The organism is Azospirillum palustre, from assembly GCF_002573965.1.
Lineage (GTDB): Bacteria > Pseudomonadota > Alphaproteobacteria > Azospirillales > Azospirillaceae > Azospirillum > Azospirillum palustre.
In genome coordinates this window covers 1-98606 of the sequence record NZ_PDKW01000039.1, presented here as the reverse complement: position 1 = coordinate 98606, position 98606 = coordinate 1, and the positions used below count along the sequence as shown (strand labels likewise).

74 protein-coding genes and 2 pseudogenes are annotated in these 98606 nt (G+C 66.7%); 47 read left to right on the top strand and 29 right to left on the bottom strand.

The window, feature by feature from the left end; translation table 11 throughout:
• The coding region (locus tag CRT60_RS36120) for a hypothetical protein (protein WP_161957990.1) at window positions 1–442 on the top strand (442 nt) is incomplete at its 5' end.
• Window positions 443–700: 258 nt separating this feature from the next.
• On the opposite strand, the gene CRT60_RS06630 is transcribed toward CRT60_RS36120, so the two are convergent.
• Window positions 701–949 carry a hypothetical protein gene (locus tag CRT60_RS06630; RefSeq protein ID WP_098735655.1) on the bottom strand — a complete coding sequence of 83 codons (249 nt, stop codon included), beginning with the start codon at window positions 947–949 and terminating at the stop codon, window positions 701–703.
• Complete coding sequence (locus CRT60_RS06625; protein ID WP_098735654.1) at window positions 946–1824, bottom strand: DNA/RNA non-specific endonuclease; 879 nt, start codon at window positions 1822–1824, stop codon at window positions 946–948. The genes CRT60_RS06630 and CRT60_RS06625 overlap by 4 nt, the downstream gene beginning before the upstream one ends.
• A 587-nt stretch (window positions 1825–2411) precedes the next feature.
• On the opposite strand from CRT60_RS06625, the gene CRT60_RS35525 reads away from it, so the two are divergent.
• Complete coding sequence (locus CRT60_RS35525) at window positions 2412–2636, top strand: hypothetical protein (protein ID WP_143273115.1); 225 nt, start codon at window positions 2412–2414, stop codon at window positions 2634–2636.
• A 257-nt stretch (window positions 2637–2893) separates the two neighbouring features.
• Here CRT60_RS35525 and CRT60_RS06620 read toward each other — a convergent pair whose 3' ends face one another.
• The 4 genes from CRT60_RS06620 to CRT60_RS06605 form a co-directional block, all read right to left on the bottom strand.
• Entirely contained in the window at window positions 2894–4630 is a 1737-nt protein-coding gene (locus CRT60_RS06620; protein WP_098735653.1) for a DUF4236 domain-containing protein, read from the bottom strand.
• Between the two features lie 11 nt (window positions 4631–4641).
• Entirely contained in the window at window positions 4642–9663 is a 5022-nt protein-coding gene (locus tag CRT60_RS06615) for an AAA domain-containing protein (protein ID WP_098735652.1), read from the bottom strand.
• 608 nt (window positions 9664–10271) lie between these two features.
• The gene (locus tag CRT60_RS06610; RefSeq protein ID WP_098735651.1) at window positions 10272–12119 is read right to left on the bottom strand and encodes a phospholipase D-like domain-containing protein; all 1848 of its coding nucleotides are present in this window, start codon (window positions 12117–12119) and stop codon (window positions 10272–10274) included.
• On the bottom strand, window positions 12116–15682 hold the full coding sequence (locus tag CRT60_RS06605) for a DEAD/DEAH box helicase (RefSeq protein ID WP_098735650.1): 3567 nt from the start codon (window positions 15680–15682) through the stop codon (window positions 12116–12118). The genes CRT60_RS06610 and CRT60_RS06605 overlap by 4 nt, the downstream gene beginning before the upstream one ends.
• Before the next feature lie 486 nt (window positions 15683–16168).
• Between CRT60_RS06605 and CRT60_RS06600 the strand changes: the two genes are divergently transcribed.
• Window positions 16169–16684 (top strand): hypothetical protein, encoded by a 516-nt coding sequence (locus tag CRT60_RS06600; protein ID WP_098735649.1) that lies wholly within the window; start codon window positions 16169–16171, stop codon window positions 16682–16684.
• A gap of 31 nt (window positions 16685–16715) precedes the next feature.
• Here CRT60_RS06600 and CRT60_RS06595 read toward each other — a convergent pair whose 3' ends face one another.
• Window positions 16716–17717, bottom strand: a complete 1002-nt coding sequence (locus CRT60_RS06595; protein WP_098735648.1) for an MYG1 family protein — start codon at window positions 17715–17717, stop codon at window positions 16716–16718.
• Between the two features lie 74 nt (window positions 17718–17791).
• Between CRT60_RS06595 and CRT60_RS36865 the strand changes: the two are divergent.
• The 8 genes and pseudogenes from CRT60_RS36865 to CRT60_RS35520 all read left to right on the top strand — a co-directional run bounded on the left by CRT60_RS36865 (window position 17792) and on the right by CRT60_RS35520 (window position 25366).
• A pseudogene (locus tag CRT60_RS36865) lies at window positions 17792–18612 on the top strand (isocitrate lyase/PEP mutase family protein).
• Between the two features lie 729 nt (window positions 18613–19341).
• The gene (locus CRT60_RS06585) at window positions 19342–19587 is read left to right on the top strand and encodes a hypothetical protein (RefSeq protein ID WP_098735647.1); all 246 of its coding nucleotides are present in this window, start codon (window positions 19342–19344) and stop codon (window positions 19585–19587) included.
• A gap of 34 nt (window positions 19588–19621) precedes the next feature.
• Window positions 19622–19825: a hypothetical protein gene (locus CRT60_RS06580; RefSeq protein ID WP_098735646.1), complete on the top strand. Its 204-nt coding sequence runs from the start codon at window positions 19622–19624 to the stop codon at window positions 19823–19825.
• Between the two features lie 273 nt (window positions 19826–20098).
• Window positions 20099–20830 (top strand): hypothetical protein, encoded by a 732-nt coding sequence (locus CRT60_RS06575; RefSeq protein ID WP_143273113.1) that lies wholly within the window; start codon window positions 20099–20101, stop codon window positions 20828–20830.
• The gene (locus tag CRT60_RS06570) at window positions 20827–22860 is read left to right on the top strand and encodes an integrase catalytic domain-containing protein (RefSeq protein ID WP_098735644.1); all 2034 of its coding nucleotides are present in this window, start codon (window positions 20827–20829) and stop codon (window positions 22858–22860) included. Before CRT60_RS06575 ends, CRT60_RS06570 begins: the two co-directional genes overlap by 4 nt.
• A 10-nt stretch (window positions 22861–22870) precedes the next feature.
• On the top strand, window positions 22871–23872 hold the full coding sequence (locus tag CRT60_RS06565; RefSeq protein ID WP_098735643.1) for a TniB family NTP-binding protein: 1002 nt from the start codon (window positions 22871–22873) through the stop codon (window positions 23870–23872).
• A 9-nt stretch (window positions 23873–23881) separates the two neighbouring features.
• Complete coding sequence (locus CRT60_RS06560; RefSeq protein WP_098735642.1) at window positions 23882–24715, top strand: TniQ family protein; 834 nt, start codon at window positions 23882–23884, stop codon at window positions 24713–24715.
• Window positions 24716–24955: 240 nt separating this feature from the next.
• Window positions 24956–25366: a hypothetical protein gene (locus CRT60_RS35520; RefSeq protein WP_143273112.1), complete on the top strand. Its 411-nt coding sequence runs from the start codon at window positions 24956–24958 to the stop codon at window positions 25364–25366.
• Window positions 25367–25373: 7 nt separating this feature from the next.
• On the opposite strand, the gene CRT60_RS06555 is transcribed toward CRT60_RS35520, so the two are convergent.
• On the bottom strand, window positions 25374–25763 hold the full coding sequence (locus CRT60_RS06555) for a hypothetical protein (protein ID WP_098735641.1): 390 nt from the start codon (window positions 25761–25763) through the stop codon (window positions 25374–25376).
• Between the two features lie 238 nt (window positions 25764–26001).
• Here CRT60_RS06555 and CRT60_RS37740 point away from each other — a divergent pair.
• A pseudogene (locus CRT60_RS37740) lies at window positions 26002–26379 on the top strand (TniQ family protein); the annotation flags it as partial.
• 51 nt (window positions 26380–26430) lie between these two features.
• Window positions 26431–27471, top strand: a complete 1041-nt coding sequence (locus tag CRT60_RS06550; RefSeq protein ID WP_244592319.1) for a hypothetical protein — start codon at window positions 26431–26433, stop codon at window positions 27469–27471.
• A 338-nt stretch (window positions 27472–27809) separates the two neighbouring features.
• Here CRT60_RS06550 and CRT60_RS06545 read toward each other — a convergent pair whose 3' ends face one another.
• From CRT60_RS06545 to CRT60_RS06535, 3 genes are all read right to left on the bottom strand, one after another.
• On the bottom strand, window positions 27810–28475 hold the full coding sequence (locus CRT60_RS06545; protein ID WP_098735639.1) for a DedA family protein: 666 nt from the start codon (window positions 28473–28475) through the stop codon (window positions 27810–27812).
• Between the two features lie 359 nt (window positions 28476–28834).
• Window positions 28835–29332 (bottom strand): YciE/YciF ferroxidase family protein, encoded by a 498-nt coding sequence (locus CRT60_RS06540; protein ID WP_098735638.1) that lies wholly within the window; start codon window positions 29330–29332, stop codon window positions 28835–28837.
• 285 nt (window positions 29333–29617) lie between these two features.
• Window positions 29618–30652, bottom strand: coding sequence for an aldo/keto reductase (locus CRT60_RS06535; protein ID WP_098735637.1), 1035 nt, complete (start codon window positions 30650–30652; stop codon window positions 29618–29620).
• 142 nt (window positions 30653–30794) lie between these two features.
• Between CRT60_RS06535 and CRT60_RS06530 the strand changes: the two genes are divergently transcribed.
• A complete protein-coding gene (locus CRT60_RS06530) occupies window positions 30795–31712 on the top strand; it encodes a LysR family transcriptional regulator (RefSeq protein ID WP_204561764.1) in 918 nt (305 codons plus the stop codon).
• A 48-nt stretch (window positions 31713–31760) separates the two neighbouring features.
• Here the strand turns inward: CRT60_RS06530 and CRT60_RS06525 are convergent, their stop codons facing one another.
• The gene (locus tag CRT60_RS06525) at window positions 31761–33188 is read right to left on the bottom strand and encodes an MFS transporter (RefSeq protein ID WP_098735635.1); all 1428 of its coding nucleotides are present in this window, start codon (window positions 33186–33188) and stop codon (window positions 31761–31763) included.
• Window positions 33189–33330: 142 nt separating this feature from the next.
• On the opposite strand from CRT60_RS06525, the gene CRT60_RS06520 reads away from it, so the two are divergent.
• A complete protein-coding gene (locus CRT60_RS06520) occupies window positions 33331–34266 on the top strand; it encodes a LysR family transcriptional regulator (RefSeq protein WP_098735634.1) in 936 nt (311 codons plus the stop codon).
• Here CRT60_RS06520 and CRT60_RS06515 read toward each other — a convergent pair.
• Complete coding sequence (locus CRT60_RS06515; protein WP_143273110.1) at window positions 34230–34853, bottom strand: hypothetical protein; 624 nt, start codon at window positions 34851–34853, stop codon at window positions 34230–34232. The genes CRT60_RS06520 and CRT60_RS06515 overlap by 37 nt on opposite strands.
• A gap of 398 nt (window positions 34854–35251) precedes the next feature.
• Here CRT60_RS06515 and CRT60_RS06510 point away from each other — a divergent pair, with 398 nt between their 5' ends.
• From CRT60_RS06510 to mgrA, 3 genes are all read left to right on the top strand, one after another.
• Window positions 35252–35701, top strand: coding sequence for a flagellar protein FlhE (locus tag CRT60_RS06510; protein ID WP_161957989.1), 450 nt, complete (start codon window positions 35252–35254; stop codon window positions 35699–35701).
• A gap of 90 nt (window positions 35702–35791) precedes the next feature.
• Window positions 35792–36658 (top strand): fimbria/pilus periplasmic chaperone, encoded by an 867-nt coding sequence (locus tag CRT60_RS06505; protein ID WP_161957988.1) that lies wholly within the window; start codon window positions 35792–35794, stop codon window positions 36656–36658.
• Between the two features lie 131 nt (window positions 36659–36789).
• Window positions 36790–37833, top strand: a complete 1044-nt coding sequence (mgrA, locus tag CRT60_RS06500) for an L-glyceraldehyde 3-phosphate reductase (RefSeq protein ID WP_098735630.1) — start codon at window positions 36790–36792, stop codon at window positions 37831–37833.
• Window positions 37834–38011: 178 nt separating this feature from the next.
• Here mgrA and CRT60_RS06495 read toward each other — a convergent pair whose 3' ends face one another.
• Window positions 38012–39127 (bottom strand): NADH:flavin oxidoreductase/NADH oxidase, encoded by a 1116-nt coding sequence (locus tag CRT60_RS06495; RefSeq protein ID WP_098735629.1) that lies wholly within the window; start codon window positions 39125–39127, stop codon window positions 38012–38014.
• 210 nt (window positions 39128–39337) lie between these two features.
• Window positions 39338–40423, bottom strand: coding sequence for a ParA family protein (locus CRT60_RS06490; protein ID WP_280177203.1), 1086 nt, complete (start codon window positions 40421–40423; stop codon window positions 39338–39340).
• Between the two features lie 233 nt (window positions 40424–40656).
• Between CRT60_RS06490 and CRT60_RS06485 the strand changes: the two genes are divergently transcribed.
• From CRT60_RS06485 to mmsB, 3 genes are all read left to right on the top strand, one after another.
• Window positions 40657–42156: a CoA-acylating methylmalonate-semialdehyde dehydrogenase gene (locus CRT60_RS06485; RefSeq protein ID WP_098735627.1), complete on the top strand. Its 1500-nt coding sequence runs from the start codon at window positions 40657–40659 to the stop codon at window positions 42154–42156.
• A gap of 57 nt (window positions 42157–42213) precedes the next feature.
• Window positions 42214–43359, top strand: coding sequence for an isobutyryl-CoA dehydrogenase (locus CRT60_RS06480; protein WP_098735626.1), 1146 nt, complete (start codon window positions 42214–42216; stop codon window positions 43357–43359).
• A 119-nt stretch (window positions 43360–43478) separates the two neighbouring features.
• The gene (gene mmsB, locus CRT60_RS06475; RefSeq protein WP_098735625.1) at window positions 43479–44360 is read left to right on the top strand and encodes a 3-hydroxyisobutyrate dehydrogenase; all 882 of its coding nucleotides are present in this window, start codon (window positions 43479–43481) and stop codon (window positions 44358–44360) included.
• A gap of 1 nt (window position 44361) precedes the next feature.
• Here mmsB and CRT60_RS06470 read toward each other — a convergent pair whose 3' ends face one another.
• Window positions 44362–45267 (bottom strand): LysR family transcriptional regulator, encoded by a 906-nt coding sequence (locus CRT60_RS06470; RefSeq protein ID WP_098735624.1) that lies wholly within the window; start codon window positions 45265–45267, stop codon window positions 44362–44364.
• A 311-nt stretch (window positions 45268–45578) separates the two neighbouring features.
• Between CRT60_RS06470 and CRT60_RS06465 the strand changes: the two genes are divergently transcribed.
• Window positions 45579–46112 carry a hypothetical protein gene (locus CRT60_RS06465; RefSeq protein WP_244592318.1) on the top strand — a complete coding sequence of 178 codons (534 nt, stop codon included), beginning with the start codon at window positions 45579–45581 and terminating at the stop codon, window positions 46110–46112.
• A gap of 30 nt (window positions 46113–46142) precedes the next feature.
• On the opposite strand, the gene CRT60_RS06460 is transcribed toward CRT60_RS06465, so the two are convergent.
• Both CRT60_RS06460 and CRT60_RS06455 read right to left on the bottom strand, forming a co-directional pair.
• A complete protein-coding gene (locus CRT60_RS06460) occupies window positions 46143–46898 on the bottom strand; it encodes a DUF3102 domain-containing protein (protein WP_098736231.1) in 756 nt (251 codons plus the stop codon).
• A 17-nt stretch (window positions 46899–46915) separates the two neighbouring features.
• Window positions 46916–47536 (bottom strand): ParA family protein, encoded by a 621-nt coding sequence (locus CRT60_RS06455; protein ID WP_244592317.1) that lies wholly within the window; start codon window positions 47534–47536, stop codon window positions 46916–46918.
• Between the two features lie 588 nt (window positions 47537–48124).
• Between CRT60_RS06455 and CRT60_RS06450 the strand changes: the two genes are divergently transcribed.
• The 16 genes from CRT60_RS06450 (at window position 48125) to CRT60_RS06370 (ending at window position 73108) form a co-directional block, all read left to right on the top strand.
• Complete coding sequence (locus CRT60_RS06450) at window positions 48125–53374, top strand: two-partner secretion domain-containing protein (protein ID WP_244592316.1); 5250 nt, start codon at window positions 48125–48127, stop codon at window positions 53372–53374.
• Window positions 53375–53504: 130 nt separating this feature from the next.
• Window positions 53505–54809: a homogentisate 1,2-dioxygenase gene (gene hmgA, locus CRT60_RS06445; protein ID WP_098735621.1), complete on the top strand. Its 1305-nt coding sequence runs from the start codon at window positions 53505–53507 to the stop codon at window positions 54807–54809.
• Between the two features lie 141 nt (window positions 54810–54950).
• On the top strand, window positions 54951–55478 hold the full coding sequence (locus tag CRT60_RS06440; protein ID WP_098735620.1) for a class I SAM-dependent methyltransferase: 528 nt from the start codon (window positions 54951–54953) through the stop codon (window positions 55476–55478).
• 154 nt (window positions 55479–55632) lie between these two features.
• Window positions 55633–58782, top strand: coding sequence for an ABC transporter transmembrane domain-containing protein (locus CRT60_RS06435; protein WP_244592315.1), 3150 nt, complete (start codon window positions 55633–55635; stop codon window positions 58780–58782).
• Window positions 58783–58982: 200 nt separating this feature from the next.
• Window positions 58983–60731 (top strand): ABC transporter ATP-binding protein, encoded by a 1749-nt coding sequence (locus CRT60_RS06425; protein ID WP_098735618.1) that lies wholly within the window; start codon window positions 58983–58985, stop codon window positions 60729–60731.
• Between the two features lie 257 nt (window positions 60732–60988).
• On the top strand, window positions 60989–62848 hold the full coding sequence (locus tag CRT60_RS06420; RefSeq protein WP_244592314.1) for an ABC transporter substrate-binding protein: 1860 nt from the start codon (window positions 60989–60991) through the stop codon (window positions 62846–62848).
• A 5-nt stretch (window positions 62849–62853) separates the two neighbouring features.
• Window positions 62854–63885 carry an ABC transporter permease gene (locus tag CRT60_RS06415; RefSeq protein WP_098735617.1) on the top strand — a complete coding sequence of 344 codons (1032 nt, stop codon included), beginning with the start codon at window positions 62854–62856 and terminating at the stop codon, window positions 63883–63885.
• Window positions 63886–63896: 11 nt separating this feature from the next.
• On the top strand, window positions 63897–65069 hold the full coding sequence (locus tag CRT60_RS06410) for an ABC transporter permease (RefSeq protein WP_098736228.1): 1173 nt from the start codon (window positions 63897–63899) through the stop codon (window positions 65067–65069).
• A 268-nt stretch (window positions 65070–65337) separates the two neighbouring features.
• Entirely contained in the window at window positions 65338–66651 is a 1314-nt protein-coding gene (locus tag CRT60_RS06405) for a glycosyltransferase family protein (protein WP_098735616.1), read from the top strand.
• A gap of 35 nt (window positions 66652–66686) precedes the next feature.
• Window positions 66687–67943, top strand: a complete 1257-nt coding sequence (locus CRT60_RS06400) for a glycosyltransferase family 4 protein (RefSeq protein ID WP_098735615.1) — start codon at window positions 66687–66689, stop codon at window positions 67941–67943.
• Entirely contained in the window at window positions 67940–69046 is a 1107-nt protein-coding gene (locus CRT60_RS06395) for a glycosyltransferase family 4 protein (RefSeq protein ID WP_098735614.1), read from the top strand. The genes CRT60_RS06400 and CRT60_RS06395 overlap by 4 nt, the downstream gene beginning before the upstream one ends.
• A complete protein-coding gene (locus CRT60_RS06390) occupies window positions 69043–69759 on the top strand; it encodes a histidine phosphatase family protein (protein ID WP_098735613.1) in 717 nt (238 codons plus the stop codon). The genes CRT60_RS06395 and CRT60_RS06390 overlap by 4 nt, the downstream gene beginning before the upstream one ends.
• Entirely contained in the window at window positions 69756–70913 is a 1158-nt protein-coding gene (locus CRT60_RS06385; protein ID WP_098735612.1) for a glycosyltransferase family protein, read from the top strand. Before CRT60_RS06390 ends, CRT60_RS06385 begins: the two co-directional genes overlap by 4 nt.
• Entirely contained in the window at window positions 70910–71659 is a 750-nt protein-coding gene (locus CRT60_RS06380; protein ID WP_098735611.1) for a polysaccharide deacetylase family protein, read from the top strand. The genes CRT60_RS06385 and CRT60_RS06380 overlap by 4 nt, the downstream gene beginning before the upstream one ends.
• A 33-nt stretch (window positions 71660–71692) precedes the next feature.
• Window positions 71693–72160 (top strand): HD domain-containing protein, encoded by a 468-nt coding sequence (locus CRT60_RS06375; RefSeq protein ID WP_098735610.1) that lies wholly within the window; start codon window positions 71693–71695, stop codon window positions 72158–72160.
• A 102-nt stretch (window positions 72161–72262) separates the two neighbouring features.
• Complete coding sequence (locus CRT60_RS06370; protein ID WP_098735609.1) at window positions 72263–73108, top strand: isocitrate lyase/PEP mutase family protein; 846 nt, start codon at window positions 72263–72265, stop codon at window positions 73106–73108.
• 85 nt (window positions 73109–73193) lie between these two features.
• Here CRT60_RS06370 and CRT60_RS06365 read toward each other — a convergent pair whose 3' ends face one another.
• The 5 genes from CRT60_RS06365 to CRT60_RS06345 form a co-directional block, all read right to left on the bottom strand.
• Entirely contained in the window at window positions 73194–75614 is a 2421-nt protein-coding gene (locus tag CRT60_RS06365; protein WP_098735608.1) for a cellulase family glycosylhydrolase, read from the bottom strand.
• A 698-nt stretch (window positions 75615–76312) separates the two neighbouring features.
• Window positions 76313–77077 carry an amino acid ABC transporter ATP-binding protein gene (locus CRT60_RS06360; protein WP_098735607.1) on the bottom strand — a complete coding sequence of 255 codons (765 nt, stop codon included), beginning with the start codon at window positions 77075–77077 and terminating at the stop codon, window positions 76313–76315.
• The gene (locus CRT60_RS06355; protein ID WP_098735606.1) at window positions 77064–77714 is read right to left on the bottom strand and encodes an amino acid ABC transporter permease; all 651 of its coding nucleotides are present in this window, start codon (window positions 77712–77714) and stop codon (window positions 77064–77066) included. The genes CRT60_RS06360 and CRT60_RS06355 overlap by 14 nt, the downstream gene beginning before the upstream one ends.
• Complete coding sequence (locus CRT60_RS06350) at window positions 77707–78381, bottom strand: amino acid ABC transporter permease (protein ID WP_098735605.1); 675 nt, start codon at window positions 78379–78381, stop codon at window positions 77707–77709. Before CRT60_RS06350 ends, CRT60_RS06355 begins: the two co-directional genes overlap by 8 nt.
• A 213-nt stretch (window positions 78382–78594) precedes the next feature.
• A complete protein-coding gene (locus tag CRT60_RS06345) occupies window positions 78595–79389 on the bottom strand; it encodes a transporter substrate-binding domain-containing protein (protein WP_098735604.1) in 795 nt (264 codons plus the stop codon).
• Between the two features lie 210 nt (window positions 79390–79599).
• On the opposite strand from CRT60_RS06345, the gene CRT60_RS06340 reads away from it, so the two are divergent.
• The 3 genes from CRT60_RS06340 (at window position 79600) to pyk (ending at window position 84029) form a co-directional block, all read left to right on the top strand.
• Window positions 79600–80538: a MurR/RpiR family transcriptional regulator gene (locus tag CRT60_RS06340; protein ID WP_098735603.1), complete on the top strand. Its 939-nt coding sequence runs from the start codon at window positions 79600–79602 to the stop codon at window positions 80536–80538.
• 356 nt (window positions 80539–80894) lie between these two features.
• Entirely contained in the window at window positions 80895–81704 is an 810-nt protein-coding gene (locus tag CRT60_RS06335; protein ID WP_098735602.1) for a DUF3800 domain-containing protein, read from the top strand.
• Between the two features lie 900 nt (window positions 81705–82604).
• A complete protein-coding gene (pyk, locus tag CRT60_RS06330) occupies window positions 82605–84029 on the top strand; it encodes a pyruvate kinase (protein ID WP_098735601.1) in 1425 nt (474 codons plus the stop codon).
• A 42-nt stretch (window positions 84030–84071) separates the two neighbouring features.
• On the opposite strand, the gene CRT60_RS06325 is transcribed toward pyk, so the two are convergent.
• Together CRT60_RS06325 and CRT60_RS06315 are read right to left on the bottom strand one after the other, a co-directional pair.
• On the bottom strand, window positions 84072–84497 hold the full coding sequence (locus CRT60_RS06325) for an Lrp/AsnC family transcriptional regulator (protein ID WP_098735600.1): 426 nt from the start codon (window positions 84495–84497) through the stop codon (window positions 84072–84074).
• Between the two features lie 164 nt (window positions 84498–84661).
• Window positions 84662–85147, bottom strand: coding sequence for an acyl-CoA thioesterase (locus tag CRT60_RS06315; RefSeq protein WP_244592313.1), 486 nt, complete (start codon window positions 85145–85147; stop codon window positions 84662–84664).
• Window positions 85148–85573: 426 nt separating this feature from the next.
• On the opposite strand from CRT60_RS06315, the gene CRT60_RS06310 reads away from it, so the two are divergent.
• The 3 genes from CRT60_RS06310 to CRT60_RS06300 all read left to right on the top strand — a co-directional run bounded on the left by CRT60_RS06310 (window position 85574) and on the right by CRT60_RS06300 (window position 90062).
• Window positions 85574–87847, top strand: a complete 2274-nt coding sequence (locus CRT60_RS06310; protein WP_098735598.1) for a carbohydrate-binding domain-containing protein — start codon at window positions 85574–85576, stop codon at window positions 87845–87847.
• 482 nt (window positions 87848–88329) lie between these two features.
• Complete coding sequence (locus tag CRT60_RS06305; protein ID WP_098735597.1) at window positions 88330–88524, top strand: hypothetical protein; 195 nt, start codon at window positions 88330–88332, stop codon at window positions 88522–88524.
• A 158-nt stretch (window positions 88525–88682) separates the two neighbouring features.
• Window positions 88683–90062 (top strand): chloride channel protein, encoded by a 1380-nt coding sequence (locus CRT60_RS06300; protein ID WP_098735596.1) that lies wholly within the window; start codon window positions 88683–88685, stop codon window positions 90060–90062.
• A gap of 195 nt (window positions 90063–90257) precedes the next feature.
• Here the strand turns inward: CRT60_RS06300 and CRT60_RS06295 are convergent, their stop codons facing one another.
• The gene (locus tag CRT60_RS06295; RefSeq protein ID WP_098735595.1) at window positions 90258–91211 is read right to left on the bottom strand and encodes an aldo/keto reductase; all 954 of its coding nucleotides are present in this window, start codon (window positions 91209–91211) and stop codon (window positions 90258–90260) included.
• Window positions 91212–91238: 27 nt separating this feature from the next.
• Entirely contained in the window at window positions 91239–92450 is a 1212-nt protein-coding gene (locus CRT60_RS06290; protein WP_098736226.1) for an MFS transporter, read from the bottom strand.
• 201 nt (window positions 92451–92651) lie between these two features.
• Here CRT60_RS06290 and CRT60_RS06285 point away from each other — a divergent pair, with 201 nt between their 5' ends.
• Window positions 92652–93431 carry a hypothetical protein gene (locus tag CRT60_RS06285; protein ID WP_098735594.1) on the top strand — a complete coding sequence of 260 codons (780 nt, stop codon included), beginning with the start codon at window positions 92652–92654 and terminating at the stop codon, window positions 93429–93431.
• A 10-nt stretch (window positions 93432–93441) separates the two neighbouring features.
• Here CRT60_RS06285 and CRT60_RS06280 read toward each other — a convergent pair whose 3' ends face one another.
• Window positions 93442–94329 carry a LysR substrate-binding domain-containing protein gene (locus CRT60_RS06280; protein ID WP_098735593.1) on the bottom strand — a complete coding sequence of 296 codons (888 nt, stop codon included), beginning with the start codon at window positions 94327–94329 and terminating at the stop codon, window positions 93442–93444.
• Window positions 94330–94457: 128 nt separating this feature from the next.
• On the opposite strand from CRT60_RS06280, the gene CRT60_RS06275 reads away from it, so the two are divergent.
• Together CRT60_RS06275 and CRT60_RS06270 are read left to right on the top strand one after the other, a co-directional pair.
• Window positions 94458–95210: a sulfite exporter TauE/SafE family protein gene (locus CRT60_RS06275; RefSeq protein WP_098735592.1), complete on the top strand. Its 753-nt coding sequence runs from the start codon at window positions 94458–94460 to the stop codon at window positions 95208–95210.
• A 713-nt stretch (window positions 95211–95923) separates the two neighbouring features.
• The gene (locus CRT60_RS06270; protein ID WP_098735591.1) at window positions 95924–97336 is read left to right on the top strand and encodes a replication initiation protein; all 1413 of its coding nucleotides are present in this window, start codon (window positions 95924–95926) and stop codon (window positions 97334–97336) included.
• Between the two features lie 43 nt (window positions 97337–97379).
• On the opposite strand, the gene CRT60_RS06265 is transcribed toward CRT60_RS06270, so the two are convergent.
• On the bottom strand, window positions 97380–98606 hold a 1227-nt coding region (locus CRT60_RS06265; protein ID WP_143273108.1), incomplete at its 5' end, for a methyl-accepting chemotaxis protein.

Genomic DNA, 98606 nt, shown 5'->3' with positions numbered 1-98606 from the left:
AGGTTCGGGCAGGCTCGTCACCAGCCTCGATACGCCGCCCTCTTCAGACCGTCATCACCCAGTTTCCCGCATAGCTCTTTTCCTCTCGGGGAAGGATCTCGATGCACAGCAGAAATTCGAAACCGCCTATTCTGTCTTCGATGCTTCCGTTAATAAGTGTTGGCATCTCGGAGGCGTCGCAAATGCTTTGAAGATGCCTAAATATGTCAGCGGGGGAGATTGGTTCCTTGGTATCGTCCTGACATTTTTCTTTGGGATTGGCCTCCTGCTTCTGGCTTGGTTGATTTCGCTAAAATTCTCGGGACGCCCTTCGACTGAAGGGGCGAAGCGCATTCAATCGGCTTTGTTGTCGGGGATCAAAGATCACCATCAAAAGCTCATAGATGAATTGTACACGGCGTATCAGTTGCAAAAGATGGAAGCGGTCGCAGCAGTACAGTAATCACCTTCTCGTCCGGTACCGAAGCGCCATGCCCGGTGCCGGTGCGGGGGGGAAGGTAACCTGGATCATTTACCGGCGAGTGCTTGAAGGGGCACTTCAAGCACTCGCCGTCCGCGGCTACGGCCCCGACACTCCAAATGGTATGGAAGAACCTGCGCGGCATTTGAACGTTAGACAGGTAGGAAAGGAATGGCCTCATAGCGCGTGCTGACGACTCTACGAACATGCCGATAGGCTTTGCATCCTCCGGCTCACCGATTACTGAAACGGGTTCTCGACCGCATCCGTCGGCTTTGGCGGAGGGATCTGATCGGGAAGGTCGGTCTCGTTCTCCAGGGATTTCACGACAGCAGCCAGCAGGTCACGCAGCTTGCGGGCATGCTCCAGTCCCTGCTTATCGCGCGTGAGGTCGATCGACCCATAGAGCGCCACGCGGTCGGTGCCGTTCTCGACCTGGAGTTCACCGATCTGCATGGCTCCGGCGTCATCGGCATAAGGCTTGATCATCGCATCAACTCCTTCAGGAACTTCAGGACATCGTTTTCGGCGAAGCCAGGCTCATCCTTCTTCCGCCCCCGCCCCGGCGCCTGGGGTTCCGGAAGAGCCAGCACCGTCGACTTGGCCGCGGCCGGGATGCCCGGGAAGACTGCGATGCCGGTGACCTCTTCCAACTGTGCAATGGGGATGCGCTGGTAATCGTTCCCCGGTGCGTTGGGCACGAGATAGGCGGCAGCCTCACGGCGACGCGGATCGTAGATGGCCTTAAACACATGGGTCGGCACGAGGACCCGGCCGCCGATGCGCTGGAGGTTGGTGCCCTGGAAGACGGGACCGGTCACGACGTAGATCTCGCCGCGGGTGTTCGCGAGATGCCGGGTCGCCCCTTCGATGGCGCTCCAGATCCCGCGGTTGCTCTCGCCAACCTGGGGGATCATGTTGGCCAGGGTAAAGCTCTCCTGCTGGGCCTTCGGCGTCGGCATATCGCCATTTGGCGCGAGGTGCCCTCTATCATAGCCGGAGCGTTTGAAGTCGGCCAACTCGGAGCGTTCGTCCGGCGGCAAGGCCGTTTCCGCGTGGAAGGCGCTGGCTTCTGGGCGCTCGAGGCCCTTGGCAGCTGCGACGCTGTCCCGGGTCAGGTGCTCGACCGCATAGAGCGGGGTGCGCGTCACCCCGGAATGCAGAACGGCGAACGCCGAGTAGCAGAGCTCCCGCGTCTTCGCCGCCAGCTTCGAATTGATCAGGTCCGGCGCCACGGCCCCGGCATAGTGGGCCGGACATGCCGTTGGCGCGGCATCGGCCGTAACCGGAAGGGCGAACAGAACGAGCGCCGGAAGCGCGCAGGCGACCGCCCATCGGGCAAGGGCACGTGGTCCGCGAGGCATGTTTTCTCCATTCCCAGGGCAGGCTGAAGCTACGACAGCTTGCGGATGGATGTCACGTGAGCCGAAGATCGGGAGCTAACCAAGGATTCGTCGATCGCTTTCCCTACCGCTGTCAACTTACATGTCGATTAGTAAATGAAACACAAAACCTAAAGGTGCTCAAACTCACCTCTTGCAGCTTGGCATCGAAACTGCGATCAACAGTGCAACCCTATCCATTTCCGTCAGTTGTCGCAAAGATGCAGACCACTCCTGGCCCAGCTACCCTAGGCATAGAATTTCTGCGCATGTCCTGCTGGCGCTGCAAAGCGCCGATGTTCGGAGTGACCGGCATCGTCCTCCCTCCCACGGTCGCAGATACATGGAGAAAGGAGGAATGGGGGGCCGATACTTGGTCCTACTACCACTTCTGGAGGCTCGCGGAACTTCCTGATCCGACCACAATGGCCTTGGCTAACCACGTAGCGTCCCTACGTGCGCTTAACGGAAGAGTCGGTCCAGTGGAGAAGCGGCACAGCAAAACCACGGATTCGAGTTACTGGGCCGCGGTATGTCCAGCATGCAGGCGTATTCAAGGCGACTTCCCGATGACCGAGCGCCGATTTTCCGCGATGACCGCTTTGGGTTACGGCACTCCGGTACGGTCGGCAGGAACGATGATCTATCGTCCCTGGCGGTCCGAACTTACCGAAGACCTGCTCTACCTCGCCGCCGGGAGCGCTGAAGTCCATCCTAACGTTGATCCCTCCTGGTCGGACGCCATGGAAACCAGCCCGATTTGGCTGCGTTACTACGCGGATAACGGGGAATAGTAACATGTCGTTTCTATGGCTCACACTTCGGCCGCGGGCTAGGTGCCATGCCCGAGTGCTCCTGCCCCTCAGCTTGTAAACCTCGGTGTGATGTCAGTGCCGCGACGGGAAGCAAGTCTCACCCCCCACGGCTTCTTCAAACTGAACACGCCGCCTCGAGCGTCCGGGCAAAGCCAGCAGGCGACAATGGATCTTGGTGGTCTTGTCGACTCGGCCGCCGGGTTTCCTGGTGATGGGTCCCTGCACCATGGCTTTCATCATTCTTTCACCGGCTCGATCAGGCTGTGATGGATCCATCCGGTTGGCTCCTTGTCACCGATCTGAACCCAGTCACCCCCGCGGCCGAAAACCGTAAACCGCTCGCCCTTGCGCGCGGTCTTGATAACGGGAGCGTTGGCGCCGCCGTCCTTTCGAACGTTGGCCCCCTGGGCACGCACCAAAACCACATCCCGCACGGGCGTCTTGTCGGAAGTGGGCGCCTCAGTACCTGCGAGAACCACGGTCGGAAGTGGTGAAGGAGACAGGGGTGGAGCCGAAGAACTTATGGCGGGTGATGCCGATGGCAGGTCAGGCCCTCGCGTTTGCGATGCCGGAAGGTTGCCCGTTGCGTGATTGGCCGACGCGACCAGGTCATTTGCCGCTGTCCGAAACTCGGGAACCGTCAGCCATGCGGTCGCCAGTGTTACCGCGAACAGCACGAAAACCCCGTCAAGGACCAGGAGAGGACGCCGCCGGGGCTGAGCCTCTCCATCGGCCTCGACCTCGATCGCCGTTTCAAGCGACGCCGTGTCGACCGCGTCGGCCGCGGGCGTGATCGATCGACTGCTTTTGGCCTCGGCAGCAAGCGCCTGCTGGTAACGCGAGAACGCGCGCCCGAAGGAGAGCACCGCATCCGCGCTGCTGACCATGTAGGCTTCATTGAGGCCGGTGTTGCTTCGGACCGTCAGTTCGCCGTAACGGGCGATCGGAATCTGGCGATTGTTATTGAAGCGCTTATCGCGTGAACCGTCCTTGTTGGCTTTCTTCCAGGCGTGACCGACCACCGCGGCGTCGCCTGGCACTGTCTCCTCCTCGATGAAGCGGGTCTCGTTCGCCCAGATGTCCAGGTCGGCGATGTCGACAAGGGCAAATTCGCCGCATTTCTCCTGAACGAGCACAAAGCCTGGGTAGAGCCGAAGGTCCTCGCCGTTCGCGTTTCCAAAGTTCAGCGCTTCCCAACGGGCCTTTACGAGGTCACTGCGCGACACGTCGAAGCGAACCGGTCTCCTCGTCACGGATTTGTATGCCGTCGTCCTCTCGACGTAGCGGTTGGTCGCCACCTCATTGGTAACGTCCCATATGCGGGAACTTGTGCGCAGCCGCGCGTAGGTTCTGCGGACTTCGTCGTACAATTCCAGAGTCTGCGCGTCGAAGTCGAAGTCCAGTTGGATCGTTGCAAACTCCAATGCTTGCTTGGCGGTCTCGAGTTCAAGGCACCGGGTTGCTGTTCGTTCCTCGAGGAGTGCAATCCAAGGGTTTGTGAGAAGCCGAACGACAAACAATCTTGAAAATCCCGTGAACACACGCCAAGCAAAGAGAACCCGCTTGTGACCGGCAATTTCACTTTGCAAAGCGCGGCGGCGATCAGCGGCCTCGTTCACAAGCCTTTTCAGGTTGGTCAGTCCCGGGCTGGTCAGCGCGCTGACGGCCGCGCTCCGGATCTCGCCGGGAAGTACCCCGACCGGATGAGAGGTTGGTCCGGGGACGAATGACCGGCCACCGAGAGGCGAAACGGCTGTCGGCACCGCAGGGACATGCCGTGGTGGCGGTGGCGTCAAGCTGGCTCGGTATGAAATGCCGGTGCCTGGAATGCCCAGCGTCATGTGAGCCCGGCCGTCCAAGCCGACGTTCAGAGACGCTCCCGGCACCCCCAGCGTCGTGCTGATGCGCGCCCCAGAGAAGTTCAGCTTTACCCCGGGAAACAGCCGAACGGATTTGCGGAAGCGTAACCCCATGAGTGTCCTCCTCAGGCCGCCACCGCAGGCGCACGCTCGATCCTCTCAATTACCAAGGATCGTGTCTTCCCACCACCCAGGTCGACCTCGATTTCGTCCTCCAATGCGCTGCCGAGCAGCGCCATGGCCAGCGGCTCGCCGACATGGATGATGCCGACGTCAGGCTTGTGTTCCGTCTCGCTGATCCGGACCCGGACAGCGCGATTGGGCGTGTCGTCGTAGCGTACGACCACGAGATCTCCAGGCTCCACGGTGATTGAGGCTGTTGCTACCGCGTCGATGTTCTCCGACTCCGGCATGGGCACCGCATCACTCTCGGCCTGCGCCGCGGGGCGGACGAGCACGGCAACCTCTCCATCATCTTCAGCCAACACCGGGATCGACTCAGGTGCGAGTTCAACAGCAGGTGGCGGCTCGACCTCCGCACTGACCTCACGGAACTCGGTCCAGGCACCTTGTGGCGGTTCGGCCCCGAGTGGCTCGATGCCCATGCCATCCAGCGTGCGTCGCAGGTCCGCCAAGCTGCCCTCAGGATCAACTGTCCATTCCGACCCCCAGCAGCGCCAGAAGGTCCAGCCCAGCCGCTCGAGTGACTTCTGGCGACGGAAGTCGTCCGCCCAGCGATCAGGACCATGGTAGGCGTCGCCATCGAGCTCAATCGCCAGACGACGGTCGTCTGCGCCCTCGACCACGAAGTCGATGCGGTAGCCGCCGACCGGAACTTGGGGGCGGATGCGGTAGCCAAGGTCAAGCAGGCGCGCGCCGAACTCTTTCTCGAAGCCGGAGTCGCAGACGTCGAGCACGTCCTTGCGAGCGATGACCTTGCCTTCGCCCATAGGATTGCGGAAGTGCTCGATGACCTGGAGCTTGAGATCCCCAGGCTTGAGGTCGGACGAAGTGACCGAGCGGACCAACACCAGCCGGTCGCGGGCCCGCGACAAAGCCACGTTGAAGCGCTGCTCGAACATGCGCGACCGCTGCGCCACCGCCGTCTTTGGGCAGGCCACCATGGACAAGAAAACGATGTCGCGTTCTTGGCCTTGGAAGGTCGCGGCGCTGCCGCACATGATGCGATGTCGGTCGATGACGTCCGCACCGAGTTCGCGCATCAGCCGGTCGTAGATCAACTTCGCCTGCTTGTCGCCGATGAGCGAGATGATCCCGATGGTGCGCTTCTCAAAGGCTGGATCTTCGGACAGACGCCGCACTTCTTCGACGATGACCTCGACCTCGCGCTTGTTCACATCTCCGGTCTTTTCACCATCACGCACCAGGATGTCAATAAGTGGCGGGTCGAGGCGCTCGGTAGCCTTAGGCAGGCGCATCGGCACCAGCAGGTTCTGGTAGAAGCGGGTCGAGAAGCGGATGATTGGCTCGACGCAGCGGAAGTGCTCACGGAGCAGCACCGCCTTCCCGGGGAAGATCATGCTGCCGAGTTCATAGAGCGACGTTGCCGGATCCATCTGGTCGGCGAAGGGCAGGCCGCTCAAATAGGTGGTGCGCAGTTGGACAATGGTGCGCTCGTCCAGGCCGACGTGGTTCGGACTGACCTGTTTGTCGTCACCTACGATCAGCAATTTTCTGCCCCGCAGAACGGCGGGCAAGGCGGTTATGTCGGATTGGCTTGCCTCGTCGACGATCACCAGGTCGAAAGCATTGAGGGTGGCGGGCAGTTGCTCGGCGATGCGCCACTCCGGCAGGATCCAACACGGCACCGCATCCGCGGCGTCGAGCGTGGCGTCGCGGATGACGCGCCGGTGGCGTCCGGCCGCCTTACCGGTTCCGGCACCCAGCTTGGCGATGGCCGCGGCGAACTTGGCAAGGGCCGCCTCGATGCGCCCCGTCAAGGCCCGCTTGAGGCCCAGAAACGTGCGAAGCCTCACAACGTCCGCCAAGATCACGCGCTGCCGCGTCTCGAGTTCGGAGCGTTCATTGGCCAGCTTCTGGATGGCGGCGCGGTCGCCGATACTGCGCACGAAGCCGTCCGCCCGCGCCCACTCCCAACTGGCTCGCCAATCTGGTGGCGTCCAGCCATCCATTCCGTCGAGCACTGGGTCCGTCGCCAACATTTTGGCCCACCGGGGCGCGCCCGACCGGCAAACCGCGTCGGCAATTTCGTCGAGCCGCATACGATGCGGGCGCAAAGCCGACAGGCGTTCCGCTTCCGCGCAGACTTGCCGCCATCCGTGGGCGAGATCGTTCGGAGCGACCGAGGCATCGCCGAGGGCGCCAGCGAACTCCATCAGCCCAACGTGGAACGGAAGGCCCCGCCCTGCGGCCAAGGCCTCGATTTCCTGTCGGACAGCCTGGGCGTCGACGAGTTCCGCCTTCTCCAGGTTCGTCGCCAGGGCGTCGAGTGCGCGGGACACATTGCCCTCATAGACGGCAGCGCACGCATCAAGCCCGTAGGGGAATAGGGTCTGGAGAGCATCGACGCAGGCCTTAGCCTCGGAAGCGAAGCGTAGAAGCGACGCGATCAGCCGCCCCAGGCGTAGGAGTTCGCCCCGCCCACTCGGCCAGTCGGTCGGCACCGGCGGCAGACCAAGGCTGCCGCAGATGGCCGACCAGTTGCGCAGGAAGGCCTGCGCGTCGCGCTGCCAAGTTCGGCAGGCCTTCACCTCCTCCCACTGTCCCGGGTTGACGGGAGCGCTGCCGCCAACCAGCACCCGAGCGAGGCGTTCCTTGAGGGGGCCCTTGCCGAACGAGAACACGCCGAACGGCTTCTCGCCGCGGGCTTGGACGGCCACGGCCGCATCAAAGGCTTGGTCGTCAGACGGCACGTCGCCCGGATCGACACCCTTGAGGGCGAAATCGCGGCCGTCGGCATAGAGCCTGGCCCACTGGTCCAAGGCACGCCGCAGCGCAGCCACGGTCGCCTCGTCCGAGCGCCGGACCCCGAGCAGGATCTGGTAGGTGCTCACCATCCAGGTCTCGGCCCGAACCTCCTCGAAGAAGACCTGGTAATCGGTGAGCCAGTCCTGGACCGAGCGGGCCTGCTCCAGGGCGGCCGCGGCCATGTAAGGCACGTCGCCGCTGCGCGATTGCTCCTCGAGTTCCCGCGCCCGTGCAAGCTCCCTATGCGCGGCGAGCACGCGCGCCACATCGGGCAGGGCATCCAGGTCCGGCAGGTCATCCACAGCGTAGGCCAGATCGCCCCCGAGCCCGCGACGTATGTCGCGTGCCTCGGCAATGTCGGCATCCGAGAAGCGTGGATTGAAGCGGGCGTCGAGATCCAACCGGTCCTCGAACCAACCATGCAGGGAGCGGCCCTGCATGACCCGCTTGGCCAAGGCCATGGGAAGCACGCCTTCACCGGCGCTCTCGACATTCTCGAGGTTCCGGCGGGCGTAGGACAACAGTTCGCTGTCGATGACCTTGATGCGGTCTCGGATGTTGGCGAGCAGGCGCTGGTTGTCGATGATCTCCTGGCTGACCTGCTTCGGATTGATCTGCTTCGCCTCGTTCGCCAGGACCTGGACGGCCTGTTCCAGGTGGCGGGCGCCTTCGCGGTCGCTGTGGATGACCGAAATAGCAAGTTCGCGGACTCCGGGCGGCAACTTGTCTTGGAGTGCGGTCAACGCCTCGGCGGTCTTGGCAGTGATCAGTACGCGCTTGCCGGTGGCCAGAAAGTGGCAGATGACGTTCGCGATCGTGTGCGTTTTGCCGGTGCCGGGCGGCCCCTGCACCACCACACCATCCGCCTCTTGTAGGCGGCGCAGGATTTCGCGCTGATCATCGTTGTACGGCAGCGGGAAGAAGGCGTCGGACTCTTGCGTCGACGTGCTGCCCGAACTTCCGCTGCCAGAACCGCTGGGGCCTCTCGCGGGAGATCTTCCGACAGTTTCGGGCAGGTTCCATGACGCATCGTTCAGGTCGAGCCCACCGTCGTCATAGAGCCGTTCATCGCTCGGCGGCCTGACGAATTGCAGGGCGGCCGAGGGCAGATCCTCATCGGCCTCGGCATCCTCTACGCGCTGGATCAGCTTCTGGATGTCGTCCTGGCGAAAATTCTCCGCCCGCTGGCGGACGTAGAGGACCCAGGTGTCGCTGATCCGCAGGGTGCCGTCGATGGCAAGCAGGGAACGGTCGTTGGGGTCGCGCCCTGCCTCGTCCGGCACGTAGGCGCCAGATGCGGACAGACGCGCGGCGCAGGATTTGAGCAGCGGCTCAAAGGACTTCCGCTCGAACGGCGAGAAGGTGACGTCGGGATCCTCGACGATGCGCTCCAACTGGCTACCGGCATCCCGCTGGAGCCCCTTCGAACCCTCGACCTCCAGAGCGTGGAACGGCTTCAGGGACAAAGACGGTGGAACCTGTCGCGGGCCAACGGTCAGCGTACCGTCCTCGAAAAGTTCGAGTTCGACCAGTTGCTCCAGGACTGGCGCGTTGATGCGGCCGTTCTCGCGCTGCCAGCGCGCGATGCCGATGCCCCAAACGAGTTCGATGGCATTGTCATCGCCCGCGGCAATGACGCGCTGCTGCACTTGGTATAGCTTGTTGTAGACGTCGATGCTGCGACGGCGCGGCTTCTCCACCTCGGCCCACTTCGCCCATGCGCCGCCGACGTACTCCTGCCAGGCCTGGCGGAACTCCGGCATGTTGTGCGTTCGCAGGATGGCGTCCATGATGGCCGGGAACTCCTCGTCCGTTTCCCGGGGCTTCATGACGTCATCGGGATCCAGCAACCCGGCTTCGGCGAGGTCCGAGATCTCTTCGATGCTGAGCCGGAGCATGCGGTGATCAAGCAGCGTCGGTGCCTTGTCCGGAGACGGATGCGGCGGTGCCTTGACCCAGCCGTCGAACATAAGGTCAGGCGCCGGTGGCTGTGTCTCCCGCAGACGCTTGAGGCGCATCCAGATCTCGGCGTCGACGCTGAAGTCGATGCCCTCGAGACCGGCTAGTGTCCCCTCGTGGAAGTGGGGGTGCTGCTCGGCCACCAGATCGTAGATGACCTTTTCGTTGAGGCTGACGAGTTCCTGCGTGTAGAGCAGGACGTTGCGCAGGTCTTTTTGTGTTTTGGTAAGCCCCGCCATCTCGCCCCATACCTCTGTCGGTTTTGCCAAGATGCACAAATAGCAAAACTACCAACAATCGTAAACCGTGGGGATACCTCTCCCTTGTTGTTGTAGACTTAGAATCTGGCCCAACAGGCAGAAAATGCCACGTTTTGGACCCGCTGCTTCCGCACTGACCTGCCGATCAGCGTTGAGCTTCAGTATGGTAGGCGGAGTTTCGTGCATCCAGATCCATCTACCACTGGCGGTGGTTAGTCTCCGTTCCCTGACTGCTGGTGCGCTGGTCAATCCGCACGCCAACAGTGGCCATGGTCGAGGATGACCGACACGCACTGGGTTGTTTTCCGCGGAGCGCAACGTCGCTCAGAGCCCACGCCCGAAAGGTCTGGTTGCAGGAAGCGCTTGAGGAAGGCAAGATTGCCGTTCGTGAGGGCAAACAGAGCTATGTCGGATCCTAAACGCTCGGTTGATGTCCGCCGATTACGCATCCACCGCGTGGGGATCGCGGCGACTCACAAACCGTCCTCTTTAACCCGGCGGCAGGTCTGATGGGACGACCGCACGAATGGTGCCAAGCGACTCAGCTTCGGCAACTAGCATGCCATGCTGCCTTGGGTGACAAAACGTCACTCAGGGGGATGATGGCGATCCGGGTTGTCGGGGGACGAGGAGCGTGCACCTGAAAATGCTGCGGTCCGTGTCAGGATCTCCTCGAAGATCGCTTCCATCGTCCTAATTAACCTGCTCGCAATCCCGGGCTGATGAATGACGATGCCGACCTCCGACCACGGGAAATTGACATCCGTGGACGCGGAAGCCCAGTTCATGCTGGTGACGACAACATGGTCGTCATCCCAGGCGATGAATTTCCCGTGCAGAGGAATTTTCTGGAGATGGACGAGGAGAACCCCTTCCTTGGCGGCCTCCTCCATGAGGTCGCGGGCGTGGCGTCTCTTGATGGGGCCGGTCGGCTTCGTGAACAGGATGGTCGCGCGCAGGTTCTTCTGCTTGGCGGCAACGCCGCCTTGCATGAGCGCCCCTGGCCGTGCAACGGAGCCGAGCTTGTGGCTCCCGATCATGAACCGCCGCCTCGCCTGCCCACTTGCCTCCCTGATGAGTGCATCATGCGCCTCGCCGACGACGATGCCCACCTCTCCACCATTCTCCACCGGCGCCCTTGGCAGCCTAAGGAGATCCCGAGCGGTGATGGCCAACTCGGTCGCGAGGCCGCTGGTGTCGATGATGCCACGGTAGCCGACGAGCTTCTGGAAGGTGGTCGCGACAGCTGCTACGACAGCGTGGTCACGCAAGACGACTGAAACCTCGACGGCGTCAAATGGCGCCGAGAGCCAGTTGCACGAGCCGACCACGGCCGTCCAAAAGCCGTCCTGCCGATCAGCCAGCAGGATCTTGGCGTGCGATCCCGTCGAGCGCAGGTGGACCTTTACCATGTTGCTCATCGCGGGATCGCCGCGGACCAGTTCCGCGATCTGGACTGCCGCGCTCTTATTTCTTTCCTCAGTCGCATCGTCGTACTCGGCGCCCCAGAGAATGTCGAACCTCACTCCCCGCTGGCAGGCCGCCCTGAAGTGGTCTGCGAGATCGGCAAACTTCTCAGTGTTGAGAAAGGTCGAAAGAATGACGACCCTGCTGGAAGCCTCTTCGATGACCTTGACGAGAAGGCTGCGGTGGATCCTCCCGCCCACCACCAGATCGTCCTCCCCGACTTGGCAGGGGAGCATCAACACCTGCTGCCGCTCCTCCACCGGCCCTTGGTACTGGACCTTGAACTGGGCCTTCCCCCTGTCGTCCCGGGCCGCGGCGAGGATGATCCGCCTGAGACCGTCGGATGCCTCGTCCGGCAGGTCGCGGAAGGCATCCCCATGCACCCGGACGACCATAAACTCGTTCCTCCAGATCGCCGTCGATTTGTCCTCGACGTTGACGATCTGCTCATCCCAGTTGCGGGCGGTCATTTCGGACAGACGCTCGAAATTGGCGTGATGCGACATCGGTGGCGCGTCGCCCTGGACGTCAATAACGCGGACGTCGACCCCCTGGTCGCGCTCCTGCTGAATGCGGCTCTGGTTGAAGGGAGGGCGGATGTCCCGGCGCGCGAATAGCTGCCCGGTCGCCTGCTCGACGACGAACGAAACCCGACGTGACATGCGCTTGGGATAGTAGGGAAGCTGATTCCCGCTCGACATCAGCCGGAACCCGAGGTCGCTCGTCTTGAAGGCCGCGCCACCGTCGGCAAGCGTGACCTCGACCAGCCGGAAACGCATGAGGCGGGCGATCGACGCGACGACCACCTGTCGCGGCAGCCCGGCGTCCTGAGCCAGTTCTTGGAGCGACCTCGGACGCCGCGATAGTGACCACATGAAAAGCTCGTCGAAGACGCTCCACGGCCGCCCCTTGTCGAGCCACACCTTGCAATTCACCCGGATGATAGGGATGGCCACCAGCATCGTCATGGAATCGCCTCCAGTTCGACCGGGGCGACCTTGCGCGCCGCGGGCTGACCACATCGCCCCTCGCTCCCCTGAAGTGCGTCGATCTTGGATTTCATCCGCATGAGGAAGGACAAGTCATTCCCCTGCGCGTTGACCGCCACGCCCTTGTCCCTGACGTCCGGCGCAACCCCGAGGACCGCGGCCTGGAGGAAGTCAAGGCTTCCCACCAAGACCATCTGCCACTTGGCCCGGCTGAGCAGGACGTTCATCCGGCGGCGGTCACGCAGGAAGCCCAGTGCCCGCGCTCCAGCGCGCGGGCTGTTGCGGACCATCGAAACGATCACCAAGTCCGCCTCGCTGCCTTGGAACGAGTCCACCGTGCCCACGAACCCACTATCGTCCCGGACCGGCGCGAATTCCTCGAGGTGCGCCAAGGCGCCGCGCCTGTGCTCGGCCATCATTGCCTTCAGCGCCTCCACCTGCGCCTTGTACGGGGACAGGATCGCGAGGGTGGGACGCTTCCCACCCGTCGATGTCGCCCGCACGCGCTTGAGGAATTCCATGACCGCCGCCACCTCCCCTGGATTGTTCCAGCGGGGACGGTCCTTTTCCGCCGACACTCTGTTGCCTGTCCTGCTTACGTGGTCGAAGTCGATGACCAGCACGGGGGGACTCAGTTCGGGAGCGGACCAAGTGAACGGCGGCGGACGGCTTGCCGCTGCCTGCCGGGACTCGTGGGTCGCCAGCTTGTCCTCGTAGAAGGCGTGGGAGACCACCTCTGCGATCGCCGGATCCATGCGCCTCTGTTCGAGCAGGGTCGCCGAGATCGGGCGGTGCGCCTGATTCCCGGCCGCGCGCCTCGCGTCGTCGTTCACGAAGGCCCGGAAGGGTTCCAGCATCCGGACGGCGGTGAGGCAGATGTCCTTCAGCTTGACATCATCGTCGGCGAACCCATTCAGTTCGTCCAACTCAACATCCATGAGGAGCCCGCCGACGAACTTGGGGGCCTCCTTGACCACATCCTTGGCGAGCCCGTGATTCTCGAGCACCCGGATCATGCGTTCGGAGTCGAACGGGGGCAGCTGGTTGTGGTCGCCGATCAGAAGACGGCGCCCAGATAGCATCAGCGGGCCGACGAGTTCTGGTCCCGTCGCCTTGGCCGCCTCCTCGACGATGACCCAATCGAACTGCTCACGCTCCTCGACCAAGCGTTCGACATCCGGGGAGTTCGCCGTCGAGATCACGATGTTCGCCGCATCGATCACCAAGTTCGACACGGCACGCAGGCCGGTCCTTGACGCTTGGTCCATCTGGCCGTCTCGCCAGTTCTTCCCGGCCGCGTTCCGGAGCGACTGGAGGCGCTGGCGGGTTTCCAAGGGGGCATCGCTGAACAACTGGCTGGAGACGACACGGTCAAGATACTCGCCGGATATTCGGTTGACCTCATCATCGCTGGTCTCCTGCCGATCAGGCGTCAACGAGCGCACGATGATGACCTCGTTCATCCCGTTTTCCGCCAGCGCCTCCTTCGTCTTGGCTTGGAGGTGGTTGAGGGCGTCGTGGCCCTGGGCGGTGAGGAGGAGCCTGGAGAACGGGTCCGTAGAGAAGCGTCTCCGCACCACCTCCGTCACCAGGGTTGTCTTGCCGACGCCCGGGGGGCCGACGACCCAGAAGCCCGGGGTTGTCGTCCAGATACCCTTCAGCGCCTTTCGTTTCGATTCATCCAGGTCAAGGAAGTGCTGGTCCTCCTCGTCGAGCGCATCCGCATTGACGCGCCGACTGCGCCATGGGTCGACCAGCATTCCGACGAGGTCCGTCCGGGTGTCGAGGGCGGCGATGTGGCGCAGTCGCCTCCGGATGACGTTCTCAGTCCCGGCGTCCCGCTCGGCCCTGAGGAAGAGCGAGCGACCTTCTGGCAAGTCGTCGTCGATCTCAAATTCGTAGGCTTTAGACCCTTTGTAATCCACCACGGTGACGAAGCTCGCGTCGATGTCCCCCTGCCTGCTGCTGCCGAGGCTCATCGACGTGCTCAGCCTCCATTTCGTGTCGCCATCCCGGTCGTCGTCATCGAATAGCCGCATCAGCGCGGCAGCGGTGTCAGGCATTCCAAGGCGCTTAGCGAAGCGGCGCGCATCATCGTCCGTCTTGGCTTGCAGCCACACGAAGCGCTGACCCTTCTCAGTCCTGCTGTGAACAACCTGTACCGGATAGACCTCGAGCGCCTTGACCACGGCCTCGACCATCTGGATCAGGAACAGGGCACTCCTGAGCGCAGCATTTCCGTCAAAGGTCGGCGACTCCTCAGCGATGGCAAAGTGGCTCCAGTCCAAGACCGCGGGGCCGAGACGCTCTCGGAGTTCGGTCGCCTGCCTCGCAAAGGTGGTCACCTCAATGGGATTCACGATGTCATGCTCGTCCCAGTCGTACGTCGTCTTGGCCTCTGCCACAGGCGACATCTCGACGCACGTGGCGATGTCCCAGACCGGCGTCCCGTTATCAACGAAGGCTTTCAGCCGATAGACCATCTCCGACGTCACCAGCCTCATGAAGCTGGTCCCCGGGGTGAACGGCCTCTCAACGAACAGCGTTGCACCACCGGCGATGTCGGCACGCACCCACGCCATCTGCTGCTGGCGCTCGTCTTCGGCCACATCACCGCCGGTCGCGTCGTAGATGGCCGAAGCCAAGCGGGATCGCTCGAGAAACAGGATGATGAACCTGCCCGATCTCGTGCTCACCGACATCGCGACGTCCTTGATGATCTCCCGAACCGTGTGTGTCGCGGACCGCGCGTCTACAGAGTCGCGGGCGCCCGGCGCCACGAGACGCTTCAGGAGCATCCGCTCCCGCATGCCCAGCATCATGGCGTCGTTCTGCGGGCCAGCCGTAACCTCCCCATTCGCGTTCAGGGTGGCCCCGAGGATGTCGGCCGCTAGCTTGCCCAGCGCCTTCCAGTCCTCAGCGAAGGAGTAGAGATGTGACTGCTGGCCGCCGACCCGTGCGTGGCCGTCACCCACGGCCTCGGAATGCAGCCAAAGGCTCCATTCGAAGCCGCCAAGCCGAAAGTCGGGCGTTTCGCCGCCATCTGTCCAGACTGTTTCGGCCGAGATCCTCCCGTGGACAAGGCCCTGAGCATGAATGATGCCGAGAGCCGTAACCAAGCGCTCGAAGTTCTTCCAGAACAGCGTTCTGGCCCTCGTCGTCATCAGGTTCTTCAGCCAGTGCTGGCGGTTGGCCTGCTTGCGCCTGACCGAGAGCGGCGAGCCGAACAATTCGAGGACAACTGCGAAATCGTTGTCATCCTCAAGATACTCAAGGATGTCGACCACGACCTCCCTGGCACCGGCGTAACCTCGAATACGCGACACCTGCCGCATCTCGTGCAGCCAGAGAGCCTTGATGTCCAAATCGGCGGCGGTCCCGGTCTTCCGCCACAACTTCAGGCAGCGGTCGACACCATTCGCTTTGTCATGCACCATGTAGAGCGCTGGCTTCAACGCGCGACGATCCCCAGCTGCGATGGTTTCCCCGATAAATTCGAAGCGTTCGTCGAGAGGCTTCAGCCCACGCTTGCCTTTAGCCATTCTCTTCCCTCGCGAGAAATACCATCACGGGATCAACGCTAAAAATATCCAAGACACCCGATAGATATTCAACCTTAATCTGATGCCATCCGTCTTACTCTCCTGCCCGAGCAGAGCCAGGAGCGCGCGAAAATTGCGAAATTCGTTCTTACCAACGGTCATTCCGGGGTAGCAGCGCCTGCGCTGACGAAGCGTTGCAGGTAGTGGTGGCGATGTAATGGAATTGTCCGATTTGCGCCCACCGCTCTCATGAGAGCAGCGACGGAACTGACGTAGAACATATGGCGAGCCTCTTCTGGAGGTTGCCGGGGCAGCTTTCGTGGCCGGACACGGCATCAACAAGCCACGCCTAATCCCCGTAAGACGCTTACGAGGTTTGGGAAGGCCTCACGCACGCCAGCAGGAAGACGCCCCAGTACCCATTGTATCTGTTTACAACACTTGACGTCGCCTTTTTGCATATGTAAACAGATACAAGGACAGGTAATGGAGGATGAAATGAACGGAGCGAAGGAACAGACAGAGGTTTTCTCGATGCGCCTGTCGGCTGGCAAGGCCGCTGGATTTAGGCGACTTGCTTCGACCGAAGGGAGGGATCCGGCCGAACACCTTGAGTATCTCGCCGTCGAAGCGATGATCGCTGCGGGGCTGCTCCCACCGCACGAGGTCGAGGTTCATCGCCTGCGTGAAGGGCTGGTCCGCCGCTTCGTAGATGCCGCCGTCAGGATCTACGCGGCAACACCGCGCACCGACATCACGGCTGAAGCGGCCAAGCAGATCGTTGCGGAAGCCAGTTGGCTGAAAGATTACGAGAGATACAAAGAGCTACGGGAGATTAGGACGATCAACCCAACATTCGGGCGGCGGGTCAAGCTGAGGCTGAACCTGCTCACCGGCAAACAGTTTGCCGTACCGCAGCCGAACATCCTTAGCTATGCCTCACACCTGCTGCCCCAAGACGACGGGGGGCTCCACGTCCTCCCAGCGGGTGACGACTCGTGATCTAAAGGTGCGCCCGAAGCGGTTCGCGGCGTTACTTGGCGCCCAAACCCGCCGGTTCACGGGTAAGGCCGAGGGCGATGCGGGCCATCGCCAGCGCGCCCTCGCGAGAGCGGGCGGCCGCAATGAAGCGGTTCAGGTGGCAGAACACGGCGTCCGGCACGCCGGACACGCGGGCGAGTTCGGCGTCGCGCAAACCCGCCCATACATCGGGCAGCGGCAGCTTCTGGGCGAAGCTGCCCGGCTCCGGCGGCATGCAACCGACCATCCAGGCGACACCGCCCTTGTCCGGGTAAACGGCGAACAGCACCGGCAGGTCTGCGTCATGCGCCGGTCCCTGCCAGGGCATGCCGCGGTCGAGCTCCAGCACGTGCGGGTCGGCCGAGCGGGCATGCGCCTCCAGCACAATGTCGCGGGCGGCGATGCGGGCGCGGATCTGCTCGACGCGACCGTCGAGGAAGGCACCCGCGATTTCAGCGGCCTGGACGAATCGTTCGTCCTCAGCCTGAGCCCGGTCGACTTGAGCCGCGTCCCAGGGCAGGTTCAGGACCTCGATCAGGGACGGCAGAGCCATCCCGTCAGCGACCCGGGCCGCCCGGTCAAGGCCCTCGTCGCCGAAGTCGGGGACAGGGCGCTGGCCGTTGTCAGCGAGGTCGACGAGACGGACTACCTGCTCGTCCATCTCCGTCCAGACCCGCTCAACAACGTCCTCGCCGCCGCGTCCCGCCAGGATGGCGCGCACCGCGTCACGGCCGTATGCAGCCCACAGCAGGCCCGCCGAGGAGTAGGGCGCCCCGTCGAGACGCACCGGGGCACCGCGCTGATGGTGGTCAAAACGCCCCCGCGCGGGGTCGAATACGCCGCCAACGTCCCAGACGATGTCAGCGGTCTCGATAACGCTCTGGTCGCGGGTACGCGTCAGCATGGAGATGGCCAAGGCCTCGGGCGGCAGGGCCCGGCGCAGGATGGCGTATCCCAGCACCTCATCGCAGTGAAACGAGCCACCGTGGGTGACAAGCCGAAGGCTCTTCGTCATGGTTTTCCTCCAGATGGATTCCAGGACAGCCCTCGGAAATCCGGATCTAACAGCCCTCTTTTAGGAGATGAACCATGGCTCGCACCATCGCAGAAAAGCTTGAGGCCTTCCGTGCGCTTCATGAGGAGGGCTGCTTTATCCTGCCCAACCCCTGGGATGTCGGCAGTGCCAGGATGATGCAGCACATGGGCTTCAGCGCCCTGGCGTCGACGAGTTCAGACTATTCCTGGTCGCAGGGCCGCCCCTAAAACGGCATCGAACTCGGCGATGTCCTGGAGCATCTTGGGATCCTCGTTCTTGCCACGGATCTCCCGGTGAACGCCGATTTCGAATCCGGCTTCGCCCATGATGTTGAGGAATTGGCTGCAAACGTTCGGCGTGCAGTCAATGTCAGCGTCGCGGGCCGGTCGATCGAGGACATCCGCGCCGATGGCGGACCTAACTTCTACGATACCGCCACTTCTGTCGAACGCATCCAAACCGCACGCGCCGCCATCGATCAGACCGGCGAGGATGTCACCCTGGTGGCGCGCACCGAAATCCTGCTGAGCGATCCACGCGGGTATCCGAGGCAATCGACAAGCTGGTGGCCTTCGCCGATGCAGGCGCCGATTGCCTCTACGCGCCCGGCGTGATCGAGAAAGCCGACATCGCGAGCATGGTTCGCGCCGTGGCACCGAAGCCAGTCAACCTTTTGGTGATGCGTCCGGATGTCACCCAGACGGAGATTGGCGATCTCGGTGTGCGGCGGATCAGCGTCGGGGGTGGGCTGGCGCGAGCAGCCTGGGGGGCGGTCATGCGCATGTCGGAGGCGATGAAGGCTGGATCGTTCGAGGGACTCGCATCCGGCACATCCAACAAGCAACTCAACACAATCTTTGGCCGCAGAGATTGACCTGCCGCGCCTTCTCATCCTCGATGTCGTCCTTTATCCTCTATATCCCCTACCTCTGCGTCGGCATCTCTCTGCCCATGATTCGACTGTTCGTGGCCGGAGACCTCGACCTCGGCAAACTCTGGGCAGGGGCTGAGTGTCGGCAGCGCCTTCCTCGCCACCATCCTCACATGTGGGTTCGCCGGAACGCTCTTGGATCGATGTGGTGGGAAGCCAGCCGTCAGCCAGGGACTGGTCTTCAACGTAGCGGGTCGGCTGGTCTCGATGACTGCCGGATGCTATCTCTGACATCACGGCACAGGCTCGAATCTAAACCTCGCTCAGTGCTCCGAGTTGGAGCCGCGCGCCACCCGCAAGAAACTGGAGACGCATTTATTCCTCTTTGACCCGGGGTTTCAGCCGGTGGGCGCTCTCCAAACCCGCTCATAAACCAGCGAAATTGCTGACCAAAATATTTCTAATTCCGCGCTTACCAACCGTCTCACCGAAGTCATTCACAAGGATTTCAGAACATTGAAAATCACAGCTGAGAGCCACGAGATTTCTTTGTCAACATAACTGCGGGGATCCTATCACATTCAGACCATAATCATTTCGGATGGTGCAAATTTATGCTGACTGTTACCCAACAGGAGTGTCCAGCCGAATGGCTTCCAGCGTTACAGATTCAGGATTGACACCCGAACACTTGAGGAACATTATCCCGCCCATGGATGACAGGAGGGATAAATGTCCTATCATGGAGCCATCATCTTACAGATGTACCGGTGCACCGCAGATGCCTCGGAACTGATGCGCGACGAGCCGGTCATCTGCCGCAATGAAACCGACGCTTGGAGCCGCATTGAGCGCATGATGGCCCGACCTCGGTATCGGGGAGCGCACATCCTCCGCACCAACGCCAACGGAACCCCGGTGGAGATCCTGGCCCGCATCGGGCAGGTTCTGCCCATCAGCAACCTCCCGGACCTCTGATCGCCCGCTCAACAAGTTGACAGGAGGGCATCTCATGGAAGCGGTCGAGGGTGAACGTGTCGCAGGCTACCTGATTCTGACGGACATAGAGGGTCGCCGCCACGCCCTACGGGCCTCCACAGTGCTGGGTATCAGCGAGGCCGACGACTTCGGCGACGAATGCCTGCTCCAAATGCCCGGCGGCCGCTTGTTGCGGGTGAAGCGCTCCCTGGACGAAATCCTGACTTGGTTGTGCTGAGCAGAAAGAAGGTTCCCTGCCTCCGTGACGGTCTGAACCGATCGCGTGCAGGTCGAACTTGATAGCAAGGACAAAACCCATGTTGACAAGGGTCGACAGCCGAGGGTATAAAGCGATCATGTCGAATCGCGCACCCGCATATCATTGCTCTCTAGTCAGCCCGGTGGCTGGCTCGCGCGCCTTTTTCGGCATCATATCGGCCTAATCCCCTGCTTTGAACCTGCCGTCGGCTTCTGACGACGGCTTGCCACGTTCACAGTGGATTGGCGTCCTATGCGCAAATTCAGCCCCCTTGCACCTTTCGGTGCCACCCCTGAGCTTGGCATTTTCAAACTTCAGGCCACGCGCTGCCGAAAACTCTTGCGCAGCCCTCAGAAGCCGAAGAAAGCGCCCACCAAAGAACGCAAACCCGTCCTGCTCTTTCCGAGCATGAAGGCTGGCCTGATCGGCGCCCGACGGTACTGGTACATCGAACTATTTTACCTGCTGGACGCGGACCCGGTCGTGGTGTCGTACACCACCGAAACGACGCAGATGGTCTTCGAATCCGACGGCGCGGCGCGTACTCACCGGCCGGACATCGTGGTCGAGGAGCGGTCCGGCCGCCTTGCCCTCAGCTTGCTGCTCGAAGCCGAGGCCACCAACCCCGATAACGTCCACGGCATCGCCGTCCTGAAAGAACTCTACGCCGAACGCGGGATGCGGTTCCAGGTCATCACGGATGCCGACTTGAAGGGGTCCTCTCGGCTCAACAACGCGAAGACCCTGTTCCGGCACCGCGACATCCCCTTGCCGAGCACGATGAACTTCGCTTTGGCCGCTGCGGTGGCGCGTGGCCCCTTGCCAACGCTCGGCGCTGTGCATCAAGCGCTGGGCGGAACCAACGAAGCCTGGATAGCGGTGCTCGGCCTGGTCGCCCGAGGGTTCATCGAGGCCGACCTCGGCATTCCGCTCGGCTCATCCACCCGAATTATCCGAATCGTTGGCGATGGAGTACGCTCATGACCGCCCAGCGTTTGCGCAAAGACCAATTCGTCGCCATCGACGGGAACATCTTCCAGCTTCGCCGGGTGGTCACCCGCCAAGCTGACGGTGCCCGGGCCTACCAGTTCGAACATCCCGAGACCGGCGAAATCATCACCAAATCCATTGCCGAATACGAGCAGGGCTTCGTCGAAGGCACCATCGAACTGGCGGAGGATCCGGCCAAGGCATTGGATCCCGAGACCAAAGCGTTGCTGAACGTTGACTTCGGATCTGTGCCGGAGACCATGCGCAAGGCGGCCCAGCGTATCTTGCCCTACGTGCGCGGCTTCCATGACCGCTGCGTCCGCAGCAAATCCAAAAAGCCGCTTACAAAATTCATCAATGAACTCGCCGCGGAGATCGGCGATACGCATCCGCCCGCCTGGAACTCCTTGTGCCGACATCTGGGCCAATGGGAAAAGGCAGGCACTCGCGACGTCCGCATCCTGGTTCCTAAATATCACAAGCGTGGTCCCAGACAGCGCCAGATGCACCCGTTCATCCAGGAAAAGCTGACGTGTGCAATCAACGAGGTCTACCTCACGACTTCCAAGAACAAGGCGAAGCATGTCCGAGCGGCGCTGTTCGAGGAGGTCAAACGCTGGAACGCTGAACACGGTCCCGAACAGCAGTTGGCCTGTCCGGCGCTGCGAACCATCCAGCGGGCCATCAAGGACATCGACCGGTACACGAAAGCCTTGAAGCGCTTCGGCAAGGCCTTCGCCGACCATCACTTCAAAGCGGTCATGGTCGGTCCTGAGGCCAAAGACCTACTCGAGTTCGTGGAAATCGACCACACGCAGGTCGACCTCAAGGTGTTGGATGACGAAACGGGTTCGGTCCTGGGGCGGCCATGGATCACGGCGGTCATCGACCGCTACAGCCGGTGCATCGTCGGCTTCTACATCGGCTTCACCCCACCGTCGATCACCTCGGTGATGATGGCACTACGGCACATGATGACTCCGAAGGAGTACGTGAAGCAACGTTACCCTGAGGTGCAATCCGAGTACCCGTGCTGGGGCGTGCCCGATCAGGTCATCTGCGACCATGGTGCCGAGTTCCACAGCGAGAGCCTCATTGAAGCCTCCCAACAGCTGGGCTTCACGATGACCTACGCCCCGGTCGGTTGCCCGGAGTTCAAAGGCAAAATCGAGCGCTTCTTCCGAACCGCCAACGAGAATGTCGGCCACACAGTCACCGGTACCGCTCATCCCGGTGTGCGGGATGGCATGGTCGCGGAGACGGCAGGAGCAGCGCAGATGCCCTTCAATGTCTTCGTCGCTCGCTTCCACCGCTGGGTACTCGACGTTTACCATCGCAGCGTTCACGAGGGCATCGTCGACATCCCGTTGCGCCGGTGGAAGGAGGCCGAAGCCCGACGAGAACCGCGTCGCCCGCCATCTATGAAGTCTCTCAATGCCCTGCGCCCGAGCGATAACGTCACCATCACTCGTGAAGGCATCAAGCGGGGGCGTCTGCGCTGGAACAGCCAGGAGCTTCAAGCCATTCGGACGCTTCCCGATTTTAAGGCGCAAGACACCGTAAAGATCCGCATCAATCCGGATGATGTTCACACCATCGAGGTCATCCATCCGAAGTCCGGCCAGCCGTTTGCCGTCGGACCTGCGGACCCGAACTTCCCGACGGGTATTACGCTGTTCCAATGGGAGCGTGCGGTGAGCTTGGCCAACTCACGAGCCTCGGGGGCAGTCAACCACGACATCATCATGAAGGCGTTGAACGACCTGCGCATCCAGGCTGACCAGCTTCTCCGCCAGAAGAACCGGTTCCACACGAAGAAAGTAGCCCGCTTCAAGAACATCGGCATGCAACCCGGAGACTTCACCCCCAAGGATCCGGCCGATGGCAACGCTACTCCCGAGCCTGTGAACGAAATGCCTGCCGTGAGTGCACAGGAGGTCGCTGACCCCATGCCGCCGTCGGCTCCACCAGCACAGGCCTGGGCGACGAAGATCCTGCGCAAGAACAATCCCCAACCCATCTGAGGCCCGCCCCATGACCACCGAAGACATCAAGAGCCCCCGCATGCGCGCCGTCGAGGCCATCCGAGCCTGGTACGCCCGCTACCCGGAACTCGAGGACATCCGGCAACATTTCGACCGCCTGCGCGGTCGCGACAACTCTCCTGGCGAAGCGGGATGCATGCTGCTGCATGGTCCCGCACGGTCCGGAAAAACCCGCCTTATCACGGACTATGTCGAAGACCACCCGCCTGTTCGCGGGGAAGACGGAGACCGCCAGGAGGTGGTTTACATCAAGGCACCCTATCCGTGCACCCCCAAGAACCTGATGGAACAGGTTGCCCGGGATCTTGGGCACCCGCGCCCGAACGCCATCCGCACCAGCCGTTATGGTCGAAGCGGGCGCCTGTTCGACACCATGGACGTCGTGCTGAACTACGCCCGCGATCTTGGGGTGCAGCTTATGTTCATCGACGAGATCCATCAGATGATCGACCAGAAGAACAACCGTGCAGTGATGGATGGCGCGACGCTGCTCAAGGACCTCGTGAACGAGGCGACGTTCTGTCTGGTGGTCTCCGGCACCTCGTCTGCCAAGCGTATTTTCGAGTGCCATGAGGAACTGCGCGGGCGAATGCTGGGGAACTTCGAACTCCAGCCGTTCCAATGGTACGATGCGAACCGGCGGGCCACGTTCCTCACTTTGCTTGAGGGCCTCGATGGCGAGTTGCCTTTCGAGCGCTCCGGACTGGCCGATGACGACATGGCGGTGCGCATCCATGTCGCCTCCCGTGGCCTCATCGGCGAAGTCGCTAAGCTCATCGAAAATGCGGGGGTCCTGGCGGTTCTGCAAGACGCCCCGCGCATTCTGATGCGGCACCTTGCTGAGGCTTACGAGATGGCGGCACTGGAAAAGGGCGGCGCCAACCCGTTCCTCGGCCCGGCTCCCAAACCGCTGAAGCTGGATGCACTACCTCCGGACGGCCTGATCATCCGCCATCCTGGGATGCGTGGTGACGAGGTCTTCCGCCCGTAGGAGTCCCCAATGCGCCCGCTCCGCTTACGCATCCGTCCTCACGAAGGCGAAAGCCTGTCTGGAGTTATCGTGCGCTCAGCGGAGCGGGCTCGGCTGGGATCGGCATTGGAGAATGCTGCCATGGCAGGCCTTCGACTTCCGGGGTCGGCGGTCTCGAACGACGACCTTACCCCTCTCGCTTTCCTGACCGGCATTCCATCCGACCGCCTGGACGCGATGGCCTATCGGCCAGTCGACGGTGGGCGGCACCGATACCTGGGCAGCGCCATCGACCGCGACCTGATCGCTCTTCGACCACGGCGGGTCTGCCCCGTGTGTCTGAAGGAGACGGGTTTTCACCGCATGGAATGGGACTTCGCGCCCGCCACAGCCTGCCTTCGCCACCATTGCCGGTTGGAAACGTCATGCCCGGTGTGCGGTCGGCGCTTCGGCTGGGAACATCCGTCGTTGACGGAGTGCCCTTGCGGCGCGTCGATCACAGCCCTGCTGCCACGGATTATACCTGATGCCGTGGTATCCGCGCTCAGCGACCTCTACGCCATCACCAGTGGCGCGAGTTTGCCATGGATACCCCCGGAACTTACCGACTGCACGCCCTCGGATCTCCTGAAGGCGACGCTGATGATCGGGATGGTGGTCACTGGATGGAACGGGCGCCACCGTGTGGCGTCGATGGTCGCCGCCGGGGTCGAGGCCGTGGACGCCATCATGGTCGCCGGAGCCAACGGGTTGCACCGGTGGCCCGCGTCCTTAGAAGAGATACGTCGGACAGGAATTCGTCCACCATGGGTCTGGGCAGGCTCAGCGCCCTATCTGCTGCACCTCCGTAGGGCCGCAGGATGAACAGCTAGATTTTTGGACTAAAAAGGAAGCAGCCTTCCTGTCCATGCAACAAGACATTTCCGAGACCTTGGCTGAATTCGACGAGAAAAGGATATTTCATGCTGAGCATGAGGTTCTGGTCACCGAAGGTGGCGTACTCAAAGGGAGCATAACTGAGGAGCCCACTCGGGGAATATGGATTTGAGTTGAGTTGCCAGAACACTGTTGGCATCATCCCTTTCCGTATTACAGGAGCCGGATATGCAGCACCGTTATGGAAAATTCAAAGTCGAAGGAGTGACCTGGCACTTTGCACGTTGTCAGGTTTCCGGTTACGTGACGCGTGCGAATGCAGACCCAAAGCGCGCCGAAGCCGATGCCGATGCGATCGATGCAGAGTTCAAGAAAGCAAAGGAGACCGCTGAGGCGTCAGGTGAGAATTTTTCTCCCAATGTTTGGGTCCCAGTGAATACAAGCGTCGCCAATCGTATCTACAACGATGATATTCCGATCCAATGCAGGGTCTGGTCTGTCCCAACAGACACCGACCTTTCACGCCTTGCAGTCGTTGGACCTGATAGAGAGATATTTGATGAGGTCTTTAAAGATGAGTACGATGCTATTATTGAAGCCAGAAAACTAAATGGTGACAGCGTGCCAGGCTATAAATAATTCCTAGTTAGCACTGAGCATTCAATATATTTTTGAATTCAGCCAGCTGCCTAACAGCCAAACCATCGCCGGACTCAAGGATAAATCCTTGATATTTCTCGATGTCAATAGCAAGAAAAGACCACTCTTCAGCCGCTATGTGCCGCGAAAGGTTGTTCATGATACTCCGAAGAGTAGATAAATTCACCTGAGCAATATTCATCCCCCGGCGCAGAAGGAAAACCGGCTGGCCTTTGCTGATCGAAAGAGCAGACTGGCGCTCCAGATCTTCTAGAGTAAGCGGCGTTGTCCATACTTTTCTCAAGTCATCCAACATCTCTTGACTGCCATGGAAAAGACGCTCGTTGTCGTAGTCGTGCACGGTTTCCGCAGCGGATTCAATGCTGTCCAGGCACATAGGGACCTCCTTCGTCGACCTTTCTCTATCCTGGATCGAAACGTTGCCTACATGGAAGAGTGAGCATCACGTTCTGGATGAATCTCGTTTGGATGAATGCGATCATCCGTGGCCCCTGGTTACGTGGGCCACATGATCGGCTGCTACACCGAAACGACTCTTCCATCACCGGTAAACGGTCATTTCACAAATATCCACGAATCCTAGGGCCAACCAAGGCCGCCAGGATTTCGCTGTCATGTCTCCCCATTTTCGCCTTCGTGTGCCACCTATCGAAGGCGAGAGCCTGCTCGGGTTCCTGTGGCGACTTGGAGCCCGGAACTGCATCAGCTTGGGGACGCTGCACCGTATGGCGGGGGCCCCCAACCGGACGAACAGCCCCACTCCCGATACCCTGAAGCGTTTGGCCGACTTGACAGGGATAGCGGTCGACGTGCTCGCCAACTTGTCCTGCCGGACCGACGCACCCAACCAGACCCGCCGGTTCGGCAAACATGTTCTGCCCCGCCGCCTTGTGTCTTGGCGGCGCCGCCGGTTCTGCCCGGGCTGCATCGCCGAGTCCCCGCATCACCGTGCCATCTGGGACGCCTCCATGGTGTCCATCTGCCCACTTCACGCCTGCCGCTTGGTATTCCGGTGCGACGCATGCGGAAATTCCTTAGAATGGGTGGGCGACAACCTCTGGACCTGCCGCTGCGGGCGGGATTTCACAAGGATTTCGGCAGAATCTATCGCTCACACGGATCTTGTCGGCACTCAGGTCGTCTATGGCATGCTTGACCAGCCATCGTTCGAGGCGACATTCCATGCACTGAAGGTGATGTTGCCCTTCGCCGACCTGGAGGTAGGGCAAGGACTCGATCTGCTACACAGCTTAGTCATGACGCGCCCGGCACTGGCGCATTGGAGCGTCCCGGGGGACGAGGCTGACGAGAACGTGCACGTGGCCTTGAATGAGGCGCTCGAGGCGTGCCACGCGTGGCCAACCGGGATGGGGGCGTTCCTGGCGTCATCGGCCCAGCGCACGGACGACCCGGTGCGCATCTGGGTGAATAGTCTGCCATCAGGCGTCGGCGAACGTGTGAAGGCGAACCTGCTGGCCACCATCACCGAGCCGGGAGGCGAACAGCAGGGACACAAGACCTTCGAGGATAAGTCGACCATTTCCATGGACGAGGCTGCGGCGATGCTGGGCATCCCGGTAATCCGCCTCCAATGCGTCCCTAACCTCTGCATCTTCCTGAGCGGAGAGCGGAAGCGCGGTTCGCTCAGGGCCCCGCTGCTGCGGTCCATGGTCGTCGAACTGGCCAAGTCAACGGAGCGCCTGCTGACGAAGTCGGAGGCCAGCGACATCCTAGGCGTCTCCCCCGTGACATTCGCTGCCATCGTGCAAGCCGGAATGGTGCCGGATGTGACCGGCAAGGCGCCGAAGTCGGGCACCCTGTACGACTCGGCGGAGGTCCGCCGCTTCCTCAAGGGGGTCCTCGAGCGCGTCGTCGTCGACCCGGCGCTCGACGGCGGGCCGGAGGCGCGCCTCGGGTCAAGCAAGACGCGACCGGCGTTACACGGAGGGCGCAGCGTTCCGGTCCTGCGTGGGCTCATCGAGGGCCGCCTGCGCTGCGCCCGAGTCGACAGCCAGGCCGTCGGCCTGCATCGCATCGTCCTCAACGCGATTGAGACATCCAGGTTCGTCGCAAGCGGACATTGATCTCAGGAATTGTGTCGTTTGCTGCGGCCTGTCTCATTATTGCTGACGTGGAGTCTCACGAATGGTGTCGCCACGCAACGTGGAATCAATGGGTTAGCGGGCATTGAGTCTCGTTAATTCTGTCGCGGCACAATGGGCCGCGCGACAGGCACAATCGGACGAGGATGGAGCCAGTGAGGCAATGCGGCAGGACCGAGGAAACGCCTGGATTTTGAACGCCTCCGCCAAAGTCGGCCGGACGGCTGGGCAGGGCGGCGGAGCGTTCACCGGCGAAAAGGGTACAATCGGCCGGCTCGACATGAGTTGTCACTCCGAACAGTCAGCCCCCTGCCAAACAGCTAGCAGCCCGTTCCTGCCGGCGATCCCTCGACGGGCGGAGCGGGCGCGCAGGATTTGGCCGCCCCTTGTCCCATGCCGCCCTCGGCGGCTGGTGCGGGGCGGTCCCCCACGCCGCTCCTGTCGTAGCCGGTCCAGGCGAGATGGCCCGGCGACATCAGCAGCGGCGCCCAGATCACGGCCGACAGGACGTTGAACGCCTGGAACTTGCGATGGGGCATCGCCATCATGCCGGCCGTCGTCGGCACCACCGCACGCAGCGGGCCGATGAAGCGCGCCAGGAACACGCTCTTGCTGCCATGCCGGAGAAAGAAGGCTTCGCCACGGCCGCGCAGTTCGGGATGCCTGCTGAGGGGCCAGAGCCGGAACATGCGCTCGCCATAGCGTCGGCCCAGCCAGTAGGACGTGGCGTCCCCCAGGATCGCGCCGCCCGCGATCGCCAGATAGACCGACCAGAAATCGAGAACGCCCGCGGCGACGAGCGCACCGCTCGCGGTCAGCATGACGACGCCGGGGATGAGAAGCCCGACGAGCGTCAGCCCCTCCGCGAAGGCCATCAGGAAGATGATGATCTCCGCCCAGTCCGCATGCGTCTCGATGAAGCCCGCGAGCGCGGTCCCATAGGCCGTGAAATCCAGGGCCGCGAAATCCGGAAGCCCCGTCAGCACGGCGTCCGCGCCCGCGTCGTCTCGCGTGTCGAAGCAGGCTGGCAGCCGGGGCGGGGCGGATCGATCATGACGAGGGCCTTATCGCGGGTTCGGGCGCTTCACAGCTGGGCCCGTCGCCATGGCCGTACAAGACCGCGCCGTTCGGTTTATGCCGCGGGGTCGGATAGAACAGCGGGCCGCGACCGGTCGGCGGTCAATGCCAAAGCCCGGTCGCATGCCAGCGCGGACGATGGGCAGGGTCAAGAACAGCAGGACAATGGCGCTTCTGCCCGCAGCCTATACGGCGAAGGCATTCGGCACCGAGGTTGGCAGGTGATGGGCAAGCGACGACCGCGCCCGGCACGGCCGTCGCCGACCGATCACGCCGCCTTGAAGGCGCGCTGATTGACCTCGCCCTCGGCAAGCTGGGTCAGCTTCTCATCGGTTGCCTTTTCCTCGCTGAGCGTCTCATCGAGCAGCTTGGCGACGTCCGTCAGTCCGCACGTCTCCGCCAGCGTCCTGAGGGAGCCGTAGCTGGCAATCTCGTAATGCTCGACCTTCTGGGCGGCCATGATCAGGGCGACATCGAGAACCTCCGGCGAGAGACCCTGCTCCATGATCTCTTCGGCTTCCTCGATCAGCCCCTGGGTGGCTTCACAGGTGTTGCCGGTGGGGTCGGCCTGGAGGATCTGGAAGATCTGCTCCAGACGCTTTACCTGCCCATCCGTCTCCTTGAGGTGGGTCTGGAATGCCTGCTTCAGCTGAGGAGATGACGCCGCGTCCGCCATCGCGGGCAGCGCCTCGAGGATTTGGGTCTCGGAACTGTATGCATCCTGAAGCTCCTCGATGAGGAGATCCTTGAGTGCTTCCTTGGACATGTGGGTGCTCCTGACGGCTGTTTCCGGTGATGGCGGTTGGCGAGTGCGCGCTAACCTCAACAGGGATGCAGCACATTCCTTGCGGGCAGATCTTCGGATTGACCGTCGGTACAGCAGGCGCCGGTTGATCGCCGTGATTGGGCTGCGGGCTTCGGTGACCACAGGATCACGACCGTGGCTTCCGCCGTCACTGGCGAAGAGGCACGCGCGCCACCGGGATGCGCATCGCAGGGTCTGGCCTATGCGCCGCTCCGACGCAGAGCGCCTCAGGATCCCTCCGAGACCCTAAACGGGCATCGGATTGAGCCGGGCGAACCCCTCCTGCGTGCGGTACGGGTAATAGGGATAGGCGGGCATCACGTCGCTGGCCGCGTCGAGACGGGCGATCTGCCCGGGTTCGAGCGTCCAGCCGACAGCCCCCAGATTGTCCCGCAGCTGCGCCTCGTTGCGAGCACCGACGATCACCGAGGAAACGGTCGGCCGTGCGAGCAGCCAGGCGATGGCGACCTGGGGAACGCTGCGCCCGGTCTCGGCCGCCACGGCGTCGAGCGCGTCGACGATGCGGTAGAGGCGTTCCTCGTCGACGGGCGGCCCCCACTGGGCGGTGTCGTGGAGGCGGCTGCCCTCGGGGATCGGCTGGCCACGGCGGATTTTGCCGGTCAGCCTGCCCCAGCCGAGCGGGCTCCAGACCAGCGCGCCGACCTTCTGGTCGAGGCCAAGCGGCATCAGCTCCCATTCATAGTCGCGCCCGGTCAGCGAATAATAGACCTGATGCACGACATGGCGCGGCCAGCCATGACGGTCGGCGACGGCGAGCGACTTCATCAGCTGCCAGCCCGCGAAGTTCGAGGCGCCGATGTAACGCACCTTCCCGGCGCGGACGAGCGTATCCAGCGTGTGCAGCACCTCCTCCACCGGCGTGAAGGCGTCGAAGGCGTGCAGTTGGAGCAGGTCGATGTAATCCGTCCCGAGCCGGCGGAGCGCCGCCTCCACGGCGCCGATCAGCCGGTGATGGGAGAGGCCCGCGTCGTTCGGCCCGTCGCCCATGGGTAGCCCGGTCTTGGTCGAGATCAGCAGCGTGTCGCGCCGCCCGCGGATGGCGGCGCCGAGCACCTCTTCCGAGCCGCCGTCCGAATAGACGTCGGCGGTGTCGAAGAGCGTGACGCCGGCATCGAGGCAGATGTCGATCAGCCGACGGGCATCCCCGACGTCGCTGTTCCCCCAAGCCGAGAACAGCGGACCCTTGCCGCCGAAGGTGCCGGTCCCAAAGCTGAGCGCGGGCACCTTGAGGCCCGATGCGCCGAGTGTCCGGTACTCCATGTCCTGTCCTTCCGTGATCGAGGCTGTCGCGGCCGCGCCGATGGCAACGGCCGCCTGCCAAGGATATAGCCGACGGACCAGCTGTGAATTAGGCTGCCGCCAGTCTCAGAACTTGTGACACGGGGTCATCATTGTGACGCGGATGGATGTCAACCGGGCGGCCGAGATGGAGGTTTTCGCGCGGGTCGTCGATCTCGGCGGGTTCACCGCGGCGGCCCGTGCCTGCGGCCTCACGCCATCGGGCGTCAGCAAGCTGATCACGCGGCTGGAGACACGGCTGGGCACGCGGCTGCTCCACCGGTCGACGCGGCGCCTCAGCCTGACGCCGGAAGGTCAGGCCTTCCACGCCCGCGCGCTGCGGATCCTGGGAGAGATGGAGGAGGCCGAGCGGGAGGCCTCGGCCGGTGCGACGCCGCGCGGACACCTGCGCGTCAACAGCAACGTCCCCTTCGGCATGCGCCACCTGATCCCGCTGGTGCCCGAGTTCCTGGCCGCCCATCCCGGCGTCACCATCGACCTCGTGCTGTCGGATGCGGTGGTCGACCTGATGGAGGAGCGGGCCGATGTCGCGATCCGGACCGGGCCGCTGCGCGATTCCAGCCTGATGATCCGCAAGCTGGGGAGCACGCGCATGGTCGTGGTCGCCTCCCCCGCCTATCTGGCACGGCATGGGACGCCGGGACACCCGGACGAGCTTGCCCGGCACAAGGGAATCGGCTGGACCTTCCCGCGGACCATCGGCGGCTGGCCTTTCAGGACCGAAAGCGGAAGCGACAAAGAGATCGAGGAGCATATGCCGCCCATCGCCGCACGGGCGAGCGACGGGGACGCCGCGCGCCTGCTTGCCCTGGGCAGCGTCGGGCTGGCGCGTCTGGCGCGCTTCCAGGTGGAGACCGACATCGCCGCCGGTGCGCTTGTGCCGGTGCTGGAACACATGAATCCCGGCGGCAGCGAGGACATCCACGCCGTCTATCTCGGAGGTCCGGGCCCCCTGCCCGCGCGCGTCCGCGCCTTTGTGGACTTCATGGCAAGCCGCTGCCAACTGAGCGATGCCAGCTGACCGATGAGCGATGACCGGGGCGCAATCGTGCTGCGCCTCGCCCGGCCTTTACCGCCGCCCTGCCGTCCGGACGGCGAGGAGGAGCGCCACGGCGATCAGCCCGGCCGAGACGGCGAAAATCGTCCGGGTTCCCGCCGCGACGGCCTCCGGCACCGCGACGGCCACCTCCGTCCCCACCCCCAGCGTGAAGATCGTTCCCATCACCGAGGCGCCGGTGATCAGCCCCAGATTGCGCGACAGGTTCAGCACCCCCGACACCACGCCGCGGCGGTCCTTCTCCACATCGGCCATCACCGCCGTGTTGTTGGCGGTCTGGAACAGCGCATAGCCGGCGGTGACGACGACGAGCGGCCCGACATAGCCAGCCACGCCCAACGTCGCCGGCAGCAGCGCCAGCAGCACGCAGCCGCCGGCCACCGCCCCCAGCCCGGCGACCGTCATGCCGGCGGCGCCGAAGCGGTCGACCAGCCGTCCGGCCGGCACGCCGGTCAGCGCCGCCACCAGCGGTCCGGCCGACATCCCCAAGCCGACCGCCGCCGCTCCCAGCCCCAGCGCGCGGGCGAGATGGAACGGCCCCACCACCAGGGTCGCCATCAGCACCGTCGCCACCAGCAGGCTCATCGCCAGGCGCCCGCACAGCGTCCGGTCGCGCAGCATCTCCAGCCGCAGCAGCGGCGACGCCGTCCGCGCCTCCACCGCCAGGAACAGCCCGGCCCCGCCGGCCGCCGCCAGCAGAAGCGTCAGGTCGGACCAGCCGAAGCCGCCGCGCCCGCCGGTCATCGCCAGCGCGTAAGTCCCCAGCGTCAGGGCCAGGATCAGCGTGCCGGGAATATCGAAGCTCCCCCGCCCCGCCCCGCCTGCAGTCTCCACCCCCCGGTCGGCCGGCAGGCAGCGCCGCACCAGCAGGAAGGCCGCGACGCCCGGCGGCACGGTGACCAGGAAGATCGCCGGCCAGCCGAAGGCCGCGATCAGCAGGCCGCCCAGCGTCGGGCCGAGCGCGGTGCCGACCGCCGATGTCGTTCCCATCAGCCCCATCGCCCGGCCGATCCGCTCCTTCGGCACCGCATCGCCGACGAAGGCGGTGGCGAGCGCCATCATCGCGGCGGCCCCCAGCCCTTGCACCGCCCGGGCCGCCACCAGCATCCACAGGCCGGACGCGGCGGCGGAGGCGGCGGATCCCGCCGTGAACAGGGCGATCCCGGCCAGCAGCAGGCGCCGCCGCCCGACGATGTCGCCCAGCCGCCCGACCCCGACGATCAGCGTGGTGATCGCCAGCAGATAGGCCAGCACCACCCATTGGACCTCGCGGAACGGCACGTCGAACGCCTGCGCCAGGGCCGGCAATCCGACATTGGCGATGCTGGTGCCGAGCGAGGACAGCAGCATCGCCAGCGCCAGCCCGGCCAATCCCCCCTGTGCCACCAGCCCTCGCGCTGGTCCGCCCGCCAGTTCCTGCTCCGCAACCGCTTCCCTCATGACGCCTCTCCTTCCCGAATGACAGGCATCCAGGCTAGGGCGCGGGGTGACATGGCGGAACGCGCAGCATCCGCACTGTATTCGTGCATCCGGCGTCATGTCCCGGCAGCGGCGGCGGTCGGCCCATGCTACGCTCCGGCGCATGACCGCACCCGACCTCAACATGCTCGTCACCCTGGACGCCCTGCTGGCGGAAGGCAGCGTCGCCGGTGCGGCGCGCCGGCTGCGGCTCAGCCCGTCGGCGATGAGCCGGGCGCTGGCGCGGCTGCGCGAGGCGACCGGCGACCCGCTGCTGGTCCGGGCCGGGCGCGGCCTCGTCCCCACGCCGCGCGCGCTCGACCTGCGCGACCGCGTCCGCCTGCTCGTGCAGGAGGCGGAGGCGGCCCTGCGCCCGGCCGAAAATCTCGACATCGGCCGGCTGGCCCGGACCTTCACCCTGCGGACCAGCGACGGCTTCGTCGAAAGCTATGGCGCGGCCCTGCTCACCCTCGCCGCCGCCGAGGCGCCCGGCGTCCGCATCCGCTTTCTGCCCAAGCCGGACAAGGACAGCGGCCCGCTGCGCGACGGCTCTGTCGATCTGGAAACCGGTGTCGTCGTCAGCGACAGTGGCCCCGAACTGCGCACCCAGGCGCTGTTCCATGACCGCTTCATCGGCGTCGTCCGCCCCGGCCATCCGCTGACCGCGGGCGCGGTCACCGCCGCCCGCTATGCAGCCGGTCGCCATGTGCTGGTGTCGCGGCGCGGTGAAGACCGCGGGCTGGTGGACGAGGCGCTGGACCGGCTGGGTCTCCAACGCCGCATCGTCGCCACGGTCGGCGGCTTCGCCGCGGCGCTGGCGCTGCTGCGCGGCACCGACCTGATCGTCAGCGTGCCGGAGCGGCACACGGAGGGGCTGCGCGCCGGCCTCCACAGCTTCGCACTGCCCTTCACGGCGCCGGAGGTCACCGTCTCGCTGATCTGGCACCCGCGGCTGGACGCCGACCCGGCGCACCGCTGGCTGCGCGGCTGTGTGCGCAAGGTCTGCGCCCCGCCATCCGGCCATTATGCCTGGCCGGTGGCCGCTCTCGAGTCGAGATAGTCCAGCGATCTGGCCAGCCATCGGCGATCGACCTGCTCTCCCTGGGCGGACAAGCGGTTGAACAGGTTTTGCATGTAATCGGGCGTTATCGCCCCCTTCAGCGCGCCGCCCTCGCGCTCCAGACCAATCTGGCCGATGACGTTGTTGGCCGCGCATTCCACGCGGTTGCCATTCTCATCGCAAGGCATGCCAAGCTTGTCGAAGCGGTAGCCGGTGGCCTTGGTCAGCATCTCCTTGTCGGCGCTGCTGAGGTAATAGCCGACCCCCCACACCGGAGCCTCGCCGGGCGGGGCGGGCGGCGGCGAACTCGGGCTGTCGTCCCATGACGTCGGCCTGCTTTCCTGCTGCTTCAGCAGGCCGCCCAGAGTCCGGGGAGACAGCGTGGGAACGGATGGTCCACCGGCGGATTGGCGGGAGCGCGCCCCGTCCGTCATGGCGGCACTTCCGTCCTGCTCACCGCCGGTGGGGCCGCCGCCGTCCGCCGGGCGCATCGCGGAGGACGGCACGCCCGCTCCGGGCGCGCGGATCGCCGCGAACGGAATGGAGGGTTTGTAAACGCTCCCTTGCGCATAGCCCTGTATCGACATCGTTCGACACCTTTTTCACGGAGGGTATCTCAACCCAAGGAAGCAAATCGCATGCCATGCACATATCCCTCTGTCGTCGCTCACTTTCCTCCCTGACGGCACCCTTCCCGATTCCGGCGAGAAGAAGCAAATGCCGGCCGCAGGAAATTTTTGCCGGTGGAAATTTCTGCCATATGAGGTCCGAAACATCTTCTTGACAACCTCATATCAACCCGCTCCCCAAAATGCTTATTTTTAAATCTAATGATCTTCAATGCTTCCGTATGCAGGCATATTATTGTATGATCACGAGTCATTTATTGTAGAAATTCTTTAAATCAAAATTGAAACAGGGGGCATATCGTGACACACTCCAAACGGGTATATTGTCAATCTTATACAATATGGAGAATATCGGGATGACGTTCGGCATCAAGAAGATGGCTGCCGTCGCCACTGCCGCGCTGACCTTCGCCGCGGTCGCCTCTGCCGCCAATGCCGCCGCATGGTCAAGCCAAGGCTATGGGACCATCATGTACCAGACCAACTGGGTATATTGGGGAACGACGATTCAGCCGGTGGGAAGCATTCCTGCGACGGCAACGATTTCGTCGCTGTCGTGGAGCATCAGTTCCTCCTCGTCCCAGCCGGCATACAACGCCGGGAAGCGGTATCGCCTGTGCCACAACACGAAATCGGGAACTTGCGTCGACACGTCGTCGCCATCGGGCAGCAGCAGCGTCTTCAATGGCTATGCCGCCAACAAGCCGTTCCAGATCGGCACATTCGTTTCGTACAGCAGCACGGTGTCCATGACGCCGACGATCAATGTCGGCACCGAGCAGGTCATCGTCAACTACAACTACTGATCAATGGGTGTGGGCGTCCGGACAGCCGCGCCGTCCGGACGCCCGCCTCGCGCAAAGTGGAGACCGGCGATGAGGGTCCGCCTTCGATGGTTGAGCCTGATTCTGTTGTCTGGCGCCTGGATTGGATCGGTCATGGCCGATACGGCGCCGGAAAACACATCGCCGGGAAACATATCATCGTCTTCAGCCATGGACGCCCTTCCCGACGATGGGGCTTCCGCCTTTCTTATCCCCGTAAAGCTACCGACGATCACGCCCACACAGCTTTACCTGACGCCAGACACCAAAAGCGCGCCGCTGCGCGTGACCAACGAGCGCGACACGGCGGTACGCTTCGCGTTGAGCGTCTTCGCCTGGGGCATGCGGACGGACGGCACCCTGCGGTTGGAGCCGACCGAAGCGATCCGGCTTTCGACCGACATACTGAAACTCGCCCCCGGCGAAACGGGCGAGATACAGGTGGCGGTGAAGGGACAGCGGGACGACCGGGAGGAGGCGTACCGCATCCGCCTGTCCGAACACGCTGAAGGCGAACCGGTCGCCGCGAACGGGATGCAGGTGACGGCGGCGATCACGGTGCCGGTGTTCCGCCGCCCCCTCGGCACACATCCCGCCGGTTGGCTGCATGCCTATCCGGTGGAGGCGGGCACGCTGTCCATCGTGCTCGCCAATCGTGGAAGCGCGCATCTGTTCGCCCGTGACATCACGGTCCAAGGAGAGGATGCCGACGGTCTGCCATTGTTCGCCATCACGCGCGACGGTTGGTACATCCTGTCCGATGACCGCAGGGAATACGCGGCGACACTGGCCGATGACGATTGCCGCAGGGTCCGGCATTTGCGGCTTACAGCCCATCTTCTCGATGGTTCGACATTGGAAAAAGGGATGGAAGCAGGCGAATTGCTCTGCGGCGGAAACCACCCCACCGGCTTCTCCCTCCCAAACGGCGCGCTTTGACGACGGGAGGGACATCCCTCCGACTCTGGGCGCCACGCCCGAACACCACGTCATCCGGTTGGAAGGATTGCGTCCGTCGGCATCGGCGCCCTATGCTGATATATCACTAAGAATCACATCGGGAGTTCGCCATGCAGCCGCCCTACCTCGCCGCCGATCAGCGCTATGGGAGCATGAGCTACCGCCGCACCGGCCGCAGCGGGCTCGACCTGCCGGCCATTTCGCTGGGGCTCTGGCAGAATTTCGGCGGCACCGACGTGTTCGCCACCGGGCGCGCCGTGCTGCGCCGGGCCTTCGACCGCGGCGTCACCCATTTCGACCTCGCCAACAATTACGGCCCGCCGCCGGGCTCGGCGGAGGAGAATTTCGGCCGCATCCTCGCCACCGATTTCCGTCCCTACCGCGACGAGATGGTCATCTCGACCAAGGCCGGCTACGAGATGTGGCCCGGCCCCTACGGCAACTGGGGCTCGCGCAAATATCTGGTCTCCAGCCTGGACCAGAGCCTGACGCGGATGGGTCTCGACTATGTCGACATCTTCTATTCGCACCGCGTCGATCCCCGCACCCCGCTGGAGGAGACGATGGGGGCGCTCGACCACATCGTCCGCCAGGGCAAGGCGCTCTATGTCGGCATCTCCTCCTACTCGCCGGAGATGACGCGGCGGGCGGTGGGCATCCTGAAGCAGCTGGGCACCCCCTGCCTGATCCACCAGCCCTCCTACTCGATGCTGAACCGCTGGGTGGAGGGCGGCCTGCTCGACACGCTGGAGGATCTCGGCATGGGCTGCATCGCCTTCTCGCCGATGGCCCAGGGCATGCTGACCAACAAGTATCTCAGTGGTCAGCCGACAGACGCCCGCGCCGCCAAGGGCGGCAGCCTGCGCGCCAACTTCCTGTCGCCGGAAAATCTGGAGCGCATCCGCGCGCTCGACGCCATCGCCAAGCGGCGCGGCCAGACGCTGGCGCAGATGGCCATCGCCTGGGTCCTGCGCGACCCGCGCGTCACCTCCGCCCTGATCGGCGCACGCAACGTCGAACAGCTCGACAACTCGCTGGACGCGCTGAACAGCCTGTCCTTCAGCCCGGAGGAACTGGCGGAGATCGACACCCACGCCGTCGCCGACGCCGGCATCAATTTGTGGAGCGCCTCCTCCGCAGCCGAAGCGGGCTAAGCGGCTCCAATGCCCTCTCCCGCCCCGGGAGAGGGAGGGGACCCACGAAGTGGGGAGGGTGAGGGGCTATCCGAACATGGATCTTGATCCTTGGATCACCCCTCACCCTTCCCACCGCTTAGCGGCAGGCCCCTTCCCTCTCCCGGGACGGGAGAGGGAGAGTCTCACCGCACCACCCTCAATCCGCCGTGACGGTATCGGTCGCCCGATACCGCTCCAGCCAGTGGGCATAGGGCGCCGGCAGCACCCAGGACGGACGCTCGACGCCCAGCTCCTTGGCGGCGCGGTAGGGATAATGCGGGTTGGCCAGATGGGCGCGGCCGACCATCACCAGATCCAGCTGCCCGTCGGCGACGGTGCGGTCGGCGATCTTCGGCGCGTCGATGCCCCAGGCCGCCGCCACCGGCAGTTCGGCCTCGCGCCGCACCCGCTCGGCGACCGGCGCCAGGAAGGCCGGCCCCCACGGCACCTGCGCGTCGGGGGTGGAGAAGCCGACGCTGACGCTCAGCAGGTCGAGCCCGCCGGCCCGGAAGTTGCGGGCGAGTTCGATCGACTCGGCCAGCGTCTGCTCGTCGCGCCCGTCATACTCGATCACGCCGAAGCGGGCGGTCAGCGGCAGGTTTTCCGGCCACACCTCGCGCACCGCCGCCAGTGTCTCCAGCAGGAAGCGGCTGCGCCCGGCAAAATCGCCGCCATACTGGTCGGTGCGCGTGTTGGCATGGACCGAGAAGAAGCTCTGGCCGAGATAGCCATGGGCGAAATGCAGCTCCAGCCACTTGAAGCCGGCATCGCGGGCGCGCACGGCGGCGGCCACGAAATCGGCGCGGACGCGGGCGATGTCGTCCAGCGTCATCGCCTTCGGCACCTTGGGCAGGTGATGGCCGAAGGCCACCGCCGACGGCGAGAGGGTGTCCCAGCCGCGCGGATCGCCCTCGGCGATGTGGTCGTCGCCCTCCCACGGGCGGTTGGCGCTGGCCTTGCGGCCGGCATGGCCGATCTGGATGCCGGGGACGGCGCCGGCGGCGGCGATGGAGGCGGCGATGCGCGCCATCCCTTCCGCCTGGGCGTCGGTCCACAGCCCGGTGCAGCCCGGCGTGATGCGGCCTTCCGGCGACACCGCCGTCGCCTCGACGATCACCAGACCGGCGCCGCCGCGGGCAAGGCCGGGATAATGGGCGAGATGCCAGTCGTTGACGACGCCGTCGACGGCGCTGTACTGGCACATCGGCGGAACCGCGATGCGGTTGCGCAGGGTGACGTCCTTCAGCGTGAAGGGCGTGAACAGAGCGGACATGCGAATTCCCGTCTCGATCGTGTCGGTGGCGGCGGGAGCCAGGGGAGAAGAAAGATCAGGCGTCTGCCCTGCCCCGCCGCGGATCGGGGAGATGTATGTCACGCCCCGCTCCAGACCAACCCGTCCGGCCGCCAAACGCCCTCCGGTCGCCGCATGGCTGCGCATAGCGCTGCGCAGGCGGTCTGGCGGCGGTCTGGCGGGAAAAGCGCCTCATCCCCCCAGCCCAAGCAGCCTGCCGAGGATCGGCTGCCCCACGGCTGCCCCCAGCGCGAAGCCGCCGGCCAGCCCGACCGCCAGCCCGACGAGCCCCAGGCCAATCCCGCCGCGGCCGGAGGATTGCGCACGCTCCGCCTGCCGCGCCCCATTGCCCCCGCCGCCCGGCTCGTCGCCCTCGTCGATGGAGGACGCACGCCGCGCGCTGTAGGAGGTGTCCGTCGCCTCGTGCCAGGAGCGGATGCGCTCCAGCGCCGGCTTCAGCTGGTTGTCGTCGGGGGCCGTGCCGCGGCCATGGACGACCTCCCAGGCCAGCGCGGCGAAGCGGCTGGTCGTCCGCCCTTCCGGTGTGAAGATGGTCGCCGGCATACGGCGGTAGGTCGCCTTCACCACATCCACGTCATAGGGGAAGGCGGTGCGGAACATCTGCTCGGGGAACTCGTTGCGCAGCTGCGTCAGCGATTCGCGCCCGACCTCGTCGTTGGTGATCGACATCATCAGGATGCCGGCCAGCGACAGGCTGGGGTTCAGCCCGTTCTGGATATGCTCCACCACCTGCAAGGTGCGGCGCAGCCCGTCCAGCGCATAGCGGCCGGGGAAGACCGGCAGGATCAGCCGGTCCGACGCCGCAAGCGCGCCGGCCGCCAGATGGCCCAGCGCCGGCGGGCAGTCGATGACGACATAGTCCGGCGGGTTGCGCGAGAAATGCAGCGCCTTGCGCAAGCCCCGCTGCGAGCCGCCGCGGCTGTCCAGCGCATGCTCCAGCGAGTAGAGCTTGCGCGCGCCGACGATCATCGACAGCCCGTCGAAGGCGGTCGGGGTGATGGCGTCCTCGACGAAGGTTTCCTTGCGCAGCAGGTCGTTGATGCCGACCTTGGCCTTGTCGCGCAGCAGGAAATTGCTGGTGGCGCTGCTCTGCGGGTCGAAATCGATCAGCACGACGCTCTTGCCCAGCGCCGCCAGCGCGAGCGCGAGGTTCACCGAGGTGGTCGTTTTGCCGACGCCGCCCTTCTGATTGTAGACCGACAGGATGGTCGGCTGCCGTGTCTCCGGCGTGTCGAAGACGTCTTCGTGGCTGGTCATGTCCATTCCGCTTCGCCGTTTCTGCGGCAATCCCCGCACGGCCCGGATCGGATTCCGGTCCGGACTGCGCGGGCGCACTATAAGCGGTGGGGTTTCAACTCTCCACACACCTTTGGGGACAGGCGCACACCCCTTGCCGCATTCCTGCACAACCGATGCGCAAAGTTTCGGGTCGCCCCAAAGGGCCGCTCAGGTCCACATGGTGACAAACAATCCCGAGGGAGGACAATAGGATGACCACCGAACTTCAGCACCTGATCGGCGGCAAGCTGGTTTCCGGCACGTCCGGCCGGTTCGCCGACGTCTACTCCCCGATGACCGGCGAGGTGCGCGCCCGCGTGCCGCTGGCGAGCGTCGAGGAGATGCGCGCCGCGGTCGAGAACGCCAAGGAGGCGCAGCGCGGCTGGGCCGCCACCAACCCGCAGCGCCGCGCCCGTGTGCTGATGCGCTTCCTCGACCTCGTCCAGCGCGATTACGACGAGCTGGCGCTGCTGCTGTCGCTGGAGCATGGCAAGACCATCGTCGACGCCAAGGGCGACATCCAGCGCGGTCTGGAGGTGGTGGAGTTCGCCTGCGGCATCCCGCACCTGCTGAAGGGCGAGTTCACCGACGGCGCCGGCCCCGGCATCGACATCTATTCGATGCGCCAGCCTCTCGGCGTCGTCGCCGGCATCACGCCGTTCAACTTCCCGGCCATGATCCCGATGTGGAAGTTCGCCCCGGCCATCGCCTGCGGCAACGCCTTCATCCTGAAGCCGTCGGAGCGCACGCCGGGCGTGCCGGTCAAGCTGGCCGAGCTGATGCTGGAAGCCGGCCTGCCGGCGGGCATCCTCAACGTCGTCCATGGTGACAAGGTGGCGGTGGACGCCATCCTCGACGACCGCGACATCAAGGCGGTGGGCTTCGTCGGCTCCACCCCGATCGCCGAATACATCTACAACCGCGGCTGCGCTGCCGGTAAGCGCGTGCAGTGCTTCGGCGGCGCCAAGAACCACGCGCTGGTGATGCCGGACGCCGACCTCGACCAGGCGACCGACGCGCTGATCGGCGCCGGCTTCGGTGCAGCGGGCGAGCGCTGCATGGCGATCTCGGTCGTCGTCCCGGTGGGGAAGAAGACCGCCGACGCCCTGATGGACCGCCTGATCCCGCGGGTGGAAAGCCTGAAGGTCGGCCCCTCGACCGACAGCAGCGCCGATTTCGGCCCGCTGGTGACCGCCGAGCATCTGGAGCGGGTGAAGTCCTACGTCGATCTCGGCGTCAAGGAAGGCGCCAAGCTGGCGGTCGATGGCCGCGAGTTCAAGATGCAGGGCTACGAGAACGGCTTCTACATGGGCGGCTGCCTGTTCGACGAGGTGAAGCCGGACATGCGCATCTACAAGGAGGAGATCTTCGGCCCGGTCCTCTCCGTCGTCCGTGCCGACTCCTATGAAGAGGCGCTGTCGCTGCCGAACGACCACGAGTACGGCAACGGCGTAGCCATCTTCACCCGCGACGGCGACGCCGCCCGCGACTTCGCGAGCCGTGTCGATGTCGGCATGGTCGGCATCAACGTTCCGATCCCGGTTCCGCTCGCCTACTACACCTTCGGCGGCTGGAAGCGGTCGGGCTTCGGCGACCTGAACCAGCACGGCCCCGACGCGGTGCGCTTCTACACCAAGACCAAGACCGTCACCTCCCGCTGGCCCTCGGGCGTCAAGGAAGGCGCCAGCTTCGTCATTCCGACCATGGAGTGATGGGCGTAACATTCCCCCTCCCGCCTCCGGCGGGAGGGGGGTTGCACGAGGTGACGCATGTCCTTTGAACTGACCGAAGACCAGGTCGCCATCCGCGACATGGCGCTGTCCTTCGCCCGCGACGAGCTGGCGCCCAACGCCGTCGAGTGGGACCAGAAGAAGCATTTCCCCATCGACACGCTGCGCGCCGCCGGGGCGCTCGGCATGGGCGGCATCTATGTGTCGGAGGACCATGGCGGCTCGGCACTCAGCCGCTTCGACGCCGTGGTGATCTTCGAGGCGCTGAGCCAGGGCTGCCCGACCATCGCCTCCTACATCTCCATCCACAACATGGTGGCGGGGATGGTGGACAATTTCGGCAGCGACGAGCAGAAGGCCCATTGGCTGCCGAAGCTCTGCACCATGGACTGGCTCGCCAGCTACTGCCTGACCGAGGCCAACGCCGGTTCCGACGCCGCGGCGCTGCGGACCAGGGCGGTGCGCGACGGCGACAGTTACGTCCTCAACGGCGCCAAGCAGTTCATTTCCGGTGCCGGCAGCTCCGACCTCTACCTCGTCATGGCCCGCACCGGCGAGGACGGCCCCGGCGGCATCAGCGCCTTCCTCGTTCCGAAAGACACCCCCGGCCTGTCCTTCGGCGCCAACGAGCACAAGATGGGCTGGAACGCCCAGCCGACCCGTGCCGTCATCCTGGAGGACGCCCGCATCCCCGCATCCGCCCTGCTGGGGCAGGAGGGGATGGGCTTCAAGTTCGCCATGAAGGGGCTGGACGGCGGCCGCATCAACATCGCCGCCTGCTCCATCGGCGGCGCCCAGGCCGCACTCGACAAGGCGCTGACCTACATGAGCGAGCGCAAGGCCTTCGGCCAGACGCTCGACCGCTTCCAGGCGCTGCAGTTCCGCATCGCCGACATGGCGACGGAGCTTGAGGCCGCCCGCACCTTCGTCCACCGCGCCGCCTCGGCGCTGGATGCGAAGAACAAGGACGCCACACGCCTGTGTGCGATGGCGAAGCGCTTCGCCACCGACACCGGCTTCGAGGTGGCGAACAACGCGCTCCAGCTGTTCGGCGGCTACGGCTATCTGGCCGATTACGGCGTTGAGAAGATCGTGCGCGACCTGCGGGTCCACCAGATCCTGGAAGGCACCAACGAGATCATGCGCCTGATCGTCTCGCGCAGCGAGATCGGGCGAATGGCGTAATCCAACACGCCCCTTAGTCCCCTCTCCCCCCCGGGGAGAGGGTTAGGGTGAGGGGGTCGCGCGGCGAGGATCTTCAAGAACCGCGCACCATAAAAACCAAAGCAACGGGAGACGCGACGATGGCGGTGATCGGTTTCATCGGATTGGGCAACATGGGCGGCCCGATGGCCGCGAACCTCGTGAAGGCGGGGCATCAGGTGGTGGGCTACGACCTCGTGCCCGCGGCCATCGAGGCGGCCAAGGCGGCCGGCGTCACCATCGGCGAGTCTCCGGCGGCAATCGCCGCGGCGGCCGACGTGGTCATCACCATGCTGCCGGGCGGCAAACATGTGCTGGGCGTCTATGGCGACATCGCACCGCTGGCCCGGCCGGGCACGCTGCTGATCGACTGCTCCACCATCGACGTGGACTCCGCCCGCAAGGCACATGCGCTGGCCGCCGGCACGGGCGCCGCCTCGCTCGACGCGCCGGTGTCGGGCGGCGTCGGCGGTGCCGCCGCCGGCACGCTGACCTTCATGGCCGGCGGCGAGGCGGACGCCTTCGAGCGCGCCCGCCCGATCCTGGAGGCCATGGGCAAGAAGATCGTCCATTGCGGCGGCGCCGGTGCCGGCCAGGCGGCCAAGATCTGCAACAACATGATCCTCGGCATCTCGATGATCGGCGTCTGCGAGGCCTTCGTGCTGGCGGAAAAGCTCGGCCTGTCGCATCAGGCGCTGTTCGACGTGTCGTCGACCTCGTCGGGCCAGTGCTGGTCGCTGACCAGCTACTGCCCGGTCCCCGGCCCGGTGCCGGCCAGCCCGGCCAACCGCGATTACCAGCCCGGTTTCGCGGCGGCGCTGATGCTGAAGGACCTGAAGCTGGCCCAGGAAGCGGCACAGGGCGCCGGTGCCCCCACCCCGTTGGGGGCTGCGGCGGCGCAGCTCTACGCGCTGATGAACGCGCAAGGAGAGGGCGGCGCCGACTTCTCCGGCATCATCCGCATGCTGCGCGGCGAAGGGTAAATCAGGATGCGGAGGGGGGCAGGAACAGCGCCTGCTCCCGCCGCACCAGATCGGCGATGTAGTCGGCGGTCATCGAAATCCGCGCCAGCGAGCGCAGATCCTCGTGCACGATCAGCCAGAAGGACCGGGTGATCGTCAGCTCGTCGGGCAGCACCGGCGCCAGCTCCGGCTCGCCCGCCGCGATGAAGGCGGGCAGCATGCACAGGCCGGCGCCGGCCAGCGTCGCCTTCAGCTGGGCGACGAGGCTGCTGCTCTTGATCCGCGGCGCCACCTCGCCGATGGTCTCGACATAGTCCAGCTCCGGCGCGAAGATCAAATCGTCGATATAGCCGATGAAGGAATGGCCGCGCAGGTCGCCGCGGCTGCGGATCTCCGGCCTTGCCTCCAGATAGGCGGCGGTGCCGTACAGCCCCAGCCGGTAATCGGTCAGTTTCCGCGCGAACAGCCGCCCTTCCTGCGGGCGCGACAGGCTGATGGCGATGTCGGCCTCGCGCTTGGACAGGCTGAAGACGCGCGGCATGGCGACCAGCTGCACCTCCAGCTCCGGATGGCGTTCGCACAAGGCGCCGATGCGCGGTGCCAGGAAACAGCTGCCGAAGCCGTCCGGCGCCCCGATCCGCACCGCACCGGCGAGCGCCAGATCGCCGTCGGCCACCATGCCCTGGGCCAGCAGGGCGGCACTCTCCATCACCTCCGCCGTCTGCTTCAGCCGTTCGCCCTGCGGCGTCAGGGTAAAGCCGCTGGGCCGCCGTTCGAACAGGGTGACGCGCAGCGCGTCCTCAAGTGCTGTGATGCGGCGGCTGACCGTGGTGTGGTCGGCGCGCAGCCGCTGGGCCGCTGTGGTCAGCGTGCCGGCCCGGGCCACCGCCAGGAAAAAGCGCAGGTCGTTCCAGTTGAAATCGGCCATGTCCGCCGGCGCGCCGCCCGTTCTTGCAGGGTGAATGAGGGGCCGGACTCTCCCATCAAGCCGCCCGCCTGACAAGAGCGCCAACCTGCCCCTGCGACAACGCTGCACAAGGGGGGCCGCACGCCAATGGAAGGTGTACGGCCGAAAGAGCCTGATCCGAAGGAGTACCGCATCTTCCGGGGCAGCGCCCCCATTTCGCGTGGACGAACAGCCGCCCTGTTGCGTTTATCTGTTGAGCGACGCGGATGCGACGGCCGAGAGGATGCGGGATGCCGGGCGAAGGCCGGACGGTAAGGGGCAGCGGAGCGGTGATGGCGGCGGCACTTGCGGCCCTGCTCGCCCTGCCTGCCGCAGTCCCGGCCGCGGCGGAACCGCTGCTGTCGGCACCGGAGGTCCAGGAATTCCACCGGGAGTCCCACCAGCAGTCCGCCGCCCCCCTGCCCTCCCCCGCCCCGTCGAAGCCGCAGACGGACGCCTTCGACTGCTGGCTGCTCGATCCGGGCCGTCTGGAGCAGGCCTCCGGCCGCGGGCTGTGCGGCGATGCCTTCGCCCGCGCGCCCGAAACCGCGGCGCTGCCGGAGGCCCCTCCCCCGCCGCTGGTCACGCCGTCACGCAAGCCGAAAGCGCCGGACCGCCGCGCCCGGATCAGCAGCCGCAGCGTCGGCGGCCCGGAAAGACACAGCATGGCCGGTTCGCCCGCACGGGGGGCGCGCGGCGGCGACGGCGATTTCCTCAGCAATTTCCAGCGGGACTTCCGGTCGCTGACCAACCTGCTGGGCGGCGGCAGCCCGCCGTCGCGCCACGGCGACGACAGCCCCGCCTCCCACACCTCGCACAACCACTGAAAACCGGATTTACGGGCCGATCAGCCCGCTTTACCGCCGGTCGTCCTCGGTCTCCGCCCCGATATCCTCCGCCTCGACATCGATGGTGACGCCGGTACGGCCGGAGCGGACATGATCGTCATGCTCCGGGTCAATGCCATGGTCGCGCCGCAGCTCGTCGCGGATTTCCGCCATGCGGACGCGCAGCCGGGCATAATCCGCCAGCAGCTGCCGGCGCCGGTCGTTCGGCGTCACGTCCTTCGGCGGGCGCAGCGAGCGCTTGAAGTCGATCAGCTGGCGGCGGGTCACGTCGGGACGGATCAGCCCCTGGGCCTTGGCGCGTTCCAGCTCGTCCGGCGTCATGGTGACGATCTGGTAGGCGACGCTTTCCGCCCCCGGCAGCACGTCCAGCGACAGCCGGCCGGTGTCCACCGCCTCCGCCACCGCGCGGAAGCGGAAGGCGGTCTCGACCGAGAACGGCATGTCGCTCTCGATCATCGCCTCGAAGTCGCCGTGCGGCAGGATATCCTTGGCGCGGTTCAGGTACCGGCCGATCGACAGGAACTCCTTGCGGCTGCGGTTCCAGTGATAGCGGATTTCCTGGGCGAATTCCTGCCGGGTGTGGCAGGGCACGATGGCGTCGCTGATGTCCGACGCCCGGCGGTCCGCCTTCGACGGCGCCACGGCAGACCCTGACCGCCCCCCACCATGCAATGGGGTAGACGCTACCTCCGGCTTTTCCACCGGCGGGGGAGCGGCCTTCCCCTGCTCCGCCACCTTCTTCATGAAGGACTTCACATTGGCCATCTTCAAATCCCCCGGGTTCAGATCCCCAGCTCGTGCCGGATGAAGTACCAGGCGCCAAGGCATTCGTCGGCGCCATTCACAGCACCCACATCGACGATGGAGCAGCCGACATCGTCGACCCGGTGCATGTCCTCGATGTCCGGCACCTCGTGCGGCACCAGCCGGCCGACCCGGCCCAGCTCCAGCTTCGCCTCGCGCAGGCTGACCGACCGGCGCTTGACCCGGTTCAGCAGGAAGGCGGCGGGGCGGCCATAGTCGCGCAGGAACTCCATCCAGGGGATGACGCTCATCTTGTCGAAGCGGCCGACCCCGGTCGGCACCAGCACCAGATCGGCGCGGCGCAGCAGGATCTTGGTCGCTTCCGGATACAGCTCCACCGACGGCGGCGTGTCGACGAAGACCACGTCGTAGCGGCCGGGATCGACCTGGGCCAGCGCCGCCTCGATGTCGTCCAGCGTCCCTTCGTAATGGTCGATGGACGCGACATCGTGCGGACGGCGCAGCTCGTGCCACTGTCCCAGCGTGCGCTGCGGATCGAAATCCAGCGTCGCCACCCGCATGCCGTCCTTGGCCGCGGCCACGGCGGTGTTCTTGCAGCTGGTGGTCTTGCCGGTCCCGCCCTTCGGCGCACTGTACACCACCCAGCGCGCGGGCAGCGGCGCAGCCTTGTTTACCGTGCCGTCGGCGCCCTGGGCTGCCGATCTGCCGGTTGATTTACCTGTGGCTTTGCCCGCGGATTTCCTTGTGGCGACGGCGGTCGGATCGGCCATCTGTTCCCCCTGCATCGCGTGCCAGTCGTCTGACGGCCTTCTTCTTAGCGGATCGCCCCGGTCGCCGAAAGGGCAAAGGCGGCACCTGCGCCATGGAAATAGACGCTTTCTGTACCGTCAAAGCCGTTACCGGTAACGCCTCGCCCCGATTTCCGTTACCGGTAACGCTTGCGCCGATGCCGGTCCGGCCGCCTCTGTTGCCGCCACGAAACAATCTGTCACCACTTTCGGGATTTCCGTACCCGCGCCCCGTCGCTAAAATGTTTCGCATTCCAGGGTTTTGAACAGCGTATTGCCTTCCCGCAAGAGTCGGGGGCGGCAATGGGGGTTGGGTCGGTGATGCGGGGATCGGGGCAGCGGACGGTTGGCAAGGGGGCGGTTGGCAAGGGGGCGGTTGCCAAGGGGTCGGTTGACAACACGGCGGTCCGGCAAGACGGCGCGCGGCGCCGGGCGGCCTTGCGCCACAGCACGGCCCTGGCCGGGGCGGCGCGTCTGGCGATCCTGACCGCCATCCTCGCCCTGCCCCTCCCCGCACGCGCCAACCCGGAAAGCGGCGTGGTCACCGACGGTGCCGCCACCATCCACACGACCGCCCCCGGCCGGCTCGACATCATCCAGTCGACGCCGAAGGCGGTGATCGACTGGCAGCGCTTCGGCATCGCCGAGGGCGAGCACACCAATTTCCAGCAGCCCGACGCCGCGGCCATCACGCTGAACCGCGTCACCGGCTCCGACCCGTCGGCGATCCTGGGGCGGCTGACCGCGAATGGGCAGGTCTGGCTGGTCAACCCCAACGGCATCCTGTTCGGCCCGAACGCCCGCGTCGATGTCGGCGGGCTGGTCGCCACCACCCACGACATCCGCAACGCCGACTTCATGGCCGGCCGCCACAACTTCGAGGGCCGCGCCGGCTCCACCGCGACGGTGGAGAACGAGGGCACCATCACCGTCGCCCAGGCCGGTCTGGCGGCACTGGTCGCCCCCGGCGTCGCCAACCGCGGCACCATCCAGGCCCGCATGGGCGAGGTGACGCTGGCCTCGGGCCGCCGCTTCGTCGTCGACCTGTTCGGCGACCAGAAGATCAACATCGCGGTGGACGCCAAAACCGACGCCCGCCCCGTCGGCGCCGACGGCAAGCCGGTGGACGCGCTGGTCAGCAACAGCGGCAGGATCTTCGCCGACGGCGGCCGGGTGCAGATGACGGCGAGCGCCGCCAAGGGGCTGATGGACCGCGTCGTCAACATGTCCGGCACCATCCAGGCCCGCCGGGTGGAGCAGCAGGGCGGCGACATCGTCCTGCTCGGCGACGGCGGCGAGATCGAGGTGTCGGGCAGCCTCGACGCCAGCGGCAGCGGCGCCAGTGAGACCGGCAAGGGCCAAACCGGCGGCTCCATCACCGTGTCGGGCACCCGCACGGCGCTGACCTCCACCGCCCGCGTCACCGCTTCCGGTCCCGCCGGGGGCGGGGAGGTGCTGATCGGCGGGGACGTGCAGGGCGGCAGGGCGTCGGCCGCCACGCTGGCCGGCTACACCATCCGCCCGGCGCGCAAGCCGGTGCCGCCCTCCATCGAGACCGTCGTGGCGCAGGGCGCGACCATCGCCGCCGACGCCACCGACAGCGGCAAGGGCGGCAAGGTCGTGGTGTGGGCCGACGGCAGCACCCGTTTCGACGGCGCCGTGTCCGCCCGCGGCGGTACGGCCGGCGGCAACGGCGGCTTCGTCGAGACATCGGGCAAGCTGTCGCTGCATGTGCGCGGCAGCGTCGATGCCGGGGCCGGAACAGGGCAGGGGGCAGGGCAGGGAATAGTGGCTGGCGGCTTCTGGCTGCTCGACCCGACCGACATCACGGTGGCTGCCACCGGCGGCACCATCACGGCCGACAACATCCAGACCGCGCTGAACGGCGGAACCAGCGTCACGCTGCAAACCGAGTCGACGGGGACCGATGCCGGCGACATTACAATCGATCAGGAGATCCTGAAGACGGCCGGCGGAGATGCCTCGCTGACGCTGAAGGCCCACCGCAACATCGTCGTCAACCAGAGCATCGTGTCGACCGCGGGTGCGCTCACCCTCACCCTGAACGCCGCGACCGGCTCCGGCAACGGCATCGTGCGGACGGCGGCGACCTCCGGCACGTCGCCCATCGCCATCACCACCAACGGCGGCGCCTTCATCGTCGGCGGCGGTTCCAACCCGGCGATGAAGCCCGCCACCGGCATCTCCGGCGGCTATTCGCCCAGCTCCGACCGGGTCGGCGTGGAGTTCCACGACACGATCGTCTCGACCGGTGCCGGCTCCATCCTGATCAACGGCGACGGCGGCGAGAACAACGGCGACGGCAACCACGGCATCGCGCTGTACGACAGCCAGCTGACCACCGGGACCGGCTCGATCACGCTGAACGGGGCGGGCGGCAACGGCATCTATTACGGCGACAATGTCGGCGTGCTGCTGTCCGCCTCCGCGCTCCAGACCGGAGGCGGCGCCGTTTCCATCACCGGCACCGAGGGGCATGGCGAGAGCTCCCAGGGCAACGATGCGATCCGCGTCACCGACGGCTCCTCCATCGTCGTGCAGGGCAACGGGGCCATCGACATCCGGGCAGGCGCCAACTCCAGCCGCGACATCCAGCTGAGCGGCGCCGTGATCCGCACCGGCAACGCCCCGATCACGGTGGAGTCGGGCGGCAACCTTTTTCTGGATTACGACAGCAGCCTGACCTCCGACGGCGCCGTGACGCTCAGGGCCGCGTCCGGCATTTCCCTGATGGACAGCCACATCGTCGCCGCCGACCGGCCGGTCACGCTGAACAGCAACCGCAGCGGCTATGGCGGCGCCATCAGCCTGGGCAGCAGCAGCATCGCGACCGCCGGCGGCGACATCGTGCTGGGCGGCGGCAGCGATCCGGCCAGCATGACGGCCAAGGCCGGCTATGACGACTGGGCCGGCGTGTCGATCGCCAACAGCTCGCTCTACACCGGGCACGGCTCCATCTCGATCCGCGGCGAGGGCGAGGGGTACAGCAACGGCACCCACGGCGTCCTGATCAACGGCAGCTCGACCATCGGCGCCGCCGTCGGCCGGATCGCCATCCATGGCAAGACGACCTCCCAGTCCGACAGCCGCAACGCCGGCGTGCTGATCGAAAGCAACAACGACGGCGGGCCGACCGTCACGGCCGGTTCCACCGCCGCCGACGCCATCCTGATCGACGGCGACGCCAGCGAAGCGGACTCCATCGAGTCCTGGGGCGTCATGCTCCAGGGCAGGGTGGGGCTGCTGTCGTCCGGCGGCGTCTCCATCGCCGGCAAGGCCGGCACGTCGTCCGCCGATTTCGAGATCGCCGGCATCGGGCTGGACGCCGAGAACGACGGCAACATCCAGATCGTGGCCGCCGCCGGAGAGGTATCGCTGCAAGGCACCGCCGGAACCGCCGGCCCGCACGGGACCGCCTCGGCCCTGTACAGGAACGGCGCCGTGACGGTCAGCAGCACGCCGGCGCCGCCGCCGCCCCCTCCACCGCCGCCGCCTCCCCCCCCTCCGCCGCCGCCCCCGCCGGTAACTCCGCCGGTGACGGACCCGACGCCGACAACGCCGACGACGCCCACCACTCCGGGCACCGACACCGGAAGCGGCGGCGGAACCGATACGCCGTCCACAAGCACGCCGACCACGCCGACCACCACCACCCCGTCGACCGGGACGGACACGTCCGGGACCGGATCCACGGATACGGGAACGACAGGCACGGGAACGACGGACACCGCGTCCCCGGAGACCGGAACGACCTCGACGAGCGGCAGCCAGTCCGCCGCATCCGCCTCCAGCTCCGTGCAGGCGACGCTGCAAACGGTGGCACAGATCGCCGCCAACCCGGCAACGACCGGCACCGGCTCGACCGCCGCCACGGCCACGGGCAGCAGCAACACGCCACGCGGCAGCACCGGCGCGACCACCGGAACCACTGGCACCGGGACCACGGCCGGCGCGACCACGCCGCAGACCCTGCTGGCGACGCTGGAGCAGGGCACGGCCAACCAGGGCACCGCCACCCAGACCGCGGCCACCCAGACCGCAGAAGGGCAGGGCACCCAGTCCGCCGGCGGCAGTTCCGCCGCCAACAGCGCTCCCTCCAACGGCGCCCCGGCCTCGCCGCCGCCGCCGCCGCCTCCGCCGGGGCCAGCGACGGTCGTGCTCGCCTCCGGCCGCTCGGTCTCCTTCACGGCGGACGCGGCGGCGGCCTATTCCTCCGGCGCCACCCTGTCGCAGCCGGGACCGCAGCTTCTGGCCTCCCCGCAGGTCCAGGCGGCGGCCGGCTCCCTCATCCAGGCGGCCGGCAACGGCGGCATGGTCCAGGCGGTGTCGGCGCTGGCGAGCGGCGGCCTGTCGCTGTCCGAACAGCGGGCGGTGCTGGCGAGCGTGCCGGTGGCCACCCTGATCGGCGGGCTGACCGCCAGCAGCGACCCGGTGGCGGCGCGCGTCGGTGGCATTCTGCAGAACAGCGCGGCGGGCCAGCCCGGCGGCTACGCCCAGGTGCGCGCTGCGGCGGCGCAGGCCAACCTGCCGCCCCAGGTCGCCCGCACCTATCTCGCCATGGTGCAGCGGGTGGAGCGCGAGCAGCGCACCCAGGCCTTCTCCGGCGCGCTGCGCCAGCTGGTGGCGAACCCGGCGGCGGCGGACATGCTCGGCCGCCCGTCGGCCGCCTCGGCGCTGCCCAGCCTGCGGCAGGCGCGGGGCGGCCGCACCCGCGGCGGCACCATGACGCTCCGCGGCGTCGTCGCCGACAGCGCCAACCTCGCCGAGGCGCGGGTGAACGGCCGCTGGGTCTTCATCGACGAAAAGGGCCAGTTCCGCACCAGCATCCCGGTGGAGCCGGGGGCGAAGGAAGCCACCCTGACCATGACCGACGAGGCCGGCAAGACGACGGAGCAGCGCATCGCCATCGACAGCGCCACGGCCGCTCCCGACCCGGCCGCCCCGCCGAAGCCGCGCAAGATCGCCCTGATGATCGCCGTCGACAGCTACCGCGACGGCGCCATCCCGGCGCTTGCCACGCCCGACGCCGACATCAAGGCGGTGGGCAAGGCGCTGAACGACCATCTCGGCTACGAGACGCGGGTGCTGCGCAACCCGACCAAGGCGCAGATCGGCGAGGCGCTGCGCAAGCTCGGCCGCGAGGTCGGCGAGCAGGATCAGGTGATGGTCTATTACGCCGGCCACGGCTATGAGCTGGCGGAGACCGGCACCGGCTATTGGCTGCCGGCCGACGCCGAGACGACCAGCGCCCGCAACTGGGTGTCGAACAACGACATCGGCCGCTTCCTCAGCCGCATGCCGGCCAAGCATGTGATGGTGGTGTCCGACAGCTGCTATTCCGGCGCCTTCACCAAGGAGCAGAAGGTTGACGCCAGCCGCCTCGCCAACGAGACGGAGATCCGGCAGCGCCGCTCGGTCATGGCCCTGTCGTCGGGCGGCGACGAGCCGGTCGCCGACGGCGAGGTGAACTCCCCCTTCGCGGTGGCGCTGAAGACGCGGGTGCAGGCCCTGCCGAAGGACAGCAGCGGCTACGCCCTCTATCAGGAGGTCCGCCAGGACGTGACCAGCGAGGCGCCGCAGACCCCGCAATATGGTGTGATCCGCACCGCCGGCTACGACGAGGGCGGCGACTTCCTGCTGGACCTGCCCGACCGCGCGATGAACTGAGGGGAGGGGGGTGCCCGCGGCGGCACCCCCATTTTCCCCTGGCGCATAGTTTCAAAAGAAACTATATCAGCGGCAAATGGTCGCGCCCGGCGCCTGCCGCCGGCGCTCCTCGCAGAAGGGAGCAGCCCGCATGACGTCCCCCGCATTCACCTACCGGTCCGGCTTCGGCAACGAATTCGCGACCGAGGCGTTGCCCGGCGCCTTGCCCGTCGGCCGCAACTCGCCGCAGCGCCCGCCCTACGGCCTCTATGCCGAACAGATCAGCGGCACCGCCTTCACGGCACCCCGCGCCCACAACCGCCGCTCCTGGCTCTACCGCATCCGTCCGGCGGTCGTGCACGAACCCTTCCGCCCGCTGGAGTCCGGCCGCCTGACCAGCCGCTTCGACGAGGTGCCGGCGCCGCCGACCCAGCTGCGCTGGAACCCGCCGCCGATGCCGGAAGCCCCCACCGACTTCATCGCCGGCCTCGCCACCATGGGCGGCAACGGCGGGCCGCAGGCGCAGACCGGCTGCGGCATCCATCTCTACGCCGCCAACCGGTCGATGGCGGGTCGCTTCTTCTACGATGCCGACGGCGAACTGCTGATCGTGCCGCAACAGGGCCGCCTGCGCCTGTTCACCGAGCTTGGCGTGCTGGAGGTCGAGCCGCAGGAGATCGCGCTCATCCCCCGCGGCATCCGCTTCCGCGTCGAGCTACCGGACGGCACCGCGCGCGGCTATGTCTGCGAGAATTTCGGCGCGCCCTTCCGCCTGCCGGATCTCGGCCCCATCGGCTCGAACGGCCTTGCCAACCCGCGCGACTTCCTGACGCCCGACGCCTGGTACGAGGATGTCGACGGCGACTTCGAACTGGTGGCGAAATTCGACGGCGCCCTGTGGACCGCCCGCATCGACCATTCGCCGCTGGACGTGGTGGCGTGGCACGGCAACCACGCGCCCTGCAAATACGACCTGCGCCGCTTCAACACCATCGGCTCGATCGGCTTCGACCATCCCGACCCGTCGATCTTCCTGGTGCTGCACTCGCCCAGCGACACCCCCGGCGTCGACAGCATCGACTTCGTCATCTTCCCGCCGCGCTGGCTGGTGCAGGAGGACACCTTCCGTCCGCCCTGGTTCCACCGCAACGTCGCCAGCGAGTTCATGGGCCTGATCCATGGCGTCTACGACGCGAAGGAGGAGGGCTTCCTGCCCGGCGGCGCGTCCTTGCACAACTGCATGAGCGGCCACGGCCCCGACGCCGAGACCTTCGCCAAGGCCACATCCGCCGACACCAGCCGGCCGCAGCGGATCGCCGACACCATGGCCTTCATGGTCGAAACCCGCGCGGTGATCCGCCCGACGCGGCACGCCCTGGAAACCGCGGAGTTGCAGCACGATTATCACCGCTGCTGGCAGGGGCTGGCGAAGCGCTTCGACCCGAACCATCCCTGAAAGGACCGTCGCTGAAAGCAGGGCAGGGCGACAGGACCGCCGCCGGCTCCCGATCACGCGACAATTTGTCTCGACGGCGCGCGCGCGGACTTCCACACTGCACCCGTGCCATTCGGGCGCTTGGCAAGGGGAGTGGGGCCGATGGCGGCCGGTGTTGGCAATGGTGATGGTGGGGAAAGCCGGTCGCTGCTCGACCGGATGATCGACCGCATGACGGTGCAGCGCAACGCGCTGGCCTGGGCGGAGCGTGCCGTCGCCGGCCGCGACGGTCTGGTGCTGGAGGTGGGGCTGGGCAAGGGCCGCACCTTCGACCATCTGCGCCACCTGTTTCCGCCGCGCGACATCCTGGTCTTCGACATGTGGGTCCGCGTGCCGCCGGAGCTGACGCCCGACGAGGACCGCCTGTTCGTCGGCGATTTCAAGGAGACCATGCCGGCGGCGGCGGAGCGGTTCGGCCGCTGCGCCCGGCTGGCCCATGCCGATTTCGGCAGCACCGACCGCAACCATGACGCCGCGCAGGCGGCGTGGCTGGCGCCGCTGATCGATGCGCTGGTGCTGCCCGGCGGCGTCGTGCTGTCCGACCGGCCGCTGGATCGGCCCAACTGGACCCGGCTCGACCTGCCGTCCGACGAGCGCTGGACCTACCATGCCTGGAGGGTGGAACGCTGAGCGGGGCAAGGTGGATTGAAGCAGGCAGGATGGCAAAAGCAGCGTTGGAAAACCGGCCGGGCCGCGCCAATCTATGTCCCCTCATCCTCCGCAGCATGACAGGGGCGGCCGGCGACGGCTGCGACGCTGAAGGCCGCGACGCTGAAGGCCATTGATGAACCGCAACATTTTTCAGTTCATTTGGAAGCACAGCGGGCGGCAGCAGATCCTGCTCGCCCTGTTGACGGTCGCCTCGTTTCCGGTGCTCTACGCCTCGCTGGAACTGCCGAAGATCATCATCAACCGGGCCTTGTCGGACCCCCAGCCGGAACGCGAGATCTTCGGCGTCGCCATGGGGCCGGTGACCTACCTGCTGGTGCTGTGCTTCACCTTCCTGGCGCTGGTGCTCGCCAACGGCGCCTTCAAGATGCGGATCAACACCTTCAAGGGCGTGGTCGGCGAACGGCAGGTGCGGCGCCTGCGCTTCATCCTGCTCGACCGCATGCTGCGCTTCCCGCTGCCGCATTTCTCCAAGGTCAGCCAGGGAGAGCTGATCTCCACCGTCGCGTCGGAGACCGAGCCGCTCGCCGGCTTCATCGGCGACTCCTTCGCCCAGCCGCTCTACCAGGGCGGCACGATGCTCACCATCCTGCTGTTCCTGTTCATCCAGCAGCCGACCATCGGTCTGGTGTCGGTCGCCCTGATCCCGGTGCAGGCCTACATCATCCCGAAGCTCCAGCTGAAGGTGAAGCTGCTGGGCAAGGAGCGGGTGCGCAAGGTCCGCCAGCTGTCAGAACGCATCGGCGAGAGCGTCGAGAACATCCGCGAGGTCCGCGTCAACGGCACCGTCCGCTACGTGCTGGCCGAATTCTCGCAGTTCCTCGGCAGCATCTACTGGATCAGGCTGGAGATCTACAAGCGCAAGTATTTCGTCAAGTTCCTGAACAACTTCATCAACCAGATCACGCCATTCTTCCTGTTCTCCATCGGCGGCTATCTGGTCCTGCAAGGCAACATGACCATCGGCGCCCTGGTGGCCGCACTCTCCGCCTTCAAGGATTTGACGGCGCCCTGGAAGGAGCTGCTCGACTATTACCAGAACATGATCGACGCCCAGATCAAGTACGAGCAGATCGCCGAGCAGTTCTCTCCCCCCTTCCTGTTCGACTGGGCCACGCCGTCGCCCGCCACGCCCACCGACCTGAAGGCGCCGCTGCGGCTGGAGGCGGTGACCTGGGCCAACGAATACGGCGACCGCATGCTGCAACGCCTGTCGCTGGAGGTGCCGCCGGGCGCCATCGTCGGCATCGCCGGCACCAACGCGCTGGCGCTGCGCCGTCTGGCCGAGGTGCTGGTGCGGCTGTCGCCGCCGACCTCCGGCCGGATCACCATCGGCGACCGCACGCTGGACGAGCTGCCGCTGGATCTGCTGGGCCGCCGCATGGCCTATGCCAGCCCGGAACCGCGCATGTTCACCGGCAGCATGATGCAGAACATCACCTACGGCCTGCGCCACCGCCCGCCGGCCGACGACCCGGACAGCATGACCCCGGCCCGCCGCCGCGAGATCGTCGAGGCCGAGGCGTCGGGCAACTCCACCGACAGCATGGACGGGATCTGGACCGATTTCGGCATGATCGGCGCCACCGACTGGACCAGCCTGCGCCCGTGGTTCATGCAGTGCCTGGCCGCCACCGGCGGCGAGAGCGCGGTCTACCAGCGCGGCCTGCGCGAGGTGTTCGACCCCGACGATTACCCCTTCGTCGCCCAGCCGCTGCTGCGCGCCCGCCACTGGCTGCGCGACGCCATCACCGAACGTGGGATGGACACGCTGCTGGCCCGTTTCGAGCGCGACCGCTTCAACCCCTATGCCAGCCTTGCCGAGAACATGCTGTTCGGCCTGCCCGACGGCAAGCGGCTGACGGTCGCCCGCATGGTCTGCAACCCCACCGTCCGCGCCCTGATGGAGGCGCACGGGCTGTGGGACGCCGCGGTGCGGACCGGCCGCCGCTTCGCCATGCGGGTGGTCGGCGTCTATCGCGACAGCGACGACGGCGACGTCATGATCATGCGCTACCCGCACATCGACGACGCCCTGTTCGAGGAGCTGGTGGAGGCGGTCACCCGGCTGAAGCGCCGGTCCGAACGGCCGCAGCGCCGCCACCAGGAAGCCGACACGCTGCTGTTCGCCACCATGTTCCTGATGATCGTGCCCAAGCGCGACGGCATGGATTTCGCCCCGCCGCAGGAGCGCGAGGCGATCATGGCGATCCGCCGCCGCCTGCTCGACGACATGCCGCACGAGCTGCGCGACAAGGTCGCCGTCTTCGACCCCGACCTCTACCACCCACGCCTGAACGTGATGGACAACCTTCTGTTCGGCCGCATCACCACCGAGGATCCGCGCGCCATCACCCAGCTGCGGTCCTTGGTGGACGAGGCGCTGGAACGGACCGACGCGCGGGCCTTCGTGCTGATCCTGGTGGCGCTGGGCGAGGTCGGCATCGGCGGCTCGCTGCTGCCGATCAGCGTGCGCCAGCGCGTGCAGCTGATCCGCGGCCTGATGAAGAAGCCCGACATCTTCGTCATCTATCAGGCGTTGAACAGCTACGATCCGGAGGAGCGGCTGCGCATCTTCCAGGCCATGAAGGAGCTGCTGCCGACCATGACGCTGATCGTGCTGGAGGAGCGGATTTCCGACAATCCCGCCTTCGACGCGCTCTACGACCTGGAGGAGGGCCGGCTGGTCCGGCGCGGCCACAGCGGCGCCGACCATGACGAGGACACCGTGCCGGGGGACGGGGAGGGGACCGATGAGCCGGCGCTGCGCCTGCTGTCGCGCTCCCCCGTCTTCTCCGACCTGCCGGAAACGGTGCTGCGCCGGCTGCTGGCGGCGTCGGAATGGCGCACGGTGGCGGCCGGCGACTTCATCTACCGCAGCGGCGAATCGTCGGAATTCGCCTTCGTGCTGGCGGAAGGGGAGGTCGAGCAGGTGCGGCTGATGCCGGACGGCCAGCCGCACCTGCACATCGCCTACATCAAGCCGCCGGAGGTGATCGGCGAGCTGGAGCTTCTGGCCGGCGTGCGGCGCTTCTCCAGCTTCCGGGCGCGCACCGACCTGCGGCTGCTGCGGCTGGACGGCGCCACCATGCTGCGCCTGCTGTCGGCGGCGCCGGACCTGCCGATGCGGGTGATCCAGCAGATCGGCAAGCGCCTGACCAGCGAAGCCCCGGCCGTCCCGCCTCCGGCCCCGGCCCCGGCCCCGGCCCCGGCCCCGGCCCCGGCCCCGGCCCCGGCCCACAGCCGATCCGAAACGGAAGCATGATGAAATGGAAGCAGTAGGGCAGGGGCACCGATCATCCCCTCTCCCCCCCGGGGAGAGGGTTAGGGTGAGGGGGATGCATGGCGTGGCTATCCCGGAAATCCTCGCTGTGCGCGCCCCTCACCCCGACCCTCTCCCCGGGGGGGAGAGGGGGATAACAGCGAATTACGAATGGCCTCGTAAAACGGCAGGAGAGCGGCGCGATGCTGAAGGTTGAGGGCCTGACGATCCGCTTCCGCAACGCCCCCCATCCGGTGGTTGACGGCGTCGGCTTCTCCATCGGCGGCGGGCAGAGCGTGGCGCTGGTCGGCGAGTCCGGATCGGGCAAGACGCTGACCTGCCGCAGCATCCTCGGCATCCTGCCGCGCGGGGCGACGGTCACCGGCGGCTCGATCCTGTTCGGTCATGGTGCGGAGGCGGTCGACCTGCTGCGCCTGCCGCCGTCCGGCCTGCGCGACATCCGCGGCAGCCGCATCTCGATGATCTTCCAGGAACCGATGAGTGCCTTGTCGCCGCTGCACACCATCGGCGACCAGACGATGGAGGTGCTGCGGCTGCACGGCAACTGCAACCGGACGAGCGCGCGGGACCGCTGCCTCGCCATGTTCGAGCGGGTGGGCTTCCCCGATCCGGTCCGCGCCTTCCGCTCCTATCCGTTCCAGCTGTCGGGCGGCCTGCGCCAGCGCGCGATGATCGCCATGGCGATGGTCGCCCGCCCGCAGCTGCTGATCGCCGACGAGCCGACCACAGCACTCGACGTCACGCTCCAGGCCCAGGTGCTGGCCCTGATCAAGGAGTTGCAGGGCGAGACCGGCATGGCGGTGCTGCTGGTCACCCACGATCTGGGCGTCGTCGCCAACATGGCCGACGCCGTGGTGGTGATGCGCGCCGGCCGGGTGATGGAATCGGGGGCTTGCGCCGACGTTCTCGGCCGGCCGCTGCACGGCTACACCCGCAAGCTGATGGCCGCCGCCCCCTCCATCCCGGAGATGGTCTGCGCCGAGGGGTCCGGCGCCGTGCACGACCCCATCCTGGAATTCCACGGCGTCGCCAAGACCTACGAGCGCGGCACTGTCCGCATCCACGCGCTGGCCGGCGTCGACCTGTCGGTCGGCCGCGGCGAGACGCTGGCCATCGTCGGCGAGTCAGGATCGGGCAAGACGACGCTGGCGCGGCTGGCCATGCTGGCGGAGCGGCCGGATCCCGGTGGCCGCCTGCTGTTCCGGGCATCCGCCGGGGAACCGCCGCTCGACCTCCTTTCCGCCGCCGGGCCGGAGCTGACCGCCTACCGCCGCCGGGCCCAGATGGTGTTCCAGGACCCCTACGCCTCGCTCAGCCCGCGGATGAGCGTCGGCGAGATCATCGCCGAGCCGCTGGCGATCCACGGCGTCTGCGGCCGCGGCGAGGGCCGCGAGCGGGTGCGGGCGCTGATGGCGCAGGTCGGGCTCGACCCCGCCTGGGCCAACCGCTATCCGCACGCCTTCTCCGGCGGCCAGCGCCAGCGCATCGGCATCGCCCGCGCCCTGGCACTCGACCCGCAGCTGCTGATCTGCGACGAGCCGACCTCCGCACTCGACGTGTCGGTCCAGGCGCAGGTGCTCGACCTCTTGGAATCGATCAAGCAACGGCTCGGCCTCAGCCTGATGTTCATCTCGCACGATCTGGCGGTGGTGGCGCGGCTGGCCGACCGGGTCGCGGTGATGCGCGCCGGCCGGGTGATGGAGGAGGCGCCGCCCGCCATCCTGTTCTCCGCCCCGCTGCATCCCTACACCCGCGCGCTGATCGCCGCCTCGCCGGAGCCGGACGTGAACCGTCCCATCGACGTCGCCACCGTGGCCTTGGGCGCCGGCCGCCCCGACCTGTGGCCCGAACCCTTCCGCCCCACCCTCGACGGCGCCCCGCCCCCGCTGGTGGAAGCGGCCCCCGGCCATTTCGTGAGGCGGGCGGCATGAGGACGATTTCAGTCATGTCGCGCGATCTTCACCCTCTCCCCCCCGGGGAGAGGGAAGGGGCCCACCGCTTTGCGGTGGGAAGGGTGAGGGGGACGCGCGGCGGCCCTTTCACAAAGCTCCTGCAACGCATCCCCCTCACCCTGACCCTCTCCCCGGGGGGGAGAGGGAAGTGGGCCGCACCCCTCCTCCTCCTCCTCCTCCTCCTCCTCACCCTCCTCGCCACCCCCGCTGCCGCCTTCACGCCGCAGGATCCGCCGATGCTGCGCGACCAGGTGCGCTACGGCCTGATCCCGCCCGTCCGCCAGCGCATGCCGGACGAGCCGCTGATCGTCGATGTGGAGGGCAAGGGCCGCGACCTCGGCCTGTCCGGCGGCTGGATCCGCACCTTCATCACCCAGCGGCGCAACAGCCGCATCGCCGTGCTCTACGGCTATGCCCGGCTGGTCGGCTACACCGCCAAGCGCGAGATCGTGCCCGACATCCTGAAGGACGTGCAGGTCGTCGACGGCCGCGACTTCACCCTGACCCTGCGGGCGGGCCACCGCTGGTCCGACGGCGCCCCCTTCACCAGCGACGACATCCGCTACTGGTGGGAGGACATCGCCAACAACCCGATGCTGTCGCCGTCCGGCCCGCCGCGCTTCATGCTGGTGGACGGCAAGCCGCCTGAGGTCAGCTTCCCCGACGCCGTCACCGCCCGCTTCCATTGGGACGAGCCGAACCCCTATTTCCTGCCGACCCTGGCCGCCGCCCGGCCGCCCTTCATCTACCGGCCGGCCCATTACCTGAAACGCTACCACGCCCGCTACACCAGCGAGGCGGAGCTGGCGCCGCTGCTCGCCAGGTACAAGGTCCGCAACTGGGCGGCGCTGCACAACGCGCTGGACGACATGTTCCGGATGGAGAACCCGGACCAGCCGACGCTCCAGCCCTGGATGGCGATCTCGAAGGGCACCGGCAACCACCTGCTGTTCCAGCGCAACCCCTATTACCACCGCTTCGACCGGCGCGGCGTGCAGCTTCCCTATGCCGACGGGCTGGACGTGACGGTGATGGGCGGCGGGCTGATCCCGGCCCAGGTCGCCACCGGCAAGGCCGACCTCCAGGCCGAAGGGCTGACCTTCTCGCAGGTGCCGGTGCTGGTGTCGGGGGAGAGGCAGGCCGACTACCGCACCCTGCTGTGGCCGGAGGGCAAGGCGGCGGAAATCGCCCTCTACCCCAACCTGAACTACAACGACCCGGTCTGGCGCACCCTGCTGCGCGACGTGCGCTTCCGCCGCGCCCTGTCGATGGCGATCGACCGCCGCATCGTCAACCGCTCGCTCTTCTTCGGGCTGGCCGAGGAGAGCGGCGTCGACGTGCTGCCGGGCAGCCCGCTGTTCAAGCCGGAACGCAAGGGGGTGTGGACCGGCTACGACCCGAAACAGGCGTCGGCCCTGCTGGACGAGATCGGGCTGAAACGCAAACGCGGCGAGTTGTACCGCGAGCTGCCGGACGGCCGCCCGCTGGAGGTGATCGTCGAGACCTCGGGCGAGAAGCCGGAGATCTCCGACGCGATGCAGATCATCGCGGAGACCTGGCGCGACATCGGCGTGCGGCTGCTGATGCGCACGGTCGACCGCGACGTGCTGCGCAACCGGGTCTATGCCGGCCAGACGATGATGGCGGTGTGGGGCGGCTGGGACAACGGCATTCCCGACCCCGACAGCAGCCCGGAGGAGCTGGCCCCGATGACCCAGGAGAATTTCAGCTGGCCGAAATGGGGGCAGTATTACCAGACCTCCGGCAGCGCCGGCGAACCCATCGACATGCCGATCCCGCAGGAGCTGATGGACATCGCCCGGCGCTGGCGCCACACCACCGACGAGACCGAGCGGCGCGCCCTGTGGTCCGCCCTGCTCGACATCCATGCCGACCAGATCTACGCCATCGGCGTGGTGTCGAAGACGCCGCAGCCCATCGCGGTCTCCAACCGCCTGCGCAACATCCCCGACAAGGGGCTGTGGCTGTGGGATCCCGGCGCCTATCTCGGCGTCTACCGGCCCGACGAGTTCTATTTCACCGACGCCCGCCCGGCCGATCCCGAGCCGGTCGGCATCCACCGCGGGGAGGACTGACGGCCATGCTGCGCTTCATCCTGCACCGGCTGCTGGTGATGGTGCCGACGCTGTTCGTGGTGTCGATGCTGATCTTCACCGTCATCAACCTGCCGCCCGGCGATTACCTGTCCAACCAGATCGCCGAGCTGCGCGCCACCGGCCAGGAGGCCGGGCTGGCGAAGGCGGAGTTCCTGCGCCACGAATATGCGCTCGACCGCCCGCTGGCCGAGCAGTACCTGATCTGGATCGGCATCTGGCCGGGGCCGAATGGCTTCCACGGCCTGCTCCAGGGCGACCTCGGCTGGTCCTTCGAGTTCAACAAGCCGGTGGCCGCGGTGGTGGGGGAGACGCTGTGGTTCACCGTCATCCTCAACCTCGCCGCCGTGCTGTTCGTCTATCTGGTGTCCTTCCCGCTGGGGGCGCTGGCGGCGATCCGCGCCAACAGCTGGGTCGATTACCTCGCCGCCGCCGTCGGCTATATCGGGCTGGCGACGCCCAACTTCCTCCTGGCGCTGATCCTGCTCTATTACGGCCAGAAATGGCTGGGCCTGCCCATCGGCGGGCTGGTGGACGCGCAGTACGAGGACCAGCCGCTCAGTCTGGCCAAGGTCGGCTCGGTGCTGGAACACCTGATCGTCCCGACCATCGTCATCGGCCTGTCCGGCACCGCCGCCATGGTGCGCCGCCTGCGCGCCAACCTGCTGGACGAGCTGGGCAAGCCCTATGTCGTCACCGCCAAGGCCAAGGGCGTGCCGCCGCTGCGCCGGCTGACCCGCTATCCGCTGCGCATGGCGCTGAACCCCTTCGTCTCCGACATCGGCTCGCTGCTGCCGTCGCTGGTGTCGGGATCGGTGCTGATCTCCGTCGTGCTCAGCCTGCCGACCATCGGCCCGGCCCTGCTGGAGGCGCTGCGGGCGCAGGACATCTTCCTGTCCGGCTTCATCCTGATGTTCATCTCGCTCCTGGTGCTGGTCGGCATGCTGGTCTCCGACATAGCACTCGCCCTGCTCGACCCCCGCATCCGCCTCGGCAAGGCGAGGAAGGCCCAGTCATGAAGGAAGGGGGCATGAAGGATCCGGCCACGACCGGCGGCTGGGAGCATTACGTCGACGACCGGCCCTATCCCGATCCGGCCGCGGCGGACGCGCCGGCCACCCGCTTCGATGCCAACGCCTCGACCGGGCGGCTGATGCTGCGCCGTTTCCTGCGCCACCGGCTGGCGGTGCTGGGGGCGCTGTTCCTGGGCCTGTCCTATCTCAGCCTGCCCTTCGTCGATTTCCTGGTGCCCTACAGCGCCAACGAGCGCGACGTGGAGCATCTCTACGCCCCGCCCCAGGGCGTCCACCTGTTCCACGACGGGCAGTTCATCGGCCCCTTCGTCTATCCGACCACCGGGCGGCCCGACCTGAAGGACTATCGCTGGCGCTACGAGACCGACACCAGCCGGCCGATGCCGCTGCAATTCCTCTGCCCCGGCGCGCCCTACCGCTTCCTCGGTCTGGTCGAATCGCGGGTCCGGCTGGTCTGCCCGCCGCCGGGGGCGTCGCTGCATCTCTTGGGCACCGACCGGCTCGGCCGTGACATGCTCTCGCGCCTCGCCATCGGGGCGCAGCTGTCGCTGACCGTCGGGCTGCTCGGCATCGCGGTGTCCTTCGCCATCGGCATCACGCTGGGCGGCATGGCCGGCTATTTCGGCGGCTGGATCGACGCCGGGGTGCAGCGCCTGTCGGAAATCCTGAAATCCCTGCCGGAGCTGCCGCTGTGGCTGGCGCTGTCCGCCGCGGTGCCGGCGCAATGGAGCCCGGTGACGGTGTTCCTCTGCATCTCCGTCATCCTCGGCCTGCTCGACTGGCCGTCGCTGGCCCGCGCCGTGCGCTCCCGCTTCCTGGCATTGCGCGAGGAGGATTTCGTCATGGCGGCGGAGCTGATGGGGGCCAGCCCGGCGCGCATCATCCGCCGCCACCTGCTGCCCAACTTCGCCAGCCACCTGCTCGCCAGCGCCACCCTGTCGATCCCGGCGATGATCCTGGGCGAAACGGCGCTGTCCTTCCTGGGGCTGGGGCTGCGCCCGCCGGCGACCAGCTGGGGGGTGATGCTGAACGACGCCCAGAACCTCATGGCGGTGGAAACCTATCCTTGGGTGTCATTGCCGATGCTGCCGGTGATCCTGGTAGTCTTGTCCTTCAACTTCTTCGGCGACGGCCTGCGCGACGCCCTGGATCCCTATCATGGCGACTGACCCGTCATCGCCGCCGCAAGCCGGCTGGCGGCCTGTCCGGCGCTCATATATATCACAGCGCATAGATGCGTTGCTCTTACCCGGCCGGAAGTCATATTGATGCGCGGCAAAATCCATGTGAGGGGTTCTCTCCAGGCTGGAGCCTTGCCGCCGGTGCCTGGACGACCCCGCAACCACCGGCGCCGAACCGGTTCCAAAGACAAGCACAGCGATCTGTTCCGCGACGGATTGTCGGTTCCGAAGCATTGCTGAAGCGGAGTGTCCGAGCATGCACCAGCCACAGCCGCCCCTTCGGTCCCTTCATCCCGACCGGACGCCGCCGCGCATCCTGCTCTACAGCCATGACACCTTCGGGCTCGGCCATCTGCGGCGGTCGCGGACGATTGCCCAGGCCCTGGTGTCGGCCTTTCCCGACGCCTCCGCGCTGATCCTCACCGGCTCGCCGGTCGCCGGCCGCTTCGACTTTCCGGAGCGGGTCGACCATGTGCGCCTGCCCGGCGTGGTGAAGCAGCCCGACGGCGGCTACACCGCCCGCAACCTCGGCCTGCCGATCGAGGAGACCACCGCGATCCGGGCGGAGATCATCCGCGCCACCGCCCGTGCCTTCCGCCCGACGCTGGCCATCGTCGACAAGGAGCCGACCGGCCTGCACGGCGAATTCCTGCCGGCGCTGGACGAGATGCGGGCCAGCGGCAACACCCGCGTCGTGCTGGGCCTGCGCGACGTGCTCGACGCGCCGGAGGCCTTGCAGCCGGAGTGGGAGCGCAAGGAGGCGGTCGCCGCCATCGAACGCTATTACGACCAGCTCTGGATCTACGGCCTGCCGGAGGTCTACCGCCCGCTGGACGGGCTCGACCTGCCGGCGGAGATCGCGGCGCGGCTGCGCTACACCGGCTATCTGAAGCGCGAGCCGACCGAAGGCGGCGGTGCGGTCCAGGCCGCGGACTGCCCGATGACGGGCCCCTACGTGCTGGTGACGCCGGGCGGCGGCGGCGACGGGGCGGCCCTGGTCGACTGGACCATCGCCGCCTACGAGAGCGATCCGGACCTCGTCCCCCGCGCCCTGATCGTCTACGGCCCCTTCCTGGAGGATGCCCGCCGCCAGGAATTCGCCACCCGCATCCGCCAGCTGAAGGGCAGGGTGGAGACCATCAACTTCCATTCCCGCATGGAGGATCTCTATGCCGGCGCGGTCGGCGTGGTGGCGATGGGCGGCTACAACACCTTCTGCGAGATCCTGTCCTTCGACAAGCCGTCGGTGCTGGCCCCGCGCACCCGCCCCCGGCTGGAACAGCGCATCCGCGCCGAGGCGGCGGAGGCCTTGGGGCTGCTGCGCACGCTGGACAGCGACCGCGACGGCGCCGACCCGCGGGCGATGGCCGACGCCATCCGCGCGCTGCCCAACCAGCCGCCGCCCTCGGCCAGCCCGCTGCCCGGCCTGCTCGGCGGGCTGGAGCGCATCGTCGACCTGACGCGCGAGGTGCTGGCGGCCGACTCGGTGCTCCCCCGCACCACCCCCGTCACCCCGATCCGCCGGGCGGCGGAACGGCTGTCCCGCGCCATGGCAGGCAAGCGCGCATGACCGGAGAGGGAACGGACGGCCGGACGTCGTCCTCCATGGTTTCGAAAGCCGTGCCGCTGAAAATCGCCGTGGTGGTGAAGGGCTATCCCCGCCTGTCGGAGACCTTCATCGCGCAGGAGCTTCTGGCCCTCCAGCAGCGCGGCATCGATCTGTCGATCTGGTCGCTGCGCCACCCGACCGACAGCCGCCGCCACGCCCTGCACGACCGCATCACCGCCCCGGTCCATTATTTGCCGGAATATCTGCGCGACGAGCCGGCCCGCGTGCTGCAGGCACTCGGCCGCCTGATCCGGCACCACCCGGCCGGCCTGCTGCGCACCGCGGCGGGGTGGCTGCGCGACCTGTGGCGCGACCGCACCGCCAACCGTGGACGCCGCTTCGGGCAGGCGCTGGTGCTGGCGGCGGAGCTGCCGGCCGACGTGCCCTTCCTCTACACCCATTTCCTGCACACCCCGGCGTCGGTCGGGCGCTATGCCGCCGCGATCCGCGGCATCGGCTGGGGCTTTTCCGCCCATGCCAAGGACATCTGGACCACGCCGGACTGGGAGAAGCGCGAGAAGCTGGCCGATGCCCGCTTCGGCGCCACCTGCACCGCCGTGGGTGCCGCCCATCTGCGCGGGCTGGCCGCCGACCCGTCCCGCATCGACCTCGTCTATCACGGCCTCGACCTCTCCCGCTTCCCCGCCCCGCCGGACCGTGGCGACGCCCCACAGCGCGACGGCTCCACACCGGAGCGCGCGGTGGAGATCCTGTCGGTCGGCCGGCTGGTGGAGAAGAAGGGCTATGACCGGCTGCTCGACGCGCTGGCGACGCTGCCGGACGGGCTGCATTGGCGGCTGGTCCATATCGGCTCCGGCGACCTCAAGCAGGCCCTGCGCGCCCAGGCCGAACGGCTTGGCCTGACCGACCGCATCGAGTGGCGCGGCGCCCAGGACCAGGCGACGGTGATCCAGGCGCTCCGCCATGCCGACCTGTTCGTGCTGACCAGCGTGGTGGCCGGCGACGGCGACCGCGACGGCCTGCCCAACGTGCTGATGGAGGCGGCGAGCCAGCGCCTCGCCATCCTCTCCACCGCCGTCTCCGCCATCCCGGAATTCATCGCCGACGGCACCCACGGCCTGCTGACCGACGGCACCCCGCCCGCCATCGCCACAGCACTGGAACGGCTCGCCGCCGACCCGGCGCTGCGGCTGCGGCTGGCCGACGCCGCCTATGCCCGGCTCTGCGCCGAGTTCGGCATGACCGCCGGCATCGACCGCCTCGTCCGCCGGCTGGAGGAGGCCGCGGCGTGACCGCCCTCCAGATTGCCTTTTATGCCCCGCTGAAGCCGGTCGACCATCCCATCCCCTCCGGCGACCGCCAGATGGCGCGGCTGATCCTGCGGGCGCTGGGGGCAACCGGCCCGGTGGAGGTGGCAAGCGGGCTGCGCGTCTATGACGGTGCCGGCGACCCCACCGTTCAGGCCCGCCTGAGCGCCGCCGCCGCCGCCGAACGCGACCGGCTGCTGTCGCTCTACGCCGCCGAGCCGGAGCGGCGCCCGGCGCTGTGGCTCAGCTACCATGTCTATTACAAGGCGCCCGACCTGATCGGCCCGGCGATCGCCCGCGCCCTCGGCATCCCCTATGTCGTGGTGGAGGCGACCCGCGCCCGCAAGCGCCTGACCGGCCCCTGGGCCGCCTTCGCCGCCGCCGCCGAGGCCGCCATCGAGGCCGCCGCCCTCGTCCTCTGCGTCAGCGCCCGCGACCGTCAGGCGGTGGAGGCCTACGGCCCGCCCGGCCAGCGGGTGGCGATGCTGCCCCCCTTCCTTGACCTGCCGCCGGCCCCGGAAGCCCGAGAGCCGACCGTGACGCCCCGCCTGCTGCCCCGGCTTTTGACTGTCGCCATGATGCGGCCGGGCGACAAGCTGGCCTCCTACCGCCTTCTCGCCGACGCGCTCCACCTTGTGGCGGCCCAACCCTGGACGCTCGACATCGTCGGCGCCGGCCCGGCGGCGGCGGAGGTGGCGGCGCTGTTCGCCCCCTTCGGCCCGCGGGTGACGCTGCACGGCGCCTGCCCGCCGGACAGCCTCGCCGGCCATTACCGCACCGCCGACCTGCTGGTCTGGCCCGGCCTCAACGAGGCGTTCGGCATGGTCTATCTGGAGGCGCAGGCCCAAGGCGTGCCCGTGCTCGCCATCGACAATGCCGGCACCGGCACCGTCATCCGCGACGGCGTCGGCGGCCGGCTGACCGGCCCCGCCCCGCAGGAATTCGCCGCCGCGCTCGCCGCCCTGCTGGCCGATCCGCCGGCCCTGCGCGCCCTCGGCCGCAGCGCCCGCGCCCATGTCGAGGCCCACCATGCCCTGACCGCAGCCGCCGACCGCCTGCGCGGCCTGCTGACCGGACTTGTGTCATGATCCGCCTCGCATTCCTGCGCCACGGCATCACCGCCTGGAACCGCGAGGGCCGCATCCAGGGCCGCACCGACATCCCGCTGGCCCCGGACAGCCGCGAGCAGCTCGCCGCCCTGACCCTGCCGCCGGACTGGCGCGACGCCACCCTGCACGCCAGCCCGCTGGCGCGCGCGGTGGAGACCGCTGCCCTTCTCGGCAAGGGCCGCCCCGTCCACACCGACCCGCGCCTGATCGAGATGGACTGGGGCGCCTGGGAGGGCCTGCATGGCCGCGACCTGCGCGCCGACCCCGCCAGCGGCTACCGCGACCTCGAACACTGGGGCTGGGACTTCCGCCCCCCCAACGGCGAAAGCCCCGCCGACGTGCGGGAGCGGTTGACGGGATGGCTGGCGGACTTGCAACCCCCTTTCCCACCCCAGGACCAATCCCCTCTCCCCCCCGGGGAGAGGGTTAGGGTGAGGGGGACGCACGGCGAGGATCTCTTCGGCGTTGCCGAACCCCCTCATCCCAACCTTCTCCCCGGGGGGGAGAAGGGGCTTCACCTCGTCGTCACCCACATCGGCGTGATGCGCGTCGCGCTGGCGCTCGCCTGGGGCTGGGACTTCCGCGGCCCGCCGCCGGTGCCGGTCAAGCGCAACCGCCTCTACGTCCTGACGCTCGCCGCCGACGGCACGCTCCGCCCGACCGGTCCAAAAGAAGGCCTGCGCCTGTCATGAGGCTGCTGATCGCCGTCACCCATCTGCTCGGCACCGGCCATCTCAGCCGCGCGCTGGCCCTGGCCGAGGCCTTCACCGCCCGCGGCTGGCGCGTCGATGTCGCCAGCGGCGGCCGTCCCGCCCCCCACCTCGAAACCGGCACCGCCACCCTGCACCAGCTGCCGGCGCTGGCGAGCGACGGCGCCGACTTCGCCACCCTGCTGGGCGCCGACGGCACCCCCGCCGACGCCGGCCTGTTCGCCGCCCGGCGGGCGATGCTGACCGGCCTGCTCGACAGCGTCCACCCCAACGTGCTGATCACCGAACTCTTCCCCTTCGGCCGCCGCGCGCTGGCCGCCGAGTTCGACGCCCTGCTGGAGCGCGCCCGCGCCCTGCCATGCCCGCCGCTGACGCTGGCCTCGGTTCGCGACATCCTGGCCCCGCCTTCCAAACCCAAGCGGGTGGCCGAAACCGAAGACCGCCTGCTGCGTCTCTACGACGGCGTGCTGGTCCATTCCGATCCCGCTTTGATCCCGCTGGAGGACAGCTGGCCGCTGACGCGAGCGATGATGCCGCTGCTGCGCTACACCGGCTTCGTCGTGCCGCCGCCGCCCGTCCCCGACGACGGCACCGACGGCAATGCCGAGATCCTGGTCACTGCCGGCGGCGGCCCGGTCGGCCGCCCGCTCTTCGAGGCCGCAGCCCAATGCGCAGCCCTGTGCGCCGCCTCCGGCGCCCTGCCACAGCGCTGGCGCCTGCTGGTGGCGAAGGGCGACGCGGCGCTGGCCGACCGGCTGCGCGCCCTGGCCCCGCCCGACCGGCTGGTGGTGGAGCCGGTGCGCCCCGACTTCCGCGCCCTGCTGGGCCGGGCGTCGGCCAGCGTCGGCCGCTGCGGCTACAACACGGCACTCGACTGCCTGACCGCCGGCGTGCCCAGCGTCTTCTGCCCCTTCGAGGACGGCAAGGAGGTCGAGCAGACCATCCGCGCCGCCATCCTGGCCCGCCAGCCCGGCATCGCCACCCTGCGCGAGGCCGACCTCACCCCCGACAGCCTCGCCCGAGCCTTGCAGTCCGTGCTGGGCGCCCACATCCCGCCGCTCAGCCCCGCTTCGCTGGCCGGGGCGGCGCGCAGCGTCGAGATCGTCGAAGCCTTGCTGGCGGAGAAGACATCATGACGAGCTGGACCGCCGTAGACGAAGAACTCGCCCGCTGGACCGGCCTCGGCCGCCGCTGCCCGCTGTGGCTGCGCGACGACGACGCGGTCGCCGCCGGCCCGCAGCTCGACGGATTGCTGACCCGCAGCACCCAGGCCGGCATCCCCCTCGGCCTCGCCGTCATCCCCGCCGATGCCGAACCGTCGCTCGCCGAGGCACTGGCCGGTCATGGGCGCGTCACCCCGCTGGTCCATGGCTGGTCCCACACCGACCATGCCGCCCCCGGCCGGAAGAAATGCGAATTCGGCCCGGAGCGCCCGCCCGAGGTCCGGCAGGCCGAGGCCGAACGCGGCCTGTCCACCCTGCGCGGCCTGTTCGGCGACCGCCTGCTGCCGCTGTTCGTCCCGCCCTGGAACCGCATAGCCGCCGACATGCCGGCCCGCCTGTCGGCCTCCGGCTACCGCGCCGTCTCCGCCTTCGGCCCGTCGCCGGCACCGGGTGACGGCATCGCCTGGATCAACACCCACCTCGATCTGATCGACTGGCGCGGCAGCCGCTCCGCCGTTCCGCTCGACGCCCTGCTCGACCAGCTGTGCCGCGAACTGCGCGACCGCCGCGAGGGCCGGCGCATCCCGGCCGAGCCCATCGGCCTGCTGACCCACCACCGCGTCCACGACGCGGCGATCTGGGATCTGCTGGACCGCCTGCTCGACCGGCTGAGCGGCCATCCCGCGCTGGAATGGCCGGATGTCGGCAGCCTGGGGTGATGATATGGCAGAGGGCCGCAAAAGGGAGCAACCATGGCGCAGGACGAGATCTGGTTTCGCGAGACGCTGGAGTTTGCCAGGACCCTCCACCACGGTCAGGTCGACAAGGCCGGCGCCCCCTATTGGCGGCATCTGGAACGGGTGGCCCGCCGCTTGATCGAGCGGTTCCCCGACGCCACCAAGGCCCAGCTTCAGGCCGCCTTGCTCCATGACGCGATCGAGGATGCCGGCGCCACCGCGGACGATCTCCGCGACGCCGGCATCGAGGAGGAGGCCATCGCCGCCATCCGGCTCGTCAGCCGGAACCTCGATCCCGACGGAACCTATCTGGAGTGGATCGGACGGATCGCCGCCAGCGGCAATGTCACGGCGATCCGCGTCAAGCTGGCCGACAATCTTGACAACAGCGATCCCGCCCGCGTCGCCGCGATTGCCGCCGGCCCCCGGATGGTCGCGGAGAAATACGCGCCGGCACGGGCGATCCTCGAACGGGCGCTGTAGCCGGCCGGCCGGGCGCCGCAGCCGGCCTGGCCGATGGACTGCGCCACAGCCCCGCCTTACCCTGTACCGAATCCGCGCCGCCGCTTCAGAGAAAGACCCGCAATGACCGACCGCCAGCAGGCCCGCGCCGCCTTCGCCGACCTCCACACGGACGGCTGCTTCGTCATCCCCAACCCGTGGGACGCCGGCAGCGCCCTGATGCTGGAGCATCTCGGCTTCCGCGCGCTGGCGACCACCTCGGCGGGGTTCGCCTTCTCCTGCGGGCTTCCCGACACCGACTGGGCGGTGCCCTGCGCGGACATGCTGTCCCACATCGCCGGCATCGTGCGCGCGACCGGCCTGCCGGTGAATGCCGATTTCGAATCCGGCTATGCCCATGACCTCGACGGGCTGGCCCGCAACCTGCGGCTCTGCGCCGACACCGGCGTCGCCGGCCTGTCGGTGGAGGACGCCACCGGCGACCCGGCGAAGCCGCTCTACGAGTTCGATCTGGCCGTCGAGCGCATCGCCGCGGCGGCGGAGGCCCTGCGCGGAACCGGCGTGCTGCTGACCGCCCGCTGCGAGGCCGTGCTGGTCGACCATCCGGCCGCCATCGAGGAGGCGATGCGCCGGCTGCCGGCCTATGCGGCGGCGGGTGCCGACGTTCTCTATGCGCCGGGCCTGCGCACGCCGGAAACCATCCGGGCGGCGGTCGAGGCGGTGGGACCGAAGCCGCTCAACCTGCTGGTCTCGGCGCCGATCGGCCTGACGGTGGCGGAGATCGCCGATCTCGGCGTGCGGCGGATCAGCCTGGGCAGCGCGCTCAGCCGCGCCGCCTGGGGCGGCTTCCTGCGGGCGGCGCGGATGCTGGCCGACGAGGGCCGCTTCGACGCACTGGCGGAGGCGGAGCCGTTCGACGCCCTGAACGGCTTCTTCCGGACACGGAACCGGGACGGCCGGCAGAGCTGACAAACAGAAAAAGCCGGCCCGCGTCAGTGACGACGCGGGCCGGCCCAGTTCTGCGATGGAGGTGTGCGGTTAGAGAATCTGCGCCTTACGCCGCGTGGTCGGTGATGAAGCCGGTGGCGGTGCCCAGGTTGGCGTTGTCGTGGGTCAGTTGCAGCAGGAAGTTCTCCGTGCCGTCATTGGTGTTGGTGCCGTTGATGTGGACGGAGACCGTCTTGGTGGTCTCGCCCGGCTGGAAGGTCAGGCTGCCATGGGCGGCGGTGTAGTCGGTGCCGGCCTTGGCGGTGCCGTCCTCGGTCGCATACTCGATGGTGGTGGCGGTGGTGACCGCCTTGGCCAGTTGCACGGTGAACACCGCCTCGTCGCTGCCGGCGACGGTGCCGGAGCTGCCGGAGTTGGCGGCGAGACCGGCCTTGATGATGTTCATCTTGGTCGGATCGACGGTCTTGTAGTCGTCCTGCAGCAGGCCGCCGACGTCGCCCGATTCCGGCGTCCAGGCCCAGTAGGTCCAGTTCATGCCCTGCTGGCCGGCCGCCAGATCGCTCTTGCCGTCCAGGTTCCAGTCGCCGTTCATGTACTTGATCAGCGTGCTGGCCCAGGTCTGCTCGGCGGCGCTGTGCATCTGGCCGCCGAACTCGCCGACCAGGATCGGGGCGATGTTGTTCTTGTAGATGTAGCCCCACATGCTGTCGTACTGGGCCGGCAGGTTGTCCGGATAGCTCGGATCCGACAGCCAGCTGAACTGCCCGACGCTCTGGCCGTAGGCGTGCGGCGAATAGACCAGCTTGTTGGGGGTGTCGAACTCGATGGGATGGGTCTTCACGCCGGCCAGCGTGCTGCTCCACTCCGTGCCCTCGACCAGCAGCAGCCAGTCCTTGTTGACGGTCTGGATCGAGTTGCCGATGCGCTCGGCCGCCGCGGCCCAGTCGGTGGCCTGATTGCCGTCACCCCAGGTGGCCGACACGCTCGGCTCGTTGTGCAGGTCGGCGCCGATCACCGCCTTGTTGCCGGCATAATGCTCGGCCAGCATCTTCCAGTTCTCGATGACCTTCGATTCGGGGTTGTTGTCGGTGTACCACAGCCCGTGCTCGTTGGTGCCGGCGCCGCCGTCGTTGCGGTGGTGGTCGAGGATCACCTTGATGCCGTTCTTGCCGGCATAGTCGATGACCTTGTCATAGACCTCCAGCCGGGTCAGGCCCTTCAGGTCCGGGTTCTTCGAATAGTCGATGCCGTTGGTGACCGCGGTGCTGTCGAACATGTCGTCGGCCCAGGTCAGGCGGATGACGTTGAAGCCCAGGTCCTTCATGCTGTCGATGTGGTGCTGGTAGCTGTCGGCCCACAGGCCCGACGGCACGTAGTTGTAGCCCTCGCCGCCGAACCAGTTGACGCCGGTCAGCCGGACGTTGTTGCCGCTCTCGTCGACGATCTGGTTGCCGTTGGTGTGCAGGAAGCCGTTGATCGAGCTGCTGCTCTGCACCATGCCCGGATCGGACACCGTGACGTTGCCGACCTTCAGCGACAGCGAGGTGTCGCCGCCCGTCGAACCGCCCGTCGAACCGCCCGTCGAACCGCCCGTCGAACCGCCCGTCGAACCGCCGGTGGCCCCGCCGGTCGCGCCGCCCGTGGCGGTGCCGCCCTTGCCGGCATCGGTGGAGCCGCCCGCCGAGCTGGTGGAGGCGGCGAAATGGCTGGCATCCAGCTTGGCGGTCAGGGTGGCGTCCCAATAGAGGTCGGTGGTCGCCCCCAGATCGGCACCGTCGGCGGTGCGCTGGACCGACATGGCGGCGTCGGTGGCCGCCACGGTCTTGCCGTCGACGCTGACGCTGTGGACGAACAGGTTGCGGTCGGTGCCGTCGATGACGGCGTCGTTGTCGTACTTCACCTCGACCGAATGGGCGGTGCCCTGGGCCAGATCGGCGGTGAACTTGTAATCCTTGGCTTCCGAGCTGGTCGCCGTGCCTTCGCCGATGGCCTTGCCGTCGACCAGCACGGTGAAGTGTGCGCCCTCACCGGCGGCGGCGCTGCCGGCGGCGTTCACGGTGATGACGTTCTGCGCGGTGCCGGCGGCCGGAGCGGCAGGGGTGGCGGGAGCGGCCGGGGCGGCGGTCTGCGCGCCGCCATAGTAGTTGGCGGGGGTGCTGAAGGTCAGCGCGCCGTCCCACCACATGGCTTCCTGGCCGGCCTGCGTCGGCGCCGGGGCGGCATCGTCATAGCGTTCGTAGATGGCGTCGGTCGGCTTCAGCGTGTGGCCGTTGACCTCGATCGACTGGACGTAAAGGTCGCGATAGGCGCTGGTCGCGGTGTCGTTGTCGTAAACGACCTGAATCTTGTGCGCCGTGTTCGCGGCAAGGTCGGCGGTGAAGCTGTATGCCTTCGACGAGGCGTCGGCCGCATTGGCCGAACCGACCTCCTGACCATCCACCAGCAGCTTGAAATGCGGTGCGACGCCATCCAGGGATTGGCCGTAGGCGTTGACGACAATCTTGCTCGGCGAGGTGGTCGTGCTCATGACTTCGATCCTATGTCCGTTGTGTTGAAGCCATGCTGGGGCTTCAATGGTTAACGAAACCTTTCCAAATCCGGTTAACTTTTCTCGAACCTTGTGGCAAATTTGGCCCAGATCGTCACAAGCCCGGTCAAGGCCCCCGCAACGGGTCGGCGAACTATATCCCATCATGGTCACAGGATTTGCGATCCTGTACACAGTCTTCCTTTGAAAGAGCCAATATCCACTTTGAATCACGTCATATTGGAAAGTTGATCTCGAAAGACATAGACGGCTTCACTCGGGGACACGACCAGACTCACGCAGCATTCTTTCAAAAATCCCGCGGGATGATGCCAGATATAAGCCGTATATACTGATCCATCCGGGGACTGGATTGATAGAAACCTAGCACGCAGCATTACAGCCATGGGGGTAAGACAAATTCGCAAACGACCTTTTTCACCGGCAAAAAAGTTAATGCTCGTGAGGTCGCCGGGGCCTGCAGGCAAAGCGTTAAGAGATTTTTTATAAGCTTATATTCCTTTTGGACAGCGGCAGCCGGCGATAGGGGGCCGTGAGGGGGCGCACCCCCGGCCTGGGGCATGCCGTCCGGAAATGCAAAACGCCGGGCGGCCGGACCGCAGCAGCGGCCGGACCCCGGCGTCGGAAAAAAGGGGGGGAGAGGAGGGAAGGGGGCGGCGCGCCGGTCAGCGCGCCGTTCAGCGTGCTTCCACCATGCCGATGAACTGCGCCAGTTCCGGCGTGGAGGGCCGGTCGAACAGCTCGGCCGGCGGTCCCTGTTCGGCGATGCGGCCGCCATGCATGAAGACCAGCCGGTCGCAGACCTCGCGGGCGAAGCGCATCTCGTGCGTCACCAGGATCAGCGTCATGCCCTCCTCGGCCAGCTTGCGCACCACCCCCAGCACCTCGGCCACCAGCTCGGGGTCGAGCGCCGAGGTGATCTCGTCGCACAGCAGAACCTTGGGCGCCATCGCCAGCGACCGCGCGATGGCGACGCGCTGCTGCTGGCCGCCCGACAGCTGCGAGGGATAGGCGTCGAACTTGTGGCCCAGCCCGACCTTGGCCAGCGCCGATTCGGCGGCGGCGCGGGTGGCGGCCTTGTCCTGCTTCTTCACCACCTTCAGCGCCAGCATCACATTCTCACCGGCGGTCAGATGGGGAAACAGGTTGAACTGCTGGAACACCATGCCGACCTTCTGGCGCAGCGCCCGCAGGTCGATCTGGCCGGGATCGACGCATTCGCCGTCCACCTCGATCACGCCGCCGTCGATGCGCTCCAGCCCGTTGATGCTGCGCAGCAGGGTGCTCTTGCCCGATCCGCTGCGGCCGATCATGGCGACGACCTGTCCCTCCTCCACCGCCATGTCGACGCCCTTCAGCACCTCCACCGGGCCGAAGGATTTGCGGATGGCCGACAGCTTCACCAGGGGCCTGCCGGTGGGGGACGTCTTAACGGGCGACATTGAGCTTCCTTTCCAGCGCCTTGGCCGACAGCGACAGCGGGTAGCACAGGGCGAAATAGATCAGCCCGACCAGCCCATAGACCAGGAAGGGCTGGAAGGTGGCGTTGGTGATCATGGTCCCGGCCTTCGTCACCTCGACGAAGCCGATGATGGAGGTCACCGCCGTGCCCTTCACCACCTGCACCGAAAACCCGACGGTCGGCGGCACGGCGATGCGCAGGGCCTGCGGCAGGATGACGTGGCGCATCTGCTCGCCGAAATTGAGCGCGAGGCTGGCCGAGGCTTCCCACTGGCCCTTCGGCACCGCCTCGACGCAGCCGCGCCAGATCTCGGCGAGATAGGCGGCGGTGAACAGCGTCAGCGCGAGGGCGGCCGAGGTCCAGGCGGTCGTCTCGATGCCGATCAGCGGCAAGGCGAAGAAGACGATGAACAGCTGCATCAGCAGCGGCGTGCCCTGGAAAACCTCGATGAACAGCTTTGCCGCGATGCGCAGCGGCGGCACCGGCGACACGCGGGCGACCAGCAGCAAGAGCCCGGCGATCCCGCCGGAGACGAAGGCGATCAGCGACAGCAGCACCGTCCAGCGCGCCGCCAGCAGCAGGTTGGACAGGATGTCCCACAGGGTGAAATTAAGCACGAGACACCCCCTTGGCGAACATCCGCTGCCCCATCAGGCTGAAGATCCAGCGCAAGCCCACCGCCAGCGCCAGATACAGCGCGGTCGCCAGGAAATAGACCTCGAACGGCCGGAAATTGCGGGACTGGATGAAGTTGGCGGCGAAGCTCAGCTCCTCCGCCGCGATCTGCGAGCAGACCGACGAGCCCAGCATGACGATGACGATCTGGCTGGTCAGCGCCGGCCAGATCTTCGCCATCGCGGGCCCCAGCACGACATAGCGGAAGATCTGCGGCCCGGTCATGCCCAGGCTGGCCCCGGCCTCGATCTGGCCCTTCGGCGTCGCCTCGATGCCGGCGCGGATGATCTCGGTCGAATAGGCGCCGAGATTGATCACCATCGCCAGCACCGCCGCCTGCCATTCCGCCAGCCGGATGCCCAGCGACGGCAGGCCGAAGAAGATGAAGAACAGCTGGACCAGGAAGGGGGTGTTGCGGATCAGCTCGACATAGGCGCCGACGACGACCGCCAGCGGCTTGACGCTGGAGGTCCTTGCCGCCGCCCCGCCGATGCCGAGCGCCACCCCCAGCACCGTGCTGACCGCGGTCAGCGCCACGGTGGTCGCCACCCCGTCCACCAGCACGGGCGTATAGTCCAGCAGGGACGAGAAATCGAAACTGTAGGCCATGTGAAGATGTCCCGTGCCGGATTGATGATGCCGGAATCTCGCGAAGCGGGAAGGATCCCCTCTCCCCCCCGGGGAGAGGGTTAGGGTGAGGGGGACGCATAGCAAGGATCTTCAAGAAGCGCGCGCTGTCTGCTCCCCACTGACTCCCCCCTGTGCCTCCCCCTCACCCCGACCCTCTCCCCGGGGGGGAGAGGGGGGATCGGGCGTGTTCCGTCACATATCCTTCGGCAGCGGCGCGTGCAGCCATTTCTTGGCGATGTCGTTCAGCGAGCCGTCGTCCTTCGCCTTGGCGATGATGGCGTTGACCTTCTCCAAGAGCGGCCCCTCGTTCTTGTTCAGCCCGACGAAGCAGGGGGAGTTCTTGACCAGGAACTTCAGGATCGGCTGGCGCGGCGGGTTGCGCTCGAAGATGGCGGCGGCGACCACGTTGCCGGTGGCGACCAGCTGCACCTGACCCGACAGGAAGGCGGAGATGGTGCCGTTGTTGTCCTCGTAACGGCGGACGGTAACCTTGTCCGACACGATCTTCGACAGCTCGATGTCCTCGACCGAGCCGCGGGTGACGCCGACGGTCTTGCCGTCCAGATCCTCGACCTTCTCGGCCTTGATGTCGTCGGGGCCGAAGACGCCGTTGTAGAAGGGGGCGTAGGCGGTGGAGAAGTCGATGACCTTCTCGCGCTCCGCATTCTTGCCCAGGCTGGAGATCACCAGATCGACCTTGCCGGTGGTCAGGTAGGGGATGCGGTTGGTGCTGGTCACCGGCACCAGCTCCACCTTGGCGCCCATTTCCTTGGCGATCAGGGTGGCGGCGTCGATGTCGTAGCCGACCGGCTTCAGGTCGGTGCCGACCGAGCCGAAGGGCGGGAAGTCCTGCGGGACGGCGACGCGCAGCACCTTCTCCTTGGCGATGCGCTCAAGCGCGTCGGCTTTTGCATAGGTCGGGACGAGACCGCCGGCCAGAACCGCCGTGGCAAGGCCGAGAGCACCCAGAATCTTCGCGAACCGCATGGCACCTGATCTCCGAACCGAAAGACGATGGACCCTCCTTTTCAAACCATGTGCCACTTTCGTCCTACGAATTCAGGTGTGCTGCAAAGGCACGGGAATGTTACGCTTATCCCGCCAGCGCAAGGAGCCGTTACGAATGTAACACCCCTCTGGTTGCAGCCCGGAATTCCATTTTTTGTGCAAATGCCGAAGCCCAGAGGCGATCAGCCCATGAAACAGGCAATTCACGCCGCACAGGCCCCGGATGGACCGGAGGCGGGCGAACCGTCGCTGACCGCCCGCATCCGCGACCGCTATAACGACCTCAGCCCTATGGAGCGACAGCTCGCCGATGTGATCCTCGCCTGTCCGGGCGAGCTGTCGGGCTATTCGGCGACCGAGCTGGCCGGCCGGGCCGGCGTGTCGAAGATGACGGTGTCGCGTCTGGTCCGCCGGCTCGGCTATGCCGGCTTCGAGGCGGCGCGTCTGGCCGCCCGGCGCGGCGGCGACTGGGGCTCGCCGCTGTTCCTGCTGCCGCCCGGCGGGCCGGCCCCCGCATCCGCCTCCGCATCGGCAGCGGTTTCCGACGGCGACCCGGCGCCGCTGGATGCGCATTTCCGGCGCAGTGCGGAGGCGCTCGCCGCCACCGCCCGCCAGACCGACCCGGCGATGCTGGCGCGGGCGGCCCGCGCGCTCGCCGACGCCCGGCGCATCTGGGTCTGCGGCGCCCGCAACAGCGCCTTCCTGGCCGGCTATGCCCGCTGGCAGTTCATCCAGGTCCGCGGCGAGGTCCACCAGCTGGCGGCCTCCGGCGAGACGATGGCGGAAACGCTGGCCGACCTTGCTGCCGGCGATCTGAATCAGGGCGACCTGCTGTTCCTGGTCGGCATCCGCCGCCGCCCGCCGGCCATCGTCCGCCTGCTGCGCATCGCGGGGGAGCGCGGCATCCCCACCATCCTGATCGCCGACAGCCATTCCGCGCTGGAGGCGCCGCCGCCGCCGCTGACCTTCCGCTGCGAGACGCGTAGCCTCGCCGCCCTCGACACCCATGTCGCCGCCCTGGCGGTGATCCACGCGCTCGCCGCCGAACTGATCCCGCTAACCGGCGAGGCCGGCCGCGCCCGCATCCGCGCCATCGAGGATCTGCATGAGCGGTTGGGGGAATTGTGAGGTGGCGAATGTAACGTTCACATAAGAAGCAATTTTTTTGGTTCTTTACGTTCCGCACATGCAATCCACTGGAGTATTGTGCCCAAGACATTTCGCACATAAATTTTTGCATACAATAGTATGAAACCCAAATTCGATACAGATTCGACTTATCCACTCGAAAGTGGTATATAGTCTCTTATGTACCTAGCTGTTCCACCCTACGCCGATATCGTGGTTCCCATCCCTCCCATCCTCTGGCTTCAGGGTAGTGGATGAAGGACTTTATGCAACCGCTTGAAATATGCCGAGCAGACCACATCAACACCATCAGCCTTTGAGGCTGTCCGCCCTCCCATTTCTTGAGTTGATTACTCATGCTTATGCCTATTGAGAACTCAAATTCTAGCTTTTTGGCATTCATTGATGAGGCCGGTTGCGAGAAGGGCGCACACGGCAAAGGTGGCAGTGAATGGTTTGTTCTGTCAGCAGTAGTGATGCGCCGTGATGCAGCCGAACAGGCATTTTCTGTATTTGACGAACTGAGGGAAGAATTCAAAAAAGATAAAGGATGGAACATCAAGTTTGGAAACATGCAGCCAAAGCACAAGATCTACGGATCTCGCCTTATTGCCAGACGCCCTGTACGCATAGCTAGCGTTATCGTACATAAGAATAGCATTTCTAGTTCAGAACTCCAAAGAGATCATTATAAACTTTATTTCTATGTAGGGAAATATCTTGTTGAACGCATATCATGGATATGCCGTGACTATGCACATAAATGCACTACCGGAGACGGTACGGTTCACCTAATTTTTTCAAAAAGATCAAAATATCCGTATGAGGATTTTCAAGAATATCTGCAAAAACTTAAGGAAGGTGGAAACACCTATAACAGCAGCACTGACTGGGAAAGGATCATTCCCAATCAGATTGATGCTATCCCTCATTACTTATCTCATGGCTGCACTCTTGCTGATTTTGCAGCAAGTGCAACTGCGCTTGCACTAGAGTACACTGAGCGAAAAATCACTGACGAACGTCCTATCAGGGAGCTTCGCAATGTCACTTACAAGCCATCAAGCGGGTTGAAATTTTGGCCAAAATCTGCTGATGACCTGTTAGGCGATGCCTCTATTGGAATAGGACATCGTCTAGACTGGTACAAGCATTACTATAAATGAAAAACGGCGGGCCGCCAGCTCTGCGGTTTTCTCAGCTTTGCGCCATCGGCTTAGCTTCGGCGAAAATCGGTGCAGTGCACAGGTGCTTCGCAATGCGAGCCCCTCTTGACTGCTAACGAGCTGGGCGGCAACCGCCGAAACGATATGTAGCACTATCATCGCCGGCAGTCAAGCCGTTCCCATCTTGTTCTAATTGGAGCATCATCCTATTCGATAATCTATATGTATACAAATGATTATGCTCAAGTGGTTCACCACCATCGGCATGCTGGTGCGCGGCGGCTTCCTGTTAGGTTGCCTGCCCCACGGGATATACTCGAAAGATTTCCGGCCCACGTCTGGTGGGTATGCAAGCCGCTGAACCGCAAGACTGAATGGCGCCTATCCTCATTCCGCGCTCTGTTAGTTGAGCAGATCGAGCGGCTGGTGGTCTCAGGCGGCGATGCCTCTACCATCCACTAGCTGGCTGAACGGCTCAACTTTTTGGCAGGCTTGAATACCCCTGCGGCCCGGCACCCAGCTCCCAAGCTCGATACACTCACCGCCCCCACCACCTTCGATGATACTATTGCCTGTGGAGCGTCTACACTTGGCCGTCGACCGGGATGTCCTCTAACCCACTGCTTTTATGGAAGCGTGGCGGCACTGGCCCCTTCTCCCATGACCGTTAGAGACTCTGACGCTAAGCGCCCCGGTCTTTACGCGAGCCGCCTTGCTTTCCGGCGGCAATGACGACACCTTGGTATGGCACGCGAACGGTAAACGGGCTGCCCCGAACGGCCGCCCGTCCCCGCCGCTCGCGCCGCTGACCAGTCACCACGCCGTCCTCCCATGGTGGCCGCCCCGGCGGCGCACCGGACGGCCCAGCCAACAGAGGACGGCCCCCGCGGCCGGAACCATATGCGCCGTCATCGCCGCGCCAAGATCGTCGCCACCGTCGGACCGGCCAGCAACTCGCCCGAGATGCTGAAGACCCTGTTCCTGGCCGGTGTCGACACCTTCCGGCTGAACTTCAGCCATGGCACCCACGACGACCACGCCAAGGTCCACCGCGCCATCCGCGAGCTGGAGGCCGAGGTCGGCCGCCCCATCGGCATCCTTCAGGATCTCCAGGGTCCGAAGATCCGCGTCGGCACCATCCGCGACGGCAAGATCGCAGTCACCACCGGCGAGCAGATCCGCTTCGTGCTCCAGGGGACCGACGGCGACAAGCGCTCCATCCCGCTGCCGCACCCGGAAATCTTCGCCGCCATCATGCCGGGCCACCATCTGCTGATCGACGACGGCCGCGTCCGCGTCGAGGTGACCGAGCTGGGCGACGACTGGATCGAGGCGAAGGTCGTCGTCGGCGGCGTCATTTCCAACCGCAAGGGCGTCAACCTGCCGGGCACCGTGCTCGACCTGTCGCCGCTGACGGCCAAGGATCGCGCCGACCTCGCTTTCGGGCTGGAGCTGGGCGTCGACTGGGTCGCCATGTCCTTCGTGCAGAAGCCGGGCGACATCCTGGAAGGCCGCGGCCTGATCGGCGACCGCGCCGGCATCATGGCGAAGATCGAGAAGCCGCAGGCGCTGGAGAAGATCGACGACATCATCCGCCTGTCGGATGCGGTGATGGTGGCGCGCGGCGACCTCGGCGTCGAAATCCCGCACGAGGACGTCCCCGGCCGCCAGAAGGAGCTGGTGCGCGCCTGCCGCCTCGCGGTGAAGCCGGTGATCGTCGCCACCCAGATGCTCGATTCGATGGTCTCCGCCCCGACCCCGACGCGGGCCGAGGCGTCGGACGTCGCGACCGCCATCTATGACGGCGCCGACGCGGTGATGCTGTCGGCCGAATCGGCGTCGGGCCAGTATCCGGTCGAGGCGGTCACCATGATGGACCGCATCATCCGCTCCACCGAGCAGCACAAGCTCTACCGCTCGCTGATCCAGGCGACCCATCCGGGCGAGGAGCACACGCCGCCCCACGCGGTGGCCGCCGCCGCCGCCGATCTGGCCGACACCCTGCATTCCTCGGCCATCGTCGCCTTCACCTCCAGCGGCACCACCGCGGCCCGCATCGCCCGCAAGCGGCCGGAGGTGCCGATCCTGGCGATCACCCCCGACACGGCGGTGTCGCGCCGGCTCTGCCTGCTGTGGGGCGCCCACAGCGTGCTGTCCGACGACATCCGCACCTACGAGGAGATGGTCGACCGCGCCATCTCCATCGGACGGGCGGAGGAGCTGGCCGGCAAGACCGGCACCCTGGTGGTCGTCGCCGGCATTCCCTTCGCCCAGGCCGGCACCACCAACAACCTGCGCGTCATCCACATGGACGGCAAGGCCTGAGGCCGCAGCGGAGCGGCGGCACCCCCGCCGCTCCGCCGCATCCTACCGTTCCATCTTCGTCGACAGCACGATGGACGACATCGTCCGCTCCACCCCCGGCAGGCGGCCGATGGCGTCCAGTGCCGCGTCCATCGCGTCATGGGTTTCGGTGCCGACGGTGGCGCACAGATCGTACTGCCCGCTGATGCTGTGCAGCCGGAGCACTTCCGGCATCTTGCGCAGGGCATGGACGGCGCGGTCGGCCAGCCGGGCATTCACGCTGATCATCACCAGCGCCGACACCCGGCGCCGCGGCGCCGGGTCGCCCAGCTTCACGGTATAGCCGGCGATCACGCCCTGCCGCTCCAGCCGGGCGATGCGGTCCTGCACGGTCGAACGCGACAGCCCCAGCGCCCGGCCGAGCGCCGCCGTGCTGGTGCGGGCGTTCACCGTCAACAGATCGATCAGCCGCCGGTCGAAATCGTCCATGATGGTCCGTCACGGGGGAAGGCACGCACAATCCCCTCTCCCCCCCGGGGAGAGGGTTAGGGTGAGGGGGTCGCGTAGCAGAATTTTCCGGGAAAGGCACGCAGTGCATCCCCCTCACCCCGGCCCTCTCCCCGGGGGGGAGAGGGGGGTAAGTACGCAAGGCGTCAGCTCTCGCAGCCCGCCTGATAGCGCTTCATGGCCTCCCGGATGTCGTCCGGGATCGGCACGGCGGCGAAATCGTCGAGCGAGGTGGTGACCACGGTCAGGCTGCCCGACAGCCGGACCTGCCCCTCATGCTCGCCGTTGATGCGCAGCTGGAGGGAGCTGCGGCCCAGCCGTTCCAGCAGGACGCCCAGCGTCAGCGTGTCGCCCATCCGGCTGGGAATGACGAAGTCGCATTCGGCATGCACGATGGGCAGGCCCAGCCGGCGCTGCAGGATCATCGTTGCATAGTCGATGTCCAGCCCCTGGGTGAACCAGTCCTCCACCGCCCCGTTGAACATGTCGAAATAGACCGGGAAATAGACGATTCCGGCCGGGTCGCAGTGGGAAAAGCGAATGGGCCGCTGCATCCGGAAACAGCCCGGCGGCAGGGGCCGGTGGCTGGCGTGGTCTTCGGCACGGCGCGTCCGCTCGCTGTACTCAGGCATCTCTCGGTCAATCCTTGTTCCGCTCCGGTCGCCTGACATATGGGGATGCCCGGTGCCTCGCGGTCGCCGCGCCTCGTTCCGGCGGCAAACAGTTGTAGCTATTCCAAACAATCCGGGAAAAGCACCTTTTGTTCAACGGCTTCCTTCATCAATACGGGAAATCCGCAAGTTTCGTACCCTGCGCTGTTGCGGAAATGCTGCACTGCAATCACGACAACGGCCGCAACCGGCCCCCGGCCCGGATGTCCGCAATTTGTCGCGGATTCCGCTCTTTTTAGGGCAAACATCACACAAAGATCCCGCAGCTCCCCGCCATCCTGCGTCCCGCATCCGGGTTCAGGCCCAAAACGGACATCAGGCCCCGAAAGCCAGCCGCCCCAAGAGCGGTCAAGGCAGACGGGCACATCAGGCGAGGACACCGAACCGATGGCCACTTCCGCTACCAAGATCGTCGTGAACGCGCTCGGCAAGGCCGCAGGCGGCGTGAATGCCCATTTCACCCTGCTGGTCGACGGCCAGAAGGTGGGTGAGGGCACCGTCGGCACGACGGCGAAGGATTTCGTCTTCACGCCCGTGCTGACCAGCGGCGTCGCGCACAAGGTGCAGATCAAGTACGACAACGACGCCGTCATCAACGGCCAGGACCGCAGCCTGACCGTCAACAGCATCTCGATCGGCGGCAAGACGATCGCGCCGACCGCCGGCATCGTCAGCTACGACAAGGGCGCGCTGGACGGCAAGGACGTCGTTGCCGGCCAGTCGAACCTGTGGTGGAACGGCACGCTGGTCGTCAATGCCGACAAGAGCTATTTCCCCACCGCCGTCACCGCGACGCCGGCGTCGGCCAAGGACACCATCGTGGTGAACGCCTCCGGCACCCCGGCGGGCGGCGTCAACGCCCACTTCAAGGTGCTGGTCGACGGCAAGCAGATCGGCGAGGGCACCGCCGGCACCGCCGCCAAGGATTTCAGCTTCACCACCGACGTCGCCGACCGCGTCGCGCACAAGGTGCAGATCCAGTACGACAACGATGCGGTGATCAACGGCCAGGACCGCAGCCTGACCGTCAACAGCATCTCGATCAACGGCCACAAATACGCCGCGACCGACAGCGCCGTCAGCTATGACAAGGGCGCGCTCGACGGCAAGGACGTGATCGCCGGCCAGAAGGGCATGTGGTGGAACGGCACGCTGGTGGTGAACGCCCCGGCCTCCGATTTCCCGGCCGGCACCACGACGACCCCGACCACGCCGACCACGCCGACAACGCCGACAACGCCGACAACGCCCACCACCCCGACCAACCCCGCCCCGACCGGCCCGGCCTTCTACGTCGCCACCAACGGCAAGGACAGCTGGTCGGGCAAGCTGGCGGCGCCCAACGCCGACGGCACCGACGGTCCCTTCGCCAGCCTCGCCAAGGCGCAGGCCGCCATGCGCGCCGATCCGAACATCGACACCACCTACATCCGCGGCGGCGACTATCACCAGAGCGGGATGTGGCTGGACAGCCGCGACAGCGGCGTGACCTTCGCCGGCTACGGCAGCGAGAAGGCGGTGATCCACGGCGGCTCCAACGCCAGCGTGTCCTTCGGCCTCGGCGGCGCCAAGAACGTCACCATCGAGGGGCTCAACTTCGCCGACGGCGTCGTCGGCGGCCATTACGTCTACGCCGACAACGCGTCCGGCCTGACCTTCGCCAACAATGCGGTCAAGGGCGGCGGCTACGGCATCACGGTGCAGAACAGCGCCAACAGCAAGGTCACCGGCAACCAGTTCGACAACACCGGCGCCGAGTCGATCTTCGTCAAGGCCGGCTCCAACGCCACGCTGGTCTCCGACAACCTGATCCGGCATCCGAACGCCGCCGACCGCGGCGACGCCGGCATCTGGATCAACGGCAGCTCCGACGTCAAGGTCACCCACAACCAGATCGAGAACTCGCCGGAGAAGGCCATCGCCGTCGGCTCGGTCCAGACGGACGGCAGCGACGCCGCTTACCGCGTGACCGTCTCCTACAACAAGGTGATCAACGCCAACCTCGAATCCAACGACGGCGGCGGCATCTACCTGATCAACCGCCAGCAGGATCTGGCCAACCACACCGTCATCAACAACGACGTGTCGGGCACCACCGCGACCAACCCGTCGAGCAGCGTGGCGAGCTGGGGCATCTATCTCGACGACTGGACCAGCGGCACCACGGTGAAGGGCAACGTCGTCCACGACAACATCGGCGGCGTCTTCCTGCATGGCGGCTGGAACAACACGGTCACCGAGAACGTGATCGCCGGCAACAGCGGCGCCCAGATCGGCCTCCAGCAGGATGTCGCCTGGAGCGGCTGGAAGGGCCACACGATGTCCGGCAACGACATCTCGGGCAACGTCATCGACGTGCGCGAGGGCACGGCGGTCCACATCTACGGCCCGGCAAATGTCGGCAACCTGCACGACAACTTCTACAGCAGCCTGAACACCGCCGAGAAGGAGTTCGACGCCTGGCCGCAGGTGATGTCGAGCGGCGCCTGGGGCACGCTGTCGAACTGGCAGGCCGCCGGCTACGACAAGGGCTCGGTGATCCTGAACCCGGCCTTCGTCAATCCGGGTGCCGACGATTTCAGCCTGGCGTCGAATTCGCCGGTCTTTGGCATGGGCTTCGACCACATCGCCTACAGCGACATCGGCCTGCTGCACGCCTGATCCTGCGGTTCCCACCACGGGATCCCCTCTCCCACGACGGGGACATATCCCCTCTCCCCCCCGGGGAGAGGGTTAGGGTGAGGGGGTCGCGCGGCGAGGATCCTCAAGAACCGCGCGGTCCCCATTCTCCACCAAATCCTCCCTCTGCATCCCCCTCACCCCGACCCTCTCCCCGGGGGGAGAGGGGGATCCCCCCCAGACCTATCACCTGCGGCCGATAAGCCTCCGGCTGGAACCTTGGCTCTGACAGGGCGTTATGGCTTTCGAAAAGTCGCCCGATCAGACACCGGGCGTATCTTGAAGTGAAGACTCAGCGCCCCAACCTGTCAGTCGTCATGCCGCTCCCGCCTTCCAAAAGGAACGCGGGCGTCATCCCGATAAAAACGCCGGATGACCCGCCCGCGATGCAGATCTCTGCAAGGGCGGCACGCCGCAGGTCTGTCCGGCATTCGGCCGGCGGCCAGCCAATATAAGAGGAAACCATGGATCGCCGCGAAATCTGGATGAACGACCCGGAGCTGAAGGCCGCCTACGAGGCGCTCGGCCCCAATTTCCGCCGCGAGGTCGAGCAGGCGCAGAAGCGCCGCAGCCAGCAGACCCTGCAAGGCGCCGCTATCGCCTCGCGCAGCAGCCGTTCCGCGTCTAAGCCCCACACGGTGAGCGTCGTCCGCCGCTGATGCCCGATCCTCACGCGTGACAGGGCCGCATCCGCGCGCCCCCGGACCCGCGTGACCCCAGATCTGCATGACTGCCGCTGGTTCTGCGGAGAAAGACGGACCTAAACTCGGCCTCCCGCCGTTTCACCCGTCTGTTTCTCCCGCTTCCGGCCCGTCCAATGCCTTCCAACCGCCTGCACCACCCGCTGCCTCCTCGGCTAACCCAGGGGTTGCGCCGTCCCCGCCATGTCTGGATGTCGCCCAGGAACTGGCGTCGGCGCCTGCTGTTCTGGTCCGGTGCCGGCGTGGTCGGTCTGGTCGCCGTGCTGTTCGCCCGCGCCGCCGATTACGCCCAGCAGCTGTTCCGGCTGGCGGAGGCGGCATCGCCCTGGCTGCCCTTCCTGCTGACGCCGCTGGGTCTGGCCGTCTCGGCCTGGGTGGCGCTGCGGGTGGTGCCGGGATCGCAGGGCAGCGGCATTCCCCAGGCCATCGCCGCCCGCCATGTCCAGGATCCGGCGGCCAAGCGCCGGCTGCTGTCGCCGCGCATCGCGGTGGGCAAGATCCTGCTGACCCTGGTCGGGCTGGCCTGCGGCGCCTCCATCGGGCGCGAGGGGCCGACGGTGCAGGTCGGCGCCTCGATCATGCTGATGGCCGGCTCCCTCGCCGGGCTGGGGCGGGAGCCCGGACTGATCCTGGCCGGCGGGGCGGCCGGCGTCGCCGCTGCCTTCAACACGCCGCTGGCCGGCATCGTCTTCGCCATCGAGGAGATGGCCCGCAGCTTCGAGAAGCGGACCAGCGGCCTCGTTCTGGTGGCGGTGGTGGCCGCCGGTCTGGTCGCCGTGGCATTGCTCGGCAACTACGCCTATTTCGGCCACACCGCCGCCTCGGCCAGCTGGCAGGACTGGAAGGCGGTGCTGGCGACCGGCCTCGTCGGCGGACTGGCGGGCGGCGGCTTCAGCAGCCTGCTGCTGTGGCTGTCGCGCTGGATCCGCTGCGGCCTGGGCGGGCGGGTCGGCCGCCATCCGGTGTTCGTCGCACTCGGCTGCGGCCTCGCCCTGGCCGTCATCGGCACCGTCACCGGCGGCCTGACCTTCGGCACCGGCTACGAGCAGGCCCGCGCCGTGCTGGACGGGGTGGAGAGTCTGCCCTGGTACTACGCCCCGGCCAAGCTGCTGGCGACCGCCCTGTCGGGCATCTGCGGCATTCCCGGCGGCATCTTCTCGCCCTCGCTGTCGGTGGGGGCGGGCATCGGCTCGATCATCGGCGGGCTCTTGCCGGGCACCTCGCTGGAGGCGGTGGTGCTGCTGTCGATGGTCTCCTATTTCGCCGGGGTGGTGCAGGCGCCGCTGACCGCCGTCGTCATCGTGACGGAGATGAGCGCGTCCCCCGACATGCTGCTGCCGCTGATGCTGAGCGCGGCGCTCGCCACCACGCTGTCGCGGCTGGTCTGCCCGCACTCGGTCTACCACGCCATGGCCGACGCCTTCCTGGCGGTGCTGCGGACCGACGAGGCCGGCAAGCCGGCCCCGCCCAAGGCGGCGGCGATCCCCTCGCCCTGAGCGCAGGACCATAAACGCCCTCTCCCGCCCCGGGAGAGGGAGGGGACCCACGAAGTGGGGAGGGTGAGGGGTAGGGCAAGGATCAAGGAGCACATGGTTCCTTGGATCACCCCTCACCCTTCCCACCGCGTCGCGGCGGGCCCCTTCCCTCTCCCGGGGCGGGAGAGGGAGCTATATTGCGACGACTCTGCGCCCTCAATAAGCGCTCGCCCGGTCCAGCTGCGCGATGTCGTCGGCCTCCAGCCGCAGCCGGGCGGCGGCGATCAGGTCGCCCATCTGCTCCGGCTTCGACGCGCTGGCGATGGGGGCGGTCAGGCCCGGCCGCGCGATCAGCCAGGCGATGGCCACTTGGCCCGGCGTCGCCCCATGCCGGCCGGAAACCTCGTCCAGCGCCGCCAGGATCGCCCGGCCGCGCTCGTTCAGGTATTTCGACACCACCCCGTTGCCGCGCGCACTCTTGCCGACATCGTCCGCCGAGCGGTACTTGCCGGTCAGGAAGCCGGCGGCCAGCGAATAGTAGTTGATGACGCCCAGCCCATTCTCCCGGCAGATCCCCTCCAGCTCCGCCTCGTAGCCTTCCCGGCTGTAGAGGTTGTATTCCGGCTGCAGGGTCTCGTAGCGGGGCAGGCCGGTGCGGGCGCTGACCTCCAGCGCCTCGCGCAGGCGGGGCGCGGTCAGGTTGGAGGCGCCGATGGCCCGAACCTTGCCCTGGTCGATCAGCTCCTTGTAGGTGCCGAGCGTGTCCTCGAACGGTGTTTCGGGATCGTCCCAATGCGACTGGTAGAGGTCGATGCGGTCGGTCTGCAGCCGGCGCAGCGAATCCTCCACCGCCGTCCGGATCCAGGCGGGCGACAGCCCCTTCTTCCCCGGCCCCATCTCCGACCCGACCTTGGTCGCCAGCACGATGCGGTCGCGGTTGCCGCGGCTCTTCATCCAGTTGCCGATGATGGTCTCGGACTCGCCGCCCTGGTTGCCGGGGGCCCAGGCCGAATAGACGTCGGCGGTGTCGACGAAATTGAAGCCGGCATCGACGAAGGCGTCGAGCAGCCGGAAGGAGGTGGCCTCGTCGGCGGTCCAGCCGAACACGTTGCCGCCGAAGCAGAGCGGGGACACCGTCAGGCCGCTGCGGCCCAGTTGACGTTGCTCCATGATGTCGTCTCCTTTGAAGATCACCGGTCAGGCGGCGCGCCGCCCGCGGAATTCGGTCAGGTAGAACAGCAGGCCGATGGCGGGAAAGGCGAAGCCGATCCAGGTCACCGGCTCCCAGCCGCCGACGGCGAAGGCATAGCCGGCCAGCGCCGAGCCGGCGGCCCCGCCCAGGAAGAAGATCGCCATATAGATGGCGTTCATCCGGCTGCGAGTCTCCGCCCCCAGCGAATAGATGGCGCGCTGTCCCAGCACCATGTTCATCTGCACGCCCATGTCGAGCAGCAGCCCGGCCAGCACCAAGAGCGCGATGGAGCCCTCTCCCGCCCGCGCGACGAAGAAGGACAGCGCCGCCATCGCCAGCGCGAAGCCGGTGGCCGGCCGGGTCCAGCCGCGGTCGGCGATCCGCCCGGCAATGGGTGCCACCAAGGCACCCGCCGCCCCCGACAGGGCGAACAGCGCGATGCCGCGCTGGCTGAGATGGAAGGGCGCCCCCGCCAGCAGCAGCGGGACGGAAGTCCAATAGAGGCTGAAGGCGGCGAACATCATGGTCTGGTAGACGGTCCGCCGTTGCAGCACCGGCGTCCGCACCAGGAGCCGCCCCAGCGAGCCGAGCAGGGCGCCATAGCTCGACCGGCTCGTCGGCCGCCGCTGCGGCAGCACCCGCCGCATCAGGACGGCGAAGCCGACCATCACCACCGCCGACAGGCCGAAGACCGCCCGCCAGCCCAGGCTGTCGGCGATCAGGCTCGACACCGGGCGGGCCAGCAGGATGCCGAGCAGCAGCCCGCTCATCACATTGCCGACCACCTGCCCGCGCGAGGCTTCCGGCGCCATGTGGGCGGCCAGCGGCACCAGCATCTGCACGGCGACCGAGGTGACGCCGATCAGGAAGGACGCCGCCAGGAACAGGGACGCGGTGGGGGCGACCGCCGCCACCAGCAGGGCCGCCACCGTGCTGCACAGGGTCACCACCACCAGCCGGCGGTTCTCCAGCAGGTCGCCCAGCGGCACCAGCAGGATCAGCCCGGCGCCGTAGCCGACCTGGGTCAGGGTGACGACGAGGCTGGCGGTCTCCGGCGACAGCCCGACCGCCGGGCCGATCAGCCCGACCAGCGGCTGGGCGTAATAGATGTTGGCGACCACCACGCCGCAGGCCAGCGCCATCAGCAGGACGAGCGAGCGGGAGAGGACAGGGTGTGCGGCGTCTTCGGTAGAAAGGGGGGCGGCAGTGGGCGGCATCGCGCGGTCCTGTGCGGTCATGGCTGGTCGAAACTGGGCTGGTCGAAACTGGGCGGGTCGAAACTGTGACAGAACAGCGCACAGCCTATGTCGTGCCCCTCCCCTGTTGCACCGCCGATTTGCGCACCGGAGGAATGCATGGCCGCCGGCCGGGAAATCGGACAGACTCGCCGCATGCCCTGACGCCCCCGGATACCCGCCATGCCGTTTCCCGCCCCCCTCCCCGGACTGCCGCTGGCCTTCCTGCTGGCGGCGGCCCCCCAACCGGCGCTCCAGCCGGCGCTCCAGTCCTGCCCGGTTCCGGTCGTGCAGGCGGTGGAGACGGCCTCGACCGGCGCCTGCCGCATGACCCACTGCGCCGCCCCGCTGCCGAGCTTGAGCGTCTGCCGCTGCATCGGCGGCCCGGCAAATTCCTCCTCGGGCTGGACGGCGACCTACACCGTCAGACGCGGGCAGGACACCCGGCAGTGGTCCAGGCCGCTCGACGACCTGATCCCGGAGCAGATGGGTCCGATGGACGTGGCGCTGGCGGATCTGTCGGGCACCGGCAGCCCGGCCCCGGTCCCCTCCCTGGTCATCGCCGAACTGGACGCGGTCAGCAACGGCGTCGGGCTTCACAGCTGGACCCTGACCCTGCTGGAGCCGCAGCCGCCCTTCCGCCAGCTCGCCCACGCGGAGACCGCCGAATACGGCCCCGGCACGCTGGCCCGGCGCCTGGACAGCAAGCCCGGCTGCGACCTGCTGATCGCCACCGCGGAGGAGGACTGCCGCGGCGACACCTCGTCCGGCATCCTCCTGTCCGGCCAATGGATGCGCCTTCAGCCCGACGGGCTCCGCCCGCTCGCCAGCCGTCCGCCGCCGCCCCGCCGCTATGTCGCCGCCGACGATCTGGCCGGGGCTCCTGGCGACGACCGCGGCAGGCCCGCCGCCTGGTTCTCCACCCCCGGCCCGGACCAGCTCTGCCCGGCAGGCTCGCGATGAGCCGTGCGCCTCACGCGATCTCCGCCCGCAGCCGGTAGAGCCAGTCGCGGAAGGCGCCGAAGCCGCCATCCTCCCGGCGCGAGGCGCGATAGACCAGATACCAGGAATGGACCATCGGCACCGCCAGCGCGAAGGGTGCCGCGAGGCGCCCGGCGGCGATGTCGTCCGCACTGTAGAGCCGCGGCGCCAGCGCCACCCCGACGCCGTCGATGGCCGCCTGCAGGGTCATGGCATAGCTGCCGAAGGACAGCCCCCGCGTTCCCGACGCCAGCATCGGATCCGCCACCCCGGCGGCCTCCAGCCAGCGCGGCCAGTCCTCCCCCCAATGGGAGACGTGCAGCAGCGTGGCGCCGGCCAGATCCGCCGGGTCCCGCAACCCCGCCGCCAGCCGCGGCGCGCAGACCGGCTCCAGGCTGGAGGAGAACAGCCGCTCCGCCTCATAGCCGGGCCATTGGCCGTCGCCGAGCAGGACGGCGCAGGTCCAGTCGTCGTTCATCGGCGCTCCCGCCCCGCCGGTGGCGATCCGCACCTCGATCTCCGGATGGTCGAGGTGGAAGCCCGACAGGCGCGGGATCAGCCAGCGCACCGCCACCGTCGCCCCCATGCCGACCGTCAGCACCGGCCCGGCCCGCATCGCCGACACCTGCTCGACCCGGCGGGCAATGCCGTCGAACGCGTCGGTCAGCGCCGGCTGGAGCGCCCGGCCGCGCTCGGTCAGCTCCAGCGCGTTGGCCCGCCGGTCGAACAGGGCGAAGCCCAGCCGGTCCTCCAGCAGCTTCACCATCCGGCTGACCGCCGCCTGCGAGACGTGCAGCTCCGCCGCCGCCGCGGTGAAGCTGCGATGGCGGGCCGCCGCCTCGAAGGCGCGCAGCCCGTTCAGCGAAGGCAGGCGGCGCATGCGTCCATCCCTAAGGTCATTCCGATCCACCCCAACTTTTCCTGGGGCTGAGCATCGAACAATGCCGTTTGCGGCGCAACCGCGCGCGTGAGAGTTTCCCCTCATCCTCTCTGGCATTCGGGCGATAAATGCTGACGCTTCCGCTGATGGTGGGGCTTGGCCTCACCGTTCTAGTGACCTCGTTTCTGTCGGGCCTGTTCGGCATGGCCGGCGGCATGGTGCTGATGGGCCTGCTGCTGATCCTGCTGCCGGTGCCGTCGGCGATGCTTCTGCATGGCGTGACGCAGTTCGCCTCCAACGGCTGGCGAGCCTGGCTGTGGCGGCGCCATGTCGTCTGGCCGGTCATCCTGCGCTTCGCGCTGGGCGGTTCGGTCGCCGGCCTGCTGTTCGCCCTGGCCGGCGCCGTGCCGGACCGGGCGGTGTCGCTGCTGATCCTGGGACTGACGCCCTTCCTGGCGCTGGCCATCCCCGCCCGCTGGGCGCTGAACGCGCAGAAGCCGCTGCATGGCGTGCTGGGCGGCTTCCTCTGCATGGGCATCCAGCTGCTCGCCGGCATCTCCGGCCCCTTGCTCGACACCTTCTTCATCCGCAGCGCCATGACCCGGCAGAGCGTGGTCGCCACCAAGGCCGCCATCCAGTCGGTCGGCCATCTGGTGAAGATCGCTTACTTCGCCCCGCTGGTGGCCGGCAGCGGCGACGAGACGGTGGAATCGACGGTGATCCTGATGTCGATCGCCATGGCGCTGATCGGCACGAATCTCTCCCGCCGCGTCCTCGACCGCATGAGCGACGCCCAGTTCCGCCTGTGGAGCCGCTATCTGGTGATGGGAACCGCCAGCGTCTATCTCGGCCAGGGGCTACTCCTGCTGGCGGCCCATTAAGAAAAAACATTATATAACAAAGCTTTACCCTGTTCCTTCTTCCCTATCCTTACTCCCTGGGGGCCACACTCCGCCCCGATGCGAACCACAGGCCCGCTCCCCGATCCTTACGGCTTGGGGGCGGGCTTCCTTACATCCTGGGGGCGTTTAAGCCCGTGTGACTCCTGGCACCGCCCAGAATCGGACGACACACTCGCTTGAATGCCCCGATCCTTACCTCCTGGGGGCCTGGATCCGGCTCCAAGCGCCCCCAAGCCGTAAGGATTGAGCTTGCCCACAGAGCCCCGGACAGCAAAAATGGCGTCGCTCCCCCACGGAGTAAGGATGGAGCCCATCCCCCTGGAGAGGCTTTTGGCGAATCGAGTCGGTCCGATTCGGGGTCTGTCAGCATGCGAAGGGGCAGCTTCGGGCGAGATTCGCACTTTAGAAGCCGTTGCGGATCCGGCACTTGGCAAGCCTTTGCGACTCCCTTTCCCTTTTAAGAGGATTCGTCGGCGCGAATCTCCAGGGGAGTCCGCGAGTCGCTGCGAATCTTCCTTACAGCATGGGGGAAGCAGCCTTACGGGGTGGGGGCGATTCGCACACCCCCCGGGGCGTAAGGGTTGCGCCCCCAGGGCGTAAGGATGAAAAGGATTCTGCGGCGCGACCCTTTCCTTACTTGTTTTTCTGGTAAGGATTGATTTAGCCTCCCCCGATTCTGGCGGAGGACGGCTATGGCGGGGACGGGGCGCAGGAAGGCGCGCAGCACGGTGGCGGAGGAGTCCGTCCCGTCGGACGCGGCTGCGCCCATGGCGGCCCCGATGACTGCCGGCAGGATTGCGGAATCGGCGAAGGGCGGACCGGGACTGGTGGTGCTGGGCCCGCAGGATCTGGCCGGCGGCGCGGTGATCGACGGCGACGGCAGTGCGGCGACGCTGCCGGCCGTCAGTGCCGACCCCGCGGCCCCGGTCGCCGGCCTGACCGCCCGCGTCGCCAGCGCCACCTTCGAGCGCGACGGCTACAAGCATCTGATCAAGGCGGCGGAGGCGGTCTACAGCTATCCCGCCAACGGCACGCGCCTGTCGCTGCCGGCGCAGAAGATGCTGAATTTCATGATCCATCTCGCCGGCAGCCAGAATTTCGCCAACAAGCTCTACCGGATGCCCAAGCGCGTGGTGCGCGGCAACCACAAGGGCAACGAGCGCATCTTCGACGCGCTGAAGGAAATCTTCGATTCCAGTTTGGTGGTCATCGGTCCCTTCCGCGGCCGGCGGTCGCGCGCCGAACTGCGCATCCTCTCCAGCTATGTCCGGCCGGAGGAGGAGGAGGACAGCGACGCCGCCGACATCCATTTCCAGTTCACCGACGCCTTCCTGGAAATCCAGCGCTCGTCGCAGCTGTGGGCCAAGCTGTCCGGTCCGGCGATGGTCAAGGTCACCAGCACCTACGCGCTGAAGCTGTACGAGATCGGCATGCAGCGCTACCAGATGGACTATCCGTCGCTGGAACTTGACATCGACACGCTGCGCAAGCTGATGAACGTGCCGGAGGGCGCCTACAAGGATTTCGGCATCCTGCGCACCCGCACCATCGACCGCGCGATTGCCGAGGTGAACCAGCTCGCCCCCTTCCGCGTCAGCATGCCGGAAGACAAGATGAAGCGGAAAGGCCGCAAGATCGAGGCGGTGACCCTCGAATTCCTCGCCAAGGACGAGGAGGAGGCCGCCGAAACCTATCTGGAGCGCGAACGCCACAGCGCCGGCCGCCGGGCGCGCCGCATCGGCAAGGTCGACACCGTGGCTCCCGCCGATCCGGTGGAGGCCGGCCTCGCCGACCTGGGCCCGCTGCCCGACGCCGACGACGTGACCGCTTTGTGGGCCGCCGTGCTGCATGCCTTGAAGGGCAAGGTTCCCGCCCCGCTGCTGGCCGAACTGGAGCCGGACCGGGTGGAGGAAGCCCCCCAGGGCGGCCGCCGCCTCGTCCTGATGGCCCGGAACGCCGCCGTCGCCGACACCGCCCGCATGAATCACTGGCCGAGCCTGAAGTCGGCCCTGTCCTCGCTGACCGGCGGGCTGATCGAGGACGTCGCGTTCGAGGTGGCCGCGCGCAAGGCGAAGACGGTGAAGGCGGCCTCCCCCGAGGCGTAAGGATCGGGGGGCCGCGCGCTTCGCGTCACCGCATCACGTCAAATTACCGGACCAGGACGTGCGCCGCCTCCTTGGTCCGTTCGACCGCGCCGGACACCTGACCGACCGCGCTGGAGATGGCGGCGACGTTGGAGGTGACGGTCGCCACGGCGGCCGACGCGCTCTGCATGTTGGACGACATGTTCTGCGTGACGGCGCTCTGCTCCTCCACCGCCGACGCCGTGCCGGTCACATGCTCGCGCACCGCCGCGACGGCTTCGCGGATGGCGCTCAATGCCGTGGCGACTTCGGTCGAGGTGGATTGGATGCCTTCGATCTCGGCGGAGATCTGCTCGGTCGCCTTGCCGGCCTGGTTGGCGAGGTTCTTCACCTCCGAGGCGACGACGGCGAAGCCCTTCCCCGCCTCTCCGGCGCGGGCGGCCTCGATGGTGGCGTTTAGCGCCAGCAGGTTGATCTGGCCGGCGATGCTGTTGATCATCCCGACGATGCCGTTCATCGCCTGGGCCGCCGCCGCCAGCCGGTCGGTGCTTTCCGCCACCGTCACCGTGCGGTCGAAGGCGCCGTCGGTCGCCGCGCGGGCGCGGGTCATGCTCTGGGAAATCTCGGCGATGGAGGCGACCAGCTCTTCCGCGCTCGCGGCCACCGCCTGGACGCTGGCCGAGGTCGAGCCGGCGGCGGTGTTGGCGGAGTCCGCCTCCCCCATCGACAGGCGGAGCGCCTGATCGACCTCGCCGAAATTCTTGTCGATCATGATCTTGAGGTTGTTCAGCAGCATGACCTGCGCGGTCACGTCGACCGCGAACTTGACCACTTTGACCACCCGTCCCTTCTCGTCGAGGATCGGGTTGTAGGCGCCTTCGATCCACACCGGGTTGCCGGACTTGGCGATCCGCTTGTACTGCGACGCCTGGAACTCGCCGCGCCGCAGCGTTTCCCAGAAACGGTCGTATTCGGCGGTGCTGCGATAGGCGGGCTCGACGAAGATGTTGTGGTGTTTGCCGACGACCTCATCGAGGCGATAGCCCATCATCTTCAGGAAATTGTCGTTGGCCCTGGTGATGACGCCCTCGGTGGTGAACTCGATCACCGCCTGCGAGCGGCTGATCGCCGCCATCTGCGCGGCATAGTCGAGGTTTTCCAGCCGCTCCTTGGCGTCGGCCCATTCGACGACGAAGCCGATGCGCTGGCCGTCTTCGGTCAGCGGCGTGACCAGCAGGTCGAACTGATGCCCGCCGACCTTGATGGTGGCGCTGTGCGGCTTGGTCAGCGC

Coding starts and splice junctions, on each gene's coding strand:
- CRT60_RS06365 (WP_098735608.1), bottom strand. CDS start 75,614: ATGAGCACGACCACCTCGCCGAGCAAGATTGTCGTCAACGCCTACGGC.
- CRT60_RS35525 (WP_143273115.1), top strand. CDS start 2,412: ATGACCGAGCGCCGATTTTCCGCGATGACCGCTTTGGGTTACGGCACT.
- mmsB (WP_098735625.1), top strand. CDS start 43,479: ATGGCGGTGATCGGTTTCATCGGATTGGGCAACATGGGCGGCCCGATG.
- CRT60_RS06375 (WP_098735610.1), top strand. CDS start 71,693: ATGGCGCAGGACGAGATCTGGTTTCGCGAGACGCTGGAGTTTGCCAGG.
- CRT60_RS06560 (WP_098735642.1), top strand. CDS start 23,882: ATGCGCCCGCTCCGCTTACGCATCCGTCCTCACGAAGGCGAAAGCCTG.
- CRT60_RS06470 (WP_098735624.1), bottom strand. CDS start 45,267: ATGGCCGATTTCAACTGGAACGACCTGCGCTTTTTCCTGGCGGTGGCC.
- CRT60_RS06460 (WP_098736231.1), bottom strand. CDS start 46,898: ATGGCCAATGTGAAGTCCTTCATGAAGAAGGTGGCGGAGCAGGGGAAG.
- CRT60_RS06575 (WP_143273113.1), top strand. CDS start 20,099: ATGCGCAAATTCAGCCCCCTTGCACCTTTCGGTGCCACCCCTGAGCTT.
- CRT60_RS06280 (WP_098735593.1), bottom strand. CDS start 94,329: ATGCGCCGCCTGCCTTCGCTGAACGGGCTGCGCGCCTTCGAGGCGGCG.
- CRT60_RS06345 (WP_098735604.1), bottom strand. CDS start 79,389: ATGCGGTTCGCGAAGATTCTGGGTGCTCTCGGCCTTGCCACGGCGGTT.
- CRT60_RS06555 (WP_098735641.1), bottom strand. CDS start 25,763: ATGTGCCTGGACAGCATTGAATCCGCTGCGGAAACCGTGCACGACTAC.
- CRT60_RS06465 (WP_244592318.1), top strand. CDS start 45,579: ATGGCGGCGGCACTTGCGGCCCTGCTCGCCCTGCCTGCCGCAGTCCCG.
- CRT60_RS06410 (WP_098736228.1), top strand. CDS start 63,897: ATGAAGGATCCGGCCACGACCGGCGGCTGGGAGCATTACGTCGACGAC.
- CRT60_RS06620 (WP_098735653.1), bottom strand. CDS start 4,630: ATGGGGTTACGCTTCCGCAAATCCGTTCGGCTGTTTCCCGGGGTAAAG.
- CRT60_RS06325 (WP_098735600.1), bottom strand. CDS start 84,497: ATGGACGATTTCGACCGGCGGCTGATCGATCTGTTGACGGTGAACGCC.
- CRT60_RS06275 (WP_098735592.1), top strand. CDS start 94,458: ATGCTGACGCTTCCGCTGATGGTGGGGCTTGGCCTCACCGTTCTAGTG.
- CRT60_RS06335 (WP_098735602.1), top strand. CDS start 80,895: ATGCTTATGCCTATTGAGAACTCAAATTCTAGCTTTTTGGCATTCATT.
- CRT60_RS06525 (WP_098735635.1), bottom strand. CDS start 33,188: ATGAGGGAAGCGGTTGCGGAGCAGGAACTGGCGGGCGGACCAGCGCGA.
- CRT60_RS06530 (WP_204561764.1), top strand. CDS start 30,795: ATGGATGTCAACCGGGCGGCCGAGATGGAGGTTTTCGCGCGGGTCGTC.
- CRT60_RS06380 (WP_098735611.1), top strand. CDS start 70,910: ATGACGAGCTGGACCGCCGTAGACGAAGAACTCGCCCGCTGGACCGGC.
- CRT60_RS06480 (WP_098735626.1), top strand. CDS start 42,214: ATGTCCTTTGAACTGACCGAAGACCAGGTCGCCATCCGCGACATGGCG.
- CRT60_RS06600 (WP_098735649.1), top strand. CDS start 16,169: ATGGAGGATGAAATGAACGGAGCGAAGGAACAGACAGAGGTTTTCTCG.
- CRT60_RS06440 (WP_098735620.1), top strand. CDS start 54,951: ATGGCGGCCGGTGTTGGCAATGGTGATGGTGGGGAAAGCCGGTCGCTG.
- CRT60_RS35520 (WP_143273112.1), top strand. CDS start 24,956: ATGCAGCACCGTTATGGAAAATTCAAAGTCGAAGGAGTGACCTGGCAC.
- CRT60_RS06295 (WP_098735595.1), bottom strand. CDS start 91,211: ATGGAGCAACGTCAACTGGGCCGCAGCGGCCTGACGGTGTCCCCGCTC.
- CRT60_RS06360 (WP_098735607.1), bottom strand. CDS start 77,077: ATGTCGCCCGTTAAGACGTCCCCCACCGGCAGGCCCCTGGTGAAGCTG.
- CRT60_RS06595 (WP_098735648.1), bottom strand. CDS start 17,717: ATGACGAAGAGCCTTCGGCTTGTCACCCACGGTGGCTCGTTTCACTGC.
- mgrA (WP_098735630.1), top strand. CDS start 36,790: ATGCAGCCGCCCTACCTCGCCGCCGATCAGCGCTATGGGAGCATGAGC.
- CRT60_RS06585 (WP_098735647.1), top strand. CDS start 19,342: ATGTCCTATCATGGAGCCATCATCTTACAGATGTACCGGTGCACCGCA.
- CRT60_RS06310 (WP_098735598.1), top strand. CDS start 85,574: ATGGCCACTTCCGCTACCAAGATCGTCGTGAACGCGCTCGGCAAGGCC.
- CRT60_RS06415 (WP_098735617.1), top strand. CDS start 62,854: ATGCTGCGCTTCATCCTGCACCGGCTGCTGGTGATGGTGCCGACGCTG.
- CRT60_RS06615 (WP_098735652.1), bottom strand. CDS start 9,663: ATGGCGGGGCTTACCAAAACACAAAAAGACCTGCGCAACGTCCTGCTC.
- CRT60_RS06400 (WP_098735615.1), top strand. CDS start 66,687: ATGGTTTCGAAAGCCGTGCCGCTGAAAATCGCCGTGGTGGTGAAGGGC.
- CRT60_RS06290 (WP_098736226.1), bottom strand. CDS start 92,450: ATGCCGCCCACTGCCGCCCCCCTTTCTACCGAAGACGCCGCACACCCT.
- CRT60_RS06515 (WP_143273110.1), bottom strand. CDS start 34,853: ATGTCGATACAGGGCTATGCGCAAGGGAGCGTTTACAAACCCTCCATT.
- CRT60_RS06270 (WP_098735591.1), top strand. CDS start 95,924: ATGGCGGGGACGGGGCGCAGGAAGGCGCGCAGCACGGTGGCGGAGGAG.
- CRT60_RS06630 (WP_098735655.1), bottom strand. CDS start 949: ATGATCAAGCCTTATGCCGATGACGCCGGAGCCATGCAGATCGGTGAA.
- CRT60_RS06490 (WP_280177203.1), bottom strand. CDS start 40,423: ATGACCAGCCACGAAGACGTCTTCGACACGCCGGAGACACGGCAGCCG.
- CRT60_RS06495 (WP_098735629.1), bottom strand. CDS start 39,127: ATGTCCGCTCTGTTCACGCCCTTCACGCTGAAGGACGTCACCCTGCGC.
- CRT60_RS06285 (WP_098735594.1), top strand. CDS start 92,652: ATGCCGTTTCCCGCCCCCCTCCCCGGACTGCCGCTGGCCTTCCTGCTG.
- CRT60_RS06385 (WP_098735612.1), top strand. CDS start 69,756: ATGAGGCTGCTGATCGCCGTCACCCATCTGCTCGGCACCGGCCATCTC.
- CRT60_RS06340 (WP_098735603.1), top strand. CDS start 79,600: ATGAAACAGGCAATTCACGCCGCACAGGCCCCGGATGGACCGGAGGCG.
- hmgA (WP_098735621.1), top strand. CDS start 53,505: ATGACGTCCCCCGCATTCACCTACCGGTCCGGCTTCGGCAACGAATTC.
- CRT60_RS06535 (WP_098735637.1), bottom strand. CDS start 30,652: ATGGAGTACCGGACACTCGGCGCATCGGGCCTCAAGGTGCCCGCGCTC.
- pyk (WP_098735601.1), top strand. CDS start 82,605: ATGCGCCGTCATCGCCGCGCCAAGATCGTCGCCACCGTCGGACCGGCC.
- CRT60_RS06520 (WP_098735634.1), top strand. CDS start 33,331: ATGACCGCACCCGACCTCAACATGCTCGTCACCCTGGACGCCCTGCTG.
- CRT60_RS06405 (WP_098735616.1), top strand. CDS start 65,338: ATGCACCAGCCACAGCCGCCCCTTCGGTCCCTTCATCCCGACCGGACG.
- CRT60_RS06435 (WP_244592315.1), top strand. CDS start 55,633: ATGAACCGCAACATTTTTCAGTTCATTTGGAAGCACAGCGGGCGGCAG.
- CRT60_RS06605 (WP_098735650.1), bottom strand. CDS start 15,682: ATGGCTAAAGGCAAGCGTGGGCTGAAGCCTCTCGACGAACGCTTCGAA.
- CRT60_RS06300 (WP_098735596.1), top strand. CDS start 88,683: ATGCCTTCCAACCGCCTGCACCACCCGCTGCCTCCTCGGCTAACCCAG.
- CRT60_RS06625 (WP_098735654.1), bottom strand. CDS start 1,824: ATGCCTCGCGGACCACGTGCCCTTGCCCGATGGGCGGTCGCCTGCGCG.
- CRT60_RS06370 (WP_098735609.1), top strand. CDS start 72,263: ATGACCGACCGCCAGCAGGCCCGCGCCGCCTTCGCCGACCTCCACACG.
- CRT60_RS06485 (WP_098735627.1), top strand. CDS start 40,657: ATGACCACCGAACTTCAGCACCTGATCGGCGGCAAGCTGGTTTCCGGC.
- CRT60_RS06580 (WP_098735646.1), top strand. CDS start 19,622: ATGGAAGCGGTCGAGGGTGAACGTGTCGCAGGCTACCTGATTCTGACG.
- CRT60_RS06570 (WP_098735644.1), top strand. CDS start 20,827: ATGACCGCCCAGCGTTTGCGCAAAGACCAATTCGTCGCCATCGACGGG.
- CRT60_RS06390 (WP_098735613.1), top strand. CDS start 69,043: ATGATCCGCCTCGCATTCCTGCGCCACGGCATCACCGCCTGGAACCGC.
- CRT60_RS06305 (WP_098735597.1), top strand. CDS start 88,330: ATGGATCGCCGCGAAATCTGGATGAACGACCCGGAGCTGAAGGCCGCC.
- CRT60_RS06610 (WP_098735651.1), bottom strand. CDS start 12,119: ATGACGATGCTGGTGGCCATCCCTATCATCCGGGTGAATTGCAAGGTG.
- CRT60_RS06350 (WP_098735605.1), bottom strand. CDS start 78,381: ATGGCCTACAGTTTCGATTTCTCGTCCCTGCTGGACTATACGCCCGTG.
- CRT60_RS06315 (WP_244592313.1), bottom strand. CDS start 85,147: ATGCCTGAGTACAGCGAGCGGACGCGCCGTGCCGAAGACCACGCCAGC.
- CRT60_RS06510 (WP_161957989.1), top strand. CDS start 35,252: ATGACGTTCGGCATCAAGAAGATGGCTGCCGTCGCCACTGCCGCGCTG.
- CRT60_RS06420 (WP_244592314.1), top strand. CDS start 60,989: ATGCTGCGCGACCAGGTGCGCTACGGCCTGATCCCGCCCGTCCGCCAG.
- CRT60_RS06425 (WP_098735618.1), top strand. CDS start 58,983: ATGCTGAAGGTTGAGGGCCTGACGATCCGCTTCCGCAACGCCCCCCAT.
- CRT60_RS06565 (WP_098735643.1), top strand. CDS start 22,871: ATGACCACCGAAGACATCAAGAGCCCCCGCATGCGCGCCGTCGAGGCC.
- CRT60_RS06540 (WP_098735638.1), bottom strand. CDS start 29,332: ATGTCCAAGGAAGCACTCAAGGATCTCCTCATCGAGGAGCTTCAGGAT.